General features: G+C 59.1%; 104 protein-coding genes and 1 pseudogene (2 of these 105 only partly in view). 60 read left to right on the forward strand and 45 right to left on the reverse strand.

Annotation, left to right across the window (positions count from 1 at the left end):
- Both IB250_RS06780 and IB250_RS06785 read left to right on the forward strand, forming a co-directional pair.
- Positions 1 to 859 carry the 3' portion of an NAD-dependent epimerase/dehydratase family protein gene (locus tag IB250_RS06780; protein WP_192343512.1) on the forward strand. The gene continues 89 nt to the left of window position 1, outside the view, so only the last 859 of its 948 coding nucleotides appear in the window; the start codon falls outside the window, past its left edge; its stop codon occupies positions 857 to 859.
- A 408-nt stretch (positions 860 to 1267) separates the two neighbouring features.
- Positions 1268 to 4468: a glycogen debranching N-terminal domain-containing protein gene (locus IB250_RS06785; RefSeq protein ID WP_192343513.1), complete on the forward strand. Its 3201-nt coding sequence runs from the start codon at positions 1268 to 1270 to the stop codon at positions 4466 to 4468.
- Between the two features lie 19 nt (positions 4469 to 4487).
- Here the strand turns inward: IB250_RS06785 and IB250_RS06790 are convergent, their stop codons facing one another.
- Both IB250_RS06790 and IB250_RS06795 read right to left on the reverse strand, forming a co-directional pair.
- Positions 4488 to 4751, reverse strand: coding sequence for a hypothetical protein (locus IB250_RS06790; RefSeq protein WP_192343514.1), 264 nt, complete (start codon positions 4749 to 4751; stop codon positions 4488 to 4490).
- A complete protein-coding gene (locus tag IB250_RS06795) occupies positions 4748 to 5014 on the reverse strand; it encodes a hypothetical protein (RefSeq protein ID WP_192343815.1) in 267 nt (88 codons plus the stop codon). The genes IB250_RS06790 and IB250_RS06795 overlap by 4 nt, the downstream gene beginning before the upstream one ends.
- A 193-nt stretch (positions 5015 to 5207) precedes the next feature.
- Between IB250_RS06795 and IB250_RS06800 the strand changes: the two genes are divergently transcribed.
- Both IB250_RS06800 and IB250_RS06805 read left to right on the forward strand, forming a co-directional pair.
- Positions 5208 to 6269: a hypothetical protein gene (locus tag IB250_RS06800; protein WP_192343515.1), complete on the forward strand. Its 1062-nt coding sequence runs from the start codon at positions 5208 to 5210 to the stop codon at positions 6267 to 6269.
- Between the two features lie 16 nt (positions 6270 to 6285).
- Complete coding sequence (locus IB250_RS06805) at positions 6286 to 6639, forward strand: DUF1428 domain-containing protein (protein WP_008068166.1); 354 nt, start codon at positions 6286 to 6288, stop codon at positions 6637 to 6639.
- Positions 6640 to 6653: 14 nt separating this feature from the next.
- Here the strand turns inward: IB250_RS06805 and IB250_RS06810 are convergent, their stop codons facing one another.
- Entirely contained in the window at positions 6654 to 6848 is a 195-nt protein-coding gene (locus IB250_RS06810) for a hypothetical protein (protein ID WP_192343516.1), read from the reverse strand.
- A 126-nt stretch (positions 6849 to 6974) separates the two neighbouring features.
- Between IB250_RS06810 and thpR the strand changes: the two genes are divergently transcribed.
- Positions 6975 to 7514 carry an RNA 2',3'-cyclic phosphodiesterase gene (gene thpR, locus IB250_RS06815; RefSeq protein WP_192343517.1) on the forward strand — a complete coding sequence of 180 codons (540 nt, stop codon included), beginning with the start codon at positions 6975 to 6977 and terminating at the stop codon, positions 7512 to 7514.
- Positions 7515 to 7820: 306 nt separating this feature from the next.
- Here thpR and IB250_RS06820 read toward each other — a convergent pair whose 3' ends face one another.
- The 5 genes from IB250_RS06820 to IB250_RS06840 all read right to left on the reverse strand — a co-directional run bounded on the left by IB250_RS06820 (position 7821) and on the right by IB250_RS06840 (position 13117).
- Positions 7821 to 8918, reverse strand: coding sequence for a polyamine ABC transporter substrate-binding protein (locus tag IB250_RS06820; RefSeq protein WP_192343518.1), 1098 nt, complete (start codon positions 8916 to 8918; stop codon positions 7821 to 7823).
- Between the two features lie 131 nt (positions 8919 to 9049).
- Positions 9050 to 9934, reverse strand: coding sequence for an ABC transporter permease subunit (locus tag IB250_RS06825; protein WP_192343519.1), 885 nt, complete (start codon positions 9932 to 9934; stop codon positions 9050 to 9052).
- Complete coding sequence (locus IB250_RS06830) at positions 9931 to 10812, reverse strand: ABC transporter permease subunit (RefSeq protein WP_192343799.1); 882 nt, start codon at positions 10810 to 10812, stop codon at positions 9931 to 9933. The genes IB250_RS06825 and IB250_RS06830 overlap by 4 nt, the downstream gene beginning before the upstream one ends.
- A gap of 29 nt (positions 10813 to 10841) precedes the next feature.
- Entirely contained in the window at positions 10842 to 11984 is a 1143-nt protein-coding gene (gene potA, locus IB250_RS06835; RefSeq protein ID WP_008011735.1) for a polyamine ABC transporter ATP-binding protein, read from the reverse strand.
- A 371-nt stretch (positions 11985 to 12355) separates the two neighbouring features.
- Positions 12356 to 13117 carry a gamma-glutamyl-gamma-aminobutyrate hydrolase family protein gene (locus tag IB250_RS06840; RefSeq protein ID WP_192343520.1) on the reverse strand — a complete coding sequence of 254 codons (762 nt, stop codon included), beginning with the start codon at positions 13115 to 13117 and terminating at the stop codon, positions 12356 to 12358.
- Positions 13118 to 13397: 280 nt separating this feature from the next.
- Between IB250_RS06840 and IB250_RS06845 the strand changes: the two genes are divergently transcribed.
- The 10 genes from IB250_RS06845 to IB250_RS06890 all read left to right on the forward strand — a co-directional run bounded on the left by IB250_RS06845 (position 13398) and on the right by IB250_RS06890 (position 25134).
- Positions 13398 to 14774 (forward strand): glutamine synthetase family protein, encoded by a 1377-nt coding sequence (locus IB250_RS06845; RefSeq protein WP_192343521.1) that lies wholly within the window; start codon positions 13398 to 13400, stop codon positions 14772 to 14774.
- A gap of 185 nt (positions 14775 to 14959) precedes the next feature.
- The gene (locus IB250_RS06850; RefSeq protein ID WP_192343522.1) at positions 14960 to 16450 is read left to right on the forward strand and encodes an aldehyde dehydrogenase; all 1491 of its coding nucleotides are present in this window, start codon (positions 14960 to 14962) and stop codon (positions 16448 to 16450) included.
- 52 nt (positions 16451 to 16502) lie between these two features.
- Positions 16503 to 17801, forward strand: a complete 1299-nt coding sequence (locus IB250_RS06855) for an NAD(P)/FAD-dependent oxidoreductase (RefSeq protein ID WP_192343523.1) — start codon at positions 16503 to 16505, stop codon at positions 17799 to 17801.
- 551 nt (positions 17802 to 18352) lie between these two features.
- Positions 18353 to 18901: a cupin domain-containing protein gene (locus tag IB250_RS06860; RefSeq protein WP_008011722.1), complete on the forward strand. Its 549-nt coding sequence runs from the start codon at positions 18353 to 18355 to the stop codon at positions 18899 to 18901.
- Between the two features lie 300 nt (positions 18902 to 19201).
- Positions 19202 to 19669, forward strand: a complete 468-nt coding sequence (locus IB250_RS06865) for a GNAT family N-acetyltransferase (RefSeq protein ID WP_192343524.1) — start codon at positions 19202 to 19204, stop codon at positions 19667 to 19669.
- 180 nt (positions 19670 to 19849) lie between these two features.
- The gene (locus tag IB250_RS06870) at positions 19850 to 20845 is read left to right on the forward strand and encodes an isocyanide synthase family protein (protein WP_192343525.1); all 996 of its coding nucleotides are present in this window, start codon (positions 19850 to 19852) and stop codon (positions 20843 to 20845) included.
- Positions 20845 to 21561, forward strand: a complete 717-nt coding sequence (locus tag IB250_RS06875) for an HAD family hydrolase (RefSeq protein WP_192343526.1) — start codon at positions 20845 to 20847, stop codon at positions 21559 to 21561. The genes IB250_RS06870 and IB250_RS06875 overlap by 1 nt, the downstream gene beginning before the upstream one ends.
- A gap of 27 nt (positions 21562 to 21588) precedes the next feature.
- Positions 21589 to 23349, forward strand: coding sequence for an isocyanide synthase family protein (locus IB250_RS06880; protein WP_192343527.1), 1761 nt, complete (start codon positions 21589 to 21591; stop codon positions 23347 to 23349).
- A gap of 230 nt (positions 23350 to 23579) precedes the next feature.
- The gene (locus IB250_RS06885) at positions 23580 to 24734 is read left to right on the forward strand and encodes a polymorphic toxin type 44 domain-containing protein (protein ID WP_192343528.1); all 1155 of its coding nucleotides are present in this window, start codon (positions 23580 to 23582) and stop codon (positions 24732 to 24734) included.
- Entirely contained in the window at positions 24712 to 25134 is a 423-nt protein-coding gene (locus IB250_RS06890) for a hypothetical protein (protein WP_225603329.1), read from the forward strand. Before IB250_RS06885 ends, IB250_RS06890 begins: the two co-directional genes overlap by 23 nt.
- 46 nt (positions 25135 to 25180) lie before the next feature.
- Here the strand turns inward: IB250_RS06890 and IB250_RS06895 are convergent, their stop codons facing one another.
- A complete protein-coding gene (locus IB250_RS06895) occupies positions 25181 to 25474 on the reverse strand; it encodes a fructose-bisphosphate aldolase (protein WP_123495364.1) in 294 nt (97 codons plus the stop codon).
- A gap of 590 nt (positions 25475 to 26064) precedes the next feature.
- On the opposite strand from IB250_RS06895, the gene IB250_RS06900 reads away from it, so the two are divergent.
- The 3 genes from IB250_RS06900 to IB250_RS06910 all read left to right on the forward strand — a co-directional run bounded on the left by IB250_RS06900 (position 26065) and on the right by IB250_RS06910 (position 28231).
- The gene (locus tag IB250_RS06900; protein ID WP_192343529.1) at positions 26065 to 26310 is read left to right on the forward strand and encodes a hypothetical protein; all 246 of its coding nucleotides are present in this window, start codon (positions 26065 to 26067) and stop codon (positions 26308 to 26310) included.
- 15 nt (positions 26311 to 26325) lie between these two features.
- On the forward strand, positions 26326 to 26748 hold the full coding sequence (locus IB250_RS06905; protein WP_192343530.1) for an HD domain-containing protein: 423 nt from the start codon (positions 26326 to 26328) through the stop codon (positions 26746 to 26748).
- Positions 26749 to 26902: 154 nt separating this feature from the next.
- Entirely contained in the window at positions 26903 to 28231 is a 1329-nt protein-coding gene (locus tag IB250_RS06910; RefSeq protein WP_192343531.1) for an alkaline phosphatase D family protein, read from the forward strand.
- 796 nt (positions 28232 to 29027) lie between these two features.
- On the opposite strand, the gene IB250_RS06915 is transcribed toward IB250_RS06910, so the two are convergent.
- Complete coding sequence (locus IB250_RS06915; protein WP_192343532.1) at positions 29028 to 29864, reverse strand: NAD(P)H-dependent oxidoreductase; 837 nt, start codon at positions 29862 to 29864, stop codon at positions 29028 to 29030.
- A gap of 85 nt (positions 29865 to 29949) precedes the next feature.
- Between IB250_RS06915 and IB250_RS06920 the strand changes: the two genes are divergently transcribed.
- The 5 genes from IB250_RS06920 to IB250_RS06940 all read left to right on the forward strand — a co-directional run bounded on the left by IB250_RS06920 (position 29950) and on the right by IB250_RS06940 (position 32955).
- Entirely contained in the window at positions 29950 to 30843 is an 894-nt protein-coding gene (locus tag IB250_RS06920) for a LysR family transcriptional regulator (RefSeq protein ID WP_192343533.1), read from the forward strand.
- Positions 30844 to 31035: 192 nt separating this feature from the next.
- A complete protein-coding gene (locus IB250_RS06925) occupies positions 31036 to 31824 on the forward strand; it encodes a DeoR/GlpR family DNA-binding transcription regulator (RefSeq protein ID WP_192343534.1) in 789 nt (262 codons plus the stop codon).
- A 61-nt stretch (positions 31825 to 31885) separates the two neighbouring features.
- Positions 31886 to 32122 carry a hypothetical protein gene (locus IB250_RS06930; RefSeq protein WP_008006271.1) on the forward strand — a complete coding sequence of 79 codons (237 nt, stop codon included), beginning with the start codon at positions 31886 to 31888 and terminating at the stop codon, positions 32120 to 32122.
- A 128-nt stretch (positions 32123 to 32250) separates the two neighbouring features.
- Positions 32251 to 32487: a hypothetical protein gene (locus tag IB250_RS29020; protein ID WP_371317129.1), complete on the forward strand. Its 237-nt coding sequence runs from the start codon at positions 32251 to 32253 to the stop codon at positions 32485 to 32487.
- A gap of 69 nt (positions 32488 to 32556) precedes the next feature.
- The gene (locus IB250_RS06940; RefSeq protein ID WP_192343536.1) at positions 32557 to 32955 is read left to right on the forward strand and encodes a DUF5329 domain-containing protein; all 399 of its coding nucleotides are present in this window, start codon (positions 32557 to 32559) and stop codon (positions 32953 to 32955) included.
- Between the two features lie 14 nt (positions 32956 to 32969).
- Here the strand turns inward: IB250_RS06940 and chrA are convergent, their stop codons facing one another.
- Together chrA and IB250_RS06950 are read right to left on the reverse strand one after the other, a co-directional pair.
- Positions 32970 to 34328 carry a chromate efflux transporter gene (chrA, locus tag IB250_RS06945; protein WP_192343537.1) on the reverse strand — a complete coding sequence of 453 codons (1359 nt, stop codon included), beginning with the start codon at positions 34326 to 34328 and terminating at the stop codon, positions 32970 to 32972.
- Between the two features lie 35 nt (positions 34329 to 34363).
- On the reverse strand, positions 34364 to 35215 hold the full coding sequence (locus IB250_RS06950; RefSeq protein WP_192343538.1) for a CAP domain-containing protein: 852 nt from the start codon (positions 35213 to 35215) through the stop codon (positions 34364 to 34366).
- Positions 35216 to 35673: 458 nt separating this feature from the next.
- On the opposite strand from IB250_RS06950, the gene IB250_RS06955 reads away from it, so the two are divergent.
- Both IB250_RS06955 and IB250_RS06960 read left to right on the forward strand, forming a co-directional pair.
- Positions 35674 to 36294 (forward strand): cell wall hydrolase, encoded by a 621-nt coding sequence (locus IB250_RS06955; RefSeq protein ID WP_192343801.1) that lies wholly within the window; start codon positions 35674 to 35676, stop codon positions 36292 to 36294.
- A 203-nt stretch (positions 36295 to 36497) separates the two neighbouring features.
- On the forward strand, positions 36498 to 38399 hold the full coding sequence (locus IB250_RS06960) for a potassium transporter Kup (RefSeq protein ID WP_192343539.1): 1902 nt from the start codon (positions 36498 to 36500) through the stop codon (positions 38397 to 38399).
- A 132-nt stretch (positions 38400 to 38531) separates the two neighbouring features.
- Here the strand turns inward: IB250_RS06960 and IB250_RS06965 are convergent, their stop codons facing one another.
- Entirely contained in the window at positions 38532 to 39116 is a 585-nt protein-coding gene (locus tag IB250_RS06965) for an isochorismatase family protein (RefSeq protein WP_192343540.1), read from the reverse strand.
- Between the two features lie 51 nt (positions 39117 to 39167).
- On the reverse strand, positions 39168 to 40238 hold the full coding sequence (locus IB250_RS06970; RefSeq protein WP_192343541.1) for an alkene reductase: 1071 nt from the start codon (positions 40236 to 40238) through the stop codon (positions 39168 to 39170).
- A gap of 102 nt (positions 40239 to 40340) precedes the next feature.
- Here IB250_RS06970 and IB250_RS06975 point away from each other — a divergent pair, with 102 nt between their 5' ends.
- Together IB250_RS06975 and IB250_RS06980 are read left to right on the forward strand one after the other, a co-directional pair.
- On the forward strand, positions 40341 to 41228 hold the full coding sequence (locus IB250_RS06975; RefSeq protein ID WP_192343802.1) for a LysR family transcriptional regulator: 888 nt from the start codon (positions 40341 to 40343) through the stop codon (positions 41226 to 41228).
- A gap of 218 nt (positions 41229 to 41446) precedes the next feature.
- On the forward strand, positions 41447 to 43162 hold the full coding sequence (locus IB250_RS06980; protein ID WP_192343542.1) for an amidase: 1716 nt from the start codon (positions 41447 to 41449) through the stop codon (positions 43160 to 43162).
- A 315-nt stretch (positions 43163 to 43477) separates the two neighbouring features.
- On the opposite strand, the gene IB250_RS06985 is transcribed toward IB250_RS06980, so the two are convergent.
- From IB250_RS06985 to IB250_RS06995, 3 genes are all read right to left on the reverse strand, one after another.
- Entirely contained in the window at positions 43478 to 44218 is a 741-nt protein-coding gene (locus tag IB250_RS06985) for a Mut7-C RNAse domain-containing protein (protein WP_192343543.1), read from the reverse strand.
- Positions 44219 to 44249: 31 nt separating this feature from the next.
- Entirely contained in the window at positions 44250 to 44729 is a 480-nt protein-coding gene (locus tag IB250_RS06990; protein ID WP_192343544.1) for a VOC family protein, read from the reverse strand.
- Between the two features lie 108 nt (positions 44730 to 44837).
- On the reverse strand, positions 44838 to 45137 hold the full coding sequence (locus tag IB250_RS06995) for a hypothetical protein (RefSeq protein WP_123495335.1): 300 nt from the start codon (positions 45135 to 45137) through the stop codon (positions 44838 to 44840).
- A gap of 133 nt (positions 45138 to 45270) precedes the next feature.
- On the opposite strand from IB250_RS06995, the gene IB250_RS07000 reads away from it, so the two are divergent.
- Both IB250_RS07000 and IB250_RS07005 read left to right on the forward strand, forming a co-directional pair.
- Positions 45271 to 45663: a GFA family protein gene (locus IB250_RS07000; protein WP_192343545.1), complete on the forward strand. Its 393-nt coding sequence runs from the start codon at positions 45271 to 45273 to the stop codon at positions 45661 to 45663.
- A 102-nt stretch (positions 45664 to 45765) separates the two neighbouring features.
- Positions 45766 to 45872 (forward strand): annotated as a pseudogene (locus IB250_RS07005) (methyl-accepting chemotaxis protein); the annotation flags it as partial.
- Between the two features lie 61 nt (positions 45873 to 45933).
- Here the strand turns inward: IB250_RS07005 and IB250_RS07010 are convergent.
- The 5 genes from IB250_RS07010 to IB250_RS07030 form a co-directional block, all read right to left on the reverse strand.
- Complete coding sequence (locus tag IB250_RS07010; protein ID WP_192343546.1) at positions 45934 to 50325, reverse strand: response regulator; 4392 nt, start codon at positions 50323 to 50325, stop codon at positions 45934 to 45936.
- Between the two features lie 42 nt (positions 50326 to 50367).
- Entirely contained in the window at positions 50368 to 51525 is a 1158-nt protein-coding gene (locus IB250_RS07015) for a two-component system response regulator (RefSeq protein WP_192343547.1), read from the reverse strand.
- 538 nt (positions 51526 to 52063) lie between these two features.
- Positions 52064 to 52990 carry a sugar ABC transporter substrate-binding protein gene (locus tag IB250_RS07020; RefSeq protein ID WP_192343548.1) on the reverse strand — a complete coding sequence of 309 codons (927 nt, stop codon included), beginning with the start codon at positions 52988 to 52990 and terminating at the stop codon, positions 52064 to 52066.
- A 99-nt stretch (positions 52991 to 53089) separates the two neighbouring features.
- On the reverse strand, positions 53090 to 53878 hold the full coding sequence (locus IB250_RS07025) for a TIM barrel protein (protein ID WP_192343549.1): 789 nt from the start codon (positions 53876 to 53878) through the stop codon (positions 53090 to 53092).
- A complete protein-coding gene (locus tag IB250_RS07030) occupies positions 53875 to 54897 on the reverse strand; it encodes a Gfo/Idh/MocA family oxidoreductase (protein ID WP_192343550.1) in 1023 nt (340 codons plus the stop codon). Before IB250_RS07030 ends, IB250_RS07025 begins: the two co-directional genes overlap by 4 nt.
- 200 nt (positions 54898 to 55097) lie before the next feature.
- On the opposite strand from IB250_RS07030, the gene IB250_RS07035 reads away from it, so the two are divergent.
- Positions 55098 to 57104: a sigma-54 interaction domain-containing protein gene (locus tag IB250_RS07035; RefSeq protein ID WP_192343803.1), complete on the forward strand. Its 2007-nt coding sequence runs from the start codon at positions 55098 to 55100 to the stop codon at positions 57102 to 57104.
- Positions 57105 to 57332: 228 nt separating this feature from the next.
- Here IB250_RS07035 and IB250_RS07040 read toward each other — a convergent pair whose 3' ends face one another.
- Positions 57333 to 58382 (reverse strand): LacI family DNA-binding transcriptional regulator, encoded by a 1050-nt coding sequence (locus tag IB250_RS07040; protein WP_192343551.1) that lies wholly within the window; start codon positions 58380 to 58382, stop codon positions 57333 to 57335.
- 180 nt (positions 58383 to 58562) lie between these two features.
- Between IB250_RS07040 and IB250_RS07045 the strand changes: the two genes are divergently transcribed.
- From IB250_RS07045 to IB250_RS07060, 4 genes are all read left to right on the forward strand, one after another.
- Positions 58563 to 59675, forward strand: coding sequence for a fatty acid desaturase family protein (locus IB250_RS07045; protein WP_192343552.1), 1113 nt, complete (start codon positions 58563 to 58565; stop codon positions 59673 to 59675).
- Positions 59676 to 59824: 149 nt separating this feature from the next.
- Positions 59825 to 60145: a MocE family 2Fe-2S type ferredoxin gene (locus tag IB250_RS07050; protein ID WP_007904516.1), complete on the forward strand. Its 321-nt coding sequence runs from the start codon at positions 59825 to 59827 to the stop codon at positions 60143 to 60145.
- A gap of 18 nt (positions 60146 to 60163) precedes the next feature.
- Entirely contained in the window at positions 60164 to 61405 is a 1242-nt protein-coding gene (locus tag IB250_RS07055) for an NAD(P)/FAD-dependent oxidoreductase (protein ID WP_192343553.1), read from the forward strand.
- Position 61406: 1 nt separating this feature from the next.
- Complete coding sequence (locus IB250_RS07060) at positions 61407 to 62255, forward strand: sugar phosphate isomerase/epimerase family protein (protein WP_192343554.1); 849 nt, start codon at positions 61407 to 61409, stop codon at positions 62253 to 62255.
- Between the two features lie 169 nt (positions 62256 to 62424).
- Here IB250_RS07060 and IB250_RS07065 read toward each other — a convergent pair whose 3' ends face one another.
- From IB250_RS07065 to IB250_RS07080, 4 genes are all read right to left on the reverse strand, one after another.
- Positions 62425 to 63255: an alpha/beta fold hydrolase gene (locus IB250_RS07065; protein WP_008011081.1), complete on the reverse strand. Its 831-nt coding sequence runs from the start codon at positions 63253 to 63255 to the stop codon at positions 62425 to 62427.
- Between the two features lie 248 nt (positions 63256 to 63503).
- Positions 63504 to 64472 carry an MBL fold metallo-hydrolase gene (locus tag IB250_RS07070; RefSeq protein ID WP_192343555.1) on the reverse strand — a complete coding sequence of 323 codons (969 nt, stop codon included), beginning with the start codon at positions 64470 to 64472 and terminating at the stop codon, positions 63504 to 63506.
- A gap of 52 nt (positions 64473 to 64524) precedes the next feature.
- The gene (locus tag IB250_RS07075; protein WP_192343556.1) at positions 64525 to 65727 is read right to left on the reverse strand and encodes an NAD(P)/FAD-dependent oxidoreductase; all 1203 of its coding nucleotides are present in this window, start codon (positions 65725 to 65727) and stop codon (positions 64525 to 64527) included.
- A gap of 244 nt (positions 65728 to 65971) precedes the next feature.
- Positions 65972 to 66364 (reverse strand): response regulator transcription factor, encoded by a 393-nt coding sequence (locus IB250_RS07080; RefSeq protein WP_192343557.1) that lies wholly within the window; start codon positions 66362 to 66364, stop codon positions 65972 to 65974.
- A 295-nt stretch (positions 66365 to 66659) separates the two neighbouring features.
- On the opposite strand from IB250_RS07080, the gene IB250_RS07085 reads away from it, so the two are divergent.
- The 4 genes from IB250_RS07085 (at position 66660) to IB250_RS07100 (ending at position 74819) form a co-directional block, all read left to right on the forward strand.
- Positions 66660 to 67595 carry a LysR family transcriptional regulator gene (locus tag IB250_RS07085; protein ID WP_008076650.1) on the forward strand — a complete coding sequence of 312 codons (936 nt, stop codon included), beginning with the start codon at positions 66660 to 66662 and terminating at the stop codon, positions 67593 to 67595.
- A gap of 229 nt (positions 67596 to 67824) precedes the next feature.
- Positions 67825 to 73296 carry a trifunctional serine/threonine-protein kinase/ATP-binding protein/sensor histidine kinase gene (locus tag IB250_RS07090; protein WP_192343558.1) on the forward strand — a complete coding sequence of 1824 codons (5472 nt, stop codon included), beginning with the start codon at positions 67825 to 67827 and terminating at the stop codon, positions 73294 to 73296.
- Between the two features lie 156 nt (positions 73297 to 73452).
- Positions 73453 to 74061: a lecithin retinol acyltransferase family protein gene (locus IB250_RS07095; RefSeq protein WP_192343559.1), complete on the forward strand. Its 609-nt coding sequence runs from the start codon at positions 73453 to 73455 to the stop codon at positions 74059 to 74061.
- 107 nt (positions 74062 to 74168) lie between these two features.
- Positions 74169 to 74819, forward strand: coding sequence for a response regulator transcription factor (locus tag IB250_RS07100; RefSeq protein WP_192343560.1), 651 nt, complete (start codon positions 74169 to 74171; stop codon positions 74817 to 74819).
- A gap of 316 nt (positions 74820 to 75135) precedes the next feature.
- Here the strand turns inward: IB250_RS07100 and IB250_RS07105 are convergent, their stop codons facing one another.
- The gene (locus IB250_RS07105) at positions 75136 to 76059 is read right to left on the reverse strand and encodes a LysR family transcriptional regulator (RefSeq protein WP_008076644.1); all 924 of its coding nucleotides are present in this window, start codon (positions 76057 to 76059) and stop codon (positions 75136 to 75138) included.
- A 137-nt stretch (positions 76060 to 76196) separates the two neighbouring features.
- Between IB250_RS07105 and IB250_RS07110 the strand changes: the two genes are divergently transcribed.
- Together IB250_RS07110 and IB250_RS07115 are read left to right on the forward strand one after the other, a co-directional pair.
- Complete coding sequence (locus IB250_RS07110; RefSeq protein ID WP_008076642.1) at positions 76197 to 77252, forward strand: tartrate dehydrogenase; 1056 nt, start codon at positions 76197 to 76199, stop codon at positions 77250 to 77252.
- A 107-nt stretch (positions 77253 to 77359) separates the two neighbouring features.
- A complete protein-coding gene (locus IB250_RS07115) occupies positions 77360 to 78715 on the forward strand; it encodes a dicarboxylate/amino acid:cation symporter (RefSeq protein ID WP_008076641.1) in 1356 nt (451 codons plus the stop codon).
- Between the two features lie 46 nt (positions 78716 to 78761).
- Here IB250_RS07115 and IB250_RS07120 read toward each other — a convergent pair whose 3' ends face one another.
- Positions 78762 to 79247: a cupin domain-containing protein gene (locus IB250_RS07120; protein WP_123495423.1), complete on the reverse strand. Its 486-nt coding sequence runs from the start codon at positions 79245 to 79247 to the stop codon at positions 78762 to 78764.
- 189 nt (positions 79248 to 79436) lie between these two features.
- On the opposite strand from IB250_RS07120, the gene IB250_RS07125 reads away from it, so the two are divergent.
- Together IB250_RS07125 and IB250_RS28655 are read left to right on the forward strand one after the other, a co-directional pair.
- Positions 79437 to 79835, forward strand: a complete 399-nt coding sequence (locus IB250_RS07125) for a DUF1801 domain-containing protein (protein WP_192343561.1) — start codon at positions 79437 to 79439, stop codon at positions 79833 to 79835.
- A 323-nt stretch (positions 79836 to 80158) separates the two neighbouring features.
- Positions 80159 to 80671 (forward strand): hypothetical protein, encoded by a 513-nt coding sequence (locus IB250_RS28655; protein WP_225603331.1) that lies wholly within the window; start codon positions 80159 to 80161, stop codon positions 80669 to 80671.
- 327 nt (positions 80672 to 80998) lie between these two features.
- Here IB250_RS28655 and IB250_RS07135 read toward each other — a convergent pair whose 3' ends face one another.
- Both IB250_RS07135 and IB250_RS07140 read right to left on the reverse strand, forming a co-directional pair.
- Positions 80999 to 81646 carry a helix-turn-helix domain-containing protein gene (locus IB250_RS07135; RefSeq protein ID WP_007904465.1) on the reverse strand — a complete coding sequence of 216 codons (648 nt, stop codon included), beginning with the start codon at positions 81644 to 81646 and terminating at the stop codon, positions 80999 to 81001.
- Positions 81643 to 81804, reverse strand: a complete 162-nt coding sequence (locus IB250_RS07140) for a hypothetical protein (RefSeq protein ID WP_192343563.1) — start codon at positions 81802 to 81804, stop codon at positions 81643 to 81645. Before IB250_RS07140 ends, IB250_RS07135 begins: the two co-directional genes overlap by 4 nt.
- 232 nt (positions 81805 to 82036) lie before the next feature.
- On the opposite strand from IB250_RS07140, the gene IB250_RS07145 reads away from it, so the two are divergent.
- Together IB250_RS07145 and IB250_RS07150 are read left to right on the forward strand one after the other, a co-directional pair.
- Positions 82037 to 82252, forward strand: coding sequence for a TOBE domain-containing protein (locus IB250_RS07145; protein ID WP_038983759.1), 216 nt, complete (start codon positions 82037 to 82039; stop codon positions 82250 to 82252).
- Between the two features lie 238 nt (positions 82253 to 82490).
- Positions 82491 to 83510: an ABC transporter substrate-binding protein gene (locus IB250_RS07150; protein ID WP_192343564.1), complete on the forward strand. Its 1020-nt coding sequence runs from the start codon at positions 82491 to 82493 to the stop codon at positions 83508 to 83510.
- 5 nt (positions 83511 to 83515) lie between these two features.
- Here the strand turns inward: IB250_RS07150 and IB250_RS07155 are convergent, their stop codons facing one another.
- Positions 83516 to 84376 carry a LysR substrate-binding domain-containing protein gene (locus IB250_RS07155; protein WP_007904461.1) on the reverse strand — a complete coding sequence of 287 codons (861 nt, stop codon included), beginning with the start codon at positions 84374 to 84376 and terminating at the stop codon, positions 83516 to 83518.
- A 252-nt stretch (positions 84377 to 84628) separates the two neighbouring features.
- Between IB250_RS07155 and IB250_RS07160 the strand changes: the two genes are divergently transcribed.
- The 9 genes from IB250_RS07160 to metC all read left to right on the forward strand — a co-directional run bounded on the left by IB250_RS07160 (position 84629) and on the right by metC (position 94733).
- A complete protein-coding gene (locus IB250_RS07160) occupies positions 84629 to 85471 on the forward strand; it encodes a transporter substrate-binding domain-containing protein (RefSeq protein ID WP_192343565.1) in 843 nt (280 codons plus the stop codon).
- A gap of 64 nt (positions 85472 to 85535) precedes the next feature.
- Entirely contained in the window at positions 85536 to 86387 is an 852-nt protein-coding gene (locus tag IB250_RS07165; RefSeq protein WP_192343566.1) for a transporter substrate-binding domain-containing protein, read from the forward strand.
- On the forward strand, positions 86384 to 87808 hold the full coding sequence (locus IB250_RS07170) for an FAD-binding oxidoreductase (RefSeq protein ID WP_192343567.1): 1425 nt from the start codon (positions 86384 to 86386) through the stop codon (positions 87806 to 87808). Before IB250_RS07165 ends, IB250_RS07170 begins: the two co-directional genes overlap by 4 nt.
- Positions 87805 to 89016 (forward strand): aminotransferase class I/II-fold pyridoxal phosphate-dependent enzyme, encoded by a 1212-nt coding sequence (locus tag IB250_RS07175; RefSeq protein WP_192343568.1) that lies wholly within the window; start codon positions 87805 to 87807, stop codon positions 89014 to 89016. The genes IB250_RS07170 and IB250_RS07175 overlap by 4 nt, the downstream gene beginning before the upstream one ends.
- Positions 89013 to 89747 (forward strand): amino acid ABC transporter permease, encoded by a 735-nt coding sequence (locus IB250_RS07180; protein ID WP_192343569.1) that lies wholly within the window; start codon positions 89013 to 89015, stop codon positions 89745 to 89747. Before IB250_RS07175 ends, IB250_RS07180 begins: the two co-directional genes overlap by 4 nt.
- Positions 89737 to 90525, forward strand: coding sequence for an amino acid ABC transporter permease (locus IB250_RS07185; RefSeq protein WP_192343570.1), 789 nt, complete (start codon positions 89737 to 89739; stop codon positions 90523 to 90525). The genes IB250_RS07180 and IB250_RS07185 overlap by 11 nt, the downstream gene beginning before the upstream one ends.
- The gene (locus IB250_RS07190; protein WP_192343571.1) at positions 90512 to 91348 is read left to right on the forward strand and encodes an amino acid ABC transporter ATP-binding protein; all 837 of its coding nucleotides are present in this window, start codon (positions 90512 to 90514) and stop codon (positions 91346 to 91348) included. Before IB250_RS07185 ends, IB250_RS07190 begins: the two co-directional genes overlap by 14 nt.
- Before the next feature lie 17 nt (positions 91349 to 91365).
- Positions 91366 to 91962, forward strand: coding sequence for a cysteine dioxygenase (locus tag IB250_RS07195; protein WP_192343572.1), 597 nt, complete (start codon positions 91366 to 91368; stop codon positions 91960 to 91962).
- Positions 91959 to 94733, forward strand: a complete 2775-nt coding sequence (gene metC, locus IB250_RS07200) for a cystathionine beta-lyase (protein WP_192343573.1) — start codon at positions 91959 to 91961, stop codon at positions 94731 to 94733. The genes IB250_RS07195 and metC overlap by 4 nt, the downstream gene beginning before the upstream one ends.
- 211 nt (positions 94734 to 94944) lie before the next feature.
- Here metC and IB250_RS07205 read toward each other — a convergent pair whose 3' ends face one another.
- From IB250_RS07205 to IB250_RS07220, 4 genes are all read right to left on the reverse strand, one after another.
- Positions 94945 to 96132: an MFS transporter gene (locus IB250_RS07205; RefSeq protein WP_192343574.1), complete on the reverse strand. Its 1188-nt coding sequence runs from the start codon at positions 96130 to 96132 to the stop codon at positions 94945 to 94947.
- Positions 96133 to 96193: 61 nt separating this feature from the next.
- Positions 96194 to 96892 (reverse strand): dienelactone hydrolase family protein, encoded by a 699-nt coding sequence (locus tag IB250_RS07210; RefSeq protein WP_192343575.1) that lies wholly within the window; start codon positions 96890 to 96892, stop codon positions 96194 to 96196.
- Positions 96893 to 96939: 47 nt separating this feature from the next.
- Positions 96940 to 97455 carry a DoxX family protein gene (locus IB250_RS07215; RefSeq protein ID WP_192343576.1) on the reverse strand — a complete coding sequence of 172 codons (516 nt, stop codon included), beginning with the start codon at positions 97453 to 97455 and terminating at the stop codon, positions 96940 to 96942.
- A 195-nt stretch (positions 97456 to 97650) separates the two neighbouring features.
- Positions 97651 to 98280: a ferric reductase-like transmembrane domain-containing protein gene (locus tag IB250_RS07220; RefSeq protein WP_192343577.1), complete on the reverse strand. Its 630-nt coding sequence runs from the start codon at positions 98278 to 98280 to the stop codon at positions 97651 to 97653.
- 232 nt (positions 98281 to 98512) lie between these two features.
- Here IB250_RS07220 and glsB point away from each other — a divergent pair, with 232 nt between their 5' ends.
- The 4 genes from glsB to IB250_RS07240 all read left to right on the forward strand — a co-directional run bounded on the left by glsB (position 98513) and on the right by IB250_RS07240 (position 102820).
- A complete protein-coding gene (glsB, locus tag IB250_RS07225; protein WP_008072010.1) occupies positions 98513 to 99421 on the forward strand; it encodes a glutaminase B in 909 nt (302 codons plus the stop codon).
- Between the two features lie 75 nt (positions 99422 to 99496).
- A complete protein-coding gene (locus IB250_RS07230) occupies positions 99497 to 100615 on the forward strand; it encodes a DUF3616 domain-containing protein (protein ID WP_192343804.1) in 1119 nt (372 codons plus the stop codon).
- 83 nt (positions 100616 to 100698) lie between these two features.
- On the forward strand, positions 100699 to 102201 hold the full coding sequence (locus IB250_RS07235; RefSeq protein ID WP_192343578.1) for an aldehyde dehydrogenase family protein: 1503 nt from the start codon (positions 100699 to 100701) through the stop codon (positions 102199 to 102201).
- A 268-nt stretch (positions 102202 to 102469) separates the two neighbouring features.
- Entirely contained in the window at positions 102470 to 102820 is a 351-nt protein-coding gene (locus tag IB250_RS07240; protein WP_123495315.1) for a BON domain-containing protein, read from the forward strand.
- 118 nt (positions 102821 to 102938) lie between these two features.
- On the opposite strand, the gene IB250_RS07245 is transcribed toward IB250_RS07240, so the two are convergent.
- The gene (locus IB250_RS07245; protein ID WP_192343579.1) at positions 102939 to 103598 is read right to left on the reverse strand and encodes a carbonic anhydrase; all 660 of its coding nucleotides are present in this window, start codon (positions 103596 to 103598) and stop codon (positions 102939 to 102941) included.
- 140 nt (positions 103599 to 103738) lie between these two features.
- Positions 103739 to 104206, reverse strand: a complete 468-nt coding sequence (gene cynS / locus IB250_RS07250; RefSeq protein WP_123495311.1) for a cyanase — start codon at positions 104204 to 104206, stop codon at positions 103739 to 103741.
- Positions 104207 to 104323: 117 nt separating this feature from the next.
- Between cynS and cynR the strand changes: the two genes are divergently transcribed.
- Complete coding sequence (gene cynR / locus IB250_RS07255; RefSeq protein WP_192343580.1) at positions 104324 to 105229, forward strand: transcriptional regulator CynR; 906 nt, start codon at positions 104324 to 104326, stop codon at positions 105227 to 105229.
- On the opposite strand, the gene IB250_RS07260 is transcribed toward cynR, so the two are convergent.
- The 5 genes from IB250_RS07260 to IB250_RS07280 all read right to left on the reverse strand — a co-directional run bounded on the left by IB250_RS07260 (position 105215) and on the right by IB250_RS07280 (position 109715).
- A complete protein-coding gene (locus IB250_RS07260) occupies positions 105215 to 105514 on the reverse strand; it encodes a hypothetical protein (protein ID WP_123495307.1) in 300 nt (99 codons plus the stop codon). The two genes, cynR and IB250_RS07260, sit on opposite strands and share 15 nt — an antisense overlap.
- A 124-nt stretch (positions 105515 to 105638) precedes the next feature.
- The gene (locus tag IB250_RS07265) at positions 105639 to 105968 is read right to left on the reverse strand and encodes a hypothetical protein (RefSeq protein ID WP_008072022.1); all 330 of its coding nucleotides are present in this window, start codon (positions 105966 to 105968) and stop codon (positions 105639 to 105641) included.
- A gap of 649 nt (positions 105969 to 106617) precedes the next feature.
- On the reverse strand, positions 106618 to 107157 hold the full coding sequence (locus tag IB250_RS07270; RefSeq protein WP_192343581.1) for a GNAT family N-acetyltransferase: 540 nt from the start codon (positions 107155 to 107157) through the stop codon (positions 106618 to 106620).
- A gap of 163 nt (positions 107158 to 107320) precedes the next feature.
- The gene (locus IB250_RS07275; RefSeq protein ID WP_192343582.1) at positions 107321 to 109270 is read right to left on the reverse strand and encodes a DNA topoisomerase III; all 1950 of its coding nucleotides are present in this window, start codon (positions 109268 to 109270) and stop codon (positions 107321 to 107323) included.
- A gap of 115 nt (positions 109271 to 109385) precedes the next feature.
- Positions 109386 to 109715: a DHCW motif cupin fold protein gene (locus IB250_RS07280; RefSeq protein ID WP_007907062.1), complete on the reverse strand. Its 330-nt coding sequence runs from the start codon at positions 109713 to 109715 to the stop codon at positions 109386 to 109388.
- 149 nt (positions 109716 to 109864) lie between these two features.
- Between IB250_RS07280 and IB250_RS07285 the strand changes: the two genes are divergently transcribed.
- Entirely contained in the window at positions 109865 to 110227 is a 363-nt protein-coding gene (locus IB250_RS07285; RefSeq protein WP_007907061.1) for a DUF427 domain-containing protein, read from the forward strand.
- Positions 110228 to 110506: 279 nt separating this feature from the next.
- Here IB250_RS07285 and IB250_RS07290 read toward each other — a convergent pair whose 3' ends face one another.
- Together IB250_RS07290 and IB250_RS07295 are read right to left on the reverse strand one after the other, a co-directional pair.
- A complete protein-coding gene (locus tag IB250_RS07290; RefSeq protein WP_192343583.1) occupies positions 110507 to 112129 on the reverse strand; it encodes an MFS transporter in 1623 nt (540 codons plus the stop codon).
- A gap of 140 nt (positions 112130 to 112269) precedes the next feature.
- A complete protein-coding gene (locus IB250_RS07295; RefSeq protein ID WP_192343584.1) occupies positions 112270 to 113934 on the reverse strand; it encodes a GMC family oxidoreductase in 1665 nt (554 codons plus the stop codon).
- Positions 113935 to 114066: 132 nt separating this feature from the next.
- Between IB250_RS07295 and IB250_RS07300 the strand changes: the two genes are divergently transcribed.
- Positions 114067 to 114498, forward strand: partial view of a LysR family transcriptional regulator gene (locus IB250_RS07300; protein WP_007895089.1) — the 5' portion only. It continues 465 nt past the right edge of the window; 432 of the gene's 897 nt are visible here — the first part of the coding sequence; the start codon lies at positions 114067 to 114069; the stop codon falls past the right edge of the window.

A 114498-nucleotide genomic window follows, 5' to 3' on the forward strand; every position in this document is an offset into this window, starting at 1 on the left:
GCGGGTACTGGATGATCTTTCAACCGGCAAACTGGCGAATCTGCCGGTGGATCGGGCGCATTTGAGCCTGATAGTCGGGGATGTCGCGGACGCGCCGACGGTGGAGCGCGCCCTGAAAGATTGCAGCGCGGTGGTGCATCTGGCCGCGGTCGCCTCGGTTCAGGCGTCGGTCGAAGACCCGGTCGCCACCCATCAAAGCAACTTCATCGGGACGCTGAACATCTGCGAAGCCATGCGCCAGGCCGGCCTGAGAAGGGTGGTGTTCGCCTCCAGTGCCGCCATCTATGGCAACAACGGCGAGGGCTCGGCCATTGCCGAAGACACACCAAAAGCCCCGTTGACGCCCTATGCCGCGGACAAACTGGCCAGTGAGCATTTCTTTGATTTTTACCGCCGCCAGCATGGTCTGGAGCCAGTGATCTTGCGCTTCTTCAACATTTACGGACCACGCCAGGACCCTTCATCGCCTTACTCCGGGGTCATCAGTATCTTCAGCGAAAGAGCCCAGAAACACCTGCCCGTCACGGTGTACGGGGACGGTGAACAGACCCGGGATTTCGTTTATGTGGAGGACCTTGTAAAGGTACTGGTACAGGCGGTGAAAGAATCGGAGCCGAGCGGCGAACCGGTCAACGTCGGTTTCAACCGCTCCACCAGCATCAACGAACTGGCGGCCACGTTGAGCACTCTGCTGGGCCGGCCTCTGGCGTTGAATTACGCTGCCCCGCGCTCCGGTGACATCCGCCATTCCCGGGCCGATAACCAGCGTTTGCTTGAACGTTTTCAGTGCACGGAGCCGACCTGTTTTGCCGATGGTTTGGGCCAGTTACTCAGAAGTCTTGAGGGCGGCGACCGGTAAGCCCGGGCCTATAACTTTATGAGGGTAAGTTAAGCCATTCAGTTGAACGCACTCTGTAGCAGCTGCCGAGCCCGCGAGGCTGCGTTCGGCTGCCAAGCAGTCGTGAGTCCGGCTGACGCAGTATGCCTGATGCACCGCAATTGCTGGCTTTACGACTGCTACGCAGCCGAACGCAGCCTCGCGGGCTCGGCAGCTGCTACAGGATTAGGTCGTATAACCGGATGGAACTGTTGTAGCAGGCGCACCGTCAATCGAGGATAGGGCCACCAGACCTGATTGTGTGAGAAGTAGAAGCACTGGAGGCAATGCCAGTCAGTTAAACCGCACAACCTGTGGGAGCGGGCTTAACTGACTGGCATTAAGCGCTGGAGACCTTAATTCTTCGACTGAATGACGGAGGGCCTCTCCATGAGGATCGCTCAGATCGCGCCGCTCACCGAACGTTGTCCGCCCCGTTTGTACGGTGGCACTGAGCGGATCGTGTCTTACCTGACCGAAGAACTGGTGCGCCAGGGCCACGATGTCACGCTCTTCGCCAGCGGCGATTCGCTAACCTCGGCACGCCTGGAAGCGGGCGCGCACCAAGCCCTGCGGTTCGATCCACGCATCAAGGACGGGGCGCCTCATCACATTCTGATGCTCGATCAGGTCCTGCGTCAGGCGGATCAATTCGACGTGATGCATTTTCATGTCGATATCTTCCATTTTCCATTGATTCGACACCTGGCCGGGCGCAGCGTGACCACGCTTCACGGGCGTCTGGACATTGCGGATTACCAATCCTTTTACCCTCACTTTCCCGAGGTGCCGCTGGTCTCGGTGTCCAAGGCGCAACGCAGTCCGGTGAAGGGCGACGTCAATTGGGTGGGCAACGTCTATCACGGCATTCCGGGTGATCTGCTGACCTTCAACCCTGAACCGAGCGGCGACTATCTGGTGTTTCTGGGGCGTATCTCTCCCGAAAAGCGCCCGGACCGCGCCATCGAGATTGCCTCGAAGGCCGGGCTGTCATTGAAGATCGCCGCCAAGGTCGACAGAGCTGATCAGGCTTATTGGGAAGAAGTCATCGCACCGATGATCGCCACCCATCCGAATGTCGAATTTCTCGGCGAGATCGATGAATCGCAAAAGGCAGATTTGCTGGGCAATGCTCGCGCCTTGATCTTTCCCATCGACTGGCCTGAGCCGTTCGGCCTGGTCATGATCGAAGCCATGGCGTGCGGCACGCCGGTGATTGCGTTTGGTCAGGGCTCGGTGCCGGAAGTGATCGATGAGGGGGTATCCGGTTATATCGTCGATGGTGTCGCAGGAGCGGTAGCGGCGGTGCAGCGGTTGGCAGAGCTGGATCGGCGCAGGGTGCGGGCCAGGTTCGACGAGCGATTCACGGTCGAGCGCATGACCAATCACTATCTGGAGTTGTACCGCCATCTGACGGCGGGCAACACCTATGGCCATCCCTCCACACCCTTCGATATTCCGGCCACCGCGTCGCTGCAAGAGCTGCGCTTGCGCAACCTGAAAAACAACGACACCTTCGCGGTGTTCGATCCCAATGGCGACGTGCTGTTTGCGGACGACAGCCCGCAAGGGATTTTCCATACCGATACCCGACACCTTTCCGGGCTCTACCTGACGCTTAACGGCGCGCGGCCGCTGTTGCTCAGTTCGACGCTGCGTGATGATAACGCGATGCTCACGTGCGACCTGACCAACCCGGATCTGTTCGACGCCCATGGTGAAAAAATCCTGCACCACGATTTGATCCATTTGCGCCGCTCACGGTTCTTGTGGAACGGCTCCTGCTATGAACGGCTGACCCTGCGCAATTTCGACGATTCGCCCCAGCATCTGCAATTGAGAATCCAGTTCGCGGCCGACTTCAAAGACCTGTTCGAAGTTCGCGGCGCCCGGCGTCCGCAACGCGGCGAAGGGCACCGGGCAGAGATTACCGATGAAGAGGTGGTGCTTTCCTACACCGGTCTGGATCACAAACGGCGCATGACCCGCCTGCGTTTCGCCCCGGTGCCGGCCAGCCTGACCTGCGATTCGGCGTTGTTCGAGGTTCGGCTGGCCCCGGGGGAAAGCCAGTCGCTGTTCATGGACATCAATTGCGGCGTGCAAAATCCGCCGTTTACGGTGCGCCACGGGTTCTTTATTTCATTGCGCGATTCCCGGCGCGAGTTACGCACATTCTCTTCGCGGGCGGCCTCTGTAGTGAGTTCCCACGATGTGTTCAACGAGGCGGTCAGCCGCAGCGTTTCCGACCTCTACATGCTCATGACCAAAACCCGTGAGGGGCTCTATCCCTATGCCGGCATTCCATGGTTCAGCACCGTTTTCGGACGAGATGCGCTGATCACGGCATGGGAGATGCTGTGGTTTGATCCCGGTATTGCCAAAGGCGTGCTCGGGCATCTGGCCGCCAACCAGGCAACCATCGTTGACCCCCATGCCGATTCCGAGCCCGGTAAAATCCTGCACGAGATAAGGCTGGGGGAAATGGCCGAATTGGGCGAGGTGCCGTTCCGCCGCTACTACGGCAGCATCGATTCCACGCCGCTGTTCGTCATGCTGGCCGCCGCGTATCTGGAGCGCACCAATGACCTGGGCACACTGCGTCAGCTCTGGCCCAATATCGAAGCAGCGCTGAGCTGGATCGAGGAGTACGGCGACCGTGATGGCGATGGTTTTGTCGAGTATGGCCGGCAGTCCGCCGAGGGGCTGATTAACCAGGGTTGGAAAGACAGTCACGATTCGGTTTTCCATGCCGATGGGCAACTGGCCGTGGGTCCGATTGCGATTGTCGAAGTTCAGGCCTACGTGTATGGCGCCTGGACTGGTGCCGCTAAAATCGCTCGTCGGCTGGGTAATCCAGACCAGGCTCAACGCCTCAAATACAAGGCTCAACGCTTGCGCGAAGAATTCGATAACCGCTTCTTCGACGAAGAACTGGGCACTTATGTATTGGCCTTGGACGGCAACAAGAAACCTTGTCGAATCCGTACCTCCAATGCCGGCCATGCCCTGTTCGCCGGCATCGCTTACCCGGAACGCGCGGCATCGGTCGTCGACGCCCTTATGGACCGCTCATCCTTTTCCGGCTGGGGCGTGCGCACCGTCGCATCCTCCCAGGCACGCTATAACCCGATGAGTTATCACAACGGCTCCGTCTGGCCCCATGACAATGCGCTGATCGCCGCCGGCTTCGCCCGCTACGGTTACCGTCGGGACGCGGCGCGGATTTTCGAAGGGCTGTTCGCCGCGTCGACCTACATCGATCTGCGGCGCCTGCCCGAACTGTTTTGCGGCTTTGCCCGGCAACGTACCCAAGGGCCGACGTTCTATCCAGTCGCCTGCATGCCCCAGGCCTGGGCCGCTGCAGCACCGTTGTCGATGATTCAGTCGTGCCTGGGGCTGAGCTTCAGGCCGAGGAAGCTCAATATCATGTTCGACGAACCGGTGCTCCCGGCGTTTCTGGACACCATCGCCTTGCGGCGTTTGGCAGTGGGTGCTGAATGTGTGGACTTGATGCTCCGGCGCTCGGGGGAAAACGTCATGATCGAGGTTCTCAATCGCCAGGGCCCGGTGCGGATCTTGAGTACCAGTTAGCAAGATGGGCGCGAGCGTGTCAGAAGGTGAACGCTTGTGCCGACGGATGCTGAGCCATTTCAGTCTCCAGCAGATGCTCAACCAGCACATCATTCAAAAAGCGGAACTGATCGTTGAGCCCGACCACTTCGTTACTGAAGTGGTTGGCCGCTGCGGGCATCAGCAAGGCCTCGAAGTGCTCATCGAACACCAGCGCGACTGCTTTGCGAGACACGACCTGCTGCGAATAATAGTTGCTGCCGAACACCGGAAAGCTCACGGCGAGGCTGACGGAATGAATCATGATTTCGGCTCCTCGGTTTGACCGATATCCAGCACCAAGCGGGAAAACAGGGTCAGGGTAACGGTCGTCAGGGCCAGGCAGGTCAGGAGATGGATCAACATGGTTTGCCCCTCCGGTGCGGGGTTGAAATAGGGATGAGATTGATCCTGCACCTGATGGTTTTTTTGCGGAAGGCATTCGCGGCGATGGTGAATATTGATGTGAATGATGGTGGCGATCTTCGGTGGTCTTGAGGGCCTATTCGCGAGCAAGCCCGCTCCCACATTGGATCTCCTGTGTACACAAATTTTGTGTCCGACAGTGATCCAATGTGGGAGCGAGCCTGCTCGCGAAGGCGTCTTTGAGGGCGCCATCCATTCATCTGACGGACGGCCCTCGCCCCCGACCTATACTCAAATCAGTACGCTGTTTAGCGTTGGACACTCCGTTCGGCGCAGTCTGTAGGACCCCGCGATCTTGAACCTGCGTTCGCTGATCGTCGCTGTGTTGGTGATATTGGCGGGATGCGCCACGCCTACGCCTGCCCCGGTAATCGTGGTGCCGGTGGTCGTGCCCCAGAGCACCTGGCAGCAGGTGGACCGGGAGATTGTCGCAGCTTCGCAACAGGCCACCGAACAGGCCAGGGTCTACGCCCGCGGGTCCATGGAGCACTGGCGCACGCGGGTTTATCAGCAAACCGAAGAAGTCTTCATTCCGTGGTTCAGCAGCTACTGGACCCAGGAATGGCTGTCGATGAAAGTCAGCTGGTACGCCATCAATGCCGGAGACGAGCAGGATGCGGCGACCAAACGCCTGGCGGCCTATCTGCTGGAGCAATATCACCGGCGGGTGCTGGAACCGGTGGCGGTGGAAGTCGATCCCGACGCGATTCTTGGGCAGGCGACAGAGTTTTATGTGCAACTGATGGGGCAGCAGCTCGAAGTTATTTCCAAACGTCATGGCGTGCCAATGGCGCAGCTCAACGGTCGCATCCAGAAAATTCCGGCTATTTCACTGGGCCCGCCGCCTGCCCGTGACGCTTCGCTGTATCAGGTGGTGCATGCCGAACTGAGCAAATTGCCGGCCTACCTGGCGCTGATCGAGAAGATCCACACGGCAGGCGGCGAGAAGGGCATCGCCTCGACGGACGCCGGCATGGCGCCGGTGGCCAAGCGTGCCAGCAAGCGAATACAAGCCGAAATGGCCCCGCGAGGGGCGGCCAGTGCGGTGGCAGCAATGGCGGGGAAGGCGGCCGGTGCGCTGATCTCTGTGGGAGTGGCGGGGGTGCGCGCAATTATCCAGGCCAACGACCGGCCCGACAGCGAAGCGCTGATCCGCAGCAGCCTGGGCAATTCGTTCGACAAGGCATGGGTGAAGCTGGTGGATAACCCCGCAACCGGCGTCATGGCCGGAACGCTGTACATGGCCAGGCAGATCGAGGGCAGCCTGGAGGAGACCGTAGAACCGTCGGTCGGTCTGGATGCAGGCACTGTCGATTTTAGCCACGTTGAATCGACTACCCAGCAGATCACCCCATAACCCGAGGAGAACGATCATGGCTTACGTAGATGGCTTCGTCGCTGCAGTACCCACCGCCAACCGCGAAAAATTCAAGCAACACGCACAATCCGCTGCCGAAATTTTCAAGGAAAGCGGCGCACTCAGCCTCGCCGAATGCTGGGGCGATGACGTGCCAGATGGCAAACTGACCTCATTTCCCATGGCAGTAAAACTCAAGGAAGACGAAACCGTGGTGTTTTCCTGGATCGTCTGGCCGGACAAGGCCACCCGTGACGCCGGGATGGCGAAACTCATGAGCGATCCGCGGATGCAGCCAGACGTCAATCCGATGCCGTTCGACGGCCAGCGGGCGATTTTTGGCGGTTTCGAGATGCTCGTCAAAGCCTGAACATCGTCGCAGGATCACTCCGGCGTCGGTGTGGTCCTGCAACTCTTGCGGTTACGAATCTGGCTGTCCGACGGCCGCTCCTTGATGAACTCGAAGCGCGGCTCGCCTTCGTTGTAGTGAACCAGCCAACCCCATTCCAACTCGGATTCATCCTGGCCCGGCTTGGGTGGCACAGCCCACCATGGCTCTTTGCTGATGACCTGACGCATGGCGCCCTCCCGTCGATTCGGTTGTTTCAACTATAACGCGCCTGCCGGCAGGTGCCAGAAATGCGCTTGCTGGTGTGGTATCCCTTTGTAGAATCAAAGGGACTCCGAAGCCTTGAGGTGGCAGACATGAGCGATGAATCCCGTGAGCCGTTCAAACGGCTGTTCTTCGCCCTCAACTGCGCCCCCGAACAACGCCGGGCCATCGCCCAATGGCGCAGCGCGTTGGGGCTCAATGTCGGGCGCCCGGTGCCGGCGGAAAACTTTCATCTGACGCTGCTGTTTCTCGGCACGGTGGGGATGGCGCAGATAGCGGGCGTCTGCGAGGCCGCCGCCAGTGTGCGGATGCCCGGCGTGCCGTTGACGGTTGTGCTTGATCGTCTGGAAGTCTGGCGTCGCTCCGGGGTTTTGTTGCTGGCGCCCGAGCAGGCAGCACCTGAGTTGCTGCGGTTGGTGTATGCGCTGGAGCAGGCCATGTTGCCCTTTGGTTTCGAAGACACCCGGCGGGAATTTCGCCCGCATCTGACCCTGATGCGCGACTACCGGGCGCCAGTCCCCGAATCTGCGACGCCGCCAGAGTTTTTCCTGCGTGCGGATCGCTTCACCTTGTTCGAATCCCATAAAGGCCGGTACCGGGCGCTGGCCGAATGGCCGTTGGTCTCTACATAAAAAAGGCGCCCGAGGGCGCCCGAAATTCACCTTGACCGAGGAAGCCAGGTGAAGCCGTTCTTCTTCAGAGGAGTGCAGCGGTGGTAAGGCGCTGCGTGAACGGAAAAGGAGAGAGCATTTCGGTCCTGCATTGGTCTGTGGTGCTCAGATATTCTGTGTCCGAGCCATTACCCCTGTGGGAGCGGGCTTGCTCGCGAAAGCGGTGGGTCAGTCACCAATGATGTTGAATGTGATGGCCCCTTCGCGAGCAAGCCCGCTCCCACATTTTGGTCCGTGGTGTTCAGAGATTTTGTGTCCGATTTTGAATCACTTACCCAGCTTCACCCGCGTCCAGCCACGAGTCATCACTCGCTGAATACCGATCGGCATATCCGGAATCGCATACAACGTCGCCATCACCGCTTGCGGCGGGTAGGACCCCGGGTCGTTTCGAATGGCTTCATCCACCAGCGGCGTGGCCGCTGCGTTGGCGTTGCTGTAGCCGATATTGTTGGTGACCTCGGCGATGATGTCCGGGCGCATCAGAAAATTCATGAACAGGTAAGCACTGTCGACGTTAGCCGCATCCCGTGGGATGGCGACCATGTCGTAGAAGCTGCCGGCGCCTTCTTTCGGGATGCTGTATTCGATCTTCACCTTGTCGCCGGCTTCCTTGGCGCGGGCCTTGGCTTGCAGCACGTCGCCGGAGTAACCGACCGCTACGCAGATGTTGCCGTTGGCCAGGTCGGAGATGTACTTCGACGAATGGAAATAAGCCACCGACGGGCGAATCTTCATGAACAACGCTTCAGCTTCGGCGATCTGCGCCTTGTCCTGAGAATTCACCGGGTAACCCAGATAGTGCAGGGCGGCCGGGAGCATTTCTGTCGGTGAATCAAGGAAGCTGATACCGCAGGCTTTGAGCTTCGCGGCGTTTTCCGGTTTGAACAGCAGGTCCCAGGAGTTCACCGGCGCATCAGTGCCCAGCACTTCCTTGACCTTGGCGGGGTTGTAACCGATGCCGATCGAACCCCACATGTACGGGAAAGCGTGGCCATTGTCAGGGTCGCTGGCGGAGGCGTTTTTCAGCAGCACAGGGTTGAGGTTTTTCCAGTTCGGCAGCTTCGATTTGTCCAGTGGCTGATAGACGCCAGCCTTGATCTGCTTGGCCAGGAAACTGTTGGAGGGCACCACGATGTCGTAGCCGGATTTACCGGCCAGCAAGCGTGCCTCAAGGGTTTCATTACTGTCGAACACATCGTAGGTCACGCGAATGCCGGTCTCCTCTTCGAACTTCTCGACCGTGTCCGGGGCGATGTAATCCGACCAGTTGTAGACGCGCAATACCTTGTCATTGGCCTGGGCACCGGTAGCCATCGCGCCCAATAAGGACAGTGTCAGCAGAGTCCTGCCAAACATTTTCATCGGTACAACTCCATTTTCTTTTTGTAGAACACAGTAGGAGCGAGGCTTGCCCGCGAAGAACGATGACGCGTAATGCCTGAAAAACCGCGGTGTATTCTTCGCGGGCAAGCCTCGCTCCTACAGGATTTTCACTAGGCCGTCGCTTCAACCCGCTGGTTTTTCGGTGCCTGCCACGACTCGCTGGCGGTCTGGTCCATGGCTTCCTGGATCGCCCGCTTGCGTGTGGCTTCGGCCTTGCGGCTGAAGTACCAGACCATGAACGTGACGATCGACACCGCCAGCAGAATCAAACTGGCCACGGCATTGATCTCAGGCTTCACACCCAGACGCACCGCCGAGAACACCTCCATCGGCAACGTCGTCGAGCCCGGGCCAGAGACGAAACTCGCCAACACCAGATCATCCAGCGACAAGGCAAACGACATCATGCCGCCCGCCGCCAGCGACGGCGCGATCATTGGAATGGTGATCAAAAAGAACACCTTGAAAGGCCGCGCACCCAGGTCCATGGCCGCTTCTTCAATCGACAGGTCCAGCTCACGCAAACGCGCCGATACAACCACCGCCACATAGGCTGCGCAGAACGTGGTGTGGGCGATCCAGATCGTGACGAGGCCACGTTCCTGCGGCCAGCCAATCAACTGCGCCATGGCCACGAACAGCAGCAACAGCGACAGACCGGTAATCACTTCCGGCATCACCAGCGGTGCCGTCACCAGACCACCAAACAGCGTGCGACCCTTGAAACGCGTCACGCGGGTCAGCACGAAAGCGGCGAGGGTGCCCAACGCCACGGCGGCAATCGCCGTGTAGCAAGCGATTTCCAGGGAGCGCACCACCGAGCCCATCAGTTGCGAGTTGTCGAGCAGGCCGACGTACCACTTCACCGACCAGCCGCCCCACACCGTCACCAGTTTCGAGGCGTTGAACGAGTAGATCACCAGAATCAGCATCGGCAGGTAGATAAACGACAGGCCGAAAATCAGCATCAACTTTGAAAACCCGAAGCGTTTCATCCCCGTCCCTCCATCTCTTTGGCCTGGCTGCGGTTGAACAGCAGAATCGGCACAATCAGAATCGCCAGCATCACCACCGCCAACGCAGACGCCACCGGCCAGTCGCGGTTGTTGAAGAACTCTTGCCACAGCACCCGGCCGATCATCAGGGTCTCCGGGCCGCCCAGCAGTTCCGGAATCACGAACTCACCGACCACCGGAATGAACACCAGCATGCACCCGGCAATGATCCCGTTCTTGGCCAGCGGCACGGTGATTTTCCAGAAGTTGTTGAAGTTGCTCGAACCCAAGTCCGACGCGGCTTCCAGCAAGCTCTGATCGTGCTTGACCAGGTTGGCGTACAGCGGCAACACCATGAATGGCAGGTACGCATAGACCACGCCGATGTACACCGCCGTGTTGGTGTTGAGGATCTCGATCGGCTGCGACGTCACCCCGGTCCACATCAGGAACCCGTTGAGCAAACCGTTGTTGCTGAGAATGCCCATCCACGCATAGACGCGAATCAGGATCGCGGTCCAGGTCGGCATCATGATCAACAACAGCAGAACGTTCTGCGTTTCCTTGCTGGCCTTGGTGATCGCGTAGGCCATCGGGAAACCGATCACCAGGCACATCAGCGTGCTTAAAAACGCGACCTTCAACGAGCCGAAGTAAGCCGAGATGTACAACTCATCTTCGGTCAGCAGCGAGTAGTTGCCGATGTTCAGCAGCAGCTGAAATTTCTGCTCGGCGAAGGTGTAAATCTCGGAGTAGGGAGGAATGGCCAGGGCCGCTTCCGAGAAGCTGATCTTCATCACCAGGAAGAACGGCAGCAGGAAAAACAGGCAAAGCCACAGGAATGGGATGCCGATGACCAGTTTGCGACCGCTGGGCACCAGGCGCAGGAACTGCTGATTGAAGGTTCTCATGAGCGCAGTACCACGCCGCTGTCGTCTTCCCACCACACGTAGACCTGATCGTCCCAGGTCGGGCGTGCGCCACGGCGTTCGGCGTTGGCCATGAACGACTGGACGATCTTGCCGCCGGGCAATTCCACGTAAAACACCGAATGACCGCCGAGGTAGGCGATGTCATGCACCTTGCCTTCGGACCAGTTGTATCGAGTCTCGGGCTTGAGGGTGCTGACCAGCATTTTTTCCGGGCGGATGGCGTAGGTGATCGACTTGTCTTGCACCGACGTGCTCACGCCGTGGCCGACGTAAATCTTCTGCTCAAGGTCCGGGCTGTGAATGATCGCGTGACCTTCCAGATCCTCGACCACCGTGCCATCGAAGGCGTTCACGTTGCCGATGAATTCGCAAACCATGCGGCTGACCGGCGCTTCGTAGATGTCGACCGGGCTGCCGATCTGGGCGATCCAGCCCAGGTGCATGATCGCGATGCGTTCGGCCATGGTCATGGCTTCTTCCTGATCGTGGGTCACCATCACGCAGGTCACGCCGACGCGCTCGATGATCTCCACCAACTCCAGTTGCATCTGCGAGCGCAGCTTTTTATCCAGTGCACCCATCGGTTCGTCGAGCAGCAACAGCTTCGGCCGCTTGGCCAACGAGCGGGCCAACGCCACACGTTGACGCTGGCCGCCAGACAACTGATGGGGCTTGCGTTTGGCGTACTGGGTCATGTGCACCAGTCGCAGCATTTCTTCGACACGGGCGTCGATTTCGCTGGCGGGCAAACGGTCCTGCTTGAGGCCGAAAGCGATGTTCTGCGCCACCGTCATGTGCGGGAACAGCGCGTAGGACTGGAACATCATGTTGATCGGCCGTTCGTACGGCGGCATGTCGGTGATGTCGACACCGTCGAGCAGAATCCGCCCTTCGGTCGGACGCTCGAAGCCGGCGAGCATGCGCAGCAGCGTCGATTTGCCCGAGCCGGAACCGCCGAGCAGGGCGAAGATTTCGCCTTGATGGATCTCCAGGGACACATCGTCCACAGCGGTGGTTTCGTCGAATTTCTTGGTGACGCGGTCGACTTTCACCAACACCTTTTTCGGTGCCTGGTGACCTTCAAGAGCCTTCCTGTAGATGCTGGAGGCGTTTGCCATATGAAACTCCCAACAGGTTTCAGTCGTCGGGCCAACGCGGCCTGACTTAAGAGTGGATTGCAAGCCCTGGCCGTACGGTGCCAATCAATTCCGCGAAGATCCCCTGTGGGAGCGGGCTTGCTCGCGAAGGCGGTGTATCAGGCAATATTGATGTCGACTGACACTCCCTCTTCGCGAGCAAGCCCGCTCCCACAAGGGGATTTGCATTTGAATCACTGGCCCGTACCAGTCGGGCTTATTCGGCACCGCCATCCTGGCTGCCTGGTCGTACTTGTTGTTATTGCGGTTCATCTATTACGTGAGCGACCGGCGCGCAAAGGCACGCCCGCCAGACTCACGGGGGCAGTTAAATCGTTGAATGCTTTTTGTAGTCAGCGCGTATTACGCAGCGCCGCCCGTTGCCGGCACGCGTCGCCAAACGCCTGGAAAATACTCAAGTAGGGGGGATTCGAAAGCACCTGCCATTCCGGGTGCCATTGCACACCGACGGCGAAGGCCTTGCTGTACTCGACGGAGATCGCCTCGATCAAACCATCCGGCGCGACAGCCTCGGCGCGCAGGCCGGGAGCGAGTCGGTCGATGCCCTGGCTGTGAATCGAATTCACCTGAAACACCTGCGGCAGGTCCAGCGCTTCGAACGCGCCGCCCGGTTGCACATTCACCGCATGGGCCGGTGCGTACTGCACGGCCAAATCCGGATGATCCGCTTCCCGGTGATCGAGCATGCCGGGCAGTTCGTGCACCTTCTGATGCAGGCTGCCGCCGAACGCCACGTTCATTTCCTGAAAGCCCCGGCAGATGCCAAGCACCGGCACGCCAGCCGCGATAGCTGCACGCAATAAGGGCAGGGTGGTGGCGTCCCGTTGCGGATCGTGATCCGTACCGGGGGCACTGGCCGGGCCTTGATAGTGGAAGGGCTCCACATTCGACGGCGAGCCGGTCAGCAGCAGACCGTCGAGCTGCGCGAGCAGGTCATCGATTTCGGTCAGATCGCCTAGAGAAGGAATGACCACTGGCAACCCCAAAGCCGCGACGCTGACAGCACGCAAATACTTGTCGCCGCTGACGTGGTAGGGGTGCAGGCCAATCTGTTTGATGCACGCAGTAACGCCGATCAATGGCTTGAATGCCATTTTTATCACCTCGAAGTTTCACACTTGAACGAGCTTTTCCGGAGCTTAGCCTTGTTGATTTTAATTAACAACTCTCATGTAAAAAATTCTAAACGCCGCGCATCCGATCTTCAGGGTTTACGCGGTGCGCAAGACTGATCTGGCACTCTTGCGCCCAAAAAAGGCCCGAAAATAAAGGTTGAAAGGCCAAGTGTTCGCTATTGACTTCACTTTGCCTTTCGGATTGACTGGGCTCGTGAAAGGGTAGTGAACATAATAATTAACAGCTAATAGGTGCATCATGTCGGTCCCTCTGCGTGCCGTTCAACTCAACGAAGCAAACGCATTCCTTAAGAAATATCCTGAGGTTTTGTACGTCGACCTTCTGATTGCGGATATGAACGGTGTGGTGCGCGGCAAGCGCATCGAACGCACCAGTCTTCATAAGGTTTACGAAAAAGGCATTAACCTCCCGGCGTCACTGTTTGCTCTGGACATCAACGGCTCTACGGTGGAAAGCACCGGCCTGGGTCTGGACATAGGCGACTCGGATCGAATCTGCTTCCCCATCCCCAATACCTTGAGCATCGAACCCTGGCAGAAGCGCCCGACCGCGCAGCTGTTAATGACCATGCACGAACTCGAAGGCCAGCCGTTCTTCGCTGACCCTCGCGAAGTGCTGCGTCAAGTGGTGAGCAAGTTCGATGACATGGGCCTGACCATTTGCGCGGCGTTCGAACTGGAGTTCTACCTGATCGACCAGGACAACGTGAACGGTCGTCCGCAGTCGCCACGCTCGCCAGTGTCCGGCAAACGTCCGCATTCGACACAGGTCTACCTGATCGACGATCTGGATGAATACGTCGACTGCCTCCAGGACATCCTCGAAGGTGCGAAAGAGCAGGGCATCCCTGCGGACGCCATCGTCAAGGAAAGTGCCCCGGCACAGTTCGAAGTGAACCTGCATCACGTCAACGACCCTATAAAGGCCTGCGACTATGCGGTGTTGCTCAAGCGTCTGGTGAAGAACATCGCCTACGACCACGAGATGGACACTACGTTTATGGCCAAGCCGTATCCGGGCCAGGCGGGCAATGGTTTGCACGTCCACATTTCGATTCTCGACAAAGAGGGCAACAACATCTTTGCCAGCGAGGATCCCGAGCAGAACGCCGCACTGCGTCACGCGATCGGCGGTGTGCTCGAGACCCTGCCGGCACAGATGGCGTTCCTCTGCCCGAACGTCAACTCGTACCGCCGTTTCGGCGCGCAGTTCTACGTGCCGAACTCGCCAAGCTGGGGCATCGACAACCGTACCGTGGCGGTGCGTGTGCCCACCGGTTCGGCGGATGCCGTGCGCATTGAACACCGAGTCGCGGGCGCCGATGCCAACCCGTACCTGCTGATGGCGTCAGTGCTGGCCGGCATTCACCACGGCTTGACCAACGAAATCGAACCGGGCGCCCCGGTCGAAGGCAACAGCTACGAGCAGAACGAGCAAAGCCTGCCGAACAACCTGCGCGATGCACTGCGCGAGCTGGACGACAGCGAAGTCATGGCGCGCTACATCGACCCGCTGTACATCGACGTGTTCGTGGCGTGCAAGGAAAGTGAGCTGGCCGAGTTCGAAAACTCCATCTCCGACCTTGAGTACAACTGGTACTTGCATACGGTTTGATGCCAAACACCCATCAAATGTGGGAGCGGGCTTGCTCGCGAAAGCGGTGGATCAGTCAATGCTGATGTCACCTGACACACTGCCTTCGCGAGCAAGCCCGCTCCCACAGGGATCGTGGTTTTCTGATCGTTAATTGGTCGACTTTAGTCCGGCGACTACATATTCCTCTGCGTAGAGTCACAACCATGACAAACACTCGCAGCGACTGGGAGCAACGCTTCCAGTCCCTCACACTAGAAGGCCGCGCATTCATCGACGGCCAATACTGCCCGGCGCTCAGCGGCGACACCTTCGAGTGCATCAGCCCGGTCGACGGCCGCTTCCTGGCGAACATCGCCAGCACCGACGAAGCCGACGCCAATGCCGCCGTGCAGGTTGCACGCCGCACATTCGAATCCGGCATCTGGGCGCGGTTGGCGCCCGCAGAACGCAAGCGCATTTTGATTCGCTTCGCGGACTTGATCCTGGCCAACCAGGAAGAACTGGCGCTGCTCGAAACCCTGGACATGGGCAAGCCGATCAGCGATTCCATGAGCATCGACATCCCAGCGACCGCCAACGCGATCCGCTGGAGCGCCGAAGCCATCGATAAAATCTACGACGAAGTCGCCGCCACACCGCACGACCAACTCGGCCTCATCACCCGCGAACCAGCAGGCGTGGTCGCCGCCATCGTGCCGTGGAATTTCCCGCTGATCATGGCCAGCTGGAAGTTCGCCCCGGCCCTGGCGGCAGGCAATTCGTTCATCCTCAAGCCTTCGGAAAAGTCACCGCTGACGGCGATTCGCATCGCGCAGTTGGCCCTCGACGCCGGCATTCCCAAAGGCGTGTTCAACGTCCTGCCAGGCTTCGGTCACACCGTCGGCAAGGCCTTGGCGTTGCACATGGACGTCGACGTGCTGGCCTTCACCGGCTCCACCGCGATTGCCAAGCAACTGCTGATCTACGCCGGGCAAAGCAACATGAAACGCGTCTGGCTGGAGGCGGGTGGGAAGAGCCCGAACGTGGTGTTCGCCGATGCACCGGACTTGCGTGCAGCCGCTCAGGCAGCGGTCAGCGCGATTGCCTTCAACCAGGGCGAAGTCTGCACGGCCGGTTCGCGTTTGCTGGTGGAGCGTTCGATTCGCGAGCAATTCATTCCGCTGCTGGTGGAAGCACTGCAAGCCTGGAAACCGGGCCACGCCCTCGATCCTGAAACCACCGTCGGCGCAGTCGTCGATCAGCGCCAACTGGACAACGTGCTGCGCTACATCCAGATCGGCAAAGACCAGGGCGCGCAACTGATTGCCGGCGGCAATCGTACCCTCGCAGACACCGGTGGCCTGTACGTGGAGCCGGCGATTTTCGACGGCGTGACCAACGCCATGACCATCGCCCGGGAAGAAATCTTCGGCCCGGTGCTGTCGCTGATCACCTTCGACACCGCTGAAGAAGCGCTGCAGATCGCCAACGACAGCATCTTCGGTCTGGCGGCCGGCGTATGGACCAGCAACCTCAGCAAGGCCCACACCTTCGCCCGTGGTTTGCGCGCCGGCAGCGTCTGGGTCAACCAGTACGACGGCGGCGACATGACCGCGCCGTTCGGCGGGTTCAAGCAGTCGGGTAATGGTCGGGACAAATCGCTGCACGCGTTCGACAAATACACCGAACTCAAAGCGACCTGGATCAAGCTCTAACACCTTTACAGCGGCGGTCGCAGGCGAGCGTTTGCGGCCATCGGAGAAACCTATGAAACAAGACTCTGTTAAACAAAAGCATGTAAACAGCTACTACGCCGCCACCCGCAATCAGACCGGGGATTACCCAACTCTGGAAGAACTGGTGGACTGCGACGTCTGCGTGATCGGCGCCGGCTACACCGGTTTGTCCTCGGCGCTGTTCCTCAGCGAAGCGGGCTACAGCGTGACCGTACTGGAAGCCGCCAAAGTCGGCTTCGGTGCCAGCGGTCGCAACGGCGGCCAACTGGTCAATTCGTATAGCCGCGACGTCGATGTCATTGAAGAGCGTTACGGCGACAAAACCGCCGAAGTGCTCGGCAGCATGATCTTTGAAGGCGCCGATATCATCCGTTCGCGCATCAAAGAGTACGACATCCAATGCAACTACCGCCCCGGCGGCATCTTCGCAGCGCTGAACAAAAAGCAACTCAACGGCCTGGCCGAGCAAAAGAGCAGTTGGGAGCGCTATGGCAACAAGAACCTGAGAATGCTCGACGCCGCTGACATCAAGCGCGAAGTCGGTTGCGACAACTATGTCGGCGGTCTGCTCGACATGCAGGGCGGCCACATTCACCCGCTGAACCTGGCCCTCGGCGAAGCCGCCGCGATCATCCGCCTGGGCGGCAAAATCTACGAACAATCCGCCGCCGTGGAAATCACCTACGGCGAGCCGATCACCGTGCGCACCGGCAAAGGCGTGGTGCGGGCCAAGTACCTGCTGATCGCCGGCAACGCCTATCTGCCTCAAGACCTCGACAACCGCGTCACGCGCAAAAGCATGCCCTGCGGTTCGCAAATCGTCGTCACTGAGCCGCTGTCCGAAAAAGTCGCCCGCAGCCTGATCACCAACAACTACTGCGTCGAAGACTGCAACTACCTGCTCGACTACTACCGCCTCACCGCCGACAACCGGCTGCTGTACGGTGGCGGCGTGGTCTACGGCGCCCGCGAGCCGGACGACATCGAGCAACTGATCAAACCAAAAATCCTCAAGACTTTCCCGCAACTCAAGGACGTGAAAATCGACTACCGCTGGACCGGCAACTTCCTGCTGACCATGTCACGCATGCCGCAATTCGGTCGCATCGAAAAGAACGCCTACTACATGCAAGGCTACAGCGGTCACGGCGTCACCTGCTCGCACCTGGCCGGCAAACTCATCTCGGAAATGATCCGCGGCGACGCCGAACGCTTCGACGCCTTCGCCTCCCTGCCGCACATGCCCATGCTCGGCGGCCGCACCTTCCAGGCCCCGCTCACCGCCATGGGCGCCGCGTATTACGCGCTGCGTGACCGGTTTGGTATCTAAGTAGAACCTTGCCGGCGGCCATCCCAAAAATGTGCCGCCGGCCAATGCCCGTCATAGCAGGCACCACAACCCTGTGGAAGTGGGCTTGGTGACATACACAAATTTTTTGAACAACCCCAATCAACTGTGGGAGCGGGCTTGCTCGCGAAAGCGGTAGGTCAGTCGCCATCAATGTTGAATGTGATGGCCTCTTCGCGAGCAAGCCCGCTCCCACAGAGATCTAAGCCGAACACCGAATTGGTGGATCAACCGGGACCAAACTGCGGGAGCGAGCCTGCTCGCGATGAGGCCCTATCAGCCGCCATCAATGCTGCCTGACACACCGCCATCGCGAGCACCCCGCTCCCACAATTCCCGCACCTGACCGACCGGCATCAGGGGCCCGCCGGCTTTTTTCATAGCCGTTTATCGAACCTGCTGAGCAACACCAACAAACGTGATTTAATACCCGCCTTTCACGGTTCCGGGACGGGAAACGGCGTAATCCGCGGCCACCAGTCGCCCGCCACCCACCCCCATTACCCCTTAAGTATTCTTCGCATAAGGCTGTCATGGACACGGGCTCACGACTCAAATTAGTACGCGAAAGCTACAAACTGTCCCAGCGCGAGCTGGCCCGGCGTAGCGGCGTCACCAATGCCACCATCTCCCTGATCGAACAGAATCGCGTCAGTCCCTCCGTCAGCTCCCTGAAAAAACTGCTCGAAGGCATCCCCATGTCTTTGGCGGACTTTTTTACCTTCGACCAACCACCCCGTGAGCACCAATACGTGTTCCGCGCCAATGAACAGCCGGATCTCGGGCGGCATGGGCTGCGGTTGCTGCTGATTGGCGCTTCGGTGCCGAGCCGGCAGATGCGGCTTTTGCGCGAGCAATACGCGCCGGGAGCGAGTTCGGGGGAAGAACCCATCGTGCATGCTGAAGGGGAGGAGTGTGGGCTCGTAACCCGTGGCACGGTTGAGCTCACTGTTGATGGTCAGATCAGTGTGCTGAATGCCGGGGATGGGTATTACTTTCCGACGACGCTGCCGCATCGGTTTCGCAATATTGGGGCGGATGAGGCGGAAATCATCAGCGCCAACACCCCAGCGAACTTCTGATATCGATAGCGAACATCAAACCTGTAGCAGCTGCCGAAGGCTGCGTTCGGCTGCGAAGCAGTCGTAAATCCGAGGACTGTTCCTAATCATTGCGCTCTACGATTGACAACCCGAATCATCCAAAACACTATCAGCCCATGACCTACATACGCCGCATGAACATGATGTGCTCCTCCATGACCGCCTCTGGCGGGCCATGAGGTCATGCGTTCACAGGATTTGACGTAATCACCCAAGGCCCCGCCAGAAATGGACGGGGCTTTTTAGTTCTCCGTCTACCGATGGCTAATGGAGAATGAAATGTTCGAGATTAGACGCGCCACGCACAGCGATGCCCAAACAGCGTTCGACATTCGCCTTCAAGCGATACGGCATCAATGCGTCGGTGCCTATACCACGGAGCAAATGCTGGCCTGGACGGCAGGAGCGGCCAAGGACGGGTATAGCGACCTGATGAATAAACACTTTTATCTGGGCTGTATTCAGGGTGAGCCGGTGGCGACAGGAATGCTTGATCTGGAGAAGAGTGAAATCGGCGCAATCTTTGTGCTCCCGAGCTTTATGCAACGTGGCATTGGCTTGAGAGTCTTGGACTACCTTGAATGCTTGGCGCGGGATTTGGGGCTGAGGCAAGTCAATCTGGACGCCACTTTAAACGCCGCTGACTTTTACCGGCGCTGCGGTTTCGTTGGTCACGAACCAGCAATTTACCATTCGCCCTCCGGGCTTCAGCTGGCTTGTGTGCCGATGGTGAAAGCGCTTTTGTAGGCTTGGCATTGGTTGATAGCTTCACCGACGGCAGACCCGGAGGGGTTCGTGCAGCCCGCAATATTCCTGATTGCCACGATTGACAGTCGTAACGACTTGTAGGAATTTAGCCGCCCGCAGGTAAGGAATATCTGCTGACGGCCAAAAAATGGCCGTTATTCACCACACAAGGGATTGTCTATGCAGGGTTCAAACACCGTTGCTCAACAGGTGTGCGGTCAGCTGGTGCACGAGCGTCAGAACAACGCGCACATGAACATTGCCCAGCAAATTCTCGAATGCCTGTTTCGACGTCGTAGCCTTGCCCCGGGGCAGGATCACGAGCTTTCGTTGCAGGTGCTGGAACCCCATCTGACCAGGGTCATGCAAGCAGTCGAGAGCGGTCGCAAGGTCGAAATGGTCCTGCCGGCCTTTCCCGGCAAGTCGCCCTGCCGCAAGAAAACCCTCAGCCATCTGCCCGATCTTGCCGAACATCATGCCATCGACGAGTTACATCGCCTGTGCAATGAGATCCAGCAGATCTACGCACCGGGGGCGCTGATTCATATCTGCTCCGATGGCTATGTGTTCTCTGACCTGGTGCATGTTCCCGATGCGGACGTCAAAGCCTACACCGACGCTATCCAGGACTACGCCGAACAGCACTATCCCGGCACGTTCGCCCATTTCGATCTGCGGGATGCCTATCCTCCGCTTGATTGTCTGGACGCCATGCGTGAGGAGATGATGATCGAGCACGGCCAGTCCTTGGTCTTGTTGCAGCAGCGTTTCAAGGATGAGCCGCACATGATGTTGATGTACTGCGGTATCCATCGCTTCCTGTCCGAGGATTACTCGGGGCTCAAGGTATTCGCCGGCATGAGCCTTAATGCGGTGAAGAAAATCGCCAAGCCTGCCTCGCAGCGGGTGATCCAGCGCAGTGAAGCCTGGAGTGCGCTGTTACAGGCGCGCTACCCGCATTGCCTGCGCCTGTCGATTCACCCGCAACTGGCGGTGTCGACGAAGATCGGTATCCGGTTGGTGCCAACCAGTGACCTGTGGCGTACGCCCTGGCATTCGGTGGCGATCAAGCGACGGGGTGTGGTCACCCTCGAAAAACGCAGCAATGTCGATGAACGCTACCACCGCTTGGTGTTCCGCAAGGGGCGTCCTTGTCACTACGCCAGTGCTCAATGATGGCGTCTCGGTTGTGGGTCGAAGCCGTACTCTTCGATTTGGATGGGACCCTGGTCGACACCTTGCCTGACATCACCTGGTGCCTGAACCAGGTGTTGCTCGAACACGGTTGCCCGGCGCAGACAGCGGAGACGGTGCGGGGTTATATCGGCGGTGGGGTCACAGCGATGATCGAGCAGGTCGCCACGGGGTTTGGCATTGCCGATGGGGCCGCGATGCACCAGCGCTATGTGACGCTCTACCAAAACAACCTGGTTCAATTTTCCCGGCCGTTCAGCGGTGTGCTTGCCTTGCTCGAAGGCTGTCGCCAGTTACAAGTGCCGTTGGCTATCGTCACCAACAAGACCGAGGAAATGGCCCTGCAAGTAGCCGATGCGCTGCTTCCACAGAATGCCTTCGGGGCGATTCTGGGGCACCGCACGGGCAGGGCGCTCAAACCTCAGCCGGAGGTGGCATGGGAAGCCGCCCGACGGTTGTCGGTTGATCCGCAACACTGCTTGTTCGTCGGTGACACCGAGATCGATCTGAAGACCGCCCGTGCTGCAGGCATGTACTCGGCGGCGGTCACCTGGGGCTATGGCCTGACACCCGACTTGCAGGCCCTGGCCCCGAACTTCTGCTGCGAACAGCCGGCCGGATTGCTGCGCATTCTGCAGCAAGTCTGTGGTACAGCGCATGCATTCACCGAGCATGGCGACACCGTTAAATCCTACTGATACACACACTCTCAAGGAAGTTGTTCTATGGAACATAGAGACGCCTGGATCGCTGCCGTCAGCGATTTGCTCGCGGGTTATCTGCTCAAAGGCACGGATGATTGTTTCGACACACAAGGCAGAGCGCATCTCGCGTTACGTTTGGGGCACTGCTTCGATCAGGGCCTGCCGGTGCGTCTGGTACTGCCAGGTTTTCCCTGCAAGTCGCCAAACGCCACTGACCAGACTTTCGGCGTGCTGCCGGACTGCGGCGAGGTCATCGCCATCGAGCGCCTCGACCAACTCGGCCAAGCCATCGCCGCGCTGCACGCACCGGGTTGTGTGGTGTCGATCCTCAGTGACGGAACGACCTTCAACGACATCGTCGGGGTGGCCGACGACGTTCGCGAGACCTACAACCGGGCTTTGCGTGACCTGTGCACCACCCATACGATTCAGTGGGTCAGCATGGAAGACCTGTTCCCTCAGGCCCAAAGTGCCGAGTCGGTTCGCGCCAGCCTGATCAAGCAGGCCCGTCTGCCCTGGAAAAACCTTGGGGATCTGATCGAGCAGAGCCGGCACGATGAATCCCTCAGCCAGGCCCATGACCACCTCTGCAGTCACCTCTACAACGACCTGCGTCTGTGCCGTGAAGACGGGCAGAGCGAGGACGAGTACCTGCAGCAAATCAACTTCAAAGCCTACCAAATGATGTATCGAGGGCAGGCATTAAATGCGGCAGTGGATCGTTTCTTCGGCGATGACATTCGCTTGTCGGTCCATCAATACAGCAATGCCGGACCCAAATTCACCTTCGGCCTGGCCGAAGGGCTGACCCGTGTCGACAGCCCCTGGCACGCCGTACCGGTGTGCAACCTCGATGGCAGCCAAACCCTTCGCGCCCGCGCCCAGGTCGATCTCGATCATCATGTGCTGGTCACCTTTCAGGGGAGGCCATGGCTCTACCACCAAACAGAAAACCCGCAGGCCCAAGGTTTCGAATACGAACTGCAAAAACTGCCGCTGTTTGGCCTGGTGGTGCGAGACCCGTTGGGGCTGGGTTTCGAACGACTGTCCACGGGCCTGCTCGAGGTACTGGTGGAAACCTTCGGTTTCGTCTGCCTCAAGGGCTGCCGCTTCGATGACCAGGACAGTTTTGCTCGCAGCTGCGAACGCTTTGGCACGCTGTACGAATGGGCCTTCGGCGCCGTGCACGTGGTCAAGCCTGCGGACAAACCCCAAGGCGTGGTGCACTCGCTGGAGAAAACACCGTTGCACTGGGACCTGAACATGCTGCCCGACAGCGATGCACAGGTTCAGCGCAACCCGAAATTCTGCGCCAGCAAATTCATGCTGTATTGCAAGACCGCGCCGCAGCCGGGCGAAGGCCAGACCACCATCGTCGACAGCCGAAACGTACTGCGCAAAGTCGGCCAGCAAGTCGCCCGACAATGGCAGGACGTGAACATCACCTACTACACCAAAATGACCTACTTCGGTGGCTCCCCGCGCATGTACAGCCTGGTGGATCATCACCCCCGCAGCGGCGAACTGATCCTGCGTTACCAAGAGGGCACCGACTCGACATTGCAGACCCTGAGCCAGGCTGTGCAGGACCATGATGAGGAAGCTCAACAGGCGCTGCTCGAACAGGTCAACTCGCTGGTTTATGACCCGGAGTGCCTGATTGCCCATCAATGGAGCGAGGGTGATCTGGTGTTGATCGACAACTATCGGACGCTGCATGGCCGGTTGCCGATGTCGGTGGGTTCTTCGTCGCGGGAGTTGTGGCGGGTGCAGGTTTACTGATCGTTGTTGTCTGGAGGCCCTGGAGACAGGGCCTTCTTCTAGACCTTTTGCCATTACAGTGCGATGAAGTTGCGAATCGTTCCATCCTTCCCGCCCAGCAATGACACAGAGCGGGAAAATGAAGCAAAGATTTCAGGACGCATCCTACAGCCAGCGATCAGCTTCCTCAGTAACGTCATTCTGCCCCAGCCTCAGGCCGGGATTTCCCAAGGATGAACAAGGAAAGCTGAATGATCTCTTCTGCACGATTGGGCGACAAACACGTCTGCCCTATACCAGGTCACGGTACTACCCCTATTGCCTCCGCCAGCGCTGACACGAATATCAACTTCATGGGTTCAGCTCGTGTAGGCGATACCTGTGGTTGTGGGGCTGTCATCACCACTGGTTTTCCCTCCATTCAAGTGAACGGGCGTCCCATGGCTCACTTGGGTAGCCCTACCAGTCACGGCGGAACGATCATCACCGGGTCAAGCGATGTTGGCGGCGGGTTTGTTATGGGGGCTGCTCCCGGTGCGTCAATCATCAACTTCGCTGTGCTGGGAGCAATCCGCCCCGATGGCACGGTTGATGATGAACGCATGGCCACTCTGTTGGCTGATCCGAGGCTGACAGAGAAGGCCACTGCTGCCAATGCGCTTGTGGATCCGAATGCTGCAACCAGGAAACAGGAGGCCGGGAAACCGGAGCCTGTTGTTTGTAATCATCCCGACCAAATGGAAGAGCTGGCCAGCTACATCGCTGGTGAGATGAATCGCAACATTCACGACCCGGCTGTGTTGGAGATGAAAAGGCTCATTGATTATGACTCCGACGTGGCGGCAAAACAGTTTGCGGAATTGCCATTGCTTGCTCGCCTGGGCGGACCACCAAATTACGGCAGCATCGCCAAGGCGCAGAAAGTTGCAGCGGCGGCGATCTGGACTAAGAAAGTTGAGCAGAATCAGGAGTGGGACCACAAGCCCAAACTGAAAGCGCTATTTGGCACCTTCTGGCACAAGCAGGGGAAGTACATGTACTTCTACGATATCTGGTCGAACATCCATTATGGATATGTCGGAATCATCGGCGGACTGTCTGAAAGCGTGTTGTTGGATGGCGCCGGGGCTGAGCAAATCGCCTCGGACACCCTGAGGAAGGGCGAAGAATGGATAAAAAAGCCCCGAGAGAATTGGAAACTGCCCGGCCCATACGCAACAGCCAGTCCATGGACGGAATTGCGATCATGGGACGACGTTGCTGATAGGGTATCGATCAGTATCGGCGTGAAGCTGGCCAACGAATACCCTAATGGTGGGATAACAGCAAAGATGATCATGGACGAAGTATTAGCAGTAGCACCAGAGAACTGGGGAGAGGGGATTGACGATCACGTATGCGAGTAAAGGACGATATGGATATGCATGGTTGTTGTGCATTCCGTTGCTTCCAGTATTGTTCTTTGTAGGACAGACCATTCTTGAGCCGACAGTGACCGTTCACTACGCCGAGAACGGTAAGGAAGAGCTCAAGTACATCTGGAACGTGCAACATCGGATATACAAAGGACGGATGCAGCCTGGAGGTGGTACGTCGGATAACGGCTTTATATTTCCAGGCGAAGACTTTTTCATGCAGTTGGATTGGTGGGGCGACAAGGGTCGCCATCATTGTGTGAACATCACGCCAAAATGGCCGAACACTGACATCTATCTCGATTTGAACGGGAACATCGACACTGAGAAAGGAGTCGGGACAGATGAAGACCGCTTGGATCAGTGCAAGGGTGATGTAGCAAAACCATAAGCTGAAAAACCCGCAATGACGCGGGTTTTTTATGGCTCAAATATAGTTACTGTCCCTTGGGCGCATCAAACCCCCGCTGCTCAATCACCCGAAACACATCGCTCACATCCTGGACCATGATCCGGGCGATGTTGGTGACGGTGTTGATGTCGTGCTCGGCGTAGTCCGGCAGGCTGGTGCAGGCCATGAGGTTGAGGTATTTGAGGACGGCGTTGAGGCGTTCGCTGAGGCAGTTGTGGAGTTCGCGTAGTGGGGCGTCGGCGTCGATGAGGAGGACGGGGTGGTCGGTGGCGAAGTGGGACATGGGGCTGTAGTGGCGGAGCGGCTTTTGAGTCGTCATGGTGTTAATCCTAATAAAAGTAGAATTGCCACCGTTCTGCTGCGAAACAAAATGGGTGGCAGCTATGCGCGGGTTCGCAGACCGGAGGATTAACACCAGGACCCGGCAGACCCGAAGGTCTCCCACGCACAACCGCCATAAAACGATACGCAGCCGGGAGTCGGCCGTGCCTGACGGAACAAGGTGTCAATCTTAAGGGCTGCGAAACCCTATCGCCAACTGCGGTCAGCGACAGACCCACTCTAGGCAGCGATTTCGGTAGCCGCAATCGGGCTGTAGGACGCCAAGATTGTCATTTTGGCGAGGTGGCTCTTCCCCGTTCTATGTCGTAACGCAGTAAAACCGGGCGTTACGGTTTGTCTGAGGAAATGGGCTAGCAGGGTTTGGGGCTGCTTCGCAGTCCAGCGGGAGCAAGCTCCCTCGCCACAATCGGTTATTTCCTACGAGATTTTCGGACTTCAAAATCCTCGCCGTGCCTTCATCGAACGTTCAGGCGCGGGATTTTCGGCGGTGAGTGACGCTTGCTTCCGTTCAGCATCACCACCGTCGTAGACTGAACGCCAACGGGAATTCAAGGATGGAACGCGCCCATGATCGAAATCGGCAGCCGCAACAACGCCCCCACGCCACAGCACCAAACCCAGGACATTTACTCTTTCACATCGACCTTTCCCGCCCGCCCGGACAAGCCTTTTTGTTTCGAACAGTCCATCGGTGGCGGTCATTGCGAGCAGGGCGGGGCGGTGTCTGAGAACGCCAAGCCTGTGGGGCGGTGGCAAGTGATTGCAGGCTGGTTCAAACGCAACATTCATTTCAGCGGCCGTTACGGCGTTTAACCCGAGGAGAATCCCATGACCCAAACACTGGAACGCGCCATTGCCATCGCCGCGGCGGCACATGAGGGGCAGGTGGACAAGGGCGGTGCCCCTTACATCCTGCATCCGCTGAAAGTCATGCTGCGGGTGAACACTCTGGAAGAGCGCATCGTCGCGGTGCTGCATGACGTGGTCGAGGATTGCGGCATCAGCTTTGACGATCTGCGTAACGAAGGCTTCAGCGAAACGGTGCTGATGGCGATTGCGTCGGTGACCAAGGTGCCGGATGAGTCGTACGAAGAGTTTATCGAGCGCGCGGCGCAGAACCCGATCGGGCGGGTGGTGAAACTGGCGGATCTGGAAGAGAACAGCGACTTGTCGCGGATTGCCCAGCCGTCCTGGGAGGATCTGGAGCGCGTTGAGAAGTATCGGCGGGCGATCGGGGCGTTGCGGTCTTAGCGATTGTTGGCAAGATTTGCGGAGGGTGTTCCAGCCAGAAACGACAAAGCCTCAAATCATCAGGGCTTTGTTCTTACGCGGCGGGTTTGATGTCTTAGTGGCGCGATGCTGATTTATCGACTGAACTGCTGCTCAGGTTTCAGGAGGAAATCAGATGGCGCGGCTCATTCTCGGTCATACCACCGATACGTCGATTAAAGTCTGGGTACGCGCCAGCGAGCGTTGGCCGGTGGCCTTTGTTGATGTCGTGGATTGCGACAACAACGCGACAGGCCCCACCAAGGTGCTCGATGCCCAGCCAATGGAGTTTTACACGGGCGTTCTGGAGTGGAAAAAGCTCAATCCCGATACGCCTTATACCGTGAAGGTGGCCTTCGGCAAGACCCGCGGTGCGGCAGCCGATGAGCGAGTTCGTGATGCCTATACCGAAGGGCGCTTTCGCACCTTTCCCGCGGTAGAACTGACCGGATCATTCTCTTTCGTGCTCGGCTCCTGCAATTTGCATTCGCTCGGGATACTGGAGAGGCCTGACCGCGCCTGGGTCGAGATTTCTCGGGTGGCCAAAAACAACGACGCACGCTTCATGATTCATTGCGGCGACCAGATTTACTCGGACATCCCGCGCCAGCCCTCCATCGATGTGCAGTTCTTTCGTGACAAGTATCTGGATGCCTGGGAGGACTGTGTGCCCGCGCGCCGGACGCTGACAGAGTTGTCGCATTACATGATTCTTGACGACCATGAACTGATCAACAACTTCGACACGGCCACCGGTTCGTCCACGCAAGCGCTGGCGAACGCCGCCATCAAGGCGTATTGGGAGTTTCAGCATTCGCACAATCCTTCGAGTCGTCATGCCGAGCATCATTACCACTACGAGTTCAACTACGGCGCGGTGAAGTTCTTTGTCATGGACACCCGTTATTACCGCAGCACGGCGCAAAAGTGTTTGCTTGATGAGGTCCAGGAAGACGACCTGTTGCGCTGGCTGTCGCGTTACCGTGATGACCTGAAGTTCGTTGTCACCAGCGTGCCATTCGTGGGAGTGGTGAAAAACTCTGAAGGTGACAAATGGTCGGATCCTGCTTTCGAAGAACAGCGAAGCCGCATCCTTGAGCATGTCCTCGAAAAAAACGTGTCACGCCTGACCTTCCTGACGGGCGACATGCACACCTCTTATCACGCCACGCTTGCGGTTTCGCGCGGTGAGAAAAGCACGGTGATCAATGAGTTGATGTCCAGCCCGATAAACCAGTACACCCCAAACATAAGGCCCGAGCAGATCTACAACATGAACCACTCGCACACCCTGCCTAATGGAATTTCCACGCTGTCGTGTATCGATCCGGATTCCTTTTACGGTAATCACTCGAATGTCATGGTGATCGATGTCGATATGACGTCAGCCAGGCAGACGGTGGGCTATAAGATTTTTCGCACAACAAAAACGGGTGCGGGGCCGAGTGGGAAATTCCATCCCTGAAGGGAAAGGAGAGTTCCATTGTGGTGAGGGGATTCCTATGGGTTTTTCGGGCCTCAGATCAATAGATCGCAGCCTTCGGCAGCTCCTGCGCTGTGGCGTTCGTCCTGGTTCGAGCCATAGGGGCGCAGCGTTAGTATCTTTCCATTTACCTCTCATTCCCTTAGAAAAGAATCGGTCTAAAAAGCCCGACCCAGGCTTCGATCGATTTGCTATTCTGAAGCTGTAGGTGAAGACGCAGACTGATGCGCAAAGGGATAGCGAGGAGGCGTGGGGCGCGCTCCCAAGGGTACACGGTTAGAAAGATCTCCGCGCTGAGATCCAGCCCTTATGCCGTGTGAGGCAGAACAGCCTAAAGTTAAAAATCCTGTTCTGTGAGAGGCCCGATAAACCTTGTAAGCCAGAGACCAGCGCTGGCCACCTACATCGATTTCCAAAGCCCGCCTTGTGCGGGCTTTTTCGTATTTGCGAGTTGGTTAAACCATTTCAGCCACGACGCGTTCTTCGTAGCAGCTGCCGAAGGCTGCGTTCGGCTGCGTAGCAGTCGTAAAATCAGGCACTGCGGTCCGTCAGGCACACTGTGCATTCAGGGTTTACGACTGCTTCGCAGCCGAACGCAGCCTCGCGAGCTCGGCAGCTGCTACAAGCCGAACGCAGCCTCGCGAGCTCGGCAGCTGCTACAAGCCGAACGCAGCCTCGCGAGCTCGGCAGCTGCTACAAGCCGAACGCAGCCTCGCGAGCCGTCAGCTGCTACAAGCCGGACGCAAGCTTCGGCAGCTGCTACAGATCACATTACGATTTAACTCACGGCACTCGCTTTTGCGGTTGGCGCCCGCACATCTGATTCATCACGCTCTGCCTGTCTGACGTGAGCCGAAAACCCAGTCTGATCCGACGCAATCTCCGCACGCAATGTCAGCTGCGGGATGTCATACGCGCCTGCATTCTGTGGCCGGAAAGGAATCGGTGCGGTCCTCCCGAGGTCATCAAGCCGTTGACCGAGCACGTCGCAGGTCGTCGAAAATTTCGCTTCGTCCATTCGGCTGGTGCGATAGATCACGAACGGTGGCAGCACGTCGAAACCGGGGTAAAACAGCACGCCATGCTGAATCGGGAATAACACATCATCGATGGGCCCATTGATGCCCCGAGGGCTGTAATGAGACTCCCATCCACCCGCAGTGACGATCAGCATCGCCCGTTTGCCCGCCAGCGTGCCTTCTCCATAGCGGTTACCCCAGCGCGCATCGGAATGCTCTCCTACGCCATAGGCAAAACCATAGGCATAGACGCGTTCCACCCAGCCTTTGAGGATCGCCGGCATCGAAAACCACCACAGTGGAAACTGCAGAATGACGGCATCGGCCCAGAGCAGTTTTTCCTGTTCGAGGACGATGTCCTGGCTTTGCCGGCCTTCTTCGAAGGCAAGTTTGGAGTCCAGCGAAGGATTGAACCGCGATTCGGCTGGCCGGCCGGGACTGTCATCGGCATCCAGCGAGGCTTTCCAGTCCATCGCGTATAGATCGGAGACTTGCACCTGGTGGTCGTTAGCTTCCAGGCGTTTGACGGCAAAGTCTTTGAGCGAGCCGTTCAATGATTTTGGTTCGGGATGGGCATAAACGAGTAGAACTTTCATGGCTGAGTCTCCGGTGTCAGGAGTCAGCAGAATCGGACGTTACCCGGTATATTGGAAATGAATAACCAATATGCCAGGTATTACCATGAATAATCTGCGACGCCTGGACATCAATCTGTTGCTGACCCTTGATGTCTTGCTCTCGGAACACAACGTGACCCGTGCGGCGCAACGCCTGAGTTTGTCTCAACCGTCGGTGAGTGTTCATCTTGCCAAATTGAGGGACATTTTCGGTGATCCACTGTTATTGCCAGGACCACGGGGCATGCGGCCCACGGCCAGGGCCGATGAGTTGCGCGAGCCGTTGCGTCAGGCCCTGGAAGCCCTGGAGCGCGCCGTGTCGCCCGCCAGTCCTTTCAATCCGGCTGAGGCCCGGCAGACGTGGAATGTCATGGCGTCCGACTACGGTGAGACGACTATCGTTTTACCTGCGTTAGCCGGGCTGCGTTCGGCAGCACCGGGGACGCGTATGGCGGTGTTTGATCTGGTTCCGTCTCAGATCGCCAGGCAAGCGGAGCAGGGAGCAATCGATCTGGCTTTCCACACCAGCGAGGACGCTCCCCCCGGCTTGCGGCGTCGAGCGTTGTTTACCGAACGATATGTTTTGGTAGGGCGTGCCGGCCATCCGCAGTTGAAAAAACGGCCGACACTGGCGCAATTTTGTGAACTCGACCACGTGATCGTGTCACGGGATGGTGGGGCGTTTCAGGGTGTCACCGACCAAGCGCTTTCGGCGGCGGGCATGACGCGCCGGGTGGTGCTTTCAGTCCCGCATTTCCTGTTTGTGCGGTCGGTGGTGGAGAGTACCGATATGGTGGCGATGCTGCCGTCGCGGCTGGTTCGCGATGTGGGGGCGTTGGAAGTGGTCGAGCCACCGCTTGATGTCCCAGGTTACGAGATGTCGATGCTCTGGCCCGAGCGTGTTCATCGCGACCCTGCGCATCAATGGTTGAGGGAGTTCATTGTGAAAGCGTTGTGAGGGGCATCAGTTGACCACAATCCTGTGGGAGCGGGCTTGCCCGCGATGGCGGTTGCACATCCAGCATTGATGTCGTCTGACATACCGCCTTCGCGGGCAAGCCCGCTCCCACAGGTTCTGCGCTGCCATGCCGGTTGTGTTCATTCCGCTGTTTGGCTAATCTCGCATAAACACGCAAAAACAGGCATAACCATGCAGGCTGAGCATTCCATCACCGAACTCCCGCAGTTGCGCCGTCAGAAAATCCTTTTGATCCTCGAACGCGACGGTAAGGTCATGGCCTCCGAGCTGAGCCAGCATTTCACGGTGTCCGAAGACACCATCCGCCGGGATCTGTCGGAGCTGGCTAGCGCCGGGCTGGTGCAGCGGGTGCACGGCGGAGCGCTGCCGCGGCCCAAGGATACGGGCAAGGATTACTTCACCCGGGTTGGCGAAACCGATGAGGTGAAAACCCGTCTGGCCCAACTCGCTGCACGCCGGGTCAAAAACGGCCAGATTGTGATTTTCGATTCCGGCAGCACCACGCTGCAGATCGCGCGCTCGCTGCCCGCTGACATTTCCATCACGGCCATTACCGCGTCGCCGATGATCGCGATCACACTGGCCGAATACAAAGGCATCACGGTGATTGTTGCCGGTGGTCAGCTCAATCCCGCGACGATGTCTTCCGGCGGCCATGAAACCCTGCGGTTGATCGAAGGCATCAAGGCCGATCTGCTGTTCACCGGGGTCTGCGCCATTCATCCGGAAGTCGGCATCAGCTCACTGCATTTCGATGAGGTGCCGGTGAAGCAGGCGATGCTCGCCAGCGCTTCCCATGTGATTGCCGTCACCACCGCGGACAAGCTGGGGGCGGTGGAGCCTTTCGTTGTTGCGCCTTGCAACCGCGTGCATACCCTGATCACCGAACGTCACGTGGCCTCGGGCAATGTCGAGGATTATCAAAAGCTGGGGATCGAGGTGGTGCAGATAGACGCTTGAGCGTCATCGCGCTCAGTGCTGCATGGGTTACGCTGATAGCAACGACGGGAGGAATGCAGCCATGACTGAGCGCCATATGATCCACTCGGAAACGCTATCGAACGGATGCAGCATCGAGGTTAAAGCCGAGATATTGAGAGACGGCTCGCTGAAGATGTTCATGGGTGTCTATTGGCCGGACGGTTCGGCCATCGTTGAGGACAACCACCCGTCGCCGCATCTGCTGGACATGGAAGCGGCGATGGAGTGGGCCATCGAAAAAGCCAAAACCATCGGTAACAGCCAAAGAACGCTGTAAGGCCTGGCGATAACTGAATCATTGAGCATCTGGAAGGTCGTATCTGCGGTTTGCACGCACTTCGATTGAATTCGTGGATAGCGTCAACTCATCCCCGCAGCTCTGACCTTTGCTTTTAGGATGTTCAAATGAAGCGCACCGCGATAATGACCCTGGCCATTGCAGCTACTCTCTTGTTGGGAGGCTGCTTTCCTCACTGGGAAGATGATGACAGGTACGATCGGGATCACCGCCGTGAATACCGTCGCGACCATGACCGAGGCTATGACCAACGTGATGATCGAGGGTATGACCGGGATTACGACCGGCGTGATGATCGCCGTCGTTACCGTGACCGGGACCGCGACGACCGCGACGACGATTGATACTTGCTCGCAAGCCTTCAGAGCGGGCACCACCGCTCTGATCTGCCGTCAGTCATGCGAGGTGTCACCATGGGAGTTCTGCCTGGACGTTTCACTCGGCATGTCAGCCACTGGTTGATCGCGGCGGGTATCGGCCTGACCGCAGTGGTGCTCAATGCACAGGCGCAAACCCCACCTCAAGCCACTCAGGAAATAAACAGCTTGCTGGACTTTGTCGAGCACAGTGAGTGCCGGTTTGTGCGCAACGGGAGCGAATACCCAGGCGCTCAGGCCCGGGCGCATCTGGAAAAGAAGCTTGAGTATCTCGAAGAGAGGGACGAGATCAATAGCGCAGAAGATTTCATCGACCTGGCGGCCACCCAAAGCAGTGTGAGTGGTCTCGCCTATGAAGTGCGCTGTCCGGCAGGGGTACAACCGGCCAGTCTTTGGCTGAAGACTGAGCTACAGAGGCAGCGACAACTTCAATGATCACGTTTGATGGGCTAGCGCAGCAGATGAACCACCAACCCGATCAGCCCGCACCCCATCAGTACTTCGATCACACCCCGCTTGAAGCGGAACAAGGCGATGGCCGCCGCAATGGCGATCAGCGCCGAAGGCCAGTCGAGTTGGCCGCTGAAGCCGTTGGGCCAGAGCACGTGGTAGCCGAAAAAACACGCCAGATTAAGGATCACGCCGACCACCGCCGCGGTAATCGCGGTCAGCGGTGCGGTGAGCCTGAGTTCGTTGTGCGTCGACTCCACCAGCGGACCGCCGGCGAGGATGAACAGGAACGATGGCAGAAAGGTGAACCAGGTCACCAGCGTGGCGGCGAGGGCGCCGGCCAGGAACACATGATCGGGGCCGAACACCTGCTGAACATAGGCGCCGACGAAACCGACGAAGGCCACCACCATGATCAGCGGCCCGGGGGTGGTTTCGCCGAGTGCCAGACCGTCGATCATCTGCGTGGGTGTCAGCCAGCCATAATGGCCGACCGCGCCCTGATACACATAAGGCAACACGGCGTACGCGCCGCCGAATGTCAGCAATGCCGCTTTGGTAAAGAACCAGGCCATCTGGGTCAGGGTGCCTTCCCAGCCGAACAGTGCGGTGAGAATGCCCATCGGCAATACCCACAACGCCGCCCCCACCAGCACCAGACGCAGCAATTTAAAATGGTTGAAACGGGCATGTTCGGGAGGCGGGGTATCGTCATCGATCAAGGCTGGGCCGAAGGATTTTTTCGCAGCACCGTGGCCCCCGGTCTGGAACCTTTCAGGTGCCAGACGTCCGCCGACATAACCGATGATGGCGGCGCCCAGCACAATCAACGGGAAGGGCACATTGAACACGAAGATGGCCGTGAATGAAGCCGCGGCGATGCCCCACAGCCAGTTGTTCTTCAGGGCCCGCGAGCCGATCCGGTGGGCCGCCTGCACCACAATGGCGGTCACGGCAGGCTTGATCCCATAAAAAAGCCCGGCCACCACTGGCACTTCGCCAAAGGCGATGTACACCCAGGACAACGCGATCAGGATGAACAGCGAAGGCAGCACAAACAGCACGCCGGCAATCAGGCCGCCCCACGTGCGGTGCATCAGCCAGCCGATGTAGGTCGCCAACTGCTGAGCCTCAGGCCCAGGCAACAACATGCAGTAGTTGAGGGCATGCAGAAAGCGCCGTTCCGAGATCCAGCGTCGGCGCTCCACCAACTCCTGGTGCATGATCGAGATCTGTCCGGCCGGCCCGCCGAAACTGATAAAGCCGAGTTTCAGCCAGAACAGGAATGCTTCCCGCAGGCTGATGGCCTCAGGCTTCGACAGGTCCTGTTCTACGGTGGAAGAGGGGGCTTTATTCAAATCACGATTCCTTTTTCAACTGTCGATTCAAGCCTTCACGGCGTCCCGAACATCGCCGTCCAGTAAATGCCTGCGTCACTCTTCGGGTCCACCGCATAGGCCGCACCCAGCTCACGAAATTGCGGGTTCATCAGGTTGGCGCAATGGCCCGGGCTGGCCAGCCAGCCATCGACCACTTTGCGCACGGTGTCTTGCCCGGCGGCGATGTTCTCGCCGACCTGTTGGCCCGCATAACCGGCCAGTTCAGCCCGATCACCCGGTGTGCGGCCGTCGCGGTCCTTGTGATCGAAATAGTTATTGTTGGCCATGGCCCGGCTGTGGGTCTCGGCCGCGGAGCCCAGTGTGGCGTTCCAGGCCAGCGGCGCCGTGGCGGCAAAGGCTTGGGTGCCGCACTGGCGCGTCTGAGCGCGGGCGCTATTCATCGCTTCAAGCAGTTTCTGTCCCTCCGCCTGCCAGTCACCCAGACGCCCGGTCAACAGCGGACGCGCCAGTACAATGCGCCATTCACGGCCATCGCGGCTGACGCCGATGTCGACGAATTGCGGGTCCAGCACCACTTGGCAGAAGCTCTCCTGAATCGCCTTCATGGCGGACGGCGCATCACGCGGGCCGGACAGGCTGATCGCCTGCACATTGACCATCGGATACGCCGCACGGGCCAGTGCCTGCTGCAAGTCGCCGATGCTGTTGGCGGACAGGACCAGACGCGGATCGCTCGCCAGTGGTGGCAACTCCGAAGACGCCTGGCCTGCGCAGCGCTGCGCCTGGCTGCGGTAAACGTTGATCGACTCGACCAGCTGCGTTTCATCGGCCGCCGACGCGGCGACGCTGAACATCAGCCCGAATGACAACACGGCGAGATGCAAAATGGATGACAGGCTGCGCATGAAAATCTCCCTTGGACGGACTAGGGGGGCGTTCTCAATTAGTTTCCCCGCCGCGTTGTCGCCTTAAAGCGGGCCAGGCAAGGCGTAGGCCGCTGGGAATGGTTGTTCCCTTTCCAAGGCCTGCAACGCAGGCTGGCCCGCTTTAAGGCACAACCCGAAGGGCCGGGCCTGCTGTTGTGCAGGGCTGCGTTGCTCGAAGCTTATTTGGAATGACCAAACTACGCTTCTCGCGCCTTGCCCTGCACAACAGCAGACCCGGCGCGGCGGGGAAACTAATTGAGAACGCCCCCTTTGCCCATGATGCGCGATTTCCCCCCTGCGCACGCAATGCCTTTTTGCGCCGACATGCATTTATTGTCAGACGGCTGGAATGGCTTGCGACGACTACAATCACAGCAGGTCAGCGCTACAACATCGCCGTTTCATTGCCCAAGCCAGTGTCATCGGAAGGATCGATCATGCGATTAAAATGGGTAGTCACCTGCTTCGCAATCATCCTTCTGTGCGGTCAGGTGTTGGCGACTGAGCAGGAGCAAAAACAGGAAGTAGCCGAAGACAAGGCGCAGGTCCTGGAAGAGAAAGCCGCCGAGAAGGACAGCGAAGTTCCGGTACCCAAGTCCGCAGTCATCACCCCCTCCGAAGCGCAGGCAGTCGATCCGGCAGGCGCAGCCCCTCTGGACGATGCAATCACCTGCTTTGCACGCAGTATCTATTGGGAAGCCAAAGGTGTTGCACCTGCCAACATGGAAGCCGTCGCCAGCGTGGTCATGAACCGGCTCGGCCATGGTGGGTTTCCCGATACGGTGTGCGCCGTGGTCAAGCAAGGCTCTGAAACGGGCTCCTGCCAGTTTTCATGGTGGTGCGACGGCCGTGCAGATCAGGTAAAGGAAGACGACGAATATGCCCTTGCCAAGGAAATCGCGCGCAAGGCACTCAACAAGCAACTCAAGGACCGAACCCATGGTGCCTTGTATTTCCACGACAGAACGGTGAAACCCGCCTGGGCGAAGAAATACACCAGAACGGCTGAGATCGGGAAGTTCCTGTTTTATAAACCTCGTGGCGGGACATCAAAATAGGAGTGAATCGTTTGATGATCATTGGGGGAGGGGGCTATCCGTACAATTTTACGGATTCTTTACGGTCGATATTCTCTCTCGCGACGATACTTGCCGCGTTTTTTTGATCATGAATATGCCTGTATTTTTTCCTGATTCCAGTCAGTTAAGGTTCGCTAAACTGACTGACATTGCAATCCTTCCTCCTTATCGAGAAGTTACCCGTGAGCGAAACAGCGATCCCGGCCCATGAAGAATCCCATTCCAAAACCTCGGGAGTGGGCTTGCTCATCGCCGCGGTGGGCGTGGTTTATGGGGATATCGGCACCAGCCCTCTTTACACCCTCAAGGAAGTGTTCGCCGGTCACTACGGAGTCCAGGCCAATCACGACGGTGTACTGGGCGTTCTGTCGTTGATCTTCTGGTCACTGATCTGGGTCGTCTCGATCAAGTACGTGCTGTTTATCCTTCGTGCCGACAACCAGGGCGAAGGGGGCATCATGGCCTTGACGGCACTGGCACGTCGGGCTGCGGCGCCGTACCCCAAAATGAGCAGGGTGCTGGTGTTGCTTGGCCTGTTTGGCGCGGCACTTTTTTACGGGGACAGCATGATCACCCCCGCCATCTCGGTGCTCTCTGCAGTTGAAGGGTTACAGCTTGCGTTCGATGGCATTGAGCATTGGGTGGTTCCGCTGTCCGTGGTCGTCCTGGTAGCACTGTTCCTGATACAGAAACATGGCACGGCTCGTATCGGCATCCTGTTCGGCCCGGTCATGGTGCTGTGGTTTGTGGTGTTGGGCACACTTGGCATTTACGGCATCCTGCAACGGCCGGAAGTTCTGCAAGCGCTGAACCCTGCATGGGCGGTGAAATTTTTCGTGGTCCATCCGGGCATTGGCGTCGCCATTCTGGGCGCCGTCGTGTTGGCATTGACCGGTGCCGAAGCACTGTATGCCGATATGGGTCATTTTGGTCGTAAACCCATTGCCCGAGCCTGGTTCATCCTGGTGCTCCCCGGCCTGGTACTCAACTATTTTGGCCAGGGCGCGCTGATCCTCGGCAACCCTGAAGCGGTACGTAATCCGTTCTATTTATTGGCACCTGACTGGGCGTTGCTGCCGATGGTCGCGCTCTCGACACTGGCCACCATCATTGCCTCCCAAGCCGTGATTTCCGGGGCGTTCTCACTGACTCGCCAGGCCATTCAGCTGGGTTACGTGCCTCGTATGTTTATCCAGCACACCTCCAGTCAGGAGCAGGGGCAGATTTACATCGGCATGGTGAACTGGGCGCTGATGGTCGGCGTCGTGTTGCTGGTCATCGGTTTTGAATCGTCCAGTGCACTGGCGGCGGCTTATGGTGTGGCGGTGACGGGGACCATGCTGATTACCACCATTCTGTCCTCGGCTGTTGTATTGCTGCTTTGGAAAACACCTCGTTGGCTGGCTATTCCGATGCTCTTGGGTTTTCTCTTGGTGGACAGTCTGTACTTCGCCGCCAACGCTCCGAAGATCTTCCAGGGTGGTGCGTTCCCGGTGATTGCCGGTATTGCCCTGTTCATCTTGATGACCACCTGGAAACGGGGCCGAAAGATCATTGTCGAGCGGCTGGACGAAACCTCGCTGCCGCTGCCGTTGTTCATCAGCAGCATCGGCTCGCAACCCCCCCATCGTGTGCAGGGTACCGCGGTATTTCTGACGGCCAGGGCGGATGCGGTCCCTCATGCCCTCTTGCACAACCTGTTGCATAACCAGGTGCTGCACGAGCAGGTGGTGTTGCTTACCGTGGTATCTGAAGACAGTCCGCGTGTGCCGGCGGACCGGCGATTCGAAGTCGAGGCTTATGGTGAAGGATTCTTTCGAGTGAGTCTGCACTTTGGTTTTATCGAGGAGCCCGACGTCCCTCTGGCGTTGAGCCTATGCCATTTGAAAGAGCTGGATTTCAGCCCGATGCGCACCACGTATTTCCTCAGCCGGGAGACTGTCATCCCGACCAAGCGTATTGGCATGGCCCGTTGGCGCGAAAGCCTGTTCGCGTTCTTGCTGAAGAACGCCAACAGCAACCTCAAATACTTCAAGTTGCCGCTCAATCGCGTGATCGAGCTGGGCACGCAGGTTGAGATGTAGACGCGATTCATCTCTGTGGGAGCGAGCCTGCTCGCGATTGCATTCAGCCATTCCAGGTAATGTTGGCTGATCCACCGCTATCGCGAGCAGGCTCGCTCCCACAGGTTTTGCACTTCTACTGTTTGGAAGCCTTTAGCCTTGAAGCGCTTCCATCAGCACTTGCACCAACTGCCCACCTTGCGGCGTAGCCCAGCTTCCGGCGAGTTCTGCAATCAGCTGGTTGGTGGTCGTCAGCGTCACGCCACCTTTATCCATCCGCCGCAGGGCGATGTCATCGGCCATGACGCTCGGTGAGCCGCCGCCATCGGCCACCACCTGAACTTCATACCCCTCGCGCACCAGACTCAGCGCCGGATAGACCGTGCAGACGTCATTGGTGACACCGGCAATGATGAGTTTTTTACGGCCCGTGGCTTTGACGGCAGCGGCGAAGTGTTCATCGTCCATCGCGTTGACGATACCCAGGCGTTTGACGCGGGAAGCGAATTCGGCGGGCAGGATCTGCTCCAGCTCACTGAGCAGCGGCCCCTGAGCGTATTCCTCCATGCTGGAGGTCAGGACCACCGGAAGCTTCAGAATGCTCGCCGCTTTGGCGAGCATCAGCGCATTGCGTTTCAGCTCTTCGAGCGGAATGGATTTCACCCACCCCATCGTCCCCACCTGGTGATCGATCAACAGCAGGGCGGCATTGTCGGCACTGAATTTTTCGTACGTCATGATAATTCTCCTGGCAGTAAGGTTGGGGCATGCGTGGGAATGGCAGTTTCCTCAGGCGCTCTGTGCCGGACTCATGGCCGGGTAATCGATATACCCCTGCGCGCCCGGTGCGTAGAACGTGTCTTTGTCCGGCACATTCAGCTCGGCGCCTGTACGAAAACGCTCGGGCAGGTCGGGGTTGGCGAGGAATGCGCTGCCAAACACCACCGCGTCGGCCCGGCCCTCAGCGATCAGGGCCTCGGCGGCGTTTTGATCGAGTCCGCCACCGATCAGGTAGCTGCCATCGAACAGTGGGCGCAACAAGGCGTGGTAGTCGACGCTGGCGCCGAACAGGGCAACGTGCAGATAAGCGAGATTCAGCCCACGCAATTGCTCGACCAGCCAGGTGTAGGTTTCTTGCGGGTTGGCATCGACGATGTCGTTGAAGTTCATTTCAGGGGAGAGCTTGATGCCGACGCGATCACTGCCAATTTCCGTCGCCATGGCGTTCAACACCTCCAGTACAAAACGAGCACGGTTTTCAACCGATCCACCGTACTCATCCGTGCGCTGATTGCTGCCCGTCGAGAGAAACTGTTCAGGCAGATACCCCGAAGCGGCATGCAGCTCGACACCGTCGAAACCGGCCTCGATGGCCAGGCGTGCGGCCTGACGGTAACCCTCGATGATCGCGGCAATCTCGACCACGGTCAGCGCATGTGGGGTGACGAAATCCTGAAGGCCTGTGGCTGTCCAGGTCTGGCCGGCAGGTTTGATCGCCGAAGGTGCCTGTGGCAGGGCGCCGTCAGGCAACAGCGAAGGGTGCGATATGCGTCCGCAGTGCATCAGCTGCATGAAGATCCGTCCACCGCGAGCCTGTACGGCTTCGGTCACTTGCTTCCAGGCGGCCACTTGCTCGGCGGTTTCGATACCGGGAGTACGCACGTAACCCTTGCCAAGGGCCACAGGGAACACCCCTTCAGAGATGATCAACCCGGCACCGGCGCGCTGCGTGTAGTAGGTCGGGACCAGCTCGGTAGGCACCCCGTAATCATCGGAACGCGAACGGGTCATCGGGGCCATGACCATGCGGTTGGTCAGTGTATGGCGACCGATCTGGACCTGAGAAAAAAGCGAATGCATTGCGGTACTCCTCGGTAAACGATGTGGCTATCATTGATCAATCCGAATCCGGGATAAACCGGGTAAAACTGAATTGACTGATCCACTGATGGAGCAATGACATTGGAGTTTCTCAACGACATGGCGTTGTTCGTCGAGGTCGTGAAGGCGCGCAGTTTCCGCCGGGCGGCAGAGGCGATGGGGATGCCGAACTCGACGCTGTCGCGCCGGATAAGTGGCCTCGAGAAGGAAATCGGGCTAAGGCTTTTGCATCGCACCACGCGCAAGATCGAGCTGACCGAGGCGGGGCAGTTGTACTTCGATCGCTGCAAACGCATCGTCGACGAAGCCCGACTTGCGCACGAGCAGCTCGGCGAAATGCTTGCCCGACCCAGCGGTGTGCTGCGGGCCTCGCTCCCGGTGGATTTCGCCAATATCTATCTGGCACCGCTGATCGCGGAGTTTGCCCGGTTGTATCCCGGTATCAGCTTCGAGTTCGATCTGACCCCGCGTCAGGTCGATCTGGTGAGTGAGCCGGTTGATGTGGTCATTCGCATGGGCGAACCCGCGAGTTCGAACCTGATCGCCCGTAAGCTCGCCAGTTTGCGCCGCGGCCTGTATGCCTCACCCCGTTATCTCGAACTGTATGGTGATCCGATTCATCCCTCGGACCTGACCTGGCACGAATGCCTGCGTATGCGCGGCACGCGCGCTGACCGCTGGATACTCTCCAGCAGTGAAGGGGAAGGGGAAATGGAGGTTGAGGTTGGAGGTCGATTCGAACTCAACAGCGTGGGAATGATTCGACGTCTGGCGACGCTGGATCTGGGTATCGCGTTATTGGGGGAAGGTATCGTTGCGCAAGACCTCGCCGATGGCACGCTGCGCAGAGTCTTGCCGCAGTGGCAGGCTTCACCCGTCTCGGTTTACGCCCTCACCGAGACGCGGCTGTTGCCGGCGAAAACCCAGCGATTTATCGAGTTTCTGCGTGAGCGGCTTCAGGATGCGTAGCGTTCCGGGCAGTTCATGGAGTGGGCTCTTGCTCTAATCTCATGCAAAATCACGGGTACAACGTGCTCACAGCGTATTGATCGCAGGTTAAGCACGTATTGTGAGTAATCGACCGCGCTAATGCAGTGCAACGAGAACCACTGTGAAAACCCATTTTGAGATAAGTGATGTCTTTGAGCCCAACATCCAGTCACCCATCACCCGCCGGCGGTAATAGCATGATCGAGGTCACCGAGGTTTCCATTTCCCAACTGCGTGCTGCGCTCGAATCGAGCCAGACGACGGCGGTTGAGCTGGTCCAGGCCTATCTCGCCAGGATCGATGCCTACGACGGCCCCGACACGCCCACCGCCCTCAACGCAGTGGTGGTTCGCAACCCCGATGCGCTCAAGGAAGCGCAGGCATCCGATGCCCGTCGGGCCAAGGGCGAATCGCTGGGGCCGCTCGATGGCATTCCCTATACGGCCAAGGACAGTTATCTGGTGAAAGGGCTCACCGCAGCCTCCGGAAGTCCCGCGTTCGCGAACCTGATTGCTTATCGCGATGCGTTCACCATCGAACGGCTTCGTGCCGCTGGCGCAATTTGCCTGGGCAAGACCAATATGCCGCCCATGGCCAACGGCGGCATGCAGCGCGGGGTGTATGGCCGGGCTGAGAGCCCGTACAACGCTGGCTATCTCACCGCACCCTTCGCCTCGGGCTCATCGAACGGTGCCGGTACTGCAACTGCCGCCAGCTTCGCTGCGTTCGGCCTCGCTGAAGAAACCTGGTCGAGCGGACGTGGCCCGGCGTCTAACAATGGTTTGTGTGCCTATACGCCTTCGCGCGGAGTGATCTCGGTGCGCGGGAATTGGCCGTTGACGCCGACCATGGACGTTGTCGTGCCGTTTGCCAGAACCATGGCCGACCTGCTCGAAGTGCTCGACGTGGTGGTGGCGGACGATCCCGACACACGAGGCGATCTGTGGCGGATGCAACCCTGGGTGCCTATTCCAAGTGTCGCCTCGGTGCGTCCCGCTTCCTATGGGTCGCTTGCCGCCAATACCGATGCCCTCGCTGGCAAACGCTTCGGCGTTCCTCGTATGTACATCAACGCGGATCCCGAAGCGGGTACGAGCGATGCGCCGGGTATCGGTGGTCCGACGGGGCAGCGAATCAACACCCGTCCTTCCGTGATCGGGCTCTGGGAGGAGGCACGCAAGGCACTCGAAGCCTTTGGGGCCGAAGTGATCGAGGTCGATTTCCCGCTGGTTTCCAATTGCGAGGGTGATCGTCCCGGTGCGCCAACGGTGTTTAACCGGGGCCTGGTTTCCAAAGAGTTCCTTCACCATGAGTTGTGGGATCTGACGGCCTGGGCGTTCGACGATTTTCTGCGGGCCAACGGCGATCCAGAACTCAATCGCCTGGTCGATGTGAACGGACCGCTGATTTTCCCGCACGACCCGGGGACGCTGCCCAATCGTGAGGGCGACCTTGCCGCTGGCATGGACGAGTATGTGCGGATGGCCGAGCGCGGCATCACGCCTTGGGACCAGATCCCCACGGTGCCGGACGGGCTACGCGGCCTTGAGCAGACGCGCCGTATCGATCTTGAGGACTGGATGGATCGGTTGGGGCTCGACGCAGTGATCTTCCCGACGGTGGCCGACGTTGGGCCGGCGAATGCCGATGTCGATCCGAAGTCTGCGGACATCGCGTGGAGTAACGGTGTCTGGGTCGCCAACGGCAATCTCGCCATCCGCCACCTGGGTGTTCCCACGGTCACGGTGCCGATGGGAATCATGCCGGACATCGGCATGCCCGTCGGGCTGACCTTCGCCGGTCGGGCCTATGACGATTCGACGCTGCTGCGCTTGGCTTCGGCGTTTGAGTCGACGGGGACGAAGCGATTGATCCCGCCGCGAACCCCACCGTTGTCGGGTGGTCAGAACTAGGAAGGGCGGGATTGGCGCACGGCACACGCGTCAATCCCGCCCGGTAACGGTAAGCCAGGGCAGTCTGGCTGTACTCAAATCGTCGCTCGCAAAAATAGTGTGCAGCGCAGCCGATGTGTATTCCCGGCAAAGGTGCAGTGTCTTGTCTTTCTAACGCAGTCCTGTCCAGGTTGAGAGGTGGATTTCATGAACAACATCATCTACATCGTCGGGGTAGTTGTGATCGTCGTGGTTATCCTGTCGTTCCTCGGGTTTGCATAGGCTCCAAGACCCCGCAAAAGCCAGTTTCCCTGGCAGCCGTCCCGATGCGCTCGGCTATCGGCCCAGCAGAGGTGCCAGCAGTGCGCACATGCTGCGCCAGTGCGAACCCTCCCAGTAAACCCGTTGGCAGGCGTCGCAGCGCAGGAAGTGCGAATAGAGGGCGCCAACGCGGGGCGGCACCTGCAACCGGGCCACTTCCGGGCTGATCTCGTGCAGCGGCAGATTGCAATGCAGGCACAGGCTGAATGGCCGCGCAGTACGCGCCAGGTCGAGGCGCTCGTACAATTCGCGCAGCTGCAGCGACGGTTTCAGGGCATGCACGTAACAGCCGTGGCTGATGATCCGCCGCTTGAGCAGTTCGCGGTCGCGGGTTAGCACGATGCGTCCTTGCTGCGCGGCGATCTCGGCGATCTCGCCGTCCTCGAAGCCATTGTCGTAGAGGGTGTCGAAGCCGCTCATGCGCAGCAGGTTGGCCAGCCCGCCAAGGTGCGCATCAGCGATAAAGCGCAGCACCCGTAAAGGTTGCGCACGAACCTTGAGCAGCGGGCTGATGTCCAGCGCTTCGAATTTGGGATACACCGCCAGCCGGTCATTGTCGAAAATCACCCGCTCCAGGCCCACCGACTCGCCGTTGAGCAGCACCAGCTCGACCTCGGTGTGCGGAATTCCGAGCGCTTCGATCATGTGCTTGACCGTCGCCCCGCGTGCGCACTCGCAGGTGAAGGACTGCCGCCGCCGGTCGGCCGGCAGGAAATCGTTGAGCTCCTCGTAGAAGCGGAAGGTTGCACGGGTCATGTTGAACAGTATGGCAGGGCTGCAGCGCGGGTTAACCTTTCAAAGCCGCTTCAATCGCAGCGATGTCGATCTTGCCCATCCCCATCATGGCGTCGAACGCACGCTTGGCCGCCGCTCGATCAGGATTGGCTATCGCGGCGGTCAGCACGCGTGGAGTGATCTGCCACGACAGTCCCCACTTGTCCTTGCACCAGCCGCATACATTTTCCTGGCCGCCGTTTCCGACGATCGCGTTCCACAAGCGGTCGGTTTCGGTCTGGTCGTCGGTCGCAACCTGGAATGAGAAAGCCTCGTTATGCTTGATCTCCGGCCCGCCGTTCAGCCCCAGACAAGGGATACCCATCACCGTGAACTCCACCGTCAGGACATCGCCCTGTTTACCCGCCGGATAGTCGCCAGGTGCGCGAAGGACAGCGCCCACGGCGCTGTCCGGGAACGTCTCGGCGTAGAACGTCGCGGCATCCAGCGCGGTGCCGTCGTACCAGAGACAGATCGTGTTCTTGCTGATCATCTTGGTTCTCCAGAATTGGCGTGTTATTCAGTGCCCTCGGTCATGACCGACGGGTGTTTGTTCAGACGATTGACCGCGAACAGAATGGACCGTTTCGATGACGCTCTATTAATTTTTGCACTCCGACAACACCACCTGGCAGGTATTGGGCGTACCACCGGATCGGCCGGCATAGCGGATGCAATTATCCATGGATTTTTTGCGAGCCATGCTCAAGGTATCGCCCCAAGCCAGGCCGCCCTCGCCGGCAGTGGGTATCGCTTTTGCGTAGCAGTTTGAGCCTGTATTTGAGGCTGAATAGTGAGCCGTGGAAGCTTTGCCTGCACATCCCGCCATCAGCGCCAGGTTGATTGCGAGCAGGGAGGGCAGGACCCATGACGAACACTGGCGCGCTGTTTTTCCGGTCATCCCGTTTCCCCTGAGGCTAGAGGCGTGTTTGTGCTGGTGCTCTACTCAGATTAGTCGACCCATGGCCGTGGCTTCGCTACTATTTTCACAGTTTGCAAAGTCACAACCCTCGCTTGATCAGAGGAGATGCAGCATGGACCGATTCACCGGCGGTTGCCTGTGCGGCAACGTCCGGATCGAGGCGTCGGGACTCCCCTACCGGGTCGGTCTTTGTCACTGTCTCGATTGCCGCAAACATCATGGGGCTCTGTTTCACGCCTGCGCGATATTCCCTCAGGACGCGGTGACGATCGAGGGCGAAACACGCGACTACGCCGGACGGTTTTTCTGTCCTCGCTGCGGCTCCTCCGTTTTCGCCCGCACCGGCGACGAAATCGAAGTGAACCTGGGATCCCTGGATGCCCCTGACCAACTGACACCTACCTACGAAAGCTGGATCGTGCGTCGCGAATCCTGGTTGCCGCCGTTTCCGCTCACGCGACGATACGAGCGCGATCGTGACGCCACGGGGCGCTTTGAGGAGTAGGTCGCATGTACGGTGCGAAGACGCCGAGAACGGACACCACCGTGTGGCCGAAGGCAAACGGCAGATCGAGTTGACCACTCCATCAACCAGATTCCGGGCACCATCCGCGCCATCGCCGAGCAGACCAATCTGCTGGCGCTGAACGCGGCGATCGAGGCTGCCAGGGCAGGGGTTTTGCCGTGGTCGCGGATGAGGTCAGGGCCCTGGCCACGTTGTCTCCAGTTGTCTCCAGTTGTCAGGAGAAGTCAGTAGCTCCTCTCCTGGCAAAACTCACCCGTCCTGCAACAGTTCCAGGGCACGATCAAAGTCGAACAGCTGCACCTGCTCCGCGACCAGAACCAGGCGTTTGGCCAAGGCGCGATCGAGTGACAGATTGCGCAGTTCGGTAAGCGCTTCCATGGCCGCCGTGTCACTTTCGGCCAAAAGACCTTTGAGCCTGTTCAGTTGCTCGTTCAACTTGGGGCCATCCTGCAAGCCAATGCTCATCGCTGCCGGAGCTTCTGCGGTCAGGTGAGCCAGGGCGGCCAAGGTCGGCAGCAGGCACTTCTCGACTTCAGCTGCCAGCGCTTGCACCACCGCAGCGGGCTCGCCGTTCTGGCAGGCCTGCTCCAGCGCAGCAGCAGCCTGCGCCACGGCCTTGGCGCCGATATTGCCGGCCGTGCCGCGCAGGCTGTGAGCCACTCGTCCGGCCGCGCCAGCATCCGGGTCGGCCAGCGCGGCCTGGAATTGCTCGGCAAAGCCTGTGTGAGAGTCGCGAAACTTGCAGAGCAGGCGAAGATAGAGTTCTCGCCGGCCCATGCAGGTGGCTAGGCCGGCAACCATATCAATGTCCGCAAGGCGATCCGGCAACCCATCCGGCAGGCCTGCATTTGGCGATGATGGTGCTGCCTGGGCAGCGGTCTGTGGCCTGATCCATTTTGCCAGTGTGGCGAACATGTCATCGACATCGAGTGGCTTGGATATATGGTCGTTCATGCCACTGCTCAGGGCTCGCTCGCGGTCACCGTCCATGGCGTTGGCAGTCATGGCGATCACCGGCAAAGCGTTAAAGCGCGGCTGCTGGCGAATCTGCTGGGTGGCGGTGTAGCCGTCCATCACCGGCATTTGGCAATCCATCAGCACGCCGTCGAAGTTGCCATCCTCGGCCAGGATGTCCAGAGCCTCTTGGCCGTGCCTGGCCAGTCGCAGCCGTATTCCGACACCCTCCAGCAGCTCGCAGGCCAGTTCCTGATTCAGCTCGTTATCTTCCACCAGCAGCAGCCGGGCTCCATTCAGGCTGGCTACGGTGCTGGCATTCTGTTGGGAGCGTTCGCCGGCCCGAGTATCGCCCTGCGGGCCTTTGCCCAGCACTACACCGATGGCTTCAAGCAAAGAGGACGGTGTTACTGGCTTGGTCAGCACCACCGGTAACTGGATGCCCTGGCGCTCGGCTTCCTCACGCGCCTCTTCGCGGCCGAAGGCGGTGACCATGATGACCGACGGCGTATGCATCAGGCTGGCGGAATGCATTCTGCTCACGGTTTCAACGCCATCCATGCCGGGCATCCGCCAATCCATCAGCACCAGATCGTAAGGCAACGCCTTATGCTCGGCGTCGGCCAACATGCGCAGCGCCAGACTACCGTTATGCGCGACATCCACCTCCAGGCCAAAGCTGCGCGCCATGCCCGAGAGGATTTCACGGGCACTGGCGTTGTCGTCCACGACCAGCACCCGCATACCCAGCAGTTCATCGGCCTTGAACATACGACGCGGCTGAACGCCTTGCTGCACGCCGAGGCGCACCTGGAAATGGAACGTGGAGCCGACTCCCGGCTCGCTCTCAACCCAAATGTGGCCGTCCATCAGCTCCACCAATTTCTTCGAGATGGACAAACCCAGCCCAGTGCCGCCGTATTTGCGCGTGGTCGAGCTGTCGGCCTGGCTAAACGACTGAAACAGGCGTGAACATTGCTCGGCGGTCATGCCGATGCCCGTGTCGCGTACCCAGAAATGCAGTTGCACGCGATCGTCCTGGGCGCCAACTTCTTCCATGCCGACCACAATTTCGCCGCGTTCGGTGAACTTGGCAGCGTTGTTGCCCAAGTTGATCAGCACTTGCCCCAGACGCAAGGGGTCTCCGAGCAATGCAGTGGGTAGATCGGGCGGGGTCTGGAACAACAATTCCAGGCCCTTGTCCTCGGTCTTCAGACCAATCATGGCGGCGAAGCTGTCGAGTACGTCCTCCAGGCGGAAAGGCGTCTGTTCGAGGCTCATCCTGCCGGCCTCGATCTTGGAAAAATCGAGGATGTCGTTGATGATCCCCAGCAGGTTCTCCGCCGAGCGGTGCACCTTTTCAATGTAGTTGCGCTGACGACTATCCAGATCGGTACGCAGCGCCAAGTGGCTCATGCCGATGATGGCGTTCATGGGCGTGCGGATCTCGTGGCTCATGTTGGCGAGGAACTCGCTCTTGGCCTGGGTCGCGTCCTCGGCCGCTGCCCTCGCCTCTGCCAGTGCAGTCACGTCGATGTTGATGCCGGTTGCGCGCAAGGGCTTGCCGTCAGGTGTACGTGAGAAGCGGGTGAGCGATTTGAATGTGCGCACCCGCCCATCGTTTTGCCGCACGATGCGGAAATCGAACTCGGCACGATCATCATCACTTTGGACTGCGCGCTCGAACGTGCTACTGGCACGCGCCATGTCATCCGGATGCACCAGCGCCTTCCAGTGCTCCAGAGTGCCACCGAATTCGCCAGGCTCAAGCCCGAACAGCGTTTCGAGCTGTGGCGTCCAATAGTTTTTGCCGCTGATCAGATCAACGTCGAACAAACCGATGTCGCCGGCCTCCTGCGCCAGGTTCAGGCGATCGCTGGCAATACGCAACTTGGCCTCCATCGCCCTGCGCTCGCTCACGTCGCGCACCGAGGCACAAACGCAGACGCCACGTCCCTCCAGGCGGGGCAGATGGGACAGGCCAATTTCCACGGAGAACAGGCTACCGTCCTTGCGCACGCCGCTCAGATCATCCAGGTCGCCGCCCATCTGCCGGGTGCCGCCGCTAGCAATGAACCCGTCGCGTAACTTGACATGCCGCTCGCGGGCAGCCTGCGGCACCAGACGCTCGATGCTGGCACCGATCAGTTCGCCCTGTTCATAGCCAAACAGCGTGTCCATTTGCGGATTGGTCATCAGGATGCGGCCGTCGGCCCCCAGCACCAGCATACCGTCCGGTGCCGCCTCGATAATGCCGCGGTACCAGGCCTCGGTGGCGCACAGTGCTGCCTGCTGGGCCTCCAGTTCCCTGGCCTGGCATTCCAGTTGCAAGGTTTGGGCACCCATCTCGTCAGCCTGGCGGCGAGTTTCCTGCAGCAGCGCCTGGGCCGCCTCGCTGCGTTCCATAATGGCCATGGCACCGGCCAACCTTGGTAGCACTTCCTGCAGCAGCAACGCCTCGTTCTCTTCCAGGGAGCGAAAGCCGGCCATTTCCATAACCCCCAGCAGACGCTCGCCACGCAGTACGGGCTGAACCAGCAGATGGCTGGCGGGGGCTTCGCCCAACTGTGTGCGCACACGCCAGAACTGCTCGGGCAGATCCTTGAGCTGGCGGGGTTGGCGATCCAGCGCACACTGGCCAAGTAGCCCTTCACCGAGCTCGAGTTCAGCGCGCAGTGGCCGCTCACTGTCCACCGCATAACCACCCAGCAATTGCAGGCGTGGCGCGCCTTCATAAAGCACGTACAGCGCCCCTTGGCACATGCCCAGCTGTGGCGCGATGCGGCCAAAAAAAACCTGGGCCAACTGTTGCGGCGTCTCTGCCTGTTGCAGATCCACTTGCAGGAGCGAGGCGTGGGCTTTGACCCAGCGCTGGCGCTCAAGTTGGCAAGCCTCCAGTTGCAACGTAGCGATGGCGCGCGCCAGGTCGCCGGTTTCGTTGCGAAGGTCGGTGTGAGGGATCTGACCGTCCAATTTGCCAGATGCCAGCTCGTCAACCGCCGCGCGTACGCGATTCAGCGGCACGCGGATGGAGTGACTGACCAGCCAGGTCAACAGCAAGGCCAGCGTCGATCCGCCCAGCAGCAACACATAAGTGATCGTGCTGCTGTGCTGGGCGTACTCGGCCAGATTTTTCGCCGTATCGTAGATATCGGCTTCCTTGTTTTTCTCTATCTGCAGAAGCAGCTCTTCGCTTTCCTGCTCCCGCGCGAGAAATTCCTTGCTGTTGAGTAACATCAGCGCCTGACCCAGGGAGCCCTTGCCAGCCAGTTCCAGCGCTTCATCGCCATTTTTCTGCAGGCGCTGCAAGACCACCTCAAACTCCAGCAAGCTGTTGAGGCTGCTCTGTCGCCGCAGCGTTGGGCGAACCTGCTCCAGGGCCTCGTGCAGACGCTCCTGGGCGACGTCCATCTGGGCCCTGGCGCTGATGCGGATGTCCGCGTTGCTGGTAGCGACGGCGCGTTGCAGTGCCAGCAACAGATGCGGCAGCTGCACCCGAACCTCCTGCACATGCTGGATACCGACCAGATCCTGTTGGTACAACTGCTGCATTTCGTACCTGAGTGAATACTGGGTGCGTAGGCTTTGCACGCCCAGCATCAGGATCAATATCAGCAACGCAGCGAAGCCGATGATCAATTTACTGCGCAGGGACAGGCGCTCGAGCAGCTCGAACAGTCTGTTCATATACCGCCTCGTTTAGCGTGGTGTGCAGAATGATGCTAAGGCTCAGGGCTGGTCAGCGATCTGCTCGAGTAGGGCTAACTGCTTGGCCATGTCCTGATCGCTGTCGGCGAACCGCTCGGCAATTTCCCGGAACCGTTCGGCATTGGCCAGAAAGGTATCGCAGATGTCTGGGTCGAAATGCGAACCCCGGCCTTCGCGCATAATGTCCACCGCCTGCTCATGGGGCATACCGGGTTTGTACACGCGGCGGCTGATCAGCGCATCGTAGACATCCGCCACGGCCATCAAACGGGCACTGATGGGGATGTCGTCGGTGGCCACCCCTTGCGGATAGCCACTGCCATCCCATTTTTCCTGGTGGCCATAAGCGATTTCCTTGGCCAGATGAAGGAAGTCGACGCCTATCCCTAATTGATCCTCGGCGTGTTGGATGGCATCGCGCCCCAACGTCGTGTGGGTCTTCATGATCTCGAACTCTTCCGGAGTGAGACGTCCCGGCTTGAGCAGGATGCGATCGGGAATGCCGATCTTGCCGATATCGTGCAGCGGTGCCGACTTGAACAGCAGCTTGATGGTTTCCTCGTCGAGGAAGTGGCGGAAGCGAGGATGCTCGCGCAGTAGCTCGGCCAGCAGTTTGATGTAGTGCTGGGTACGGCGAATGTGGTTGCCGGTTTCGTTGTCGCGGGTTTCGGCCAGCGATGCCATGGCGTGGATGGTGACGTCCTGGATTGCAGTCACCTCGCGGGTGCGGCGCTGCACCTCCTGCTCCAGAAATTCGTTCTTGTCACGCAGGAAGTCCGCAGCCGCCTTGACCTTGATCTGGGTCGCGACCCTGGCCATGAGCACCGGGGGGATGATCGGTTTGGTGATGTAGTCCGCGGCGCCCAGGCTCAAGCCGCGAATCTCGTCCTCTGTGGCAGCCATGGAGGTCAGGAAAATGATCGGAATGTGGCGTGTGCGGGGGTCAAGCTGGAGCTGCCCGGCAACGTCATAGCCGGACAGGCCCGGCATCATGATGTCCAGCAGGATCAGGTCGGGAAGTGGGTCGCTCTGGAGAAGACGCAACGCTTTCTCGCCGCTGTTGGCTGCCTTGACTCGATAGCTGTCCTTGAGTAACTCGGCGATCAACATCAGGTTGTCGGGGGTGTCGTCGACCACCAGAACGGTGGCTGATGGATAAACGCTCTGCATGCTATCCATAGATGTTGGCTCCCTAGCCTGACAATTAAGGAGAGGCCGTACTTACGCCATTCCCTTGCTGGCAAGCGTAGCTAGGAAAATCTGCAATCGCTAGGAGAAAGTCGGAGGCTTGTGGGTGTCCGTTTCTGGCCGATTTCTGCCTGTTGCGACTGACCGAAATCGGACCCAAAGCAGGCAGTGGCTTTCGTCGAGCCAGAGTCCGAATACGATGAGGTTGAGATTCCCCGCGGCCATTGGTCGCCTCCGGGTAAATGCCGAATCTGGTTTCCTGATCGCCCGCCTGGGCATCAGTCCGCACTCGGCAGCTGCAAAAAGCTGCAATATCAGGTTCCGTCAGAAGCCTGCCTGGTGCACGGTTGTACTTCTGGCCGGTTAGCGACGGTCCAGCTTCGCAGACTCTGCAAAGGTCGGCCAAAAGCGGCCAATACCCAAAGTACCAAAAGTCGCCGAGCAGCGATCAGGCAAGGCGACTTTTCGCACAAAGCCTAAGACGAAGCGACGGCCAATTTGAATCACCTTCAAATTCTGCCGTTTGACGCTATTTATAATGCTGCTCAAACACCGCTACCTGCTCCGGCGTGATCAGCTGAAAAGGCACCCAGACATCCGTCTCGACCGGCTCTCCTTTGATCATCTTGATGGCCGCTTGCAGCGCGCTGGTCGCTTGCGCTTTGGGGTCTTGAAAGACGGAGGCTACGAGCATTCCGCGCTTGATGGCCGCCAAACCGTCAGGCAGGCCGTCGATGCCGACAATTGCAATCTCGCCCTTGGCTTTGCCGGCTTGCTGCAGTGCCATGGCGGCGCCGATGGCCATCTCGTCATTATTGGCCACGATGGCATCGAAATCGGTGCCGGCCAGGAGCCAGTTGCTGGTCAGGTCCATCCCTTTGTTGCGCTGCCACTCGGCACTTTGTTGTTCGACGATCTTGATCCCGGGATAGTCCTTGAGCACTTGTTTGACGCCTTCGGTGCGGTCGTGCGTGGAGTTCTGCGCCAGGTCGCCCATGATGATCGCGATGTTGCCTTTGCCTGCCATCTTGTCAGCCAGATAGCGCATTTGCAGCTGCCCGGCCTCAACGTCATTGGAGGCAACCGTGACCACGCCTTTGGGCAGGACGCGTTCGTCCGGATGGCGGTTGACGTAGACCAGCGGTATTTTTGCTTCGACGGCGGCGCGAGTCATGTTGGCGGTGGCGGCGGTGTCCACGGGCAGGACGATGACGGCATCCACTTTCTGGCCGAGAAAGCCCTGGATCTGATTGAGCTGGCGAACCACATCGCCCTGGGCATCCTCGAACTGGATCTGGACGTTCTCCTTCCTGGCGGCATCTTCCAGGCCGCTGCGCACATAGGTCATGAAGTTGTCGTCAACCCTGGCAATGCTGACGCCGATGCGATAGCTGGCGGCGGCCCATTGGCTGAAGAGGAATAACAGCGTGGCAAAAAGAAGTGTGCAGCGACGCATGATGGTTTTTCCTTTTTTGTTATGAGTTGAAATTCATCAAGATCAACGTGAGGGTTTCTGGCGCTCTCTGAATCAAACCCGTCGAGAGCGCCAGTGTCCTCAATCCAGCGTGAAAGCTAGTCGAAAGCGTTCAAGTGCCGCTTCACTGTCGCCGCTCGCCCAGCCCTCGAGCCCGACGACACCGGTGTATCCCATGCGGAACAAGGCGTTGGCAATGGCCGGATAATGGATTTCGCCGGTGCCCGGTTCCATGCGGCCGGGGACATCGGCGACCTGGATTTCCCCGATGGCGCTGCCGGCACGCTGGATCAGTTCGATCAGGTTTCCTTCGCCGATCTGGGCATGGTAAAGATCCAGGTTCATCTTCAGATGAGGGCTGCCCACGGCCTCGATCAGCGCCAGGGTATCGTCGGCGCGAGCGAAGGGAGTGCCGGGGTGATCCACCTCGGTATTGAGGTTTTCCAGCAAGAATACCCGGCCTGCGTCTTCGCCCAGGCGAGCGATTTTTTCCAGGGTCTTGCAGGCGCTCAACCACATGCGTCCGGTGGTGTGGGCCACGGGTTTGACCGGCAAACCTTTGTCGCCCAGGCCAGTGCCATGCAGGTTGAGACTCGGGCAATTCAGTTGTGCGGCGACGGCCAGCGATTCTCGTGCGCTGTCGAGCAGGTGCTGGATATCTTCGGGGTCGGTCAGGTTGCCCGAGATGTAGCCGGTCATCGAGGTGAAGTCAGCGCCCGTGGCGACAAGGGCCGCAATGTCTTTCTTCGTCCAGTCCCAGAGTTCGGCGCTGAACCCCAGCGCGTGAATGCGTTTAACGCGCTCTGTGAATGGCAGATCAAGGAAGACCATCTCGGCACTGATCGCCAGTTTGAACGGTGTGAAACTCATGACTGGGCTCCTTGCACGCGCACAGGTTTGCCCTGCTGGAAGGATTCGATACACGCGCGGGCAATGGCCAGTGCCGCCCGGGCATCTTCGCCGCTGGCAAGCGGTTTTTCACCGGTGCGCAGGCAGTCGACAAAGTGATTGAGCTCGGCCACGTAGGCATCACGCAGCAGGTCGGTGTCCAGGCGCTGGGTGTCTGTCTGGATGCCATTGGCCAGATAACGAACCAGGTCAGACTCACTGACGCTGCCCATGGTCAGCATGCCAGCGCTGCCGAACACTTCTCCTCGAACATCGTAGCCATACACGGCCTGGAAATTGGCCTCGGCCGTCGCGATGGCGCCGTTGTCGAAACGGATCGTGACCACGGCGGTGTCGAGGAAACCCTTGGCCTTGTAGTCCGGTGCGATCAGGGCATCGGCCATGACAAAAACCTCAACCGCTTCGGCGCCGGGATTGAGGTAGCGCAGGGTATCGAAGTCATGGATCAGGGTTTCGAGGAAAATCACCCACTGCGGCGAGGCAGCCGGGTTGTTCAGCGCCGGGTCGCGGGTCAGCGAGCGCAGCAGTTGCGGCGTACCGATGCGGCCGGCGACCACGTCCAGGTGAGCCACACGGAAGCTTTTGGCGAAGCGGCGGTTGAAGCCGACCTGTAGCGGCACGCGCGCATCGGCGGCTGCGGCGATGGCGCGGTCGGCCTCGTCGAGGGTGATGGCCATGGGTTTTTCACAAAACACGCCTTTGCCGGCCCGGGCCGCACTGATCACCAGTTCGGCATGGCTGCGGGCGGGGGCGGCAATCAAGACAGCATCGATTTCCGGGTCATCGAGCAGTTGTTGTGGATCGGTATAGACCCGTTGCACACCCAACTCTGCAGCCAGGCGGGCGGCTTGACCGGGGGTAGGGTCGGCGATGGCGGCCAGGCAGGCGCCGGGAATGTGTCTGGCGGCAGTCAGGCCGTGAAAGCTGCCCATGCGGCCAGCACCGATGAGACCCAGGCGGATGATCTTGGACGTACTCATGAAATGACTCCCTTTTATTGTTGTTCAATGACTCGCAGCAGGAATGTCCTCGCTGGCGTTAATCGAGAGAGCAAGGGCTGTGCCAATATATAAATGCTTGATATTTAAGGAGTTAATTAATATTTATTGAAAGATGTGTTCATTCGCATGACATGTCTACACTGGCATGTCTAAAACGTGAACATAGAAGCGGATCGATGATGGTAAACCCAGAGCTAGCAGCCTTCAGCGCGCAAGACCTCGATTACATCACCGCGCTCGGGCCTGCATCGTTGAACGAAGGACCGATCGCCGAGCTGGATCAGGCTTGGCTGGCTTGTTTGAACGGCCGCACCGATCGACCGGCCGGGGTCAGGCAGGTTATCTGGGACTCCTGGCTGCGCAGCGTCAGTGCCGGCCTCGATCCTGAGGATGGTGAATACCGGTTTGTCGCCCCGACCGTTCTGGCTGCAACGCTGGCGGCCAATCGCGCCTTGATCGCGGCGGCGGCGGAGGTCATGAAGGGATTGCTGGCTTACAACCCCAGGGGCCATATCAATCTGACCGATGCCACAGGCACAACCCTGTATTTCTGCGGCCTGGACCTCACGCCGGTGGGCAGTCGGCTGCTGGAGTCGGTGCAGGGCACCAACTGCACCGGGCTGGCGATTGCCGAAGATCGCTTGGTGTATGTGCTGGCCGAGGAAAACTTCGGGATCGGCCTGCGTCGGCGGCGAATGCATTGTGCTGCCGCGCCGATCAGGGATGCGCAGGGCAGGACGCTGGCCATGCTGACCTTGACCGCCGAGCCGGGCTGGTTTCATTTCCATACGCTGGGCACCGTCCAGGCAGCGGCCGAAGCGGTCTCGCGGCAGATGGCGCTGCAAGCTCTGCTGGAAGAACAGCAAACCGTCCTCGAAGTGCTCAACGAGGGGCTTGTGGTGCTGGATGAGCGGGGCTGCATCAAGGCGCTCAACCGCTATGCCCGGCAATTGTTTCGTGTGGGGCGGGATCTGTTGGGCAGCCCGTTCCAGCGTCTGGGCCAGAGCGAGCTGACCGATGAGATTTTGCTGCGCGGCGGGGAAGGGTTACGGGACCTGGATTGCACGTTTGAATTGCATGATCGCAGCCACTTGGCGTGTCTGGTGTCGGTATGCCCACTGGAGCAAGGCGGGCGCATTGTTTCGTTGCGTGAGAACAGGCGCATCCGGGAAATTACCCGGCGGATTATCGGCACTCAAGCCAGCTACACCTTCGAGACCATTCAGGGCAGTTCGCGAGCCATACAGGACGCGTTGCACCTGGGACGGATTGCCAGTCGCAGTGACTCGACCACGCTGATCCTCGGTGAAAGCGGCACCGGCAAGGAGTTGTTTGCCCAAGCGATCCATAACGCCAGCGACCGTTGCAGCGGTCCTTTTGTGGCCGTCAATTGCGGGGCCATTCCGCGAGATCTGGTGCAGAGCGAACTGTTTGGTCATGTCGAGGGCGCGTTCACCGGATCGGCCCGTGGAGGCTCTGCCGGGAAGTTCGAATTGGCCGATGGCGGAACGATCTTCCTCGACGAAATCGGTGACATGTCTTTTGATGCCCAGGTCAGCCTGCTGCGCGTCTTGCAAGAAGGCGAGGTGACTCGCGTGGGCGCGAAAAAATCGCAGCAAGTGGATGTACGCATCATCGCCGCCACCCACCGCAACCTGAGTCAGGCGGTTGCCGATGGCGCCTTCCGTGAGGATCTTTACTACCGGCTCAATGTGCTGAACCTGACGGTTCCGCCGCTGCGGATGCGTAGGGAAGATGTTCCATTGCTGGCGCGGCATTTTCTCAATCGTTGCACCCGGTCATTGCGCAAATCGGTGCAGGGCATCTCGCCAGAGGCGTTGGATATTCTTTCGGCCTACAGCTGGCCGGGTAATGTTCGCGAGTTGGAAAACACCATTGAACGGGCGACCAATCTGGCGGTGACCGAACTGATTCAGCCAGCTGATCTACCGCTTGAAATCAAGCAAAGGCTACGTCAGCTGGCGCCAGGAAGTGTGCCCGAACCCCGGGCAGCCCTGGACCTCGGCACCCATGAAATGAATGCGATCATCGCCGCCCTCAGGGATACCCGCGGCAACATCCGCCTGGCCGCGAGGCAGCTGAACGTTTCTCGTGGTGGGTTGTACAACAAGATGAATCGATTCGGGCTGAGTGCCGATGCTTTTCGTGAAGGAGCCAATCTCTGACGGGTAATGCTGTCCACTTAAGCCGTAATGCGATCTGTAGCAGCTGGCGCAGCCTGCGTTCGGCTGCGAAGCAGTCGTAAAATCAGCAATTGCGGTGCATCAGGTACACCACGGCAGCCGGACTCACGACTGCTTCGCAGCCGAACGCAGCCTTCGGCAGCTGCTACAAAGAATGCCTCGTGGCTGAAATCGCTTAAGTAAACAGCATTAACCGTTGATGGGGAGAGTTCAGTGTCGAGCGTTCTCTGAGGTGATGATCTGCAACGGAATATGGATTCGATGCCGTATCGGGTCGAAGTCCGGCGTGGTCTGCAGCTCGACCAGCAAGTCGACCAGCGCTGCCGCCAGCAATCGCGGTTGGGAGTCGATCACCAGGCTGATCAGCCCCTGATCCAGCGCTTGTCGCGACAGCTCGGTCGACTCCTGCAGAATGCAGCACAGTGACGGCTGCTTCGGTAGCTGCGACAGGGCATTGATGACCCCGTCGCCGCCACCGCCGACCACGCACAAACCGCGCAAGTCGTCATGCCGTGCCAGCAGGTCCAGCGTCGCCTCTTCGGTGATGTCGCAATTGTCCAGATTGATCACCGCTTCCAGCAGCCGCAACCCTGGGGCGCGTTCTGCCAGGTAGCTGCGCAACCCCTCGACCCGCGCCTGATGGCCAAGAAAACGGTGACCACCGAGCAACACCCCGACGCTGCCTTTGCGGGCGCCACACGTATGCGCCATCAGCCAACCCATGGTACGTCCGACCTCGTGATTATCCTGGCCGACGTAAGGCTCATCCGCCGCCTCATGAATGTCGGACAGCATTGCGATCACCGGCACGCCGGCCTCTCTGATCTGCGCGATGGCGGCATTGATCAGCGGATGCGCGAAGCTGACCACCGCCAGACCATCGCACTGCACCGCCAGTTGTTCGATCTGGGCAATGATCGAGCTGGGCGTGCGATCGAAAACGTACTCGAATTGAATGCTCAGGTTGGCCCCAGCCTGACGCTGCGCCGCCTCGGTGATGGCGGTGGCCACGTTGCCATAAAACGCCTGGGCGGTGCCGAGCAGCAGGATGCCGAAACGATAGGTGGGACGCCGTTCGCGGATCCGCTGGCCGATCAGCCTGGCAGCGAAATAACCGACCGCTTCGGCGGCCTGGAATACCTGCTCGGCGGTGTCCGGGTTGACTGGAGCCCTGGCGTTGAGCACCCGGTCCACGGTAGCGACACTCAAGCCAGCGTGTTCGGCAACGGTGGCGATGGTTGGGCGTTTAGTGTTGTTCATGGCGGGCCCCGCAAGCGCCTTGATAGAAAACTATCAAGCTTCAATGGGCCTGGATGATAGCTTGATAGGGAATGTATTCAAGGGCTTGAGGGTGATTTCTGCGCTCTCTATATTTTCCCCAGCGATGTGATCCCGCGTCGAAAAGTGCCTAAAACAATCAAGCTTGCGGAGAACAATAAAATGCCTGAACAAAACGCAGCCTTTGAAAACCCCGGTAAACCCAAGCCACGGGATTATCGATTGACCGGCCCCGAAGCCGCCCGAGCGGCGCAAAAAGGCCTGGTATCGGCAAGCTGGTACCAATCCCCCATTTCTCGTAAACGCATGAAGGAATTGATGCAGCGCCGCGATGGCCCGGCCTTGCTTGATACCGCGATCTGGCTATCGGCGATGGTCGTGACCGGCTTCGGTGGCTACTGGTTCTGGGGCTCCTGGGCCTGCGTTCCGTTCTTCTTCGTCTACGGGATGCTCTATGGCACGGCGTCCAATGCCCGTTGGCACGAAGCGGGTCACGGTACGGCGTTCAAGACCCGCTGGATGAATGATGCGGTCTATCAGCTGTCGAGCTTCATGTTCATGTTCGAACCCCAAGTCTGGCGCTGGAGCCATGCACGGCACCACACCGACACCGTGATCGTCGGCCGCGATCCGGAGATCGTCGAACCACGTCCGCCAAGCCTGATCAATATGGTGTTGAGCCTGTTCAGAATGCCTTACGCGTTGAACACGATGTGGTCAGTCTGCAAACACGCGGTAGGGCGGATGGGTGAAGAAGAGCAGACGTTCATCCCCGAATCCGAGTGGCCCAAGGTGGTGAGGGACGCACGCGTCTGGCTAGCGATTTATGCGCTCACCGTGGGCACTGCGCTTTATCTGCAGAGCTGGTTGCCGCTGATGTTTATCGGCCTGCCGACCCTCTATGGCGGTTGGCTGTCCTACCTGTTCGGCCTTTCGCAGCATGTCGGCTTGGCTGAGGACGTACTCGATCATCGCAGCAACTGCCGCACGATTTATATGGGCCCGGTGCTGCGCTTCATGTACCTCAACATGAACTATCACCTTGAGCATCACATGTATCCGATGGTGCCGTTTCACGCGCTGGCGCAGCTTCACGAGGAGATTCGCAACGACTGCCCGCCGCCTTACACCAGCCTGTTCGAGGCTTTCAAGGAAATCCTCCCGACCATCTGGAAGCAGCGCAAAGACCCGACTTATTTCGTCCGTCGCCCTTTGCCACAAAGCACCAAACCCGCCGCAACCGTCCGGGCACAACCTGAAGCAATGCCGGGCTGACATCCAATAGGCACAACCCCTGTGGGAGCGGGCTTGCTCGCGAAGACGGCGTCACAGTCAACATTGATGCCGCCTGATACACCGCTTTCGCGAGCAAGCCCGCTCCCACATGACACCTTCCTGTGTGTACCACTACAAGAGAAAACGCCATGACCGATCAATGGATCGATGTATGTGCCGTGGACGATATCGACGATGAAGATGTCATTCGTTTCGACCATGGCCAGCACACCTATGCCGTCTACCGCTCCGCTAACAGCGAGTTTTTCGCCACCGCGGGCTTGTGCACCCACGAGTCCATCCACTTGGCGGATGGCTTGGTGATGGACCATGTCGTCGAGTGCCCCAAGCACAACGGGCGTTTCGACTACCGCTCCGGCAAAGCCCTTGGCGCACCGGTGTGCGTCAATCTCAAGACCTATGAAGTCCGGGTCGAGGCGGGGCGTGTGCTACTCGCCATCACGGTTTAACTGCACGGAGTCTGTGCCATGAATCCTGCCAATGCTCCACTGGTCATCGTCGGCGCCGGGCATGCGGGTGGCCGTGCGGCCCTGACCCTGCGCGGCGAAGGTTATAGCGGTCGCCTGATTCTGATAGGCGACGAGTCCCACGCGCCCTATGAACGTCCGCCGCTGTCCAAGGGGCTGTTGCAGGGCACGGTCGATCTGGCGGGTTACAGCCTGTGCGATACCGCTCAGCTCGCCGAACTGGACATCGAACACCTGGCCGGCAACCCGGTGAAATGCCTGGATCCGCAGCAGCATCGTCTGCAACTGGCCGACGGCAACTGGCTGCATTACGCGCGGCTGTTATTGGCGACGGGAGGGAGCTCGCGCAGACTCGCCTCGGTGCCCGAGCACCTGCGCAATGTGCTTTATCTGCGTACTCATGACGAGGCGCTGGCACTGCGCGCTTCGTTGCAACCTGACGCCCGGGTAGTGATCATCGGCGGCGGCTTTATCGGACTCGAAGTCGCCGCCACCGCCCGGGCGTTGGGTTGCACCGTGACATTGCTCGAGGCCAGTCCGCGTTTGGCGGGGCGGGTATTGCCGGAGCAGTTGTCCAGCGTCCTGCTGGAACTGCATCGCAGTCGGGGCGTGGACGTCCGGCTGAATGTGGCGATTGAGGCGGTGCAGGGCACTACTCACGTTGAGTCCGTGCAATTGGTCGACGGCGAGTTGCTGCCCTGTGACTTGGTGGTGGTGGGCATCGGCATGCAACCCAACACTGAGCTGGCCGCGGCCGCAGGACTTGAGGTCGGTCAGGGCATTCGCGTCGATGCCCAACTGCGCACCAGCGCGCCGGACATCTTTGCGGCGGGCGATGTCTGTGAGTTTCGACTGCACCCGCAAGGCGTTTTCCAGCGTCAGGAAACCTGGCGCAACGCCGAGACCCAAGGTCGTCACGCCGCCCTGAATCTGTTGGGCGGCGAGCTGCCCTTCGAGGTCATTCCCGGTTTTTGGTCCGATCAATACGACTGGGGATTGCAGACCGTGGGTGTGATCGCAAACACACAACCCACGGCGAGCCGGACAACCCCGGGTGGCGGATTCCTGTTGTTCTACCTCGATGCCGAGCAACGTTTGCAAGGCGCTTGCGGCTGGGGGCAGGGGAATAGCATCGCCAAGGACATCAAGTTGTGCGAGCGGCTGATCGCTCACCGTAACCTCCTTTCGGTAGACGCACTGGCCGACGCCGATGTACCGCTCAAACAACTGCTGAGGAACTGACATGCGTGAATTCCTGGTCTTTCAGTCCCAGTGGGCCATGCAAGATCACCGCGGCCAATGCGACCTTCCCCTGGAAGCGCAAGTGGAGAAAATCGCCGCCGCCGGCTTTGACGGGATCACTGACCATTTCTGGGTCGCGTCACATGCCGCACGCCTGCATGCCGCCGCCAAGGCGCAGGGCCTGCAAATCGAAGGGCAGGTGTTCCCCCGCACCGTGGATGATCTGGCGGCAGCGATCGATGTCGCGGCCCGTTACGGCTGCCACCACCTCACGCTGCAAGCAGACGTGCGGCCGCGCACGTTGAAGCAAGCTATCGAACTGATCGAAGGCTGGCAGCGTCTGGCCGAGCAGGTGGACTTTCCTGTTCTACTGGAAACCCACCGTTATCGCCTCACCAATGACCTGTTATTCACCCTCGACATTCTCGAGGAAATGCCCGATCTCAAACTGTTGGCCGACTTGTCCCATTATGTCGTGGGCCGCGAACTGCCAGAGCCGGCTGCCGCCGAGGACGACGAACAGATCCACACCATCCTGCGCCACAGTTGGGGTTTTCATGGTCGTGTCGCCAACGGCGAACAGGTCCAGGTGCCCCTGAGCTTCGCCCAGCATCGACCCTGGCTGGAACGTTTCCTGGGCTGGTGGCGCTATGGAATAGAGGATTGGCTGGCCCGACCGAACACGCCCGCCAGCTTGTCCTTCACCTGTGAACTCGGCCCACCGCCTTATGCCATTACGGGTGCCGATGGACGCGACATCACCGATCGCTGGGCCGAGGCGCTGATGCTTAAGGAGGTGATACGTGAGGTTTGGAATGATTGTCGGGCACGGTCAAACGATGGGGGCTGATTTAATGCAGGAGTGGTTGTAGGGCGGGCAGCTATCGGCTGTGGATTCAATCGGTCGATGCAACAGATGGGCTAAATCTTTCAGGGGGTATTTCGTCGTTCAGGGTTTTCCAGCGCCAACCATTTCAGACGCCGCGACGGCGATCAGATCGCCGTCGCGACGTTAGTGCTCAACCGCGAATGAACGCCAACAAATCGGCGTTGATCTGATCCGCGTTGGTCGTCGGCATACCGTGGGGAAAGCCCGGGTACGTCTTGAGCGTGGAATGCTTCAATAGTTTGGCCGAAAGCGGCGCAGAGTCGGCAATCGGCACAATCTGATCATCCTCTCCATGCATGACCAGTGTGGGCACCTGAATCGCCTTCAGGTCTTCGGTGAAGTCGGTCTCGGAAAACGCTTTGATGCAGTCGTAATGAGCTTTTGCACCGCCCATCATGCCTTGCCGCCACCAGTTGTCGATTACGCCTTGTGAAACCTTCGCCCCGGGTCGATTGAAACCGTAGAACGGCCCCGACGGCACGTCCAGGTAAAACTGCGCGCGGCTAGCGGCCAGTGCCGAACGGAACCCGTCGAACACTTCCAGAGGTAAACCGCCGGGGTTCTTCTCTGACTTAACCATGATGGGGGGAACCGCGCTGATCAGTACGGCCTTGGCAACGCGTCCCGGTTTGGCTCGAGCGGCGTAGCGCGCTACTTCACCCCCACCGGTCGAATGGCCGACGTGGATCGCACCTTTAAGGTCGAGCGCATCGGTCAGCTCGATGACATCGGCGGTGTAGGTGTCCATTTCGTTGCCCACCCAGGTTTGGGTCGAGCGGCCGTGACCGCGGCGGTCGTGCGCGATCACCCGATAGCCTTTGAGCAAGAAAAACATCATCTGGTTGTCCCAGTCGTCCGCGCTCAATGGCCAGCCGTGGTGAAACACTATGGGCGTCGCGTCTTTCGGACCCCAATCCTTGAAGAAAATCTCGGTGCCGTCTTTGGTCGTAATAGAGTTCATAGCGTGCATCTCCTTGTGATCTGGTTTGTGTTGGGTTGTAGAGGGCTTATCAGCGGCCTGCGTCAACCCGGAAAAACTGGAAAGCGGAACCAACAAACTGGCGGCCACTACTGCTGAACTTGTCAATATGGCCCGACGCTGGAGATCTATCTCCCGATTGGAGTCTTTCATTGGCGGTCTCTCGATCATGTGTTGTTGCTCAGGGAGATTCGTGCCTCCGTGAACGCAGGCGCAAACCCGACAAGCGATCAGTAGTCCCAGAAACTCGCGACCCAGCGAAAGGCGTCACCATCCACAGCCACCCGGCCAACGGAGGGGAACGGCAGGTGAGTCGCCACGAACAGCTCACCGCTAGCCGCCGCCTCTTGCAACAGGCGGACACGGACGCGAACCGACTCTTCAGGGTCATGTTCAAAGCCGTTATGCCAGTCGGGGTGTTCGAAGGCGACCGGGAACAGGGCGTCGCCCGCGAAGGTCAACCGCTCGCCGCCGGATGTCACGTAGACCACGCTGTGCCCTGGGGTGTGGCCGCCGGTGACCTTGACGACCACACCTGGTGCCACCTCATACTCATCCTCGAACGTGCGCACCTTGCTGCGGTATTCGCTAATGAACTGATTGGCCGTTGCCCGCAGGACGTCCGGCACCGGCGACGGCATGGCGGTGAGGGAGAAATCGGGCGACTCCCAGAACGCGACCTCGGTGGCTGAAACGTGGATACGCAGATCTGGACGCAGTTGGCTCTTCACCTCATCGACCAGCAGCCCGCCGATATGGTCCATGTGCATATGGGTAATCACCACGTCGGTCACGGACGAAAGATCGATACCGGCGGCCTTCAGTCGTTTGGGGAACTGCCCGGCCCGCGGAAAGCCGGGGAACTGCCCTCCGAGTCCCGCGTCGACGAGGATGAGCTTGTCCCCACTGCGCACCACCAGTACGTTCAGCGCCCAATCGAACGCGTCCGGGCCCAGGAACATGTCCTTGAACCAGGCCGCGCGGGCGGCTGGGTCGGCATTGGTGGACATCGTCTCGGTCGGCAGGGGCAGCACTCCATCACTGACCACCAGCACGTCAATCTCGCCGATCCGCAGCGCATAGCGCGAAGGAACCAGCTCCTCGGACACCGTGTTGTGCAAGCTCATGTTTGACTCCTGCTGAGCGTTCCTTTTCTGTGCTCCATCCTTTTGGGTGGGGTGGTTCAACTGCATTGTCATGGTCCTTCTCCTATTGCTTGGGTCACGTCGGGTTCAGGTGGAGGGGGGGGCTTCAAGCCACAGGAATCATCGGGTCGGCTGCTGCCAGGGCGGCGGCCCGATCAGCTGCCGGCGGGTAGATCCACTGGGTGTTGATCTGCGTCTTGAGCTCCTTGGCCGTTTCCTTGACCAACTTGAGCTGACGATCCCAGCCTTCAGTAAACACCGCGCCCCAGGCGCCCAGATCGAGGCAGGTCACGTACTTGGGCTGACGGTAGGCGGTGGGCGCGACACCTAGCAGGTCCGCAGCGACGTTATTGCCGGCGTGACGGCCTAGAGAAATCGCGTGCTGGCAAGACATTGCGGCGAAGTTGCCGAGGTCGTCGGTGGCGGCATAGGCGACGTCTCCAGCGGCGTAGACATGCTCCTGGCCGAGCACCTTCAGGTTCTCATCGACGTGCAGGCGCCCCTGGACATCGCGCACGCTGGAAATCTGTTCGGTCAGCGGACTGGCGCGGAAGCCGACGGTCCAGATCACTGTTTGGCTCTCGATGCGGCGACCATCGGCGAGAGTAACGCCGTTGGCGTCCACTGCTGTCACGCTGGCGTTGACCACCCATTCAATGCCCAGGTATTCGGACGCTTCGATGATTGATGGACGAATTCCTTCACCCATGGTTGCGCCGATCTGAGGCGCACGGTCGATGATGATCACGCGGATGTCCTGATCGTTACCGAGCAAGGACCGCAGGCGTGCCGGCATCTCGGTGCCGGTCTCGATACCGGTGAAACCGCCACCGGCGACCACCACCGTGTTGCGGGCAACGCTGGAGGGACGGTTCTTGAGGGATTTGAGGTGGTTCTCCAGACGCACCGCGGCTTCGATCTGATCAACGTCGAAGGCGTGGGCGTCAAGGCCTGGCACCGTCGGACGGGATAACTGGCTGCCAGCGGCAAGCACCAGGCGATCATAGGTCAATGTGCTCCACCGGCCAGCCTCATCGCGATAGCCAACGGTCCTTCCGAGGTCATCAATGTGCTCGGCGGTGCCTTTGATGAAACGCACACCTACCGAGTCGAACAACCCATCCAGGGGAGCGAACATTTTGTGCACGTCGCTTTCGTAGAAGCGGGGACGGATGCGCAATTGCGCCTGGGGCGCCAGCAGCGTGATTTCCACGTCGCTACGACTGTGCTTATCCAGTAGACGGGCGGCGCTCAATGCACTCCACACACCACCGAACCCCGCACCAATAACCAGAATATGCTGTTTCATTAGTTGTTCCTCAAAAAGGTTTTCAATGTTCTTGAAGTTGTTCTTCAAGTTTGGTGGAGCGATAAACAGGCGCCGAAAGTCAAGGCGTCCATGTTGAAAGCAGCAGGTCGCCCGCTGTGGATTTATGTTATGGCTGGATTATTTGCGGCGCACTTCTACATCGGTTCAGAAAAACTATACGTCAGGGGGTATGGGTATATACGAAAGTTTGTATTGGCTGCAAAAGAGAACGTTCAGAGCGCTCTCAGTTCTGCTGGAGGAGGGCTGTTTCGATGTAGTTCAGAAGCTTATTGGCGTCACAAGGTTTAGGCAGACAGGCAATCAGCGCAGGCGTATTGGTGCTAAGGGGGGAGAGGGCTTCAGGGTAAGCAGTGATGAATATAGTGGGAATGTGAAAGCCCATCGCGACGAGCTGCTTGTGAAGCTCCAAACCGCTCATTCCCGGCATCTGGATATCGGAAATGAGGCAATGTGTTTGAGCGGGGCCGTTCGTGTTGAGAAACTCCAGAGCGCTGCAATAAGTTTGAACTTTGTAGCCGCTGGATCGCAGCAAGCTTTCAAGCGCTGTCCGGACCGAGTCATCATCATCGACGATGGCGATAATCACTGAGTTGCGTATTGGTGTGCCTTGCTTCATTTGGGATCCTCGTGACAGCTTTGGCCGTTATTACAACATACGCCGACTTATAAAGTGTTGAAGTATACCAATGTATAATCGGCTTAGACCAAAGTGTGGGGGAACTTGGAAGTTCGATGAAATCACCCAGGTTGGTCTTGTGCTACTGGGTCGCGATTGCGGGTATACCCACGTACAAGGCTGCGCAACCAAGGGATACATCGGTTGAACCTAGATACAAGTGACGGCTTGCTGTTGGGCTGCATAAGCTTGAACTCCCTTACTCATGCGGCCTTGTGCCTAGGCGGTGAACGTGATGAACAGAAATGATCTGCGGCGTGCCGACATCAATCTGTTGATTGTCTTTGAAACAGTGATGTGCGAACGCAACGTTACCCGGGCCGCAGAGAAACTTTTCCTGTGCCAGGCCACTATCAGCAGCGCCCTCGGGCGACTGCGTTCGATGTTCAATGATCCGTTGTTCATCCGCACTGGCAGGGTGATGGAGCCGACTGCGCGCGCAGAAGAAATTCATGCGCGGCTGACGCCAGCATTGGATGGCATCGCTGTCGCCTTGAGTTGTGCCCAGGCGTTCGACCCACTCACCAGTGACGAGACCTTTCACATCGGACTCTCTGACGATGTCGAGTACGCGCTGCTTCCACGTTTGATCAAGCACCTGCGGGATGAGGCGCCAAACATCACGCTGGTAGTGCGCAGAGTGGACCATCGGCAATTACCCCAATTGCTGACCTCGGGAGAGATTTCCGTGGGTATCAGCTTTGCCCAGGAACTGCCGGCCAGTGCCCATTGCAAAAGCCTGCGAGCGATGCAGCCAATGCTATTGCGCGCCGATTCGGACCCTGGCGCCCTGGGGCTGGATGACTTTTGCAGACGGCCTCATGTGGTTGTCTCTTCGATGGGAAATGTCATCGACGATGCCGACCATGCCCTGAGCCTGGTCGGTCGGCAGCGCAGGGTAGTCCTGGCTGTTCCGCAGTTCAGTGCCTTGCCCGCTTTGCTCGCCGGCAGCGACATGATTGCGATCGTACCGGACTACGTCGCCCGGGCCATGGCGCGAATGGAAGGGATGCGCGCCGACTTTGCGCCGTTGGCGCTACCGGCGCCGGATTTGTCCATGGCTTGGCGCGGCGCGGCCCACAACGACCCTCGGGAACGCTGGTTGCGTTCGTGCTTCTGTCGCTATCTCGGTCAACATCAAGAGCAGCCCGTGCCTTTGGCCGTAGCGTGACTTGAGGCTACGTTGTTTCGTGAAGTGTCTCCCCCCCGGTAGCTTTATCACTGACATTGATCTTTGTGCTGACGGTGGGCTGGGTCAAATCCAGGTTCTAATGGTACTGGAAGCTGTTGTAGGCTATTGCGGCGGCATCGGCATGTGCGGCGCGACACTGGATACAGCGTGACGGCAATGTGCGGCAGTCAAGAACCTACTTATTGTTCCCGCTCCGACGGATAACAGCATGCAGATACTATGGAACGATGGCGAGCGTACCTTCTGTCGAGAGTTACGCTCGGGTGTGGAAGGCAACCGCAATGTTCTGGTTGCACGACCTGCTGCTGAACAACCGCTTCCGGCTTGTCTTGGCCGTTTCGTCCACGAGTTTGGCCTGAAGGACGAACTGGATGGCTCTTGGGCTGTGCGTCCGCTTGAGATGGTGCGAGAAAGTGGGCAGGTGTATCTGCTGCTGGAGGATACGGGTGGCACGCCGCTTGTGCAGCTGCTGGTTGCCCCCATGGAAACGCCAGCTTTTCTGCGTCTTGCGATCAGCATCGCGCAGGCATTGGGAAAGCTCCACCAGCGCGGACTCGTCCATAAAGACATCAAGCCCTCTCATATTTTGGTGAACTGCTCGGACGGTCAGGCCCGGCTTACAGGGTTCGGCCTCGCCTCGTGGCTACCGCGTGAGCGACAGGCGCCTGAGACCATCGCCGGCACGCTCGCCTACATGGCACCTGAGCAGACCGGCAGGATGAATCGCTCGATCGATTTGCGCAGCGACCTCTATTCCTTCGGTGTCACGCTTTACCAGATGCTCACGGGTTCGCTGCCGTTTACAGCATCTGACCCGATAGAGTGGGTGCACTGCCATATCGCCAAACAACCGCAGCCACCGAGCGTGCGGGTCGAAACTGTCCCCGATGTGCTTTCCCGGATCGTCATGAAGCTGCTCGCCAAGACCGCTGAGGAGCGCTACCAGACGGCTGCGAGTGTTGAACACGATCTGCGGCAATGCCTGGCAGACTGGGAGTCCTTGCGGCACATCAATGCCTTTGCGTTGGGTGAGCAAGGGACATCCGATCGGCTGATGATTCCCGAGAAACTCTACGGGCGCGAGCATGAGGTGAGTACCTTGATCGCCGCGTTCGATCGGATCATCGCCAGCAGCGCGCCGGAGCTCATGTTGGTCACCGGCTATTCCGGTATTGGCAAATCCTCTGTGGTCAATGAACTGCACAAAGCGCTGGTCCCGCCGCGAGGACTCTTCGCAGCTGGCAAGTTCGATCAATACCGGCGCGATATTCCCTATTCGACGCTGGTGCAGGCCTTTCAAAGCCTGGTGCGCACGCTGCTGGGCAAGAACGACACAGAACTGGCGCAATGGCGTGACGCATTACAGAACGCACTGGATGCCAACGCGGGGCTCATGACCGACCTCATTCCCGAACTGAAGCTCATCATTGGTGAGCCGCCACCGGTGCAGACACTTGAGCCTCAACAGGCGCAACGCCGTTTCCTCCTGGTGTTCCGGCGCTTTATCGGTGTATTTGCCCGGGCGGAGCATCCGCTTGCCCTGTTCCTGGACGATCTGCAGTGGATCGACGCGGCAACGCTCGACCTGCTGGAGGACCTGTTGACCAGCTCGGATGTGCGGCATCTGATGCTGGTGGGTGCCTACCGCAGCAATGAAGTGAGTGGCGCGCACCCACTCACGGGAAAACTTCAGGCTATTCGGAACGCGGGGGGCAGGGTAGATGAAATCACGCTGGCACCGCTCGCGAAGGGACACATTGAGCAGTTGATTGCGGATGCGCTGCATGACGAGCTTGCGCACATTGAGCCCCTGGCGCAGTTGGTGGTGGACAAAACCGCCGGCAACCCGTTCTTCGTGATCCAGTTTCTGCAAACGCTCGCTGACGAACAGCTGCTGACCTTCGATCATCAAACAAGGCAGTGGTGCTGGAGTCCGGATCGCATCCATGCCAAGGGTTACACCGACAACATCGTGGACCTGATGGTCGGCAAGCTGACCCGCTTGCCGGCTGAAACGCAACTGGCATTACAGCAGCTTGCCTGTCTGGGGAACGTTGCCGGGACCACGGCGCTTTCGACCGTTCTGGGCATCCCCCAGGCACAGATCCGCACGGTATTGTGGGAAGCCATACGCCAGGAGTTGGTCCAGCGGCTGGAAGGCGCTTATGGTTTTGTTCATGACCGTATTCATGAAGCGGCCTATTCGCTGATCCCCATGGGGGCTCGCGCCGAGGCTCATCTGCGAATCGGCCGGCTGCTCGCGGCGCAGACGTCCCTGCAAGGGCGGGAGGAGGCGATCTTTGACATCGTCGGTCAGCTCAATAGCGGCGCTGTGCTGCTCACTGATCAGGCCGAGCGGGAGCAATTGGCAGAGCTCAACCTGATAGCCGGCCAGCGCGCCAAGGCGTCAACGGCCTATGCTTCGGCGCTCAACTATCTCACCACGGGCGCGCAGCTGTTGGACGACAACTGTTGGACGCGTCTACATGGGTTGATCTTCGCGCTGGAGTTGAACCGGGCCGAATGCGAGCTGCTGACCGGGCAGTTATCGGTCGCGGACAAGCGCTTGGCGGCGCTGTCGGATCGCGCCACGACTACGATCGAACGAGCCAATGTCGTGTGCCTGCAAATGGATGTCTACCTGCTCATGGATCGCAGCGATGGCGCGGTCGCTGTCTGTCTCGCCTATCTGCGGCATGTAGGCATCGAGTGGTCGGCCCATCCGAGCGACGATGAAGTGCGCCAAGAGTACGACCATATCTGGTCGTTACTGGGCGATCGACAAATCGAGGAACTCATCGATTTGCCGCTGATGGAGGATGCGGGCTCCCTCATGACCGTCAGCGCTCTGAGCAAGCTCTTCCCGCCTGCCTTGCAGACGGATGCGAACCTGACGGACCTGTTGATCTGCAAGGCTATCAGCCTGAGCCTCGAAGGGGGCAACTGCGATGCTTCATGTGTGCATTACGCCAATGCATTCAGAGTCGCCGGACGGCGTTTCGGCGACTACCAGGCAGGATTCCGATTCGGCCAACTCGGCTGCGAACTCGTTGAACAACGAGGCCTGACGCGATTCGAAGCCAGTACCTATCTTTGCTTCTCGAATTTTGCCGTGCGCTGGATGAAGCCCGTAGGGCAATGCCGCGATCTGCTGCACCGCTCATTTGTTGCGGCGAACCGGATCGGTGACCTGCCGTATGGTGCTTATGCGGGCAACAGCATCACCTCCGACTCTCTCTTCGCCGGCGAGCCATTGTCCGAGGTACAAGACGAAGCCGAACGTGGCCTGGATTACGCCAGGAAAGTGCGGTTCGGGCTGGTCACCGATTTCATTGGCACACAACTGGCGCTGATCCGGATGCTCCGGGGTTCGACGCCAGTATTCGGTTGTTTTGATGATGGACAGTTTGACGAGCCAGGCACCGAAGTCCACCTGTCCAGCAATCCGGACCTGGCATTGGCCGAGTGCTGGTACTGGGTTCGCAAGTTGCAGGCATGCTATATGGCCGACGACCCCAGGGCGGCCATGCAAGCCGCCGCAAAGGCACAGCAGTTGCTATGGACGTCATATTTGTTCTTCGAGGAGGCTGAGTTTTACTTCTATGACGCGCTGGCTCGTGCCCGATGGTGCGACAGTGTCCCGGTGGACGAGCGTGCGCAGCACTTGATCGCCATGGCGACGGATCACCGGCAACTCCAGATCTGGGCTCAACAGTGCCCAGAGAATTTCGCGAGCCGGGCCGCGCTGGTCGACGCCGAGATTGCCCGCGTCGAAGGGCGCATGATCGAAGCCGAGTTGCTTTACGAACAAGCCGTCCACTCGGCGCAGAAGAGCGGCTTTGTCCATATCGAAGCACTTGCCAACGAACTGGCGTCTCGCTTCTACGCCGCCCGTGGTCTTGGGAAAGTAGCCCGCGTTTACTTGCAAGACGCCCGCTACGGCTACCTGCGTTGGGGCGCTGATGGCAAGGTGCGGCAGCTTGAGGCGCGGTATCCGTTGCTGAGGACCGAAGAGCAAACGCTCGGCCCGACAACGACGATGGTCGCACCGGTCGAACACCTCGATCTGGCCACCGTGATAAAGGTCTCGCAGGCCGTGTCGGGAGAAATCGTCCTGGAAAAGCTCATCGACATGATCATGCGTACGGCCATCGAACAGGCCGGTGCCGAACGAGGCGTGTTGATTCTGTCGGACACGGGTGAGCACCGCATAGCAGCGCAAGTGACCACTGGCAGCCATTCGATGCAGTTGCGCGATGAGCCGATGACCTCGGCGTTGCTGCCGGAGTCACTGCTCTACCATGTCCTGCGCACGGGTGAGAGTGTTTTTCTTGATGATGCCCTGACCGAGGCCCCGTTTGCCGAAGACCCCTATATACGTCGGCACCACGTCCGATCGGTTCTCTGCCTGCCGTTGATGAACCAGGCCAAACTGACCGGTGCGCTCTACCTCGAAAACAATCTGACCGCCCGAGTGTTCAGCCCATCCCGGATTGCCGTGTTGAAACTGGTGGCCTCACAGGCTGCTATTTCGCTGGAAAATGCCCGTTTGTACCGCGAGGTCGCCGAGCGCGAAGGGAAGATTCGGCGTCTGGTAGACGCCAACATCATCGGGATCCTCGTCTGGAACGCCGACGGTGACATCGTTGAGGCCAATGATGCATTTCTTAGCATGGTGGGATACGAGCGAGAGGATCTTGTCTCGGGCTGTCTGCGCTGGAGAGATCTGACAACACCGGAATTTCGTGAACTCAGCGAGCACTTTTTGGCACAAGCCGTGCGGACCGGCTACGCCCAACCCCACGAGAAGGAATACTTCAGAAAGGATGGTAGTCGCCTGCCGGTGATTGTCGGTTTGGCGATGTTCGAAGCCAGCAGCAAGGAAGGGGTCGCTTTCGTGCTGGATCTGACCGAGCGCAAACAGGCGGAAGAAAAAATCCGCGAAAGCGAACGACGCTATCGCGAAGTGCAAACGGAGTTGGCCCACGCGAACCGCGTCGCGACCATGGGGCAGCTTGTCGCCTCGATTGCTCACGAAGTCAATCAGCCGATTGCAGCGGCCATCCTCAATGCCAACGCCGCGCTGCGCTGGCTGAACAGCCAGCCGCCGGAGATCGATGAGGTCCACAAAGTACTTGGCAGTCTGATCATGGATGCCAATCGGGCAGCCGATGTATTGGGTCGAATTCGTCGGCATATCCGCAAGGCACCACCGCAGAAGGGGGCGGTGGACATCAACGCGGCGATTCGCGAGATGATCGAGTTCACTCGTGGCCAGATCATGAAAAGTGGGACCTTGATTCGGACTCAACTCAAAGACGGTTTGCCATTTATCGAAGGCGACCGCGTTGAACTGCAACAGGTGCTGCTCAACTTGATCATGAATGCGCTCGAGGCCATGAATGGTGTGAGCGAGGGTGAACGCCAATTGCACATCAGCGCTCTGTTAAATGACGCCGGTTGTGTGCTCGTCAGTGTGAGCGATTCGGGGCCAGGGTTTGCCTCGGAAAACACCGAGCAGATTTTCGCTTCTTTCTACACCACCAAGCCCACCGGCCTGGGGATGGGGTTATCAATCTGCCGCTCGATCATCGAGGCACATGGCGGCCACTTGTGGGCAAGCGTCAACCGCCCCCGCGGCGCTACCGTTCAATTCACCCTTCCTGTCGAGCATGGTTGAATCGACTGCACTCTGGTCGCCTGCAACCAGGTGTTCTGTTTAATACTTAGGTTTAGGGGAGGTATATTAATGGTCACTTAAATTAATCCTGTGTACAAATGAAGCTTCGCAGTCCTGGCGATATATTACATATCAAGGGTCTGTGGAGAATGTGTCGTGAATACTCTGGCTATCAAGTTGATAAGATGGTCGTCATCGCTTCGATCAGCAATCGTTTTATGCTTGTCGATAATAGCAATAGAGCTTGCTGGATATATGAAGGCGCTGATGTTTGAAAGTTGTCTGTTTGTCGGGCGCTGCAATAGTAGTAAGTCGTCAAGAAAATCCTCCATGTTTGCATTGGAGTTAGTGCCTGTCGAAAAGGATGCAGGTGATTTGCCAATAGGTTCGCACTTGGTTAGTCCGCGCAAATTTTATGCGCATCATGGCATATACCTTGGGCGTGGAGACGTAGCTCATTACTCTGGATTTAGCAGTTCACTCAAGCCAGGTCCCATCGAAGTGACTGACCTTGAAAGCTTCGCAAACGGTAAGCCAGTCTGGTTGATACGGGAATCGTGTGAATATTCAAACGATGAAATTGTCCGTCGTGCGCGTTCTAGAATGGGTGAAAGTCAATACAGGATTCTGTCCAATAACTGCGAACATTTTTGCAATTGGTGCATTAGTGGGAAAAGTTGTAGTGTCCAGGTCAGGGCGTTTCTCCATTGTCCACGTTATCTGCTTTTTTTTATTTCAGCGTTGGAACTGTATTTTATTGCATGATTTTTCCCAGTGTTTTCGGGTGGTTATAACCATGTTTGTGTGCGCGCTTACGCGACGTAAAGTGTTGTGCTAGAATTTTTCCCTCAACCAACCAAAGAGGGCTGTGCATGAACGGAAATCCACCATCCAATGAGCAAAGCAGTAAAGGTTCTATGGTGTTCGTGGTGGATGACGACGCTTCCATGCGCAATGCATTAAGCAATCTTTTACGCTCTGCCGGTATACAAGTCGAGACGTTCGCATCCACTGCGGAGTTTCTTCAACAGCCAAAGACCGAGGGTGCAAGCTGTTTGATTCTTGATGTACGACTTCAAGGTAACAGTGGTCTTGAGTTCCAAAGCCAGTTAGCCAAATCCAATGCCAATATTCCGATTATTTTCATCACCGGGCATGGGGACATCGAAATGTCTGTCAAGGCGATGAAAGCCGGCGCGGTGGATTTTTTGGCAAAACCGTTTCGTGAACAGGACCTTCTGGATGCGGTGTCTACCGCACTGCAGGCAGATGTCAAACGCCGGCAATTTGAGCAGCAGTTTTCAGATCTGCATGCCCACTATCAGACGCTGACAGCTCGTGAAAAAGAGGTGATGGCCCTTGCAGTCAAAGGTCTGATGAATAAACAGATTGCAGGGCAGATGAATCTGAGCGAGATCACCGTGAAAATTCACCGCGGGCATGCAATGAAAAAAATGCACGCAAAGTCGTTTGCTGATTTGGTCCGGATGGCAGAGTCATTAGGAGAGCGTCTTGATCGTTGATCAGAACAACAGGTTTGAATGGTTCCTGATTTCCTGGACGCACCATGCAGGTGTCTTCGAACCGGCTGCGTAACCTCCTTCGCGAATCCATATGCGTTTTTACACACTCTGGGCCGAAAGCAGCTTATCGCGAGGGGCCGCTATCGGTGTCGCATCCGGCTGCACCTCTGCGAGCGGATGTCGAGACTGACCCCATAAGCCCATCGATAAACGGTGCTTTCTGTGCCAGGTATTCACCTATGCCGCCGGTGTTGCTTGCTTCCAGTTCAAGTTTGAATTCTATGTCAGCGTCTCCAAAGAACCCAGCCAACACTATTCAGTCGAGCGAAGATCCCGGTTCGTCCAGATGATCGATGTGCTTGAAGCGCTCGACCAGAAAATCGATCAGGCTGCGCACTCGCGCCGACAGGTGCAACTGTTGCGGGTAAACGGCATAGACATCGGCGCGGGTCGGTGTCTGATCCTCCAGTACCAGGCGCAGGCGCCCACTGCGCACGTAACGGGCGATGTCCCATTCGGCTCGAAGCAGAATCCCGTAACCTTCCAGCGCCCAATTCAGGGCCACTTCACCGTCGTTACAGCCTAAGGCGCCGCGCACTTTGATGTTTTGCGTGCGCCCGCCGTTGGTGAAGCTCCACACGCCGTAGGGCGTTTCGTTTTGTCTCAGGAAGATGCAGTTGTGTTGTTGTAAATCCGCCAAACGTTGCGGCACGCCATGCTTTTCCAGGTACAGCGGCGAGGCGCATAGCAGGCGGCGATTGGATGCGATCTTGCGTGCATGGAAGGCCGCGTCCGGCAGGGTGCCGAAACGAATGCCCAGGTCAAACCCGTGAGTCGCCAGGTCGAGCGGGTGATCGCTGATTTCCAGCTGTATTTCCACCTCCGGGTACTGCGCGAAGAATGCGCCCAATGCGGGGCCGATGTAGCGCCGACCGAAGCCCAGCGACGCGTTGACGCGAATCAGGCCTTTAGGGGTTGCCCGGCTGCTGCTGAGCAACTGCTCGACCTCATCGATCTGCGTCAGGATGCGGGCGGCATGGGAAAAATACAGTTCACCTTCCGAGGTCAGACTCATTGAGCGCGTGGTGCGGTTGACCAGGCGGATGCCTAGTCGTGCTTCCAGCGCGGTCAGGCGTTTGCTCACCGCCGGTGGTGTCACGCCCAGCTCTCGAGCCGTCGCCGCCAGGCTGCCCTTGTTGGCCAGCAGGTAGAAAAAAGACAAATCCAGTGTCTGGCTCATTGATAACTCAAATTCATCTATGTAGTGATTTGGAGTAACTCACGCTCATTTGCTCACTACATATACTCCGCTCACACCCTGATTGAACACCCCCGTTCGACAGGCACAACAAGAACGTGACAAGAGTGGAGTTAACGATGAGTGCATACAAAATTGCTGCAGTTCCCGGTGATGGTATTGGTGTTGAAGTGATCGCCGCGGGCGTCGAGGTGCTGCAAGCCCTGTCGAAAAAATCCGGTTTTGACCTGACTTTCAAACACTACGACTGGAACTCCGATAACTACCTGAAAAATGGTTACTACATTCCTGAAGGTGGTCTGGAAGAACTGAAAACCTTCGATGCCATTTTCTTCGGTGCTGTCGGTGCGCTCAACGTACCGGATCACATCTCCCTGTGGGGCCTGCGTCTGCCGATCTGCCAAGGCTTCGACCAGTACGCCAATGTGCGTCCGGCTCGCGTATTGCCAGGGGTAAAAAGCCCGCTGCTCAATGGTGATCAAATCGATTGGGTCGTGGTGCGTGAAAACTCCGAGGGCGAGTACTCCGGCAACGGCGGCCGTGTTCACCGGGGCCTGCCTGAAGAGGTCGCCACGGAAGTGTCTGTGTTCACTCGTGCCGGGGTCGAGCGTATTCATCGTTTCGCCTTCGAACTGGCCCGGAGCCGTCCTCGCAAGCACCTGACCATGGTCACCAAATCCAACGCTCAGCGTCACGGCATGGTGTTGTGGGACGAGATTTTCTACGAGGTCGCCAAGGATTTTCCGGATGTGAAGATCGACAAGGAACTGGTCGACGCGGTGACTACGCGCATGGTGCTTAAACCGTCGACGCTGGACGTGATCGTCGCCACCAACCTGCACGCCGACATCCTGTCCGATCTGGCCGCCGCGTTGTCCGGCAGCCTGGGCATCGCGCCGACCGCCAACCTGAACCCTTCGCGTAAATTCCCCTCGATGTTCGAACCCATCCACGGCTCGGCCTTCGACATCACCGGCAAGGGTGTCGCCAACCCGATCGCGACGTTTTGGACAGCGGCGATGATGCTCGAACACCTGGGCGAGACAACCGCGGCCAAGCAGCTGATGTCGGCTATCGAAGCCGTGACCGAAAGCGGTCTGCATACCCCGGATCTCGGCGGTAACGCCACCACCCGACAGATCACCGATGCCGTCATCGCCTTGATCAACCGCTGAAATTTTCCAGCGATTCAAAGTAGTACTGCGGCACAACGCCAAGGGGCGGCTCACTGAGTCCGACCCCTTAGCATCTCCTGACAACAATAAAAAATCAGGGCCCTGTCATGAAAAGAATATTTGGCAAACTCTACGTACAAGTGCTCATCGCAGTCATCCTCGGCGCCATTGTCGGGGTGTTCGTTCCCGAAACCGGAACAGCGCTCAAACCCTTGGGCGACGCGTTCATCAAATTGATCAAAATGCTGCTCGCACCGGTAATCTTCCTCACGGTGGTGACGGGCATTGCACGTATGGAGAACATGAAAGAGCTGGGGCGTGTTGGTTTTCGTGCGCTGATCTATTTCGAAGTGGTTTCCACGCTGGCGCTGGTCGTCGGCCTGGTCGTGGTCGATGTGTTCAAACCCGGTGCAGGCATGAACATTGATGTCGCCTCGCTGGATACGTCCAGCCTGGCCACCTACACCACGGCGGTGAAGCATGCGTCGTTCATGGACTTTGTGATGAACATCATCCCCGACACCATCGTGGATGCCTTTGCCAAGGGCAACGTCCTGCAAATATTACTGTTCTCCATTCTGCTGGGCGTTGCCCTGGCGCATGTCGGACCACGCGCCAAGGTGTTCGTCGACACGCTGGATAGTCTGATGCAGGGGATGTTTCGCATCGTCAACATGGTGATGCGTCTGGCCCCCATCGGCGCCTTCGGGGCGATTGCCTTCACCATCGGCAAGTATGGCTTCGGCTCGCTGTTCTCCTTGGGCAAATTGATGGCTTGCGTCTACCTGACCTGCGCAGTGTTTGTGATCTTCGTACTCGGTCCGATCTGCCGCTACAGCGGTTTCAGCCTGTGGAAGTTTCTGAAATTCATCAAGGAAGAACTGTTCACCGTACTGGGCACCAGCTCTTCGGAATCGGTGCTGCCGCAAATGATTTCCAAGATGGAAAAGGCTGGTGTTTCCAAACCCGTTGCCGGGATGATCATTCCCTCGGGCTTGACCTTTAACCCGGATGGCCAGGCGATCTACTACACCATCGCCGCCATCTTCATCGCCCAGGCCACGAACACGCCGCTGACCCTGACTGATCAGCTGATCGTTCTGGCGGTGCTGATGTTCACCTCCAAAGGCTCGGCGGGGGTGACCGGTTCGGGGTTCATCATTCTGGCGGCGACGTTATCGTCCCTCGGCACCATTCCGGTGGCGGGCATGGTGCTGCTCTTGGGCGTCGACCGGTTCATGTCGGAAGCGCGGGCGATCACCAACACCATCGGCAACGGTGTCGGGACCATGGCCATTGCCAAATGGGTGGGGGCGCTGGATACCGTCAAGATGCACAAAGCGCTTAACGGGGAGGCAGCGGAGCAGAAGCCCGAAACGGTTCAAGCGGACATTGTTGCTGTGCCTTCAGCGATGCCAGCCAAAAGCCTGTTGCCGGACTTCAAAAGTGTCTCGCAGGGGTGATAGTGCGGTGGCCAGGCATGATTGATTCATTGTGCCTGGCTAGCGCTCACTGCATTTTTTTGTTCCTGGGATCGTCCGCCGGGTTGAGGTAAGTGATCCCCCAAGGCCCTGTGCCGTGGAGTTGAAGCACGGTTTCCTGTTCTCGACTGGCGCCGAACATCGACATGCCGACAGGAATGATCAGGGTGTCACCCGGATGATAGGCCTTGGCCCGTGCCGGATCGAATGTGTCTCCGGTGGCGAAGTAGAAGGTGCCCGAGATAACGGTTACGCGTTCGGTCACGGGATGGGTATGCACGCCGATTTTTGTATTGGCCGGCAGCTTCAAGCGCAGGGTGAAGGGCTCGGCGGCTTTCAGGTCACCTTCAATCACGGCAATCATTGCGCCAGGTCCCACCGCCGGCGCAGGTTTCCAGTTGAGTCCGGATGAGGTGGCGGCAATAAAACCCGCTTCCTCGGCCAGGGCGGTCAAGGTCAGAAAGGCAGGGCTGAGCAAGGCCAACAAAACAGCGGCCGCTTTGTGGGCAATCATCATGGTTTCCTCGTGTCTGGGGGCCTCAACGCACAGGAGCAGAGCCTGTGCAATCAAGTCATATATACGTTGACGGTAGCCGAATGCCGGAGCGCGGATATACCCATTGTGAACCAGTGCTATAACGCATAAGCATGTTTTATGCTGGCCTGGTCCTACCGGCGCCCACCCTGAGGAGTGACAACCATCATGAAGAAGATCGACCCAAAAGACGGCGAGGAGGGAGGCTCTGTCTCTGCACTGATAGAAGCAAAAATCAAGGCGCTGACTGACTGGCGGGGTGAGACCCTCGCTCGGGTTCGAACGCTGATCAAACAGGCCGACCCTGAAGTGGTCGAGGAATTGAAATGGAGAGGGGTTCCGGTGTGGTCGCACGCCGGCATCATCTGCACCGGTGAGACATACAAGAATGTCGTAAAGATGACCTTCGCCAAGGGTGCTTCGCTGGAGGACCCTTCAGGTCTGTTCAACGCCAGCCTCGAAGGCAACACCCGACGTGCCATCGATATTCATGAGGGCGACAGGATTGATGAAGACGCGTTGAAGACGCTGATTCGTGCGGCGGTGGCGCTCAATACGTCGAAGTAGGTTGTTCTATCCGGCTAACTGATCGACTCCAGGGTTCTCGGATAAAAAAATCGGCACTGTTTAGATCGATTATTTCTTTCGGTTCTTTATATAGCTCTGTGGCGAATATCCGTAACCGATAAAACCACGTCTTCGTTTTGATTCTGTATGCGATGAAGACGCTGTCGCCGCTATAACAGACGGTGCCGTACCGCCCGCGACACTAAAGCGGTTTCAACGTCAAAACCTGCTGCTCGGCCATCATCTTGTCGTCCCTTCGCCAGTCCTTAGAATCCGCCTCCATCAGCTTCGTCCAACTATCGAATCGCTTAGGGAGTTACACCATGATGAACGCCATGCAGATGCCAATGCCGATGATGAATACCAACATGTCGATGATGCCGATGATGGGCATGCCGATGATGATGGCGACCATGAGCTGCGAAATGATGGACGACGGCATGATGTGCAAAATGATGCCGGCCGCTGGTATGGACATGGCCATGTTCAAGAACAGCGCTGAAATGATGCAGATGATGATGAACTGCGGCATGCCGATGATGATGCACTGCGCCAACATGAGCATGATGTGCATGTCCCAGGCGAGCATGGCCATGCCGATGATGAACATGATGATGCCAATGCCGATGATGGGCATGCCGATGCCGTCGATGAAGTGCGTGATGGAATGCACGATGATGGCCGACTGCATGATGTGCAAAATCATGCCGATGGCAGGCATGAACATGGACATGATGAAAAGCTGCTGCGACTTGATGATGAAAATGATGAACGATTGCAGCATGCCGATGATGATGAGCTGCAACGGCATGCCGCTGATGTGCTGCACCTGCTGATCCCTGACAACACAAAAAAAGCCCCCGCGACCTTACGGTTACGGGGGCTTTTTCATTCCAGGCACCACATCCCCGTGTAGGAGCGAGGCTTGCCCGCGAAGGCAGAGTGTCAGGCGACATCGATATTGAATGCGAGGGCCTCATCGCGAGCAGGCTCACTCCCACAAGGGATGTGAGTTGAGCGGTATTCGTGGGTAGCGGTAATAAAACTGTGGGAGCGGGCTTGCTCGCGAAGGCGGTGTGCCAGGCAACATTAATGTCGACTGACACTCCCTCTTCGCGAGCAAGCCCGCTCCCACATTGGATGTTCATTGCTATCTCAGGTGTTTAATCCAGCCGTTCCGGGTAAGTCACCACCAGATAAGCCACTGCCTCACTGTCAGCGGGGTTGCGGTAGCGGTGGGGCTGGTCGGCGTAGAACAGGATCGAGTCGCCGGTAGACAGCAGGTAACGTTCATCGTTGACGCTGATTTCCAGCACGCCCTGCGACACCACCAGGTTCTCCTGAACACCGGGCCCATGCCCCTCGCTGTGGTCTTCGCCCAAAGGGCTCAGGCGCAGTTCGTAAAACTCCGATTGGCGTGCCACGTCGAACGGGAACAGGGCGCGGCTGACGAAGGCTCCGCTGGCGCTGACCAAGCGTTTGCTCTCTCGCGCCGACAGCACGGCCACACCTTCGAAGGCCCGATGCTCCAGAAAGGCGGCCACCGAGACCTTCAGGCCTTTGGCAATTTTGCACAGCACTTTGATGGACGGCACGCTGCGTCCGGACTCGATCTGCGCCAGCATTGCCCGACTCACACCGCATTGCCGGGCCAGCGCGTCGAGGGACAAGTGACGCTTGCCCCGCAGCCGTTGCAGGTTCTGTGCGACCCGCTCACAGATCGGGTCTTCTTCCAGTGGTTCCAGATTATTCAAGTCCGTCACGGGTTCGTCTGCGCTCGCCAGAAATCGCGAGGGTTGCTGCGCGTTCATGCGTGACGGGGCTCGGTTGAATGAGCGGCCTGGACCCATTGATAGGCCTGTAGGCCGGCGTTACGTGCATACATTTCCCACATGGCCCGTGCCCGTTGCTGAGCCTGTTTGCGTTTGCGGTAACTGGCGAAGTCGATGAGGTTGTCAGTCGGATTCATGGGGCACTTCACTGTGGTGATGAATGACGGGATGAGCTGAGAGTACGTGGATATTTTTATAACGATAAATACTGATTTTGTATGTGTTAATTCATTTTGGTTATTTGAATTAATATTCCATTTAGGAATAAACAGATAATTATATATTCCTTTTGTTGTCGGTTCAGGTGGTGCACTTTGAGGGCCTGCACATCCATGCGGATGCGCCCGACACCAGACAGGAAGCCTCATCATGACCATCAAAGCGATCAACGTCCGCAACCAGTTCAAGGGTGTCATCAAGGAAATAGTAGAGGGCGAAGTGGTGTCCGAAATCGACGTGCAAACCGCTTCCGGAATCGTCACCTCGGTGATTACCACCCGTTCGGTGCGCGACCTTGAATTGAAGGTGGGGAGCGAGGTGATTGCCTTCGTCAAATCCACCGAGGTGTCGATCGCCAAGCTCTGAAATAGCCAGTTTGACATTGAAGATCTGCGGCCTCGGCTAATGCCTGTCAGTTAAGGAGCGAAACCTGTGGGAGCGGGCTTGCTCGCGAAAGCGGTGTGTCATTCAACATTGATGTTGGCTGAACCGACGCCTTCGCGAGCAAGCCCGCTCCCACATGGATTGCGCTTAACTGACTGGCATTGGCAGCCTCGGCCGCTTTTTTTTGTCGGCGCTCACTTTCCATAACGTTGAGGTTTTCATGGCGACTCCTTTCAAGCGCTCCGCATTGACACGGTTGGCAGCCTCCGTGGCTGCGGTGAGTGCGTTACTCAGCCCCGGCGTTCAGGCCGAAGGCAAAATCAGCATTGCCCAGCAATTTGGTATCGGTTACCTGATCCTGGATGTGGTGCGCGATCAGCAACTCATCGAGAAACATGGCAAGGAGCAGGGCCTCGACATCAAGGTCGACTGGAACAGTATCTCGGGTGCCACGGCGATGAACGAGGCGTTGTTGGCCGGTGCGCTGGATGTGGTGTCGGCCGGCGTGCCGCCGATGCTGACGATCTGGGACCGGACCAAGGGCAAACAGAACGTCAAGGCCATCGCCTCGCTGGGGTCGATGCCCAACTACCTGCTGACCAATAATCCGAACGTAAAAAGCCTCAAGGACTTCACCGAAAAGGACCGCATCGCGGTGCCGGCAGCAGGGGTAGGTTTCCAGTCGCGTACTTTACAAATCGAAACGGCGAAACAGTTTGGCGCGCAAAACTTCAAGAAGTTTGACGACATCTCGATCAGTCTCGCCCACCCGGATGCGACCTCGGCGCTGATTGCCGGCGGTTCGGAGATCAACTCACATTTCTCCAGTCCGCCGTTCCAGTACCAGGAGCTGCAGAGTCCCAACGTACACAAGGTGCTGAGTTCCTACGACGTATTGGGTGGCCAGGCCACGTTTAACGTGCTGTACACCACCGAGAAATTCCATGACGAAAACCCGAAAACCTACAAGGCGTTTTACGCGGCACTCACCGAGGCCGAGAAAATAATCAAGGCCGATAAGCCCGCAGCCGCCCAGACCTATATCCGGGTGGAGCAATCGAAGCTGGCGCTGCCACTGGTTGAGAAAATCGTCGCCGACCCTGAAATCGACTTCACCGTCGTGCCCCAGCGCACCTTCATCTACGCCGAGAAACTCCAGGAACTCGGTGTGCTGAAAAACAAGGCTGCCAGCTGGAAGGATTACTTCTTTGAAGAAGCACACAGCAGCGAGGGAAGCTGAGCGGGTCAGAGCCCCCGGCTGCTTCTGATCAACTCATAGGCCCGACGCACCAGCGGATTCACGGTGTTGGGCCGAATCCACAAGTGGTAGGTCACGTCCGGCAGCCGTGGCAGGCCATCGGTCTCGCCGAGTACGCGCATGTCCGGGCCGAGCATTTCCATGCTTCTGGGCGTGACGCCCAGCCCGGCACGGGTCGCGGCTTTGATGCCAATCAGGTTCGACGCCAGGTACGCCTGGCGCCAGGGAATGTTCGCGCGTTCCAGGGCTTCCAGCGCATAGCGGCGATAGATGCTTGGCTCATCCACCAGGATCAGCGGCAAAGGCTCGCCGGGCGTATGGATGTACTGCGCCGAGCAGATCCACCACACCGGCGAGGTGCGCAAGGCAAAGCCTTCGAGCGTCGGGTCTTCGCGAGTGGAAATCACCATGTCGACCTTGCCCCGGTGCAGGTCATCCATCAAAAACGGGCTGCGGCCGACATCGATCTCCAGGCGTAAACGAGGGGCCGAGCGGGCGATGTGGCTGAGGATCGGCGGCAGGATGGTGTCGGCAATGTCATGGGGCGAGCCGATGCGCAATACGCCGCTCAAGTTGCTTTCGCGCAGCGAGTTCAATGCATCGTCGTTGAGCGAAAGCATCTGCCGTGCATGGCGCAGCAACTGCAAACCGGGTTCGGTGAGTTGCTTCTGTCGCCCGCGCTTCTCGAACAGGCTCACCCCGACTTGTTGTTCCAGGCGTTGCATGTGTTGGGTGACCGACGATTGCGTGCGAGCCAGTTGCGCGCCGGCCTCGGCAAAACTGTGGTGATCGACCACGGCAATGAAGGTGCGCAGTAATTCGAGATCGAGGGTAGATGAGGTCGACATGGCCATTCCTGAGACTGTTTTTACATCAAGGCTGCAAACATAAACATTACATTTATTTATGTGTTTTTGGCGATTTTTTGGTGATTTGGTTACAAGGTTCAGTAATTGCTGGGGTTGTTAAGATTGTCCCTTAGCGCCAATACGGCAAGTTATAACGATATTAGATATTTGAATTTCCGTTACACCAACGCTGTACCTAGGATGCCCTCACATCAGGTCGGGGGACGCCGATCATTCCATGAGGGGAAATCCATGTTGCTTGAGCGCTCACCTGTAAAACGATTGCTGCCTGCCATGCTGGGTGCCTTGATCTCATTGGCCGCCAGTGCCGGTGCTCAGGCTGATGCCACCCTGGACAAGATCCAGCAACGCCATGTGCTGACAGTGGGGGTTGTACTGTCCGGTGGCCCCTTTGGCAGTATCGATCCGAGTACCCAGAAGCCACGGGGTTTGAACGTCGACCTCGCTCAGGAGCTGGGCCGGCAATTGGGCGCCGAGGTGCAACTGGTGCCGGTATTGCCCGCCAACCGCGTGCAATTTTTGCAGCAGGGCAAAGTTGATCTGCTGATCGCCAACATGGAGTGGACGGCCGAACGCGGCGAGATTCTCGGTTTTGTGCCGACACCGTTCTACCGCGTCGGCGGTTCCGCGGCGCTGCTCAAGGACAGCAAAATCACCCGTTGGGAAGACCTCAAAGGCCAGCCCGTCTGCACCTCCCAGGGCAGCAGCTACATCAAGCCGCTCACCGAGTTGGGCGTTGAGATCAAAGCCTTCAAGAGCTCGTCGGAATCCTTGCTCGCACTGCGTGGCAACAACTGCGTCGCGGCGGTGCATGACGCCACGCTGATCAACCCGTTGATCGCCGACAACGCCGAATGGCAGGGCTATCGCGCGCTCAGTCCGGAACTCAACCCGGCCCCTTCAGTGATCTGGACCCGACCCGGCGAAAGCGATACCCAGGCTCGACTCGACCCGATCGTCAAGCAACTGCATCGCAGTGGTTGGCTGATCGAAGCCCAGACCCGCAACCGCATCACCACCGCGTCACCGGCCTTGGTGGATTTACAGAAACAGTTCCAGGCCAGCGGTGCCTGAGCGGTTCACCTCATCGTTTCAATAAGCCGCCGACTGGCTCGGCGGTCGTTCAAGGAAGTCGTGCATGAACCGATATTTTTCCGCCAGAGGCCTGGCCACTTTGTGCCTGGCAGGATACGCCGTGCTTGGCGCCAGCCTCGCTCAAGCCGACGCCACACTGGACAAGATCGAGCAACGCCACGCCATCAGTGTCGGGGTGATTCTCAGTGGCCCGCCATTCGGCACTCTCGACCCCAAGACCGGCGAGCACCTGGGGTACAACGTCGAACTGGCCAAGGGCATCGCCAAGGCGCTGGGCGTCGAGGCGCAAACGGTTTCTGTGCTGGCGCCCAACCGGGTGCAGTTCCTGCAACAGGGCAAGGTCGACATCCTGATCGCCAATATGCAGTTCACCGAAGAGCGTGCCGAGATTCTCGATTACGTGCCCACGCCTTATGAAGAAGTCGGCGGTGCCGCGTTGATTCGCAAAGGTACGGGCATCACCCAGTGGGCCGACCTCAAGGACAAACCGGTGTGTGTGTCCCAGGGCAGCAACTTCATCAAGCCGTTGCAGGAAACCTACGGCGCACAGATCAAGGCGTTCCGCAGCCAGTCCGAATCGTTGTTGTCGTTGCGCGGCAATGGCTGCGTGGCGGCGGTGCATGTCAGCCCGACCATGCATACCTTGTTGAGCGATGCCGAGTGGGCCGAGTATGAAATCCCGCTGCCGGGTGATTTGATCCCGTCGAACTCGGTAATCTGGATCCGCAAGGGCGAACACGATACCCAGGCGAAACTCGATGCCATTGTGCGCGACTGGCACCGCAGCGGTTGGTTGATCGAACTGGGCGAGCGTACCGGCATGGCGCCGTCGCAGGCCTTGCGTGACCTGCACGAGCAATACCGCAACGCGGCACCGTTGGCTGTGCGGCCATGAGTCGGCCGTTGTTCGTCGTCTTGCAGCAACTGCTCGGCGCCCGTCATGTGCAGAGCAACGAAGAGGCCGCTGCGTACCTGACCGACAAGCAGGGTCGTTATGTGGGGCAGGTCGTGGCCGCGGTGCACCCGGCAAACACTGAAGAAGTCGCCGCGGTGGTTCGTGCCTGTGTGGCGTGTGATACGCCGGTGGTGGTGCAGGGCGGCAACACCGGGCTGATGGGTGGCGCGACCCCGGACGCCAGTGGGCGTGCGGTGTTGCTGCTGCTCGACCGGATGAATCGCGTAAGGGCGGTGGACACCGACAACGACACCTTGACCGTCGAGGCGGGGTGCATTCTGCAAACCATTCAGGATGTCGCCCGTGACGCCGGGCGTCTGTTCCCGCTGAGCCTGGGCGCCGAAGGCAGCTGCACCATCGGCGGTAATCTGGGCACCAATGCCGGCGGCACCGCGGTGCTGCGTTACGGCAATACCCGCGAATTGACCCTCGGCCTGGAAGTGGTCACCGCCCAAGGCGAAATCTGGAACGGCCTGCGCGGTTTGCGCAAGGACAGCACCGGCTACGACTTGCGCGACCTGTTTATTGGCAGCGAAGGTACCCTCGGCATTATCACCGCCGCGACCCTGAAACTGTTCCCGCTGCCCAAAGCCCAAGCCACGGCGTTGCTAGCCTTCGATTCGTTGGCCCAGGCGGTGACGTTCCTGTCCCATGCCCGTGCCGGTTTCGGTGCCAGCCTCACTGCGTTCGAACTGCTCAGCGCCGAGTGCCTCGCGCTGCTGCGTGAGCAATTTCCCGAAGGCCCGCAACCCTTTCTTGGCGCTCGTCAGCCCTGGTTCGCGCTGTTGGAACTGTCCGATAACCACAGCGAAAGCCATGCCCGCGAAGCGTTTGAACAGGTACTGGGCGAAGCCTTCGAACAGCGCTTGCTGGCCGATGCGCTGGTCGCCGAAAGCCTCGCCCAGAGTCAGGCGCTGTGGCTATTGCGCGAAAACATGAGCGAGGCGCAGAAGCGTGCCGGTCGCAACATGAAGCACGACATCTCGGTGCCGATTTCCCAGGTGGTGGCGTTTGTCGCCGATACCGATGCTTTGTTGCAGCACCATTTTCCCGGTGTGCGGCATTACACCTTCGGCCATCTGGGCGACGGTAACCTGCACTACAACGTCGCCCACCCGCAGGATTCGACGGTCGAGGCGCACATGGTCCATTACGCGGCACTCAGCCAATTGGTGCACGACAGCGCCCACGCCCACGGCGGCTCAATCAGCGCTGAACACGGTATCGGCCAGCACAAACGGGACATGCTCGGGCGCTATAAAAGTCCGGTAGAACTCAACCTGATGCGCCGGATCAAGCAGGCGCTGGACCCGAACAATCTGCTGAACCCCGGCAAGGTATTGGAGGCGGTTCAGTCATGACACTTCGCCTGTCCAAACGTGTGCAGCGCGTCTCGCTGTCGGCCAATGCCGCCGCCAAATCCCAAGCCACGGCCCTGCGCGAGGCCGGTCGCGACATCCTCGACCTGACCACCGGCGAGCCGGATTTCGACACCCCGGACCACATCAAACAAGCCGCTTATGCCGCCATCGCTGGCGGTGCCACCAAGTACACGCCGACACCGGGCGTGAAGGCCTTGCGAATTGCGGTGCAACGCAAGCTCCAGCAGGAAAACCATCTGGACTACCCGCTGGAATCGATCGTGATTGCCAACGGCGCCAAACAGATCATCTTCAATGCCTTCGCCGCCACCCTTGATGACGGCGATCAAGTGCTGGTGCCAACGCCGTACTGGCCGTCCTTCCCGGACAGCGTGCGCTTCAACGGTGGCGAGCCGGTCTTCATCGAATGCGGGTTGGCGCAACGCTGCAAGCTGACGGCCGAGCGGTTGGAGCAATACATCGGTGAGCGAACTCGCTGGCTGATCCTCAATGGCCCGGGCAACCCCAGCGGCGCGGTGTACAGCGAGACCGAGTTGTACGCCTTGGCCGAGGTGCTGCGGCGCCATCCCCAGGTGCTGATTCTGCTGGATGAGCTCTACGAACATATCCGCTTCGACAGTCGACCGGCCCAGAGCCTGCTCAACGTCGCGCCGGATTTGCAGTCGCGCTGCCTGCTGGTGGGCGGCGTGTCCAAGACCTACGCCATGACCGGTTGGCGAATAGGTTTCGGTGCCGGGCCGCTAGTGCTGGCCAATGCGATGACGGTGGTGCAATCGCAATCCACCTCGGGCGCTTCGTCGGTAGGGCAAGCCGCCGCGTTGGCAGCTTTCGAGGGCGGACTGGATTTCTTGCGGTCGCAGGTCGCGGCCTATCAGCAACGCCGGGATTTACTGGTGAGTGCTTTACGTAAAGTCGACGGCCTTGAAGTGCTCGAACCTCAAGGTGGTTTCTTCGTATTTATTCGTTGCGCCGGATTATTGGGCCGCTATCGCCCGGACGGTCAGCGCTTGCAAACCGATGCCGACGTCGTTGCGTATTTGCTGGAGGAGGGCGTGGCCGGCGTAGCGGGCAGCGCTTATGGCTTGTCGCCGTGGTTTCGCCTGTCCATTGCCACTGCAACTGAAACCGTCGCCGAGGCCGGACGACGCATCGCTCAAGCCTGCGGGCAATTGCGGGGCGAACCATGAATCACTGGCTGGAATTGTTTGTCCACTGGGCCGCCGGGTTCGGCCTGAACTACGGCTTTGTGCTGGACGCCTACCAACGCGGCACCCTGGAGCAGGGCGCGCTGACCACGGTGTTGCTGTGCCTGTTCACCATCGTCGGCAGCCTGCTGGCGGGTCTCGGGTTGGCGGCGATGTTGACCTCGGGCAACCCCTGGCTGGCGAAACCTGCGCGGGTGTTTGTCGAAGTCACCCGCAACACGCCGACGCTGGTGCAGCTGTATTGCGCGTTCCTGGTGCTGAACATGCTGCTGACCCAGGCCGTCGGCGCGGCCAACCCGCTGACGCCGTTCGCCTGGGTGGTGATCGTGATCTCGCTGCACAAGGGCGCGTTCCATGCCGAGGCTTTGCGCGCCGGCATCGAAGCCGTACCGGCGGTGACGATGGAGGCGGCCAGTTCGCTGGCATTCAGCAGTCGGCAGTTGTTGTGGAACGTGCAACTGCCGCTGGCCCTGCGCTTCGCCTTGCCGTCGCTGATCAACAACCTGATCGACCTGGTGAAGATGACCGCCGTCGCCTCGGCGATTGCCGTCGGCGACATCACCTACGCGGCGATCATGATCTGGACCCAGAGCGATAACGTGCTGGAGTTGATGATTCTGATCCTGACGTTTTTCGGTCTGCTGAGTTTTACCGTCAATTGTGTGGGGCGCCTGCTCGAAGGGCGCCTGAGGATGCCCGGCTATGGCCATTGAATCGTCCGTCACCGCGCCAGTGGCCTGGCCGCGTCGGCATGTCGGCAAGTTGCTGCTGTTGATTTGCGTTGTGCTCTGGCTGGTCTACTTCGCCCCGCACAGCCCGGTGCTCAAGGCCTTGCTGCAATGGTCGCCAGCGCTGGTCGTGGGCTTTGGTCAGAACATTCTGATCAGCCTGGTGGCAATCGGGTTGGGGTCGTTGCTCGGATTGTTGGTGGGGGCCCTGGCATTGTCGCCGGTGTGGCTGCTGCGCTTGCCGGCACGGATCTGGGTGCAGGTTTTTCGCAATGCGCCGTGGCTGGTGCTGATCTATTTCACCACCTATGTGTTCCCGTTCGAGATCCACATTGGCAGCGCTTATGTCTCGTTCCCCGACTGGGTCAAGGTCACCCTTGGCCTGGCGTTGCCGGCCAGTGCCAACGTCGCGGAAATCTTCCGTGGCGCGGTCGCCTCGATCCCCAGTACCCAATGGGAGGCCGCACGCTCCCTGGCGTTCACCCGTGGGCAGATTTTTCGCTCGATCATCCTGCCGCAGTGCTTCAAGCGCATGTTGCCGCCGTGGATGAACCTCTACGCGGTGATCACCATGGGCACCGCACTGGCGTCATTGGTGGGCGTGCATGACGTGATCGACACCGCGCAAATCGCCAGCAACACGGTGAACCTGACCGGTTTTACCGTGGTGATTTACCTGAGCCTGCTGGTGCTGTTCTTTGCCTATTGCTACCCGATTTCCCGACTCACCCAACACTTGGAGCGACGTTATGCCTTCTACTGAAACCGTCGCTGAGCCCCTGGTCAGCCTGCGTGACCTGCACTTGTCGTTTGGCAGCAACCCGGTGCTCAAGGGCATCGACCTCGACGTGCACCGTGGGCAGGCTGTGTCGATCATCGGCCCGTCCGGTTCCGGCAAGTCGACGATCCTGCGTTGCATCACCGGCCTGTTACAGCCTCAGCGCGGCAGTATTCGCGTCGGCGCCACCGAGGTTCACACCCTGGCCCAGGAATCCCAGCGCATCGAGTTGCGCAAGCGCGTGGGGTTTGTGTTCCAGCAGTACAACCTGTTCCCGCATTTGTCGGTGCTGGAGAACCTGGTGATCGCACCGCGCAAAGTGCTGGGGCGCAACCGCGCCGAGGCGGAGAAAGACGCCCGCGCGTTGCTGGCCAAAGTGCGCATGGAGCACAAGGCCGATGCTTATCCGGGACAACTTTCCGGCGGTCAGCAACAGCGGGTGGCGATTGCCCGGGCGTTGGCCATGCGCCCGGAATTGATTCTGTTCGATGAGGTGACCTCGGCCCTCGACCCGGAAACCGTCGGCGAGGTGCTGACGGTGATTCGCGAGTTGACCGAAGAGGGCATGACCTGCGTACTGGTGACCCACGAAATGCGTTTCGCTGAAGAGATCAGCGACATCGTCTACTTCACTGAAAACGGCGTGATCGTCGAGCACGGCAGCGCCGCGCAGATTTTCCAGCACCCCACCAGCGAGCGCACTCAAGAGTTTCTGCGTCATGCACTGGGCGATCCGGGACGCCGTCCCCGCGTCGCCAACGATCCGTATCTGTTGACCAACCTGAGCCGCTACAGCCTGTCTGTCTAATACCGAGGAGCCTGTTCATGAGTACCGATAACCGTGCCGCCGTCATCGAAGATTTCCTCAAGAAAATCCGCGTCATCAATCAACGCGGCGTCGACCGTGCTGCATTGACGCAAATCGTCGCCTTGCTCGAAACCCTGGCCGAGCGTCGCGATCTGTTCAATTTCGACGCGTTCCCGGCTCCGGTGCCAGGGCAGGGCAGCACCGCGTTCCGCTACCGTCTCAACGATGATGGCGACACGCCGACGCTGTACCTCAACTCTTTGTTGCCGGGCAAAAGCACCATTGCTCACAACCACGAAACCTGGGCGATCATCAGCGCCGTCGAAGGCCAGGAAATCAACTACGTCTACGCCCGTGATGACGAGGGCAGCGAGCCTGGGTTCACCACCCTGCACCTGGAAAAAGAAGTGATCGTGCAGCCTGGCACATCGATCTCGTTCCTCGGTGAAGACCTGCATGGCATCCGTGTCGAAGGCGAGCAGCCGACCCTGCATTTCCATCTTTATGGCTTGCCGCTGGAATCGCTCAATGGCCGTTATGGGGTCGAGGCCGACGGGCGCATTCTCAACTACAACGCCTCGCAAATGGCGCCGTCGATCAAGGCCTACGCATGAATCGGACCGTAACTCCAGGGCAACTGCAGCAATGGCTGTTCGACGGGCAGGAAATTGCCCTGTTTGACGTGCGTGAGCACGGCCAATATGGCGAAGCCCATCTGTTTCACGGGGTGAACCTGCCCTACAGTCGCCTGGAATTGGAGGTCCGACGCCTGGCGCCGAATCCACAGGTGCGGTTGGTGATTTATGACCAGAACGGTGGGGACGTTGTGGCCCGAGCCGCTCAGCGTCTGCAGGCGTTGGGGTATGGTCGCGTGCATATTCTCGACGGTGGTGCCGATGGCTGGCAGGCGGCAGGACTGCAACTGTTTGCCGGTGTGCACGTGCCGTCCAAGGCCTTTGGCGAGTTGGTGGAAGAGGTCAGTCATACGCCGCACGTCACCGCCAGGCAGTTGGCCGAATGGCAAGCCCGGGGCGAACCGCTGGTGGTGCTGGACGGTCGGCCGTTCGACGAATACCGCAAGATGACCATTCCCGGTTCCGTCTGTTGCCCGAATGGCGAACTGGGCTATCGCGTACACGATCTGGTGCCGGACGACAGCACGCCGATCGTGGTCAATTGCGCCGGTCGAACCCGCAGCATTATTGGCGCCCAGACCCTGATCAATCTGGGTCTGAAGAACCCGGTCTACGCCCTGGAAAACGGCACCCAGGGCTGGGATCTGGCAGATTTTCAGCTGGAGCATGGCAGCACCCGCCGCTATGCCGAGGAGGTGTCATCGACAACCTTGCCGGCACAGCGCCTCGCGGCGGCCCAACTGGCCGAACGGGCCGGGGTACAAACCGTTGCAGCCGCGCAGGTCGAACAATGGGCCGCAGAGGCCGGACGCAGCCTGTTTCTGTGCGATGTGCGCACCGCCGAGGAGTTTGCCGCTGGCAGCCTGCCGGGCGCGCAACACACGCCGGGTGGCCAGCTGATTCAATCTATCGATTTGTACATCGGCGTGCGTCAGGCGCGGGTGGTGCTGATCGACAGCGATGGCGTGCGGGCACCGATTATTGCCAGCTGGCTTCGGCAGTTGGGGCATGAGGCTTATGTTTTAGCGGACGGGGTGAATAGCGGTCTGGCGTTGCCGGCGGTGGAGGCCCCCGCACACGAAGCGTTGCCAGTGATCACGGCACAAGCCCTGAACGATGCGCTGAAGGATAACGCGGTGGCACTGATTGACCTGCGGCCGAGCATGACTTGGCGCAAAGGTCATATCGCCGGCTCGCGCTGGTCGATCCGCTCGTTGCTGGCGAGTGAGTTGGCCGATGAACAGCGACCTCTGGTGTTGCTGGCCGATGACCCGCTGCTGGCTGCGTTCGCCACGCTGGAGTTGCCCAATGCTCAGCGTGCACAAACCCGGTTGTTGGACGGTGGTGTCGAGGCCTGGCGTGCGGCCGGGTTTGCGCTGCAAGAGGATGCCAACACACCGCCCGATCACCAGTGCATCGATTTCCTGTTCTTTACCCACGATCGTCACTCCGGCAACAAGGACGCGGCGCGTCAGTATCTGGCCTGGGAAATCGGCTTGTTGGCGCAAATGAGCGCAGACGAAATCGCCAGCCTCAAACCGTTGCGCGCACAGTCTCAAGCCACCCGTGATGCACGGGTTCGTACCCGTCTGGTGCATTCGGCGCGAACTGAAAAGGGCCGTGGTGGTCGGGCGGTCAACGTGCCGGTCACTCGTTTGAGCACGGTGCTGTTCGACAACCTTGCACAAATGCGCGACGCCCGTGCTCGTCGTGATAGCGAACGGGTTCTGAGCTATGGCGCCCGTGGCAATCCGACGGCGTTCGCCCTGGAAGATCTGGTGACGGAACTGGAAGGCGGTTATCGCTCGCGCTTGTTCGGCACCGGGCTGGCGGCAGTGGCGCAGACATTTCTGGCCTACTTGCGGCCCGGCGATCATGTGCTGATCACCGATGCGGTATATGCCCCCGTGCGGCGTCTGGCCCGGGAGCTGCTTGAGCCGTTCGGCATCCAGGTCAGCTACTTCGCGCCTGACGGCAACGGCCTGCAAGCGCAACTGCAAGCCAATACCAAAATGGTCTACACCGAGGTGCCCGGCTCGCTGTTGTATGAACTCTGCGACCTGCCGGCCATTGCCGCATTGTGCAAACCGCGCGGCATTCTGCTGGCCGTGGACAACACCTGGGGCTCGGGCTACCTGTACCGGCCACTGACCCTGGGCGCGGACATCTCGATTATGGCGTTGACCAAGTACCTGTGCGGTCACAGCGATGTGGTCATGGGCAGCGTCTGTGCCCGGCAAGAGGTCTGGCAGCCACTGGCATCCATGAGCGACACCTTTGGCATCGCCGTCAGTCCCGACGATGCCTATCTGGTGCTACGAGGTGCACGAACCCTGGCACCGCGCCTCGACGTACACGAACGCCAGGCCCTGGAAATCGCTCAATGGCTACAGGCGCAACCGCAGGTGAAGCGGGTGTTCCATCCAGCGTTGCCCGATCATCCCCATCACGCACTGTGGCGGCGGGACTTCACTGGCAGCAACGGTTTGCTGTCCTTCGAACTGCGCGAGGCCGACGCCAGGTACGTCGAACGGTTTATCGATGCGCTGCAGGTGTTTGGTCTGGGCGCGTCCTGGGGGGGCTATGAAAGCCTGGTCACCGTCGCCGATACCAAGGATCGCAACAGTGCGGTAGATCGTGCATTGAACCCGGTGCTGCGGCTGCACATCGGCCTGGAAGATGTCGACGCGTTGATCGAGGATTTGCAACGTGGGTTCGCCGCCGTGAACCAGGGCTTGCGCGATCTGTAGCAGCTGCCGAGCCTGCGAGGCTGCGTTCGGCTGCGAAGCAGTCGTGAATCCGACTAACGCGGTCCGCCTGACGTACGGCAAGCTCTGGTTTGACGACTGCTTCGCAGCCGAACGCAGCCTCGCAAGCTCGACAGCTGCTACAGGCGAACGCAGCCTCGCAAGCTCGACAGCTGCTACAGGCGAACGCAGCCTTTGGCAACTGTTACTGGCATTAGGGTTTGCGCAGCACAAGCAACAACAACGCCGCAGCCGCCAGCACCGCTCCGACGATGAAAGTGCTGGCCGAGCCCGAGGTCTCCCACAACGCGCCGGCGAGCACACTGGCGATCAATAGGCACACGCCGCTGATCAAATTGAACAAGCCGAACGCCGTGCCCCTGAGGTGTTCGGGCGCGGTGTCGGCGATCAGCGTTGCGAGAATGCCCTGGCTGAAGCCCATGTGCAGGCCCCACAGGGCCACGCCCGCCAGCATGGTCATGATCGAGTCTGCATGCGCCAATAACAGGTCTGCCAGGATCAGCAGGACGATGCCGACACACAGCACTTTGGTGCGGCTGATCCGGTCGGACAACCAGCCGGCAGGGTAGGCGGACACGGCATAGAGCAGCGACATGACCACCATCACCATCGGCACCCAGGTTGCTGTCAGGCCTGTTTGTTGCGCCTTCAAAACCAGAAAGGCTTCGCTGAAACGGGCCAGTGTGAAGAGCCCACCGACGATCACCACCCACCAATAATCGCGCGAAAAATCCCGCAGAACCTTCCAGTGGATAGGCGAGCGAAAGGCGCGTTCGCCAGCGACAGTGGTTGGCTCTTTGACCCCACCGACAATCAGCGCCACCGATATCACCGCCGGGATCACCGCAAACCACAACACCAGATGGATCTGCCCGAGCCAAAGCATCAGCACGATGGCCAGAATCGGACCCAGAATGGCGCCCACGGTGTCCATCGACTGGCGCAAGCCAAAGCAGGCGCCACGGATTTCTGCGGGGGCGATGTCGGCGACCAGCGCATCTCGCGGCGCGCCACGAATGCCTTTGCCGATGCGATCCAGAAAACGCGCGGTGAACACCACATCGACCGAGTGCGCGAGGGGAAAGAGCGGTTTCGACAAGGCGGCCAGACCGTAGCCCATCAACAGCAAGCCTTTGCGCCGGCCGATAAAGTCGCTGATGGCGCCGGAGAAGATCTTGGTCAGCATCGCGGTCGCTTCGGCGATGCCCTCGATCACCCCGACGGTCAACGCGCTCGCGCCCAAGGTCGTGACCAGAAATATCGGCAGCAGGCTGTGCACCAGCTCTGAAGACAGGTCCATGAACAGGCTGACAAAACCCAGGGCCCAGACCGTGGAGGGGATGCGCAGTGAAGCCGGTCTGGGGTTCGAGAGGTTGTCCATGCTGGTTTCCGGGATTGAATGCTCACCGATTGTTTATGTCGCCAACCCCCATAGATCAGGCCTAAAGGTTCTGACTCAAAAAGAGCAGCGTATTGCCATGGGCCTCGACCGCCGCCCGCTGGTTGTAGCTGTCACGGTGTGAGCAGTTGAAGCCATGTTCGGCACCCGGATACACCTCGATATCGACGTCATCGTTGAACTCGAAACGCTCGGCGATTTGCTTCACGGCGTCGATGGGGATGTGGCTGTCCTGTTCGCCGAAGTGCATCAGCACCGGCACCTTGATTTCATCGGCTCGATCCAGCTGGTTCTGAATGCCGCCGCCGTAGTAGGCGATCGCCACGTCGACGAAACCGTTGGCTGCGGTGTTGTATGACAGCATGCCGCCGAAGCAGAAACCGATAGAAGCGATCCTGCCGTCCAGCCCCGGCTGCGCTTTCAGGGCGTCAATGGCCAGTTTGATGTCGGCCTGCGCTTTTTTGGTGTCGGTGGCGTTCATCAGCTCGACGGCGCGTTTCCAGCCGGCTTCGTCGTAGCCCAGTTCGATACGGTGGCCGTTGCGCCAGAACAGATCCGGCGCGATGACCAGGTAGCCGTCGGCGGCGTATTGCTCGGCGACCGAGCGGATGTGCTCGTTGACGCCGAAGATTTCCTGAATCAGCACAATCCCCGGACCTTTAAGGGTGTGGGGGATTGCCAGGTAAGCGCCGAAGGTGCCCTCGGCGCTGGTGATTTCGATCCATTGGGTGGTCACGCTCATGATGGCTCCTTTACATAAGTTGGGTGGGTTATCGAGACGCTGGCGGATCAGCGGTGACTGCGCCGCCAGAAGTATCGAGCCAGCAGCGCGTCGACGCTGAGCTTTCCGGCCCCCGAGAGCAGCAACGGCAGGAGGGCTGCGAGGTAGATCAGCGGCAGTTTGAAGTTGCCGTGGCCTTTATTGCTGATGGCATAACCCTGGGCAAGTTCACTCAATGTAGACCAATCGGCCGGCCAGTGAACGGCAGCGGTCGCGACGATCGTGACCACGGTCAGAATAATCGCCGAAACCCGCGTTCCCAGGCCCACCAGCAGGGCGAGGGCACAGATCAATTCGGCCCACATCGCCAGTTCCCAATTCAGCGTGGCCGGCACGTGGTTGAAGGGAAACGGGAAGCGGTGCTGGATGTCGGCGAACCAGTTCTGGCCGTTCCATTTTTCCAGGCCTGATTCGAAAAATTCCCAGGCCAGAAACACCCGCAAGGTCAGGGGGCCGATCCAGCTGCCGGCACGGTCGAGGTTCAGGTGCAGGCCTTTGAGGGCCGACGAGAGGGCGGTTTTCATGGGCTTGAGCTCCGGGATTCATTGTGGGGGGGCGTAGCAGCTGCCGAGCAGCGCGAGGCTGCGTTCGGCTGCGAAGCAGTCGCGAAATCAAACGGTGCGGTTTTTCAGGTAAACCGTGAGTATCGGGTTTACGACTGCTTCGCAGCCGAACGCAGCCTCGCGCTGCTCGGCAGCTGCTACGGGGTCATCAGGGGGTTAAACATAGGCACGGGCCTGGTTTCGTTTGTACTTCAACGCAATCTTGCCCAGCAGCCGAATGACGATTGCCGAAAACATCAAACCGAACGGCAATACGTACCAGGCGCTCAGGGGGATGCGTTTGAAGTTGGAGTAGGTGAACACCGCCGCGAGCACCCACATGCCGCTGACGTGCAGGGCTTTCCAGGCTTTGGGGCCGATCAGCCGCGCCGTGGGTTTGAATGAGGTCAGCGCCATCAGCAGGATGAACAGGTAACCGACCGAGCCCGGGATGTTGCCGGCCGTGGTGCGGCCGGGCCAGAACTCGGGGTTCAGTTGGCCATAGCTGTAGATCAGGATGGCGTGCACCAGGTGGGAAAACGCAAAGGCCAGGCCGATGAAGCGTCGTTCGCGCACCAACGAACGGGTGAAAGGCGAGGGCACCAGCACGGCGAGGGCCGATGCGGTGAACGCGGCAAGAAACAGTGCAAACGAGGTGCGCGCGGTAGCGCGAATGGCGCTGCGGGTGGCTTCCACCAGATCCGGGTTCAGCAGCAGAATCAGGCTGGTCATCACCAGCACCAGCACCAGCAAGGACAGCAGGCCAAACAGCGACCAGCCGTGGTATCGAGAAACCTGGGTCGTCATGACAACACTCCTGAGCAAAGGGCCGACCCGGTTTTTGCCGTTGGTCAGCGGACAGCAGGAGTTTTTCAACCGGGTGTATAGGCGGTATGTCCGAAAGATCGCCCGGCGCAAGTTCATGTATCCCGGGCCGCGATAGATACATTCCCATACAAAACTGTGATTCAGCCCCGGCCAGCGGCGTCTAGCGACAGTGTCCCCGCAATCCCATGGGGCGAGACTTTCGGAACCCGGCATGCAAGCGCTGTTGAACGAGATCCTTGACGCAGTCCGACCGTTGATCGGTCAGGGCAAAGTGGCTGACTACATTCCCGCCCTCGGCACCGTGCCGGCCAATCAGTTGGGCATTGCCGTGTATGGCAATGACGGCGAGTTGTTTTGTGCCGGAGACGCCGACACGCCGTTCTCTGTGCAAAGTATTTCCAAGGTGTTCAGCCTGGTACAGGCCATCGACCATTCCGGCGAAGCGATTTGGGAGCGTTTGGGCCATGAGCCGTCCGGACAGCCGTTCAACTCGCTGGTGCAGCTGGAATTCGAACGCGGTCGCCCGCGCAATCCCTTCATCAACGCCGGCGCGCTGGTGATCTGCGACATCAACCAATCACGTTTTGCCGCGCCGGCGTTGTCGATGCGCGATTTTGTCCGGCGTTTGTCCGGCAACCCGAATGTCATGGTGGACGGCAAGGTCGCCGAGTCCGAATACCAGCACCGCGCGCGTAACGCAGCGATGGCTTATCTGATGCAATCGTTCGGCAACTTTCATAACGACGTCGAAGCCGTGCTGCGCAGCTACTTCAGCCATTGCGCGCTGCGCATGAGTTGCGTGGATCTGGCCCGCACGTTCTGCTTTCTGGCCAACGACGGTTTCTGCAAACACAGCGGCGCCCAGATCCTCAGCGCCCGCCAGACCCAGCAAGTCAACTCGATCATGGCCACCAGCGGGCTGTATGACGAAGCCGGTAACTTTGCCTATCGCGTCGGTCTGCCGGGCAAGAGCGGCGTGGGCGGGGGCATCGTCGCGGTAGTGCCGGGGCAATTCACGGTGTGCGTCTGGTCCCCGGAATTGAACGCTGCCGGCAACTCCCTCGCTGGCATGGCCGCGCTGGAGTTGTTGAGTCAGCGGATTGGCTGGTCGGTGTTCTGATGACCTGTCTTGACTAGCGTCCGATGAACGCTACCGTGAAGCAGGCATTCTTTGACTCAAGGGGCGGGTGACTTCATGGTGAATTTCGGTTCCGCGCTTCTAGTCTTCAACGACCCGGACACTCATTTGCGCAAAGGCTTGTCTGCCGTGGTCCAGATAGGCGACACCCTGTGGGTCGCCAATGATGAATCCTTGAGCCTGGAGCGCTTCACCTTGCGTGAGCGCGTCGGTGCGGGCGAGTTTCTGTTTGATCAGCACAAACAATTCCCGTTGGCGTCCCTGTTGACGCTGCCGGTCATCCCGACGATTGGCGAAGAATTCGTTGAGGCAGACCTGGAAGGCATGAGTTACGACCGCGACACGGGGTATCTCTGGATGGTGGGGTCTCACAGCCTGAAACGGAAAAAACCCGATAGCTCCAAGTCCCTGAAGAAAAACGCCGAGCGTCTGGCAACTGTCAGTCGCGATGGCAATCGTTTTCTCCTGGCCCGGATTCCGGTGGTCGAAGAAAACGGGACGTTCACTTTGGTAAAGAGCACCGTTAACGATGATCGAGTTGCCGCCCAATTGTCCGGCGATCAACTGGGTAACGAATTGCTCGATGAACTCAAGGACGACGAGCATGTAGGGGCATTTCTGCACATTCCCGGCAAGGATAACGGGTTCGATACCGAAGGCCTCGAGGTCAATGGCAAGCGGGTTTTTATCGGGTTGCGAGGGCCTGTACTGCGGGGCTGGACCATTGTTCTGGAGGTCGAACCCGAAGACCATCCCGATGCTGTTCACACGCTGACGCTGAAAAAAATCGGGCCCAAGGGGCGCAAATACCGAAAGCATTTTCTCCAGTTGGGCGGGCTCGGCGTCAGGGATTTGTGCATCGATGGTGATGACATGCTGATTCTGGCCGGGCCGACGATGAACCTCGACGGGCCTGTCAGCGTATTTCGATGGCTCGACGGTGCCAGGCCAACAGACGAAAGTTTTGTCTTCAGCGAACAATTGACGACGGTCCTGGAGGTTCCTTACGGGCAAGGAGAGGATAAAGGCCGCGATCATGCCGAAGGACTGACCTTTATCAGCACCGCGGGCGTAGAAGAGCCCTTGCTGCTGGTGGTCTATGACGCGAACGCCGGATGGCGCAAACAGGGGAGCAATCGCCTGGAGCAAGATGTATTTCGACTGGCAAAAAAGTAACCGCTACTGCGCCCCAGTGAATGACGCTCCACGGATTTTCCTATACATTTTCTGGCCGCTCTCCTGCATGGTGAAACCGTTTCATGTCTCTTGCACTCGAACGTCTAGTCGCTGGCACGCCAATCCCTTTTGCCGGTAACCGTGTCACTGTCGTCAGCCCCGAACTGGCGGCGCGCTTTCAGCCCGGCGACCATCTGCTGGTGGAGCAGGTCAGCGGCGAATTGTTGCTGATCCCGGTGGCGGACCAGCAAGCGGCGGCGGTTGCCATCGAGCGCGCGGAATCGGCATTCGCTGCAATGTCTGCCGTCTCGGATCAAGCCATCAGCGAGTTCTTCGATCATTTTGCTCAACGCCTGGAAACCCCGGAATGCTGGGCCCTGATTGCAGCCGCCAACCTGGCCGACATCGAGCGAGCCAAGGCGCGCGGGCGTTCCACCACTCGGTTGCTCGCCGATGAACGTATGCGCGGTGACATGATCGCCGGCCTGCGGGCTTGGCGCGATGCCCCGGCCACCCGTGGCAAAGTCGTGAGCTGCGTCGAGCACGACGGCTGGAAAGTCGAGCAAGTGGTCTCGCCGCTGGGTATCGTCGCGTTCGTGTTCGAAGGCCGACCGAATGTCTTTGCCGACGCCGCCGGTGTATTGCGCACCGGTAACACCGCAGTGCTGCGCATTGGCAGCGACGCGTTGGGCACTGCCCAGGCCATCGTCACCCACGCATTGAATCCGGCATTGGCCGACGCCGGGTTGCCGACCGGAGCAGTTTCGCTGGTGGAAAGCGTCAATCACGCCGCTGGTTGGGCGATGTTCGCCGATCGGCGCCTGTCATTGGCCGTGGCCCGTGGTTCGGGACGGGCGGTCAGCCAGTTGGGCAGCATCGCGCAACAGGCCGGCACCGCCGTCAGCTTGCACGGCACCGGCGGCGCGTGGCTGATCGCCGACAAACACGCCGATGCCCAGCGCTTTGCCGCCGTAGTGCGCAACTCGCTGGACCGCAAAGTCTGCAACACCCTCAACGTTTGCTTGATCCACCGCGACCGCGCCGCCGAACTGGTGCCGTTGTTTCTCGATGCACTGCAACAGGCCGGCACCGCTCGGGGCCAGGGCTGCAAGTTGCATATCGTCGAGGGGAGCGAACAGCATTTGCCAATTGATTGGCAAACCGCGAGCGTCGAGGTGTACCGCGCCGAAGGCTATCAGACCGAAGCGTTGGCCGAACCGCTGCCCGAGGATCAATTGGGCCGCGAGTGGGAGTGGGAAGAAACCCCGGAAGTCAGCCTGAAGATCGTCGACGACCTGGACCAGGCCATTGCCTTGTTCAATCGTTACAGCCCGCAATTCACCGTGTCGCTGATCAGTGAAGATGCCCCGGCGCAGGAGCGTTTCTACAACGCGGTCAACGCGCCTTTTGTTGGCAACGGGATTACCCGCTGGGTTGACGGTCAGTACGCGCTGAACAAGCCGGAACTGGGGCTTTCGAACTGGGAAAGTGGCCGCCTGTTTGCGCGCAGCGCGATTCTCTCGGGGGATGGCGTGTTTACCATCCGTAGTCGCATGACGCAGACGAGTCTGTCGGTCAAGCGCTGAGACGCCACTCCAGCTCGGTAAGTTAAGCCGCGCAAACCTGTGGGAGCGGGCTTGCTCGCGAAAGCGGTGTGTCAGGCGACATCATTGTTGACTGTGCCGCCATCTTCGCGAGCAAGCCCGCTCCCACAGGATATTCGTCGCTCTTATATCTTACCGGCATCAGGGGCAGCCCCCCGATCGCAGGCAACGGCACGCACTATACTTAATGTGTGTCCGCGTCTGCGGTGGGGCGGGCGGCGCATCTGATTACGTGAGGGAGAGTTGCGCCATGAAACTTCATTCCTTTCAACATTACTCTCATGATCTGGAATCGGTCGTTCACGACGCGTGGATTACCACCAGAGTGAAGTCGGCCCTGGCATTGGCCGACTCATCCCTTGGCCTGCATGTCCATGTCAAAACACATGCGGGCAGGGTGGCATTGAGCGGCCGCGTCAACACTCATAGACAGTGTGAGCAGGCTGTTGCTCTGGCCCGTTCGGTTCCTGGTGTCGTCGACATCGATGCCAGCGAATTGCTCACTCATGTGTTCACGCCGGGCAGTTTTCCAGAAGCGCCCAATGCCGAAGAGACCACTGAACGTCGGTCACAATCGTCTACAAAAATCGACGATAAATGACAGGGGCGATCTTGTGAGTGTCACATTCCCGGTCGGGAACCGAGGACGGGCGTAGTCGCGCGCGTGCCCACTTTGTAACGCTGCGCCAAGCTTGGTGCAGCTCGGGCAGACGAACCCTTCAGGCGGCTTCGACCGCTTGACCATACACCGCACAGGTGTCCGGGTGCTCGGCCAGCGACACGAAGTTGCGCCGGCTGGCATCCAGCGCATCGACGGTGCCGGTCTCGATGTCATAAACCCAACCATGCAGATTCAGCAGGCCTTTTTCCTGGGCCAGACGCACGCTTGGGTGAGTCTGGATGTTCGCCAGTTGGGCGATGACATTTTCCCGGACCATCGAACTTACCTTGGCTGCGTCGCTGGCGTGAGGGCGGGAGTCATTGATTACCTTGGCCGACTCGGCGTGTTGCAACCAGCCGCTGACGGCGGGCAGGTGATCCATGCATGTGCACTGAGCGATGGCGGTCATGGCGCCGCAGTCCGAATGCCCGCAGATCACGATGTCCGTCACGCCCAATACCGCGACCGCATATTCGACCGTGGCCGACACGCCGCCGGGATGCGGACTGTACGAGGGCACGATGTTGCCGGCATTGCGCACCACGAACAGTTCGCCGGGCTCTTGCTGGGTCAGCAATTCCGGCACTACGCGGCTGTCGGAACAGGTGATGAACAATGTGCCGGGATGCTGGGTGGTGGCCAGGTGTTTGAACAGGTCGGTACGTTGTGGGAAGGCTTCGTTCTGGAACTTCAATAAACCTTCGATGAGCGCTTTCATGGCTGACTTCCTTGCATGAGTGAGGGGGGTAAGACGCAGAACCTGTAGGAGCGAGGCTTGCCCGCGAAGAATGCACTGCGGTTTTTCAGGTATTACGCGTCATCGTTCTTCGCGGGCAAGCCTCGCTCCTACAGGTTGTTTTAGAACGGACGCAACGGCAGGAACTTGCCGTCCAGAGTAATCACTGCGCGGGAACCACCTTCCGGGTCTTCAACTTTCTTCATGTCCAGCTTGAAGTTGATCGCGCTGATGATGCCGTCGCCGAATTGCTCGTGAACCAAGGCTTTGAGCGTGGTGCCGTAGATCTGGATCATTTCGTAGAAACGGTAGATGGTCGGGTCGGTCGGGACACCCGAGAGGCTGCCGCGCAGCGGAATGATCTGCAGGCGGGCCACGGCGTCGGCGTCCAGTTCGAGTTTCTCGCCAATCACCTTGGCGGCAGCTTCCGGCAGCGGATGTTGGCCGAGCAGGGCGGCGGTGACATAGGCCAGGCCCAGGCCGGTGCCATCGGTCAAATCCTGCCAGGACAGACTCTTGCGCGCCTTGGCATCGAGGATTGAAGTGGTCAGGGCCAGACTCGGGTCTTGGTAAGCATGGGACTGTTGCATGGTGTGACTCCTATCGGTTGTCGCTGGAAAGTGCAGCCATCTTCGGTCGATTGATCCATAGCGTCCAAGACCGATATACAATGCTTCGCATAAGTCCTGCCTATAGATGGTGTGCCCATGCTGCTCCGACATTTGCGCTATTTGCTGGCAGTCGCCGACCACGGCGGCTTCACCCGCGCCGCCGAGGCGCTGCATGTCTCCCAACCGACGCTGTCCCAGCAGATCCGGCAACTGGAGGAATCCCTGGGCGTCAACCTGTTCGACCGCACTTCGCGCACGGTCAAACCGACCGATGCGGGGCTGGCCTATATCGAAAGTGCTCGTCGGGTACTGGTGGAACTTGAAGCAGGGAAACGCGCGCTGCATGACGTGAAGGATTTGTCCCGCGGCAGTTTGCGACTGGCCATGACGCCAACGTTCATGGCATATCTGGTGGGGCCGTTGGTGCGCGACTACGTGGCGAATTTTCCGAACATCCATCTGCAGATTTTCGAGTTATCGATGGATGACATCGAGGCCGGGTTGCTCGATGACTCGCTGGACATTGCCATTGCCTTTACCCCGGTGAGAAGCCCCGACATCGAGTGCGTGCCGGCGTTTGTCGAGACGTTGGGCTTGATGGTCGGGCGCAGTCATCCGTTGTACGAGCGCCAGAACCCGCTATCGCCGAAGGAGGTGGCGCAATTGGAGTTCGCGTTGCTGACGCCGGGCTTCATCACCCGATCTTCCATCGACGGGTATTTTCGGCAACAGAACATTACGCCCAAGGTGGCGATCGAGGTGAACTCGGTGAGTACGCTGTTGGAGGTCATTCGTCACGCGCCGATGGCCACCATCCTGCCGGAACCCATCGCCACCGCGGAACGGGCATTGCGCAAAATTCCGCTGCAGGGGGCGGCGCCCAACCGAGGGGCCGCGCTGCTTCGGCGCAAAAACAACTATCACAGTGCGGCGTCGGTGGCCTTCATGGATCTGGTATTGGGCGCGGCTGCGGTCGAGTCGGCGAAGTCAGTCATCCACTGATTGGCACAGCCCATTGGGAGCCTTGCCGGTGGAGGACACGGTCACCGAATCGTCATCGGCGAGGATGATCGAGATCGTGATGCCCGAACCCCTGGCTTCGAAGTGGCGATCGTTGATGGCTTTGGTTACCGCCTCTTTGCTGTTGATCAATACCGGACCGTCCTGATCTGCATGGACGACGACTTTACCGGGGCAGTCCACATCGAATGAGGGAATGCCAGGGAGGGTGTTCGCATGGACAGCATTCGCCATCGCGAACACTATGAATATCAGGATTTTGTTCATCGCAAGCCTCCAGAGATCCAGCAGGGCATACGGTTAACCATAGCTTTGTTTGGTGCGCACGAGACAAACGAAAAGGCCCCGCTCGATACTCCGAGCGGGGCCTTCTTTCTTTACTGAGGGGATATCAATACAAGCGATCAATCACCCGAACTTCGTTCTGGTTCTGCATCGATGCCCACGCCTGTTTCAGCGTTTGCAGCACATTACCGATGAAGTCTTTGTCGGCCGCGGCTTTCTTGCCGACATAACCCTGGCCGCGACGGTACATCTTCAGTCGGGCGAGCAGGTTCTGGTTGTTCCGGTCGAACTCTTCTTCGTGGGCATGGGGCGACAGGCAGTCGATATGGACCTGGCCCGATTTGCTGATCCACAGAATATGGCTGTCCTGGCTGTCTTTTTGCGCAGCGAACAAGCGAGCCAGTTCATCGATAGTAGGTTGATTGTTCAGATTCATTGTAAGCCCCTTGACCATTTGGTGATCTTTCAAAGTTGATTCGCTAATACAAGTAGCCCATCGGTTAGTTGATCCCTGGCACCGAAACCAGGACGTCAGCGGTCGGCCGTCAATACGACGGGGTCTCGCGTCTGTTGCATGTAGTCGTGTTGAATAACTGCTACGCAATAGCGTCACAACGAAGAGAAGCAGCGAAAACCTGGAGGCCACTGCCGACATTTTCAGGGTCGGCCACAAGCTTCATGAGGATTGATCGCCAGCGCTTCTCGTCCTTTGTACTGGACGTTCAGGCCAGGTCAGCTTCTTCAATCTGCCTTGTGGGCAGCGTGTATCCGGGAAAAACAGCTCGGCGGTCAGACGAGCTTGCTCAAACGTGTTGCCTGTACTCCCGATCGGGGAGATGTCTGCATCATGCAAGGGCAAATCGGAGGCGTCAACGGTTTTGTAGTGATTATTTTTGTTCACTACATATTGTCGGACAAAGTGGTTTTGGAATTAGAAAGTCGGCGTGGCTAGCACCAGCAGAGCTTTGGCGGTGCTGGAATCGTCAAGATCGCAGCCTTCCGTAGGAGCGAGGCTTGCCCGCGAAGAACGATGACGCGGTCCAGCAGTTTGTCCGTGTGATGGCCTTCGCGGGCAAGCCTCGCTCCTACGGGGCCGGGGTAGGAGCTGCCGAAGGCTGCGATCTTTTAAAGCGGTAAACGGTGCAGGGGTAGCCGTCCACTGCCAGTTGATGCACGGTGAATGCTGAGCCGGTGAGATCGGGTATCACCTTGGTCCAGAACCGACGCGCAGGCTGGTTGGCATCGATGTGGAAAATCTGCCATTGACCGGGGAACCGGCTCAAGAGGGCAGAGACGACAAACTTCCCGACGCCTTGGCCACGAAAGCGTCGGCTGACAAAAAAGTAGCCAATGTTGTGCTCCGCACCGACGATATGGGTTTCGTTATCCACGGTCGCGAAACCGGCAAGCTCGCCGTCAACCTTGATCAGAAACGGCCTTGTTGCCGGGTTGCGCCAGTAGTCCTGTCTGGGCTGGATGTTGAAGAAGCCATGTTCACCGAGTTTCAGCGGCAACCATTCGCTGAAGTCATACACGTAGAACTGCATCAGGTTTTCAATGGTTTCCAGTTCGTCGCGCTGAGCGGCGTGCAGTTCTATCGAGGGCTGGCTTCTGATTGTCGTCATGGTTGTACCTTTCAGAAAGCAGGGCTGTTGCCTGATGCGCCGCAGTACCCGTAGGAACGAGGCTTGCCCGCGAAGAACGATAACGCGTAATACCTGAAAAACCGCGGTGAATTCTTAGCGGGCAAGCCACGCTCCTACAGGTTTCGATTCGTTGCAAGTGCCCTCAAGCCTTGCCCGCCGGTTTCGCTGCGCGTTTGGCACCGGTCGAGGGCTTGCGTTTGGCCGGTTTGCGTTTGTTCTTCCACGGTGTGGCACCACGCCCGGCGGGGCTTGCCGGCCCGCTGATGGTCAGGTTCAGGCCGGCGCAACGGGCCACCTGCTTGCTCATCCACGCAGCCTGTTTGGTGACGAACTCTTCCAGGCTCATTTCACCGCTCTGCACCATGTCCAGGGCCTGTTCCCAGATCGCCGTGGTGCCGGGATCGGCAATCGCGCGCGGCACGGCATCGATCAGGCTGAACGCTGCCGGTGTCGCGGCCAGGGCCTTGCCGTTCTTGATCAGGTAGCCGCGGTCCAACAGGCCCTGGATGATCGAGGCGCGTGTGGCTTCGGTGCCGATGCCGGTGGTGTCCTTGAGCTTTTGCTTGAGCAGTGGATCTTCCACCAGTTTGGCGACATTCTTCATCGCCTTGATCAGATCGCCTTCGGTGAATGGCTTGGGCGGCTGGGTCCAGAGGTCCTTGAGCTTCACATCGGCCACCGCGCAGTCACGACCTTCGGCCAGTGCCGGCAGTGTTTGTGGTGCCGGTGCTTCGCGGCCCTTGGCGGGTGCGAGGGCCTCGGGCAGGGCGCGTTTCCAGCCAGGCTCGACAATCTGCTTGCCCACCGCGCGCAAGGCTTCACCGGCGCAATCAAAGTCGGCCTGGGTCCGGTCGTATTCATGGTTGGGCAGGAACTGCGCCAGATAACGCGCACGAATCAGGGTGTAGACCGCCCGTTGTTTGCCTGCCAGTCGCTCGAGATTTTTCGCCGCTGCAGTGGGAATGATGCCGTGGTGAGCGCTGACCTTGGCATCGTTCCAGGCCCGTGAGCGGCGCTGGGGCTCCAGGTGATCGTGCAAGGCGTTCAGGGCCGGGTCGGCCTGCCGCAGCGCAGCAAGAATACTTGGGGCTTCACTGTGCTGACTCAGCGGCAGGTAGCCGCAGTCGCTGCGCGGGTAGGTAATGACTTTGTGGGTTTCGTACAGCGCCTGGGCGATATCGAGTGTTTCCTGGGCGCCGAGCCCGAGTTTCTTCGAGCAGACTTCCTGCAACGTGCCCAGGTCGAACGGCAAAGGCGCGACTTCGCGCATGAGTTCGGTGCGCAGTTTGATCACCCGAGCGCTTGCTGCGTTGCCCATTGCGTAGGCTGCCTGTTGTGCCAAGGCCTGATTCAGGCAGCGATCCTGATCATCGCAAGCGTCGGAGGCCGCGCGCCATTGGGCGGTGAACGCGGTGCCGTCGTGCAGCAGTTGCACATCGATCGCCCAATAAGCGACCGGGACGAAATCGGCAATGCTGCGATCGCGATCCACCACCAGGCGCAAGGTCGGCGTCTGCACCCGACCGACCGGCAACACACCCTGATAGCCGGACTGACGCCCCAGCAGGGTGAACAGCCGACTCATGTTCATCCCGATCAGCCAGTCGGCCCGGGAACGCCCCAATGCCGAATGATAAAGGCTGAACGTCTCGGCCCCTGGCTTGAGCGCCGCCAGTGCCTTGCGGATCGATGCATCGTCCAGCGCCGATAGCCACAATCGCCGGATTGGCCCGCGATAACGGCAATGTTCCACCAGCTCCCGGGCGATCATCTCGCCCTCACGGTCGGCGTCGGTGGCAATCACCAGTTCACTGGCCTCGCCGAGCAAGCGTTTGACCGCCTTGTACTGGCTGGCCGTGCGCGGTTTGACGGTCATCTTCCATTTTTCGGGAATGATCGGCAGATCCGCCAGCACCCAACGCTTGTAACGTGCGTCATAGGCATCCGGCGGTGCGGTTTCCAGCAGATGGCCGATGCACCAGGTCACCGTGACGCCCGTTCCCAGCCAGCAGCCGTCGCCCCGGCGCTTGGCGCCGAGCACGGCCGCGATGTCTTTGGCCTGGGAGGGTTTTTCACAGAGGTACAGCTGCATAACCACCATCATCAATCAGTGTTCGAGAGGTGCACAGAATGGCGGCTGATGAGCGATGGAGCAATCTTTATCTGTATGGATGTACAGCTTTAGCTGTTGCGGTTGATGACAGCGGTCAATCCACCACAAACAACCTGGCGCCAATGGCGGTGGATGAACGATGCGCTTCGGCATTGTCCGCCACCTGATAGCTCATACCCGGCGTGAGGACGAAGACTCGACCGTCCTCCAGTTCGGTGTGCAGTTCTCCCTCCAGGCAAAACAGCACATGCCCCTTTGAGCACCAGTGATCGGCCAGATACCCGGGCGTGTATTCGACGATGCGCGCTCGAATCGCGCCGAACTGCCGGGTACGCCACAGGGCACTGCCAGTCTCGCCCGGGTGTTCGGTGGGTTCGATTTGCGACCAGTCGGTGGTGCCGAAGGGGATGTTGGCAATGTCCATGCTGCTCTCCAGGTTGGGGTATGCTGTTTTGGGACCCCACTGTAGCCCAGGCATGCTCCGTTCGGCTGTGAAGCAGTCGCGATACCGAAACATGAGGTATACCTGTCGGAGCGCGGATACAGCGCAGCAGCGACAGAGGATCCTACTCTATGAAAGCCCCCGGACCCGGTAATCCCATCGCCATCAGCCCTCAACCCGGCTGCGTGGTGGTGAAGTTCCATGGCATTCAAGTGGCGTCATCCACTCGGGCGCTGGTCATGCATGAGGCCAATTATCCTCCGGTGTACTACATCCCCCGCGAGGACATTGCCGAACAGTATTTCGCCCGCACCGACCACACCAGCTATTGCCCATACAAGGGCGATGCCAGCTATTTCAGCCTGCAAATCCCCGGGCATGAAGGGGCCAATGCGGTATGGAGTTATGAGCATCCGAAGGTGTCAGTGGCGCAGATTGGCGGGTATGTGGCGTTTTATCCTGAAGAGGTCACTTTTGAGGTGCTTGATACCTGAGGTGCAGAAAGCATTGTGGTGAGGCGGCACTCTTTGTAGCAGCTGCCGAGCCCGCGAGGCTGCGTTCGGCTGCGAAGCAGTCGTAAATCCGGCTAGCGCGTCTGCCTGACGTACCACATTCCCTGATCTTACGACTGCTTCGCAGCCGAACGCAGCCTCGCTGGGGCTCGACAGCTGCTACAGCTGAACGAAGGCTTCGCCAGCTGCTACAGATCGCATGACGGTTTAGCTGATTGGCGAGGGCAAGTCCCTCGCCACACATAAACCTCCCGCTAGCCGTCAGTTCTTGTCCAGATCCACATTCTTGGTCTCACGCAAACAGATCATCCCCACCACCAGGCTCACCCCGGTAATCACCACCGGGTACCACAGTCCGTAGAAAATATCCCCGGTGTACACCACCAAGGCAAACGACACCGTCGGCAGGAAACCACCGAACCAGCCGTTACCAATGTGGTAGGGCAGGGACATGGACGTGTAGCGGATGCGGGTCGGGAACAGTTCGACCATCAGCGCCGCCAGCGGGCCGTAGCACATGGCGGAGATGATGATCAGCGCGACGATCAGCGCCACGATCATCGGTTTGTTGATCAGTTGGGTGTCGGCTTGTGACGGATACCCGGCCAGGGTTACTGCGCCGCGCAGGGCCGCTTCATCGTAGCCATCGATTTTCACCTCGCCGATGCTCACCTGCACGGCGCTGCCGGCCGGGGCCGCTTCGCTGTTGTAGGGCAGGCCCTGCTTGACCAGGAAGGTTTTGACCTTGTCGCACGGGCTATCAAATTTAGCCTTGCCCACCGGGTCGAACTGGAAGGTGCAGGTGGCCGGGTCGGCCAGCACGGTGATCGGTGCCTGGCGGCTGGCCTGGTCGATGGCCGGGTTGGCGTAGTGGGCCAGGGTTTTGAAGATCGGAAAGTACAGCGCGGTGGCCAGCAACAGGCCGATCATCAGCACTGGTTTGCGCCCGACCTTGTCCGACAGCCAGCCGAAAAAGATGAAGAACGGTGCGCCGATGATCACGCTGACGATCAGCAGGCTGTTGGCCAGGGCCGGGTCCATTTTCAGGAACTGGGTGAGGAAGAACAGCACATAGAACTGCGCCGCGTAGAAGGTCACTGCTTGCCCGGCGTTGATGCTGAACAGCGCAATCAGCACCACTTTGAGGTTGTCCCATTTGCCGAAGGAATCGCGCAGCGGCGACTTGCAGAGTTTGCCTTCTTCTTTCATTTTCACGAATGCAGGCGACTCATGCAGGCTCAGGCGAATCCAGGTCGAGATGCCCAGCAGCACGATCGAAAACAGAAACGGAATGCGCCAGCCCCAGACTTCGAACTGGTCGCCGGTGAAGTAGCGGCAGCCGAGCACCACCAGCAGCGACAGCAGCAAGCCGAGGGTGGCGGTGGACTGAATCCAGCTGGTGTGGAAACCGCGTTTGCCCATCGGTGCGTGTTCGGCGACGTAAGTGGCAGCGCCGCCGTACTCTCCGCCCAGTGCCAGACCCTGAAGCATACGCAGCACCACGAGGATGATCGGCGCGGCAATGCCGATGCTCGCGTAGGTCGGCAGCAAGCCGACGCAGAAGGTCGCCAGCCCCATCAGAACGATGGTCGCGAGGAACGTGTACTTGCGGCCGATCATGTCTCCCAAGCGTCCGAACACCAGCGCACCGAACGGCCGAACGATGAAGCCGGCGGCAAACGCCATCAGCGCGAAGATGAACGCCGTGGTGTCGTTGACCCCGGCGAAGAACTGTTTGCTGATGACCGCCGCGAGGGCGCCGTAGAGGAAAAAGTCATACCACTCGAACACCGTCCCCAGGGACGAGGCGAAGATGACTTTCTGGGTTTCCTGACTGGTACCGGCGCTGCGGACGGCTTCCAGGGGCTGAACATGTTCTGACATATCGGTATCCCTCACAGTGATTGTTTTTGTTGTTCCACTGGTGTTGCGTAGTCCTTGCAGCGGTATTTCAACGTCCTTAAATCTAGCGCGATTCCCTGTGGGAGCGGGCTTGCTCGCGAAAGCGGTGGGTCAGTCGACCTCTATGTTGAATGTAATGCCGCCTTCGCGAGCAAGCCCGCTCCCACAGGGGAGAGGTCTATAGGCGAAGGATTGAGGATCAACTGCGCAGCCTTCTCAGCGATCATCAACGTCGGCGAACAGGTATTGCCCGAGGTGATGCGCGGCATGATTGAAGCGTCGGCGATGCGCAGGCCGGGGATGCCGTGGACGCGCAGCTCGGCGTCGACCACCGCGTGGGTATCGTTGCCCATCCGGCAGGTGCCCACCGGGTGGAAAATCGTCGTGCCAATCCGGGCGGCGGCTTCGTGCAATTGTTCTTCGCTCTGCAAGCTGTCGCCGGGCAGGTACTCGACCGGTTTGAACGCTTGCAAGGCGGGCGCGGAGACGATGCGGCGGGTCAGGCGGATGGCATTGGCTGCCACTCGCAAGTCTTCGGGATGGCTCAGGTAGTTGGGCTGAATCAGCGGCGCTTCCCGTGGGTCGGCAGAGCGAATGTCGATTCGGCCACGGCTTTGCGGGCGCAGATCGCAAACCGACGCGGTGAACGCGGGGAAGGCGTGCAACGGTTCGCCGAAACGCTCCAGCGACAACGGTTGCACGTGGTATTCGAGGTTCGCCGAGGTCTGTTCCGGTCCCGAACGCGCGAAGGCACCAAGTTGGCTCGGGGCCATGGACAGCGGGCCGCTGCGGTCATACAGATAACGCAGGCCCATGCCCATCTTGCCCCACAGCGTGCCGGCGATCTGATTCAGGGTGCGGGCATTTTCCAGTTTGTAGATCAGCCGCAGTTGCAGGTGATCCTGCAAGTTGCCGCCCACGCCGGGCAGTTCATGGACAACGCCGATCCCCAGTTTTTGCAGCAGCGGGCGAGGGCCGATGCCGGAACGCTGGAGAATGCCCGGGGAACCGACGGAACCCGCACACAGGACAATTTCCTTGCGCGCCTTGAAGGTTTTCGCCTGGCCTTGCCAACGAGCGCTGACCGCCGAGGCACGGCCGTTTTCCAGCAGCACGCGGCCCACTTCGACGTCAGTCAACACCGTCAGATTGGAACGCTGGCGGATTGGTTTGAGAAATGCCTTGGCCGCGTTCCAGCGCACTCCGGCTTTTTGATTGACCTGGAAGTAGCCGCAGCCTTCGTTGTCGCCCTGATTGAAGTCATCGATGCTGGCGATTCCGCTTTGCTCGGCCGCCGTGCGAAACGCATCGAGGATCGGCCACGACAGCCGCTGGCGCTCGACTCGCCATTGCCCGGCGGCGCCGTGAAATTCCGAGTCGCCGGCAAAGTGGTTTTCGCTTTGCTTGAACAGTGGCAGCACGTCTTGCCAGCTCCAGCCAACATTGCCCTCGGCCGCCCAGCCGTTGTAATCGCCAGCCTGGCCGCGCATGTAGATCATGCCGTTGATCGAGGAACAGCCGCCGAGCACCTTGCCGCGCGGGTAGCTCAGGGCGCGACCTTGCAGGCCCGGTTGCGTTTCGGTCTTGAAGCACCAATCGGTGCGCGGGTTGCCGATGCAGAACAGGTAACCGACGGGAATGTGAATCCACGGGTAGTTATCGCGGCCGCCGGCTTCGAGCAGCAACACGCGATGCTGCGGGTTGGCTGACAGTCGATTGGCCAGCAAACAACCGGCCGGCCCGGCGCCGACCACGATGTAGTCGTATTCATCAAGGGAAGTCTGCATCCCTGACCTCTATTGTTGTTCTTGTTGTCGGTCATCCTAGTTGTTAGCTTTCGTTAAAAGAATGTTAGTTTTTACGCAGCTGCTGTGCGTTTTTAAACAGCGTCGTTAACGGCATAACCTCAAGGGTGGTTCATGTTCGACTGGAATGACCTGCGGTTTTTTCTCGAATTGCAGCGCAGCGGCCGCTTGCTGACCGCCGCTCGCCGTTTGAACACCACTCACGCCACCGTGGCCCGGCACATTGAAGCCATCGAAAAAAGCCTCGGCACTGCGCTGTTCGTCCAGCATGCCCAGGGCTACGAACTGACCCCGGCCGGCGAAGCGCTGCTCAAACACGCCGAAGCGATGGAAAACGTCGCGCTGCTGGCTCAGGAAGAAATCACCCAGTCATCCGCGCCGCTGGGCAAGATCCGTGTCGGAGTGACTGAGGGGTTGGGCATCATGTTCTTGGCCAGCCGCATGAACGGGCTGTTCGAACGCTATCCGGGGCTGGAAGTGGAACTGGTGGCGGTGCCACGCTTCGTCAGCATTCTCAACCGCGAAGCGGAGATCAGCATCCACCTG

The organism is Pseudomonas sp. PDM09 (genome assembly GCF_014852305.1).
Classification (GTDB): Bacteria; Pseudomonadota; Gammaproteobacteria; order Pseudomonadales; family Pseudomonadaceae; genus Aquipseudomonas.

Excerpts from the sequence above, each read along its gene's own strand:
- IB250_RS06875 (WP_192343526.1), top strand. The coding sequence starts at position 20,845 with ATGGCGTCTCGGTTGTGGGTCGAAGCCGTACTCTTCGATTTGGATGGG.
- IB250_RS06970 (WP_192343541.1), bottom strand. The coding sequence starts at position 40,238 with ATGCATTCGCTTTTTTCTCAGGTCCAGATCGGTCGCCATACACTGACC.
- IB250_RS07275 (WP_192343582.1), bottom strand. The coding sequence starts at position 109,270 with ATGCAGCTGTACCTCTGTGAAAAACCCTCCCAGGCCAAAGACATCGCG.
- IB250_RS06870 (WP_192343525.1), top strand. The coding sequence starts at position 19,850 with ATGCAGGGTTCAAACACCGTTGCTCAACAGGTGTGCGGTCAGCTGGTG.
- IB250_RS07060 (WP_192343554.1), top strand. The coding sequence starts at position 61,407 with ATGCGTGAATTCCTGGTCTTTCAGTCCCAGTGGGCCATGCAAGATCAC.
- IB250_RS06820 (WP_192343518.1), bottom strand. The coding sequence starts at position 8,918 with ATGAAAATGTTTGGCAGGACTCTGCTGACACTGTCCTTATTGGGCGCG.
- IB250_RS07140 (WP_192343563.1), bottom strand. The coding sequence starts at position 81,804 with ATGAATCCGACTGACAACCTCATCGACTTCGCCAGTTACCGCAAACGC.
- IB250_RS07105 (WP_008076644.1), bottom strand. The coding sequence starts at position 76,059 with ATGAGCCAGACACTGGATTTGTCTTTTTTCTACCTGCTGGCCAACAAG.
- IB250_RS07040 (WP_192343551.1), bottom strand. The coding sequence starts at position 58,382 with ATGAACAACACTAAACGCCCAACCATCGCCACCGTTGCCGAACACGCT.
- IB250_RS07280 (WP_007907062.1), bottom strand. The coding sequence starts at position 109,715 with ATGGACATTGCCAACATCCCCTTCGGCACCACCGACTGGTCGCAAATC.
- IB250_RS07220 (WP_192343577.1), bottom strand. The coding sequence starts at position 98,280 with ATGACGACCCAGGTTTCTCGATACCACGGCTGGTCGCTGTTTGGCCTG.
- IB250_RS06905 (WP_192343530.1), top strand. The coding sequence starts at position 26,326 with ATGACCCAAACACTGGAACGCGCCATTGCCATCGCCGCGGCGGCACAT.
- IB250_RS06855 (WP_192343523.1), top strand. The coding sequence starts at position 16,503 with ATGAAACAAGACTCTGTTAAACAAAAGCATGTAAACAGCTACTACGCC.
- IB250_RS06850 (WP_192343522.1), top strand. The coding sequence starts at position 14,960 with ATGACAAACACTCGCAGCGACTGGGAGCAACGCTTCCAGTCCCTCACA.
- IB250_RS06940 (WP_192343536.1), top strand. The coding sequence starts at position 32,557 with ATGGGAGTTCTGCCTGGACGTTTCACTCGGCATGTCAGCCACTGGTTG.
- IB250_RS07015 (WP_192343547.1), bottom strand. The coding sequence starts at position 51,525 with ATGGATAGCATGCAGAGCGTTTATCCATCAGCCACCGTTCTGGTGGTC.
- IB250_RS06995 (WP_123495335.1), bottom strand. The coding sequence starts at position 45,137 with ATGACCGGAAAAACAGCGCGCCAGTGTTCGTCATGGGTCCTGCCCTCC.
- IB250_RS07170 (WP_192343567.1), top strand. The coding sequence starts at position 86,384 with ATGAGTCGGCCGTTGTTCGTCGTCTTGCAGCAACTGCTCGGCGCCCGT.
- IB250_RS07120 (WP_123495423.1), bottom strand. The coding sequence starts at position 79,247 with ATGATTGCCCACAAAGCGGCCGCTGTTTTGTTGGCCTTGCTCAGCCCT.
- IB250_RS06790 (WP_192343514.1), bottom strand. The coding sequence starts at position 4,751 with ATGATTCATTCCGTCAGCCTCGCCGTGAGCTTTCCGGTGTTCGGCAGC.
- IB250_RS07070 (WP_192343555.1), bottom strand. The coding sequence starts at position 64,472 with ATGACAATGCAGTTGAACCACCCCACCCAAAAGGATGGAGCACAGAAA.
- IB250_RS07025 (WP_192343549.1), bottom strand. The coding sequence starts at position 53,878 with ATGAGTTTCACACCGTTCAAACTGGCGATCAGTGCCGAGATGGTCTTC.
- IB250_RS07210 (WP_192343575.1), bottom strand. The coding sequence starts at position 96,892 with ATGAGCGTGACCACCCAATGGATCGAAATCACCAGCGCCGAGGGCACC.
- IB250_RS07205 (WP_192343574.1), bottom strand. The coding sequence starts at position 96,132 with ATGGACAACCTCTCGAACCCCAGACCGGCTTCACTGCGCATCCCCTCC.
- IB250_RS07165 (WP_192343566.1), top strand. The coding sequence starts at position 85,536 with ATGAACCGATATTTTTCCGCCAGAGGCCTGGCCACTTTGTGCCTGGCA.
- IB250_RS06925 (WP_192343534.1), top strand. The coding sequence starts at position 31,036 with ATGCAGGCTGAGCATTCCATCACCGAACTCCCGCAGTTGCGCCGTCAG.
- IB250_RS07235 (WP_192343578.1), top strand. The coding sequence starts at position 100,699 with ATGTCTCTTGCACTCGAACGTCTAGTCGCTGGCACGCCAATCCCTTTT.
- IB250_RS06805 (WP_008068166.1), top strand. The coding sequence starts at position 6,286 with ATGGCTTACGTAGATGGCTTCGTCGCTGCAGTACCCACCGCCAACCGC.
- IB250_RS07150 (WP_192343564.1), top strand. The coding sequence starts at position 82,491 with ATGGCGACTCCTTTCAAGCGCTCCGCATTGACACGGTTGGCAGCCTCC.
- IB250_RS07110 (WP_008076642.1), top strand. The coding sequence starts at position 76,197 with ATGAGTGCATACAAAATTGCTGCAGTTCCCGGTGATGGTATTGGTGTT.
- IB250_RS06895 (WP_123495364.1), bottom strand. The coding sequence starts at position 25,474 with ATGACGACTCAAAAGCCGCTCCGCCACTACAGCCCCATGTCCCACTTC.
- IB250_RS06990 (WP_192343544.1), bottom strand. The coding sequence starts at position 44,729 with ATGATCAGCAAGAACACGATCTGTCTCTGGTACGACGGCACCGCGCTG.
- IB250_RS07290 (WP_192343583.1), bottom strand. The coding sequence starts at position 112,129 with ATGTCAGAACATGTTCAGCCCCTGGAAGCCGTCCGCAGCGCCGGTACC.
- IB250_RS07215 (WP_192343576.1), bottom strand. The coding sequence starts at position 97,455 with ATGAAAACCGCCCTCTCGTCGGCCCTCAAAGGCCTGCACCTGAACCTC.
- IB250_RS07045 (WP_192343552.1), top strand. The coding sequence starts at position 58,563 with ATGCCTGAACAAAACGCAGCCTTTGAAAACCCCGGTAAACCCAAGCCA.
- IB250_RS07050 (WP_007904516.1), top strand. The coding sequence starts at position 59,825 with ATGACCGATCAATGGATCGATGTATGTGCCGTGGACGATATCGACGAT.
- IB250_RS07270 (WP_192343581.1), bottom strand. The coding sequence starts at position 107,157 with ATGACGACAATCAGAAGCCAGCCCTCGATAGAACTGCACGCCGCTCAG.
- IB250_RS06785 (WP_192343513.1), top strand. The coding sequence starts at position 1,268 with ATGAGGATCGCTCAGATCGCGCCGCTCACCGAACGTTGTCCGCCCCGT.
- IB250_RS06965 (WP_192343540.1), bottom strand. The coding sequence starts at position 39,116 with ATGACGTACGAAAAATTCAGTGCCGACAATGCCGCCCTGCTGTTGATC.
- glsB (WP_008072010.1), top strand. The coding sequence starts at position 98,513 with ATGCAAGCGCTGTTGAACGAGATCCTTGACGCAGTCCGACCGTTGATC.
- IB250_RS06860 (WP_008011722.1), top strand. The coding sequence starts at position 18,353 with ATGGACACGGGCTCACGACTCAAATTAGTACGCGAAAGCTACAAACTG.
- IB250_RS06900 (WP_192343529.1), top strand. The coding sequence starts at position 26,065 with ATGATCGAAATCGGCAGCCGCAACAACGCCCCCACGCCACAGCACCAA.
- IB250_RS07285 (WP_007907061.1), top strand. The coding sequence starts at position 109,865 with ATGAAAGCCCCCGGACCCGGTAATCCCATCGCCATCAGCCCTCAACCC.
- IB250_RS06840 (WP_192343520.1), bottom strand. The coding sequence starts at position 13,117 with ATGGCATTCAAGCCATTGATCGGCGTTACTGCGTGCATCAAACAGATT.
- IB250_RS07195 (WP_192343572.1), top strand. The coding sequence starts at position 91,366 with ATGAGTACCGATAACCGTGCCGCCGTCATCGAAGATTTCCTCAAGAAA.
- IB250_RS07240 (WP_123495315.1), top strand. The coding sequence starts at position 102,470 with ATGAAACTTCATTCCTTTCAACATTACTCTCATGATCTGGAATCGGTC.
- IB250_RS07085 (WP_008076650.1), top strand. The coding sequence starts at position 66,660 with ATGAACAGAAATGATCTGCGGCGTGCCGACATCAATCTGTTGATTGTC.
- IB250_RS07000 (WP_192343545.1), top strand. The coding sequence starts at position 45,271 with ATGGACCGATTCACCGGCGGTTGCCTGTGCGGCAACGTCCGGATCGAG.
- IB250_RS07265 (WP_008072022.1), bottom strand. The coding sequence starts at position 105,968 with ATGAATCTGAACAATCAACCTACTATCGATGAACTGGCTCGCTTGTTC.
- IB250_RS06930 (WP_008006271.1), top strand. The coding sequence starts at position 31,886 with ATGACTGAGCGCCATATGATCCACTCGGAAACGCTATCGAACGGATGC.
- IB250_RS06980 (WP_192343542.1), top strand. The coding sequence starts at position 41,447 with ATGATCGAGGTCACCGAGGTTTCCATTTCCCAACTGCGTGCTGCGCTC.
- IB250_RS29020 (WP_371317129.1), top strand. The coding sequence starts at position 32,251 with ATGAAGCGCACCGCGATAATGACCCTGGCCATTGCAGCTACTCTCTTG.
- IB250_RS07075 (WP_192343556.1), bottom strand. The coding sequence starts at position 65,727 with ATGAAACAGCATATTCTGGTTATTGGTGCGGGGTTCGGTGGTGTGTGG.
- IB250_RS07100 (WP_192343560.1), top strand. The coding sequence starts at position 74,169 with ATGAACGGAAATCCACCATCCAATGAGCAAAGCAGTAAAGGTTCTATG.
- IB250_RS07190 (WP_192343571.1), top strand. The coding sequence starts at position 90,512 with ATGCCTTCTACTGAAACCGTCGCTGAGCCCCTGGTCAGCCTGCGTGAC.
- IB250_RS07010 (WP_192343546.1), bottom strand. The coding sequence starts at position 50,325 with ATGAACAGACTGTTCGAGCTGCTCGAGCGCCTGTCCCTGCGCAGTAAA.
- IB250_RS07260 (WP_123495307.1), bottom strand. The coding sequence starts at position 105,514 with ATGAACAAAATCCTGATATTCATAGTGTTCGCGATGGCGAATGCTGTC.
- IB250_RS28655 (WP_225603331.1), top strand. The coding sequence starts at position 80,159 with ATGATGAACGCCATGCAGATGCCAATGCCGATGATGAATACCAACATG.
- IB250_RS07145 (WP_038983759.1), top strand. The coding sequence starts at position 82,037 with ATGACCATCAAAGCGATCAACGTCCGCAACCAGTTCAAGGGTGTCATC.
- IB250_RS06915 (WP_192343532.1), bottom strand. The coding sequence starts at position 29,864 with ATGAAAGTTCTACTCGTTTATGCCCATCCCGAACCAAAATCATTGAAC.
- IB250_RS07115 (WP_008076641.1), top strand. The coding sequence starts at position 77,360 with ATGAAAAGAATATTTGGCAAACTCTACGTACAAGTGCTCATCGCAGTC.
- IB250_RS07020 (WP_192343548.1), bottom strand. The coding sequence starts at position 52,990 with ATGCGTCGCTGCACACTTCTTTTTGCCACGCTGTTATTCCTCTTCAGC.
- IB250_RS07160 (WP_192343565.1), top strand. The coding sequence starts at position 84,629 with ATGTTGCTTGAGCGCTCACCTGTAAAACGATTGCTGCCTGCCATGCTG.
- IB250_RS07185 (WP_192343570.1), top strand. The coding sequence starts at position 89,737 with ATGGCCATTGAATCGTCCGTCACCGCGCCAGTGGCCTGGCCGCGTCGG.
- IB250_RS07055 (WP_192343553.1), top strand. The coding sequence starts at position 60,164 with ATGAATCCTGCCAATGCTCCACTGGTCATCGTCGGCGCCGGGCATGCG.
- IB250_RS07295 (WP_192343584.1), bottom strand. The coding sequence starts at position 113,934 with ATGCAGACTTCCCTTGATGAATACGACTACATCGTGGTCGGCGCCGGG.
- IB250_RS06810 (WP_192343516.1), bottom strand. The coding sequence starts at position 6,848 with ATGCGTCAGGTCATCAGCAAAGAGCCATGGTGGGCTGTGCCACCCAAG.
- IB250_RS06920 (WP_192343533.1), top strand. The coding sequence starts at position 29,950 with ATGAATAATCTGCGACGCCTGGACATCAATCTGTTGCTGACCCTTGAT.
- cynR (WP_192343580.1), top strand. The coding sequence starts at position 104,324 with ATGCTGCTCCGACATTTGCGCTATTTGCTGGCAGTCGCCGACCACGGC.
- IB250_RS06885 (WP_192343528.1), top strand. The coding sequence starts at position 23,580 with ATGATCTCTTCTGCACGATTGGGCGACAAACACGTCTGCCCTATACCA.
- IB250_RS07065 (WP_008011081.1), bottom strand. The coding sequence starts at position 63,255 with ATGAACTCTATTACGACCAAAGACGGCACCGAGATTTTCTTCAAGGAT.
- IB250_RS07230 (WP_192343804.1), top strand. The coding sequence starts at position 99,497 with ATGGTGAATTTCGGTTCCGCGCTTCTAGTCTTCAACGACCCGGACACT.
- IB250_RS07135 (WP_007904465.1), bottom strand. The coding sequence starts at position 81,646 with ATGAACGCGCAGCAACCCTCGCGATTTCTGGCGAGCGCAGACGAACCC.
- IB250_RS07155 (WP_007904461.1), bottom strand. The coding sequence starts at position 84,376 with ATGTCGACCTCATCTACCCTCGATCTCGAATTACTGCGCACCTTCATT.
- IB250_RS07180 (WP_192343569.1), top strand. The coding sequence starts at position 89,013 with ATGAATCACTGGCTGGAATTGTTTGTCCACTGGGCCGCCGGGTTCGGC.
- IB250_RS06985 (WP_192343543.1), bottom strand. The coding sequence starts at position 44,218 with ATGACCCGTGCAACCTTCCGCTTCTACGAGGAGCTCAACGATTTCCTG.
- IB250_RS07080 (WP_192343557.1), bottom strand. The coding sequence starts at position 66,364 with ATGAAGCAAGGCACACCAATACGCAACTCAGTGATTATCGCCATCGTC.
- IB250_RS06825 (WP_192343519.1), bottom strand. The coding sequence starts at position 9,934 with ATGAAACGCTTCGGGTTTTCAAAGTTGATGCTGATTTTCGGCCTGTCG.
- IB250_RS06955 (WP_192343801.1), top strand. The coding sequence starts at position 35,674 with ATGCGATTAAAATGGGTAGTCACCTGCTTCGCAATCATCCTTCTGTGC.
- IB250_RS06865 (WP_192343524.1), top strand. The coding sequence starts at position 19,202 with ATGTTCGAGATTAGACGCGCCACGCACAGCGATGCCCAAACAGCGTTC.
- IB250_RS06880 (WP_192343527.1), top strand. The coding sequence starts at position 21,589 with ATGGAACATAGAGACGCCTGGATCGCTGCCGTCAGCGATTTGCTCGCG.
- thpR (WP_192343517.1), top strand. The coding sequence starts at position 6,975 with ATGAGCGATGAATCCCGTGAGCCGTTCAAACGGCTGTTCTTCGCCCTC.
- IB250_RS07245 (WP_192343579.1), bottom strand. The coding sequence starts at position 103,598 with ATGAAAGCGCTCATCGAAGGTTTATTGAAGTTCCAGAACGAAGCCTTC.
- IB250_RS07125 (WP_192343561.1), top strand. The coding sequence starts at position 79,437 with ATGAAGAAGATCGACCCAAAAGACGGCGAGGAGGGAGGCTCTGTCTCT.
- potA (WP_008011735.1), bottom strand. The coding sequence starts at position 11,984 with ATGGCAAACGCCTCCAGCATCTACAGGAAGGCTCTTGAAGGTCACCAG.
- IB250_RS07175 (WP_192343568.1), top strand. The coding sequence starts at position 87,805 with ATGACACTTCGCCTGTCCAAACGTGTGCAGCGCGTCTCGCTGTCGGCC.
- IB250_RS06910 (WP_192343531.1), top strand. The coding sequence starts at position 26,903 with ATGGCGCGGCTCATTCTCGGTCATACCACCGATACGTCGATTAAAGTC.
- metC (WP_192343573.1), top strand. The coding sequence starts at position 91,959 with ATGAATCGGACCGTAACTCCAGGGCAACTGCAGCAATGGCTGTTCGAC.
- IB250_RS06845 (WP_192343521.1), top strand. The coding sequence starts at position 13,398 with ATGTCGGTCCCTCTGCGTGCCGTTCAACTCAACGAAGCAAACGCATTC.
- IB250_RS07090 (WP_192343558.1), top strand. The coding sequence starts at position 67,825 with ATGCAGATACTATGGAACGATGGCGAGCGTACCTTCTGTCGAGAGTTA.
- IB250_RS07035 (WP_192343803.1), top strand. The coding sequence starts at position 55,098 with ATGGTAAACCCAGAGCTAGCAGCCTTCAGCGCGCAAGACCTCGATTAC.
- cynS (WP_123495311.1), bottom strand. The coding sequence starts at position 104,206 with ATGCAACAGTCCCATGCTTACCAAGACCCGAGTCTGGCCCTGACCACT.
- IB250_RS07030 (WP_192343550.1), bottom strand. The coding sequence starts at position 54,897 with ATGAGTACGTCCAAGATCATCCGCCTGGGTCTCATCGGTGCTGGCCGC.
- IB250_RS06950 (WP_192343538.1), bottom strand. The coding sequence starts at position 35,215 with ATGCGCAGCCTGTCATCCATTTTGCATCTCGCCGTGTTGTCATTCGGG.